The sequence below is a fragment of the Reinekea blandensis MED297 genome (assembly GCF_000153185.1).
Lineage (GTDB): Bacteria > Pseudomonadota > Gammaproteobacteria > Pseudomonadales > Natronospirillaceae > Reinekea > Reinekea blandensis.
In genome coordinates this window covers 609,661-725,003 of the sequence record NZ_CH724149.1, presented here as the reverse complement: position 1 = coordinate 725,003, position 115,343 = coordinate 609,661, and the positions used below count along the sequence as shown (strand labels likewise).

Below are 115,343 nucleotides of genomic sequence, written 5' to 3'. Positions count from 1 at the left end.
TCCACCTCATTAACGCCACCCGCCGCCCCAGCGACTATGCGCAGGCTCTGGCAGAAGCGATTGATTTCGGCGCTTCCCCCCGCGCAACCATCGCTCTGGATCGATGCGCCCGGGCACTGGCCTGGCTGCATCAGGACTCATACGTTACGCCGGAGCACGTTCAGCGCATCGCGCCCAGGGTGCTCGGACACCGTCTCGTCCTTTCTCTCAGTGCACAGGCGCAAGGTTATGACGGCGCTGCAATCGTGCACGAACTGTTGGATCACGTACCGGTGGCCTGAAGCCCATGCCTCCATTCAGCATTCAAGGAACACACGTCGCCGTCGAAGACCTGTTAGCTCTGCAGGCCATGTCCGCCGACCTACGCAAGCTCCGACCGCAGATCAGCCGCGCCCGACAGCTGGGCGAACAGCGCTCACGGCAACGCGGTCAGGGCCTGGAGTTCGCCGAGATGAAGCCTTACCACGCCAGCGATGACGTGCGCCGCATTGACTGGCGATTGACGGCCCGCAAACAGCAACCCTACGTTCGGGTCATGGAAGAAGACCGGCATCAGGAACACGTGATCTGGCTGCCGTTGCACAGCCGGCTCTACTTCGGTACCCGCCGCTGCTTTAAGTCGGTTTTGCTGTGTCACTGGGCTGCATTTCTTATCTGGCGATTTGCGCACCTGCATCATCCGGTTCGCCTGATCATTGATGTTGGGGATGAGCGAAAGCATCGGACGATACTCAACCAACGTCACGCCGCCGAAGCCTGTCAGATCATTGCCGAAGCGCACCAGCAACTGGCTAATGGCTTCCGAAACTGGCCTGAACCGGCGAGCCAACCAGTCCCCACCTGGGCGTCCAACCCAACACTTTGGGTGCTGTCAGATTTTTTAGGCGACGAACATGAACGCTGCCAAACCATTCTGCAACACCGATCCGTTGCTTCGCTGATTTATCTGCAATGCAGTGACCCATTCGATCATCGCTTACCAAAACATCTGCGGTTACCGGTTCGCTCAGGGAATCAAATGAACGCGCTCTCCACCGATCAACTGGACGCGGCACGACTTTCGATTGATAGCCTTCAAAAAACGCTGCGCGAACAGTGTCGCGCGCATCACGGCAGCCTGATTCATCATGAAAGTGCATCATTTAACTGGCAGGAGGTTCAGCAATGGCCACTCTACCACTGATGACTCAAGCCGCGTTGCTCAACTCACTGACCCCGAATGTCTCCCCGCCAACACCCTCTTGGTGGCCTTTGGCACCGGGATACTGGCTGCTGAGCGGACTGCTGATACTTGTCATTGGACTGATCGTTCTGTACTACCATCGACGTCGGGCTTGCCGTCAGGCGCTGCGCCACCTGCGCGAAATTCAGCGATCCGAGAGCGATCAGCAAAGCCGGCGGCTCCATGAACTGCTGCGCTGGCTGGCGATTCATCATCATTCCATGTCACCGGGATTAACGCCGAGTGCGTTTGCACTCGAGATCGCCCGGTATCATCCCTCAAACAAAACACCATCCTGGTTCAACCAACACTACGATCCGCGTAACAACACCGCCATCGATTGGGATGAAGCCGAACGTCTGGTCCGGGCACTGTGCAGGAGACAGCCCGCATGAACATTGCCTGGCCGTGGTTTCTGTTGCTCATACCGGTGGTTGTGCTGGTCAGTCGCCTCCGTCGTCATTCTGTCGATTCCGATCAGGCCATTGATCACCCCATGTTGTTTGAGTTGGCTCAGCAAATGTCCGGTTCTTCATCGCGGCGAATGGACTGGCGACAAGTGCTCACCGGATTGTTGTTGATCGCCGCGTTAATCCGGCCGCAGTGGATTGGCGACCCATTGAATCTGGACCAGCGCGGACGCTCCTTGTACCTCGCCGTAGACTTGTCCGAGTCGATGTTGGAGCAGGACATGATTTGGAATCAGCGACCGGTCAGTCGTTATGAAGCCATGCAGGCCGTCATCAGTGAGTTCGTCGAGGACCGCCGTGGTGATTTTATCGGACTGGTGGTGTTCGGCAGTTTCGCTGATGTCCAGGCACCGCTAACTCCTGACCTGAATGCCATTCAATCTCTGCTGGCAGACCTCCGCCCCGGAATGGCTGATAGCCGCACGGCAATCGGCGACGGGTTAGCTCTGGCCGTACGCCAATTGCGTGAGTCCACAACCGAAGACCGCGTGGTTGTGTTGTTATCGGATGGTGAAAACAACAGTGGGGAGATACGACCGGACGAAGCGACGGCGGTCGCCGCTGCCGAAAACATACGGGTTTACACCATTGGTTTCGGCAGTGCAGGCCGGGACTCACTACTACAGAGTTTTGGTTTACGCAGCAGCTCATTAGACGAGCAAACCCTGCGTGAGATTGCCGAGCAAACCCAAGGACGCTACTACCGCGCCACCAGTTCCGCCGAGCTCGCTGAAGTATTCCGCGACATCGAGCGACTGGAACCCAGTGACCAGAAAACCGATCTGCAGCGACAGACCACCGAACTCTATTGGCTGCCCTTGCTGGGTATCGCTGTGCTTTATCTGGTCACACTGGTGAGTCATCTGCGCACAGGGAGATCGTCCCGATGACCTTACTGAGACCGGAATATCTGTTACTGCTCCTGGCTTGGTTACCGGCAACCCTGTGGTGGCTGAAACGCCGTGGCGATAGCGACTGGCAGCAACTCATGGACGCAGAACTCTTCGATCACCTGCAACGACGGACCTCTGGTCGGCCGGTCCGAGCAAGCCGGTTAGTCTTGCCGCTGTTTCTGCTGTGTCTGATACTGGCGTTGTCAGGCCCGGCGGTCTACCGCACTTCATCGTCAACGCTGAATCAGGGTAACCTCTATGTGTTACTCGACAACAGTCTGTCCATGGCCATTGAAGACATATCGCCGGATCGACTGACCCGGGCAAAACGCATGATTATCGATTGGTCCAGAAGTGGCTTGTTCGGTAAAACCACCGTCGTGACCTACTCTGGTTCGGCCCACGTTCTGACGCCATTGACGGCCGACAGTGACACCCTCGAACTGCAACTGCAAACACTGACGCCCTACATCATGCCGCAGTTCGGCAATCGCCCGGACCTGGCAATCCAGAAACTGATCGACGGACAAGCGTCAGGACCCAGCCATTTATTGTGGTTGACCGACGACCTGCCCGCATCTCGCCTGAACAACATTCAAGCGGCTGTCTCTGGTTTTTCCACCCGCTCTTTAGTCGCGGTTGGTACGCCGCAAGGTGGTCCAATTCCCCTACCCGAAGATCAAGGCTATCTGCAGCAAGATGGTTCATTGGTCGTCGTGGAAACGGACCAGGAGCAAATACAGCGCACTGGACAAGACCTCGGGTTCACCTTGGTATCTTTGGACGATCAACCCCGGGCCCAATGGTTTGAAGCCACACAAAGCATGGCGGATCAAAATGGACGCTTTACGCAGGACATAGGTTACTGGTTGCTGTTGCCGATGATCCTGATCTGGACTCTCAGCCGCCGACAAACCTTACTGCCCGGACTCTTGTTGTGTTCATTAGCTGTAGCACCCAACCCACAATCGCCAATGGCGGCGTCGATGTTTAAAAACTCAGAACAGCAAGCCTATTCCGCCTTCTTGAATGAAGATTACGCCGACGCAGCCAGCCAAACGGATAACCCGATGCTGAAAGGCGAAGCTCTGTTCCGACAGGGACAATACGAACAGGCAGCGCAGGCTTTTGCTCAGAGCAATGACGCCGATGCGCATTTTAATCGCGGTAACGCATTGGCGCATGCGGGCAAATACCAGGAAGCACTGGCTGCCTATCAGGACGCATTAAACCTGGGGCCGCATGAAAGCGCTCGCCAGAACCTCAAAACGCTTCAGGACTATCTCGACAAACAACAGCAAGAAACGCCGCAACCGTCCGACTCCCAACAACAAGGAGAGCGTTCGTCAAATCCGGATGAGGAATCCTCAACAACACCGGATTCAAACGCCGGCTCAAACGAACCTTCTTCAGAAGACGCCAGGGAACAAAACGGCGAGTCCGAATCCAACCAAGACCAAACGGATGCCGAGCGCCATGCCCCGAACGAACAGGATGCAGGACAGCAACAGGAAGCAGAACAGCAAAGCCTGAGTGAAAACGATTCAGAGATGACACCGGAAAGCCAGGCGTCGGCGCAGGAACGCGCAGAAGCGTTGCGAGAACAACAGGAAACGGAAGCCATCCTGAACCGGTTAGATAGCCCATCAGGCAACCTGTTACAGCGAAAGTTCCGATACCAGTATCAACAGAACCCAACCGACCCGGATGAGACACTATGGTAAGACAACTGTCGATATTTTTGCTTCTGCTGGTGATGACGGCGGCAAACGCAGAGGTTATCTCCATTACCGATCGTACTGAGCTCTATGACGATGAGCGTTTCACGCTGACGGTCCGGGTCTCGCCGATCGCTGAACTTAATCCAGACGAGCTGGAAGCATTGGCACGTCTCTTTACCATCGAGCAGCAGTTTCGTCAGGAACGGCGTCAACGAGTGAACGGACAGGAAGTGGGGTTTGTCGACTATCAGTTCCGTTTACGACCGAAGCAACCGGGACAAGTCATCATTCCAGCGTTTGAAGTAAATGGGGACAGCAGCGATCCGATTTCATTGGATGTACAGGATGCCAGCCAACGGCCTGACAGCCTGCCCGACGACGCCGTCATCCTCAGTACGTCGTTGAACCAATCCAATATCTATATCGACCAATCCCTCCGGTTAACCTTATCGCTGGCGTATAACATCGAGTTCAGAAACGGCGAGCTGTCAGCGTTCAATCCTGAGGGTTTCACAACCGAACTGATCGACGAATCCCGATCAACCACTCAGATAAACGGTCAACCCTATAACCAGTTCACCCGGGTTATCGAACTCACTCCGGAAAAAGCAGGCCTATTTACGCTACCCGCTATACGATTTTCTGCAGAATACGCCAATCGGAACCTGGGACGCTTTCAACGTTTTTCCCGTGCAACTGACGCGATTTCTATTCAGGTAAAAGCAGTTCCCGACGCTTATCCATCCGACGCGTTCTGGCTGCCGGCCGAATCGATCACCCTTTCCGATAATCTTGATGCCGAGCTGACCGTTAAACAGAACGAACATTTGGATTGGCAATTGCAAATGGACGTCATCGGCTTGCCTGCAGAGAAGCTGCCACCGATTCTGGAGCAGATCGAGTCCGCGTTACCCGATGAAGTACGGCTGTATCGGAACCCAGCAGACGTAAAGGCTCAAAGTCGTCATGAGAGCCTGGCGTTGTCGTTTACCGAACCGGGCACTTACACCATTCCGGAAATCCGGATTCCCTGGTGGGATCTCTCTGCCGACCAACTGAGCATTGCCCGATTGCCTGCGAAAACCATTGAGGTAACAGGGTCGGTTACTGCGCCCATATCGCAAACTGAAAACCGCGCGCCACAAGCACAGGCAGATACTGCGGACGGAGAACCGCCACTGAATAAATCCGATCTTCAGCCCGCGCCTTCGAAAGTCTGGCCACTGCTGACCGCTATCGCCGGTGCTGGCTGGCTGGGCACCCTTTTACTGTGGTGGTGGTCAATGCGTCGACGACCGCCTGCTCAGACCCCTTCCAAAGCAACTAAAACCGAGGCCGATGAACATGTTCGCTCGCTTGCCGAGGGATATCAATTCTGGTTGAAATTACGGCGGTCCGGAAAGATTCAATCAATCGGCCCGGAAGATCAGGCGCTGTTTGAACAGCTCGAAGCACATCTGTTGTTTCAGCAACGACCAGCGCCGGAACTCAGCGAAGTCACCGGGGCACTGAGACGACTGCGTCAAACCAAGACCAAGGGACCGGCGCGTAGCGCCTCGCCCGTTGGCCAGCTTTATCCGCAACGTTAATTAACTGCGCCGTTGCCGTACAACTTCAAACAGACAAACGCCGGCGGCAACCGAAACATTGAGACTGCTGACATCACCGGCCATGGGAATATGGATCAACTCGTCGCAAACCTCGCGCGTCAATCGGCGTAACCCCTTGCCTTCGGCCCCCATGACGAGAGCGATCGGACCTTGCAAACGGTTCTGATAAATCTCAGAACTGGCCTCACCGGCGGTGCCATAAACCCATATTCCTCGCTGTTTCAACTCTTCCAGAGTTCTGGCCAGGTTGGTAACTGCAAAAAACGGAACGGTATCGGTTGCGCCACTGGCGATTTTGACGGCGGTCGCGGTTAAGGTGGCGGACTTGTCTTTTGGTACAATCAGTCCATGGGCACCGGCGGCGTCACAGGTGCGCAAACAGGCGCCGATGTTATGCGGGTCCGTCACGCCATCGAGCACCAACAGCAATGGCGGCTCTTCCAGGTTATCGAGCAGGGCTTCTAAGTCATTTTCTTTCAACACCGGCGCTGCCGTCGTTAACGCCAAAACACCCTGATGGCGAATGTCTTTTAACTGCTGTTTATGCAAGGTTCGATCAAAATCATCTCGGGACACCAGCCGATAGCGAACTCCGACCTCAGTGACCTGATCGAGCAGTTTTTTCATCCGCGCGTCATCGCGTCCTTTCAACAGGAGCACCTCTTTGACGCGTTCAGGGTGGTTATCTAACGCAGAGAACACCGCGTGTAGACCGTAAATCCATAATGATTCAGACAAAATTTACTCCACAAACCTTCGGCCGAGCCGGCCGGTTTAATGCTTTTTCGATTTCCGGTTGTTCTTAGCCGGATTTTTCTTTTTGCCCTTGTGCGACCCTTGGCTGTTTTTGGCCTTACGTCGGTTTCGGCTTGGCTTGACGATGTCATTGTCGGCCAGTTCAAAGTCGATCTTCCGCTCGTCCAAACTGACTCGAACCACTTTGACTTTCAGCTTATCGCCCAAAGAGTAGGTAATACGGGTTCGATCGCCCACCAGACGATGAGCCGACGCCTGATACTGGTAATAGTCTGACTGAAGGCTGGAAATATGTACCAGACCATCGACGTACACATCATCAAGCTGAACAAACAAACCAAAATTGGTGACCGACGAGATCGTACCGTTAAACTCTTCTCCGATGTGGTCACTCATGTATTCGCATTTCAACCAAGCCATCACATCCCAGGTGGCTTCGTCTGCCCGGCGTTCGGTCATGGAGCAATGTTCACCCAACTCGAACATGGCTTTTTCGTCATAGGGATAAATCTGCGACTTCGGCAATTCGGGGGCGCCCTTCACCCGTTTTACCAACGAGGTACGACGACGGTCGCGGATCACGGAACGGATGGCTCGATGCACCAACAGATCCGGATAGCGTCGAATCGGCGACGTAAAATGTGCGTAGCGGTCGAAGGCCAGACCAAAGTGACCAATGTTATCCGGTTGGTAGACGGCCTGTGCCATGGAACGCAACATAACCGTCTGTAACAACTGAAAGTCTTCACGACCGGAAATCTGACTCAACAGTGTCTGATAATCGGACGCCTTGGGTTTCAAACCACCGCCCAGAGCCAACCCCTGCTCGCCCATGTACTCGCGCAGGTTTTCCAGGCGTTCAAACGAAGGCGCATCATGAACCCGATACAAACACGGGATCTTCAGCGTCTCCAGCAACGTAGCCGCGCTGACGTTTGCGGCCAACATACATTCTTCAATCAGGCGATGCGCATCGTTGCGTTCAGTAGCAACAATCCGCTCAATTTTACGATCTTCATTGAAAATGATGCGCGCTTCCCGTGTTTCATACTCAATCGCCCCACGTTTTGTCCGGGCAATACGAAAACGACGATACAGCTCATGGAGCATATCGATATTGCGCGCGACCTCTTTGCCATAGGCCTCAATAAAGGGTTTCCGGTCGACTTTCTTTTCGGCTTCCAAATACTCACCCACCTGGGTGTAAGTGAGCCGCGCATGTGAGTGAATCAGTCCCTCCATAAAGCGAAACTTGTTCACTTCACCACTCGAGCTGACTTCCATTTCACAGACCAGGGCCAGGCGGTCGGTTTGAGGATTCAACGAACAAAGGCCGTTAGAAAGCACTTCCGGCAGCATTGGAATCACCTGCTCCGGAAAATAAACGGACGTTCCCCTTGAGCGTGCTTCATGATCCAACGGTGAGTCGACCGGCACGTAATGGGAAACATCTGCGATGGCAACATAGAGTCGCACTCCCCCATTGACCATCTTCTGAGCAAACACCGCATCGTCAAAATCGCGGGCGTCCTCTCCATCAATAGTGACAAAAGGTTTGTCTCGCAAATCGACTCGGTTCGCTTTATCAGCCTCTTCGACCTGATCCGAAAAGCCGACAATCTGCTCTTCCACTTCGAAAGGCCAGGTATGAGGGATATCATAAGTCCGCAGAGCGATATCGATTTCCATACCGGGCGCCATATGAGCACCTAAGACCTGCAGAACTTTGCCTATCGGCTGCTTACGGAACTGAGGCTGTTCCAGAATCTCAACGACAACAATGTCGCCATCTTCCGCGCCGGCTGCGTTTTTAGGGGGAATCAGCACATCGTGTGCGATTCGTTTATTTTCCGGGTGAACGACACCAAAGCTGCCGTCCCAATGAAAACGGCCAACCAGCTCAACCGTATTACGTTCCAGAACTTCAGTTATGATCGCTTCGGTACGACCACGGTGATCCCGCCGGCCTTTACGTGCCAGGACGATGTCCCCGTCGAAACAACAGTTCATTTGGCGATGATTCAGCAGGTAATCCTGACCACCCAAATCCGGGATCAGAAAGCCATAACCATCGGGGTGCCCCTGAACCCGGCCGCGTACCAGATCCATTTTGTCGATCAGACCAAAGGCGCCACGTCGCGAACACAGCAACTGACCGTCCCGGACCATCGCGATTAACCGGCGACGCAATGCTTCGATGTCATCGTCGTGGGTCAGTCCCAACTCATCACAGAGTTCTGGATGGGTGGCCGGGCCACTGCGTTTTTCAAGATGCTCAGAGATAAATTCCCGACTGGGGATTGGGTTATCGTATTTGGCGGCTTCCCGACTGAGATGCGGGTCTTTAGATTTATTCGGTTTTTTCACAATATCCATATTTCGTTGTTATTGTACGTTCCCGCAGTATAGCGAGTGTACAGAAGAATTCAGCAGGCCTGCCCGGAAATGAGGCGTAAAGAGGCTTGTATGTTATTAAAGCCGGAATCCTGAATGTTACTGAACGGGGCAGAACGCCCGGAGACAGGTCTGCGCCGTTATACAGCACAGACCTGGATTTGAAAAGGGTTACATTTCAAAAGAATGTTTTAAAACGATGGTTTCGACACGATCCGGTCCGGTCGAGACGATATCAATACGCGCACCAATGGCCTGCTCGATGTAACTGATATAGTCGCGGGCATTCTGCGGTAAATCGGCCAGGGACTTGGCACCAAAGGTCGATTCCTGCCAGCCCGGTAACTCAACATACACCGGCTTAACTTTTTCGAATGCCGCCGAGGACTCCGGCCAATCGACAGGCTCACCCTGCTCATCTTCATAACCGATGCAGACCTTGACCACATCGAGGCCATCCAGTACATCCAGTTTGGTCAGGCAGATTGCATTAATGGAGTTAATGCGAATGCTGTGTTTGACCAAAACAGCGTCGAACCAACCGCAGCGACGCGCCCGTCCTGTTGTCGTTCCGAACTCATGCCCTTTTTCGGCCAGATGACGGCCATTGTCGTCAAACAACTCGGTTGGGAACGGCCCGGAACCCACACGAGTTGTGTAGGCCTTGGTAATACCCATAATCTGATCCAGGTACAGCGGCCCCACACCAGAGCCAGTCGCAACACCGCCTGCCGTGGTATTAGAGGACGTGACGAATGGATAGGTCCCGTGGTCGATATCCAGCAACGAGCCCTGAGCGCCTTCAAACATGATGTTGCCATTGGCTTCACGCACGTCGTGAACCAGAGTAACCGCGTTAACCGTGATATCCCGAATCTGTTTGGCTTCATCGATGACTTCATCGATAACCGCTTCCACATCAACGGTTTCCGCGTGATAGTACTCTTTGAGTATAAAGTTATGATACTCAAGCACCTCAGTCAGTTTTTCCCGGAAACCGTCCTGAAACACATCACCCAAACGCACACCACGTCGGCTGACTTTGTCTTCGTAGGCCGGACCGATACCGCGACCTGTGGTACCGATTTTGTCGTTACCGCGCTTGGTTTCACGAGCCTGATCCAGCGCAACATGAATCGGCAGAATCAACGGACATCCGGCTGACACACGCAGTCGTTCGCGAACCGGGACGCCGCGAGCTTCAAGCATGGCCATTTCTTTCAGCAGAGCGGTAATTGAAAGAACAACCCCGTTTCCAATCACGCATTTAACACCTTCGCGCAAAATCCCGGACGGAATCAAATGCAGGGCTGTTTTTTCGCCATCGATCACCAGCGTGTGGCCAGCGTTGTGTCCACCTTGAAAGCGGACGACGGCATCTGCATTTTCAGTCAGCAGATCCACAATCTTACCTTTGCCTTCGTCACCCCATTGGGTGCCCAGAACGACTACGTTTTTACCCATCTTTACTGTGCCTGTTTATCAGATATCTGTTTAACAACCCACTGGTCACCATCTTGCACCAGTACCCGATCACAACCTAATTCATCAACATGGTCCTGATCCGAAAAAAGCTGAATGACCCGCTCACCACGGGCTCTCAGTTGCTCAACCACGGCTTGCAGCGCGGCATCCGGATTGGCGGGGACCAGAATACCCGGAGATTCCCCCCACTGTGCGACGGTCTGGCTAGCCAGCACTTTAAGATCGCTGGAAAACCCGGTAGCCGGGCGAGAACGGCCAAACACCTCACCAGTATGGTCATAACGACCGCCTCGGGCCACTGGCTGACCAAAACCGGGGACGAACGCTGAAAACACCAAACCTGAGTGATAGTTGAAATCTCGAAGTTCTGCGAGATCCAAATGCACGCGAACTGAGGGGTAACGCTGTTCAATCTGTTCCGCAATGGTTCTCAGTGTTGTCAGGGCATCCGTGACCTGATCGGTTACTGACGACAGCTGTTGCTGCCAGTCGGCTAGTTGCTTCAACGATCCGGCCATCGACGGCAGTTTTCGAAACACATCACGCATCTGCGGTGATAAATCGGATGCATTAAGCCAGGCGGACAACTCCGGAAGCGCTCGCTGACGCAACAAAGAATACAGTTCAGCGCGCTGTTCGGCGTTCAACGTCGTTTCATTCACCAGCGCGTGATAAATCGCTACATGCCCGAGATCCAGAGTAATGTCTTCAAGACCGGCTTTTTCCAGCGACCGTAACATGAGCGCGACGATTTCGACTTCGCTTTCAATGCCGCCGTACCCGTAGAGTTCTGCACCAATCTGAATCGGGCTGCGGGAAGACAATAAATGCGTCGCCCGGGTGTGCAGCACCGGATCACAATAGCAATAACGTGCCACTCCGGCTTTAGGCATTGAGTGCGCGTCCATACGCGCCACTTGCTGAGTGCGGTCAGCGCTCACGCCCATCATCCGACCGGTCTGCTGATCGGTGATTTTAAAGGTCAGAAGGTCCAGATCATGACCCACACCGGTCAGTAAGGACTCAAGGTATTCCGCCATCGGCGGCTGTAGGAGGTCGTAGCCCCAGGCCCGATACTCATCGAGCAGAGAGCGACGCAGTGCTTCAATTCTTGCGGCCTGCGGAGGGAGGATTTCTTCAATCCCATCCGGCAATTGCCAGCGGTCTGCAATGGTCATGCGGTGTCGTATCCCGTTTTGTCATTTCTCAGGGCACAAAAAAACCGGGCGTTCGGCCCGGTTGATGGATTATACACATGGGCTGAGAAAACGCCCAAGGTATTTTTGCTTAATTGCCGTTCTGGTTGTTCAGGAACCGGAAGAAATCGCTGTCCGGCTCAAGAATCAGCATATCGCCATCACCAGTGAAGGAATTACGATAGGCGTTCAAACTGCGGTAGAACGCATAGAAATCGGCATCCTGCTGAAAAGCTTCAGCGTAAATGGCCGCCGATTCGGCGTCACCGGAACCGCGAATGACCTCGGAATCCCGATAAGCATTGGCCAGCGTAATGGTCTTGGTCTGATCCGCATTGGCTCGAATGATCTCAGCCTGGCGTTGACCTTCGGAACGGAAACTCCGCGCCAACTGTTCACGCTCTGATCGCATCCGACGGAACACGTCACTGGACACTTCCGGTGGCAAATCGATTGCTTTTACGCGGATATCGACCACTTCAATACCCAACTCGTCGGTCGCAACCGAATTAACTCGGCGCAAAACCTCTTCCATCAGGTTATCACGCTCACCTTTGTCGGAATCAATGATATTGCCTTCCGGCAATGGCTGATCATCTTTGAGGCCGGTCACGACTTCACGCAACGGCTTGTCACCGAAGGCATCACGCAGCGCGGCGTTCACCCGCGAACCCAGAATCTGGTTCGCGACGAAGAAATCGCCACCACTGTTCGCCGTGTAGAACGTCAGCGTATCGGCTATGCGCCACTGAACATAGGAGTCCACTTCCAAACTCTTTTGCTCATTGGTCAGAAAACGTTCAGCCTGACTATCCAATGTAATCAGCCGCTTATCGAACTTCTTAACCGTGTGTACAAACGGAATACGTGCGTGCAGACCTGGCTCGATATCGCCTTGAACAACTTCACCAAAGCGCAGTTTGATCGCGGTTTGACGCTCATCGACGATATAGAGAGATGTGTAAGCAACCAAAATCAATAAGGCTGCGACTACGGTGAAAAAGCTGCTTTTACCTGTCATCACTTGGCTCCTTATCGATTATTACGACGGTTGATTTCATTGATAATCTGATCAGTCAGGTTGCTGACTTCAGATTGAGTCAGGTTATTGACATCGATCTCACCGTTCGCAAGCTCATTCAGTGTCTGAGAGCCGTTACGTCGCAACTGATCCAGCGGCAGATACATCATGTTGTTTCCACCTTCAACGTCCATCAGGACTTTAGAGCTGTTGCTGTAGATTTCCTGCAGCGTATCCAAATACAGACGCTGACGGGTAATTTCAGGGGCTTTGTCGTACTCCTCTAACAAAGCAAGGAATCGGTTCGATTCACCCGTCGCCTTAGCAACGACCTCCTGCCGGTAAGCTTCCGCTTCCGCGAGCTGTCGTTCAGCCTGACCTTGCGCGACCGGAACAATCTGGTTCGAATAAGCCTGAGCTTCATTGACCAGACGCTGCTGGTCCTCACGGGCCTTAATCACGTCATCGAACGCATCCTGGACCGCGGTTGGCGGCAGTGCATCGGTTACTTTTAACTGATCGAGACGAATACCCACATCATAGGTATCGAGATAGTTCTGAAGACGCTCTTTAACCAATGCCTGAACCTGGTCACGTCCATTCGTCAGAACCTGTTCCAAACGAGCAGACCCTACCACGTGTCGAAGCGCTGACTCAGCAGCGTGAGCAATGGTGGATTGAGGATCACGAACATTAAGAACATACGAACGAGCATCCGCCGCACGATATTCCACCGTCATCGAAACTTCGACGATATTTTCATCCGCCGTCAGCATCGCTGTGCTCAAGCTGTACTCTCGCACCTGTGTGACATTAATCTTGTCAGCAATCTGATCAACAAATGGTATCTTCAAATGCAGACCCGGTGGTGAGATCGAATGGAACTCGCCGAGACGCAATACCACGGCCCGTTCTGATTCATCCACGGTGTAAGCTGAGTTGTAAATGGTGAAGGCCACCAGTGCGACCAACACAAGCGCAATCAACGACGCAAAATTGCCTCCGGAACCGGAAGAGTTATTACCGCCGCCTTTCTTATTGCCGCCGCCCAACCATTTACCCAGCTTGCCATTAAGCTGCTTAAACAGATCATCTAAATCCGGTGGACCGTCATTGTTGCGACCCCGGTTGCGATTGCCCCAGGGATCTTGATCGTTATTCCCACCCGGTGGTTCGTTCCACGCCATGGTTAACTCCATTAGTTATTTTAAGTACTTGTACCGGAACCAATGCCGATATCATTCAAAAAATTCTTTTGTCCGGGCCACGCCAAACCGCTCTTGCGGTAGATTAAAACGCTTGAGCAACTGTTTGAAATCCTTTTTCTGCATCCGGATCTCTAATTCTACGTGTCCGTGCTCATCGTAGTTCTCTGACAACACCGCATTCTGCTCGTAAAGCGCGGCCCGAAGCCCTGATTCTGCTGGCGACAACGAAATGCTCTTAGAGATCACCTCGTCACCAAGCAGCTCAGTCAGGGCTGCCAGAATCAAGGCGGCGCCCTGACCGGTTTTGGCCGACACCCAAACTCTCACCGGGATGCCTTCGTCATTTCGCTCAATGGCCGGTTCGAAGTCGTCCAGCAAGTCGATCTTGTTAAAGACTTCCAGACGGGGGATGTCGCTCGAACCGATTTCATCCAACACGTTTTCAACCTGCTCGATATTACCAAGGCGATCTTCGTCCGCACAGTCAACAACATGTAAGAGCAAGTCCGCTTCAGCCGTTTCCTGCAACGTCGCTTTAAATGCCTCCACCAGTTTATGGGGGAGGTGACGGATAAATCCAACAGTATCGGCCAAAACGATGTCACCCATATCGGGGATCGCCAATCGACGCAGCGTCGGATCCAGCGTAGCAAACAGTTGATCGGCCGCATACACACCGCTGTCCGTCAGATAGTTAAACAGGGTGGATTTACCGGCATTAGTGTAACCGACTAAAGACACGGTTGGCGTGTCTGATCGGTCACGGGCGCGTCGGGATTGGTTACGCTGTTTTTCAACTTTATTCAGCTTTTTATGAATCGTTGAAATCCGAGCCCTCAGTAATCGGCGGTCGGTTTCCAGCTGTGTTTCACCCGGACCTCGCAAGCCGATCCCACCTTTTTGTCGCTCAAGGTGAGTCCACCCCCGAACCAGTCGGGTACTCTGATATTGCAACTGGGCTAACTCCACCTGCAACTTCCCTTCATGCGTTCGGGCCCGTTGGGCGAAAATATCCAGAATCAAACCGGTTCGATCCAATACCCGACATTCAATGCCGGCTTCGATGTTGCGTTCCTGAGATGGACTCAGAGCATGGTTAAACAGAACTACATCAGCTTCGTATGTTTTTACGGCCTGACGAATTTCTTCCATCTTACCGGTGCCGACAAAATATTTCGGATGAGGGGTGGTTCTGGAGGCTTTGATAAAGGTGGCGGGATCAGCCCCCGCCGAGACGACAAGCTCTTCGAATTCAGCCGGATCTTCCCGATGGTCAGATTCCGGAAAGTCTACGTGAATCAGAATTGCCCGATTACCGCCTTCTACGCGTTCAAAAAACAATCACATACTCCGATGCCCGGCTTTGCCGGGCTAAGAGAAAAGGTCTGTCCGAAACTCTGACGAATTACTCGACGCTCAGGGTTTCTTCACCACCTTCCTGAGAAATCTTCACACTGCGAGACGGTACAACGGTAGAAATAGCATGCTTGTAGACCATCTGGCTGACAGTGTTCTTCAGCAAAATCACAAACTGGTCAAAGCTTTCGATCTGGCCTTGCAGTTTAATCCCATTAACCAGGAATATTGAAACCGGGATACGCTCTTTGCGCAGCGCATTTAAGAAAGGGTCTTGTAAAGACTGCCCTTTTGACATGATGTGCTCCTTTTTCTGTAAGGATTGTAATAGTAATCGGCTTTCGCAGTTATAACATCGGCGGGCTTCCCTGCCGATCTTCTGCGATCAAACGTCTTCCCCGAAAAAGCCGGGAGGCTCGAAAAACAAGCCCTGTGAACGAATGCTCCAGCGTGCTCACCATCAGCCGAGCTGATATCGAGTCACAAAAAGTCTGGACGAGCCGCATTCAAAATCTAACAGAACGAATTCTAGTTGATTTTCAACACGTTGTGGATGGGGGCTCTGAATTATTTATCATTTGAGGACACTTTTTACGTACTGACACTCAAAGACGTTCTCGGACCTGAGTTGCGTATCGAACGCTGTTTTCAATCGACGTATCCAGAACCGTTGCATCTGGCCAGCCTCGCAGCCAGGTCAACTGCCGCTTAGCCAGCTGGCGCGTGGCTATGATGCCGCGCTCAACCATGTTGTCATAGTCCAACGTCCCGTCCAGATACTGCCACATCTGCCGGTAACCGACACTGCGCATAGAGGGCAGATCCAGATGCAAGTCGCCACGCCGATACAAGGCTTCCACCTCGTTTTGAAACCCGAGTTCAAGCATCCCACGAAACCGATGCGCAATGCGATCGTGCAATACCGTTCGATCCTGTGGCATCACGATGTACTGCAACAGACGATAAGGGAACTGAGATGCAGCCTCGGCTGATAACCGCCCTCGCCCATCATGAACGCCTTCCGCCCAAAAAGAAGAGATGGGTCGACCGGTAATTTTAAAGACTTCCAGCGCCCGCAGTACCCGTTGTGGATTCTGATGGTCAATACGGCCATACGCCTCAGGGTCGACCCGGGACAACTCATCAAGCAGCCCTGTCAGCCCTTGTTCTTGCAGCTGGCTTTGCAACTCTGCACGCACACGGTCGTCCCCCGGAGGCAGATCGGACATCGGCTCTACCAGCGATTTAAAATACAGCATAGTTCCACCGGTCAATAACGGAATCCGCCCCTGCGCGGTAATCTCAGCCATTTTGGCCAGAGCATCCTGACGAAACTGAACCGCTGAGTAACTCTCGGCCGGGTCAAGCAGATCGATTAAATGATGAGGGGCTCGGCGCAGCGTCTCGGCATCCGGTTTGGCCGTTCCGATGTCCATATCCCGGTAAACCTGGGCAGAATCGACGGAAATGATTTCACAACCGCCCTGCTCGACCAGCTCAATAGCCAGATCGGTTTTTCCCGCGGCCGTCGGTCCCATCAGAAACACGGCCGTCGGTTTGTCAGAACTCATTAACGCCCCCTCAAAAAGAGCTTATCGAGCTCGGACTGGGTCAACTGTGTCCAGGTCGGGCGACCGTGATTGCATTGCCCGCTGCGTTCGGTGCGTTCCATATCACGAAGTAAAGCGTTCATTTCCGGAACGGTGAGACGGCGATTGGCGCGCACTGACCCATGGCAGGCCATGGTCGATAGGATTTCGTTGCGATGCGCCTGAATGGCGTCGGAAGTTTCGTGCTGAATCACATCAGCCAGGACTGATCGGACGAGTGGCTCCACATCGGCTTGCTGAAGATAGACCGGCACTTGACGAACGGTCATTTTTTCCGGACCCGAACGCTGCAGCTCAAGACCAAATTGCTGCAGCAAAGCACTGAACTCTTCGGCGGCATCGGCTTCTTTTTCGCTGACCGATAACGCCAGCGGCACCAGTAAAGGTTGCGCCTGGACACCCTGATGATCGTACTGTTGTTTCATACGTTCATAGGTAATCCGTTCATGTGCAGCGTGCATGTCAACAATGATCAACCCCTGCTCGGATTCCGACAGGATATAAATGCCATGAAGCTGGGCCACGGCAAAACCCAGTGGTGGCATATCCGGCGTTTCAGATTGCGGTAGTTGCGGCTGCGGGGTGAAACCCGCATTGGCAGCACCCGCCTCTGACCCGGGTTGTTGTAACTGCTGATAGAAAGAAACCTGTTCTGATACACCCAATGAGGATGTTCCCGAGGCTGACGCATCGACCATTGGGCCGGACCCGGACGGTCTCATGTCCAGGTGGTTCTGACCACGGAACTCGCCTGCCTCCAGCCCGGAAACACGTGGTTGGGGCGGTGCGGTCATAGGGTTGTCGAATGACGAGCCAACGTCATTTTCCGGCCGCACATCCGCTAGTGCTCGATGCAACTGACTGAACAGAAAATCATGAACCAAACGCTGATCCCGAAACCGAACTTCATGCTTGGTCGGGTGCACATTGACATCAACACCGCTGCTATCGAGCTCAAGAAACAGGACAAAACAAGGGTGACGACCGTGATAGAGCACATCACGGTACGCCTGCTTGACGGCATGACCGATGACCTTGTCTTTAACGACCCGGCCATTGACGAAAAAGTACTGCATGTCCGGCATGGATCGGGAGAAGGTTGGCAAGCCGACCCAACCGGTCATCCTCAATCCTGCACGTTCTGTCTCCACCACTAACGCGTTGGTCATGAACTCCGGTTTCAGCAACTGAGCAATCCGCCGCTGCTGTTCAGCCTGAGTATGCGCCGCTCTGAGTGAATGAATGGTGCGATTGTTATGTCGTAATGAGAATGCGACATCAAACCGTGACAAAGCCTGTCGTTTGACAACCTCTTCCAAATGATTGAACTCGGTTTTTTCAGTACGCAGAAACTTTCGTCGCGCCGGCGTGTTGAAAAATAAGTCACGAACTTCAACCGTAGTGCCGTCAGTATGCGCGGCGGGCGCCAACTCGGTCGCCATGTCCCGGCCATGGCTCTGAACCTGCCAGGCCTCACTCTGATTGGCTGGTTTACTGGTCAGCGTGAGCCGCGATACCGAGGCGACAGACGCTAATGCTTCACCACGAAACCCGAGTGAACCCAAAGCTTCCAGCTCGTCTAATGAGTACACTTTCGAGGTCGCATGGCGGGCCAGGGCCAAGGCGAGATCATCTTGCGGAATGCCCCGGCCGTTATCACGCACGCGGATGAGCTTGACACCACCCTGCTCAATTTCGATTTCGATCCGAGTGGCACCGGCATCGAGGCTGTTTTCAATCAGTTCTTTAACCACCGACGCGGGGCGTTCAACTACTTCCCCGGCCGCGATCTGGTTCGCCAACCTCGGCGATAAAACTGCAATATTACGAGGCTGTTCGTTGATCGATTCCTGACTCATGAGGCTCCCGGAATCAGCAGTACCTGACCCACCCAGATCGTGCTGTTGCTGAGATTATTAATGGATTTAATGGCATTGACCGACACCCCGTTGCGGATGGCAATGGCCGATAAGGTATCGCCTTTAGCAACCGTATAGCGACGTACGGTCGATTGCTGCTGTTGGCGCCAGGCGATGAAGCTGCCTTCCGGAGGTGTTTTTTCAAAATATCCGACGATACCGTTGCGAATGGCCGTTGCCATCTTTTGCCGGTAACGGGCAGAACCCAGATTTTTTTCTTCCGTCGGGTTACTGATAAAACCGGTTTCAACCAGGATCGAAGGAACATCGGGAGCACGCAGCACCACAAAGTTAGCCTGACCCACCGTTTTGCGATTACCGTGCAATCTGGCAAAGCGACTCATTTCATTCAGAACCACACGCCCGACATCCAAAGAGCGCTGCAATGTGGACGTCATCGACAAATCGACCAAAACAGATTTCAGTACATCATCTTTATCTTCCAGACTGACGCCATTAATCCCGCCAATCACGTCAGCAGCGTTTTCCTGATCCGCCAAATATTTTGCAACCGCACTGACGGAACCGCCATTGGACAGTGCATAGACTGACGCCCCATAAGCAGACGAGTTGTGAAACGCATCGGCGTGGATCGAGACGAACAGGTCAGCATTAGACGCCCGCGCAAGATTACGCCGTTTACTCAGGGCGACAATGTAGTCGCCATCGCGCACCATGACCGGCTTGAATCCTTCCGTTGCTTCCAGTTGACGATAGACTTCGCGGGCGATCGACAAGACCACATTTTTTTCCAGAAGCCGGGAAGGGCCAATCGCGCCGGGATCTTCGCCGCCATGACCGGCATCAATCACAACGATGATGTCGCGCTTCTGATTACTTAAATCGGTGATGTCTTTGCGCGTCACCGGTTCAACCTGCTCGCGACCGGTGGCGGCATCCAACAACGGCCGCTCCAGGTCAACCACCAGCCGGTGACCGTACTGTTCATTTGGGGGCAAGGCAAAACTGCGCGGCGACATGGCACTCGCCATATCCAGCACAATTCGCAAATCCGAACCGTTTCGGACCGCGTGTCGAATCCGGTTGATGCCAGAGTCGGTCAAGTCGAGGGATGACAGGTCGGCATTCAGAGAAACGTCTTCAATATCCAGAACGATGCGATCGGGATTTCTGAGCGTTAAAACCGAATGCTCAACGGCGCCATTCAGGTCCAGAACCAAACGGGTGTTGTCCGGTGCTGGCCAGATCCGGACACCATCCACGACGGACGCGGTCGCCATCGACACCGTGCAGAACAAAGCCAGAAGCCAACGGATCATACCCACCCCCAAAGCTGCTCAGAGACGGCCTGTACCTGCTGCTGCCCGCGCATCGTCAGGCCGTCCAGGGACAGGGTTCGGTTATCATCTTCCGTCCCGGGGGCCAAAGTTAAGCGGATATCCGCTGGCGGCAGGTAGCCGTCGCCTTTCTCAGGCCATTCGATCAGCCAGATGCTGCGTTGACTGTCGAGATCGCGGATACCGAGAAACTCGAGTTCCTCCGGATCGGACAACCGGTACAGATCGAAGTGGCAGACCTGCACATCGGGCAAGTCATACTGTTCATAGAGTGTGTAGGTGGGACTCTTAACCCGGTCCGTCCAACCCAAGCCCTGAATGAGTGCGCGACTCAACGTTGTTTTCCCCATACCCAGCGTTCCGTCGAGATATATCACACTGCCTCCTCGGCAACAGTGTCCAAGGACGCCCCCGAATGGCATCATCTGTTCTTCATCGAATACATTTTTCACAAAAAAACTGCTTAATAATCCTGAGGCAAACGCCGCAGAGTGTATCATTAGTCCCTTTCGTTGTGAGAGACCCAACATAAATTTACCCATGGCTGAACGTTCGGACCTCATTTCAACCTACGACCCGTTAACTCTGGCTGAACAGATCAGGGCACTGGGGCGCGACCTTGGTTTTCAGGCGGTCACCTTTGCCAACCCGTCCACTGAACAGCATCGCGCTGGCTTTGAGTCGTGGCTGGAAGCGGGCTACGCTGGCGACATGGGCTGGCTGGAGCGTAATCTCGATAAGCGTTTTGATGCCGCCAGTTTGCACCCTGGGACCAAAACGGTGATCTGCGTTCGCATGGATTACTGGCCGGAAGCGGCCGACGGGTTAACGCTGCTGTCTCAAACCGATCGCGCCTACATCTCCCGTTATGCCCTGGGGCGCGACTATCACAAAGTTCTGCGCAAGCGGCTGAGCGACTTTGCCCGCCAGATCACCGAACTTGCCGGAGATCACGGCGCCCGCCCGTTTGTCGACAGCGCTCCGGTGATGGAGCGACAACTGGCGGCCCACTCAGGCCTCGGCTGGATCGGTAAAAACAGTCTGTTGTTAGCCCCCGGACACGGCAGTACGTTTTTTCTCGGCGAACTCTGTACCAACCTGGCCCTGCCCTTTGATTCACCAAACCCCGCCTCTCACTGCGGTTCGTGCCAACAATGTATGGTCGATTGTCCAACGGACGCGTTCGTCAGCGATGGGGTCTTGGATGCCACCCGTTGCATCAGTTATCTCACCATTGAGTACAGCGGTGCCATCCCCGAGGATTTGCGAGCGGCCATGGGTAATCGGATCTACGGGTGCGATGACTGCCAACTGGTCTGTCCGCACAACCGCAAAGCCCCGGTGTCCGATGAAACCGATTTTCAGCCCCGGAGTGAGCTGGATGGCGGCGCCCTCGTCGATCTGTTTGACTGGTCTGAGGCGGAGTTTCTGAAGAAAACGGAAGGCAGTGCCATCCGTCGAATCGGGTATGAGCAGTGGCAACGTAACCTGGCGGTGGCGCTAGGTAACGGGCCCGTCACGGCCGAAGCCAGAGAGTCGCTCTCCCGTGGCCTCGGGCGTGTGTCGGAGTTGGTCGACGACCATATCCGCTGGGCGCTGAATCGATTGGGTTAGTTTACTGACCGATACGTTTAACCATTTGATAGGTGGTGTAGCCCCCGGTCATGTTTTTCACCTGATAACCCAGGTTTTTCAGCATCCGATAGGCCACATAACCGCGCAGACCAACGGCACAATAGACCACCAGCGTCTTGTCTTTCGGGAGTCGATCAAGATTGTCCCGCAGCGAGTTCACTGGGATATTGACTGAGCCATCGATGGAACCGAGCACGGTAATTTCCGTTGGATTGCGTACATCCACCAGAACAACGTCGTCACTGAACTCCGGCAAATCTTCGGCATGACAGACCGCATGTTCACCACGACAAAGGTTGCTGGCGACAAAGCCGGCCTGATTGATGACATCCTTGGCGGAACCGAACGGCGGGGCATAACACAGCTCGAACTCTTCAAGATCAAAGACCGTCATGCCACCGCGGATCGCCGTCGCGAGCACATCGATGCGCTTGTCGACGCCTTTGGCCCCGACCGCTTGAGCACCCAGAACCCGCCCGTTTTTCGGATCGAACACCAGCTTAAGGTGAACCTGTGTCGCACCCGGGTAATAGCCAGCGTGATCGGCGCCATGCACGTAAATTTTTTCATAGTCGATGCCTTGGGCGACCAACATTTTCTCGCTGGCCCCGGTTGAAGCCGCACTCAACTCAAAAACCTTACAGATACCGGTTCCCTGCGTATCTTTGTACTCCGAATGCAGATCGAAGATGTTGTCTGCGGCAATCCGGCCTTGTCGGTTTGCCGGGCCGGCCAGCGGGATTTGCGCCGGTGCACCAGTGACAAAATCCCTGACTTCGACAGCATCCCCTACCGCCCAGATGTTTGGTTGGCTGGTTTTCATGGTCCGGTCGACCTGAATGCCACCTTTTTCGCCGATGGCCAGACCCGCCATCGTCGCCAGGGTGTTTTCCGGACGGACGCCGATGGCCAGAATCACCATGTCTGTTTGCAGGGAACGACCAGAACGCATCGACAGTTCGAGTCCTTCAGCGGTCTCCTCGACTTTCTCCAATGCATCACTCAACTGCAGGCGAACGCCGTTTCGGCGCATTTCCTGATGCAAAGGCACGGCCATTTCCGGGTCCATAGGCGGCATGATCTGATTGGCCAGTTCCACCATGGTCGTTTCGATGCCGCGATGTATCAGCGCTTCGGCCATTTCTATGCCGATATAACCACCGCCGACGACCACCGCAGAGCGTGGTGCTTCGATGTTAATCTTACGGATGATCCGGTCCATGTCCGGGATATTGCGCAGGGTAAATACCGACTCAGAGTCCACACCCGGAATCGGCGGGACAATCGGGACCGCGCCCGGTGACAGAATCAGATCGTCGTAACGTTCGCTGTACTCCCGACCGCTGGCCAGTTCGCGTACCGTGACTTCTTGCCGCTCCGCATCAACGCCAATCACTTCCGACTGAATGCGAATATCGAGATTAAACCGGGCCTTCATTGACTCCGGTGTCTGAACCAGCAAGGCATCCCGGTCTTCGATTTCGCCCCCGATATGGTAAGGCAGTCCACAGTTGGCGAATGAGATGAAGCTGTCGCGTTCAAACACGATGATGTCAGCGTCTTCACTAAGGCGTCTCGCTCGAGCCGCCGCCGATGCACCGCCGGCGACGCCGCCAACAATTACAATCTTCTTAGTCATGGTCGTTGTCCTGTAAAGGTTAAAATCTAATTAATAAGAATTCTCTTATATTAGAAAGATCTTATTAATGACGCAAATCAACGAAAATGAAATCCGACAAAATCTGTAATCGATGGTGATTTCCAGTCCCTCGGGAATCCCATGATATACTCCGCGATCCGCTGTATATCCGGATTTTAGACTGTGTCGCTGTTACTTCGAGTTTTTCGCCTGACCTTACTGATGTGCCTGCTGCTCATTGGTGCGATGTCTGTTTTACTGCTGAAAATATTTGAACGCCGACCATCTCACCAAAGCCGGGTATTGAAGCTGGCCCGGTTCTGGTACCAGACGATGTTGGTCATCATGAACGTCCGGGTCATTCAACACGGAGAATACGCTCACCAGGCGGCGATGATCTGCGCCAATCACATCAGTTGGCTCGATATACCTGTCATTGGCAGCCAAATCCCAACCTACTTCCTCTCCAAAGCGGAGCTCAGACAGATTCCGATTGTCGGATGGATGGCGCACCAGGCAGGGACCTTGTTTATAAAGCGGGGCGCCGGAGAAATCGGTGAGGTTCGGTCGTTAATCGAAGACTATCTCAGTCGGGATCATTGCCTGACGTTTTTTCCCGAGGCCACCACCGGTAACGGCTACGGTCTGCGACAGTTTCACCCACGCTTGTTTGCCGCCGCCATCGATTCACAGACACCGGTCTTGCCTGTCGCACTGTCATATCATTGCGCATCACAACCCGAGTTAACGATTGCCTTCGGTGATGAAAGTCTCGGGGCCAACCTTTGGCGGGTGCTGGGGCGCTGGCGAACCGACGTGCATCTGACCTTGCTGCCATTGCAGTCAGAACCACAGCAGACGCGACGTCAGTTGGCCGACAAAAGCATGCATCTGATTGCCGATGCGCTCAATCTTCCCGCTCAACGACGAGGTCTGGATCTGCGGGCGCCAATGCCTGAAGGTCCTGCTGCAGCGCCTCCACCTGAGAATCCGTAACCGTCACCGTGGCGCTGACACGATCTGAATACGCTGGTGCATCCAACGTTAACTCATAACGGCTCAAGACCCGGCGAATCTGGCTTTCCAAGGCAAAGGGAAAAGACAGTTTCAATTGATGCGACGCTTCCAGCACAACAAACTCGGCCTGTTCGGCGGCTTGCGAAACCGCGCCACCATAAGCACGGCTCAACCCGCCGGCCCCCAGTTTGATGCCGCCGAAATAACGCACCACCACGGCCAGCACATTATGCAGATCTTTATGAGCGATCACATTGAACATAGGCCGCCCAGCGGTCCCTGAAGGCTCTCCGTCATCACCCATACCGCTGTTATTGTTTACGTAAAAGGCGTAACAGACGTGACGGGCATCCAGATGCTGCTGACGAATAGCCTCCAATCGCTGCTTAACCTGTTCCACAGATTCGATCGGTTCAAACCAACACAGGAACCGGCTTTTCTTGATTTCGAGCTCGGTATAAACCGGCGCACTGAGGGTTTTTGACATGTTGGACCGTCGTAGTGATCAGAAGGCAACAGACGGTAGAGCCTTTGCCATCCATCCGCAAGATCGTCATAACCAGATTCTTTGGAATGGTAACAAATGATTATTAACCTCAACCGCGCGCCTTGCGTACACTGTTCCTGTTGAACCATCCGAGAACAGGAGTCTTATGAATATTGCAAACAACGTCACCGATCTGATTGGCAACACACCGCTGGTTGAGCTGAACCGACTGACAAAAGACAGTAAAGCGCGTGTCGTTGCCAAACTGGAGTACTTTAATCCGGGCAAGTCTGTAAAAGATCGTATCGGCGCGGCCATGATCGACGCGGCCGAACAGGCCGGGGCGCTGAAACCGGGTATGACCATCGTAGAACCGACGTCTGGCAACACCGGTATTGCGCTGGCCATGGTGGCTGCAGCCAAAGGCTATGACTGCATTCTGACCATGCCGGAAACCATGTCGAAAGAACGACGCATGCTGCTGAAAGCGTATGGGGCTGAGTTGGTACTCACCCCCGGACCTGACGGCATGGGCGGCGCCATCGCCAAAGCCAAGTCGATTCGTGATGCAGACCCGGATCGCTACTTTATGCCGCAGCAGTTTGAAAATCCCGCCAACCCGGACATTCATGCGCGTACCACGGCTGAAGAAATCTGGCGCGATACCGATGGTCAAGCCGATATTCTGATCAGTGGTGTTGGCACCGGCGGCACCATTACCGGGGTCGCCCGAGCGCTGAAAGACCGTAAACCCGAGTTTAAAGCGGTGGCCGTTGAGCCATCGGCCTCTCCCGTTCTGTCGGGTGGCGAAAAAGGTCCACACCCCATTCAGGGAATCGGGGCTGGTTTTGTTCCTGAAATTCTGGACACCGCTCTGATTGATGAGATTGTACAGGTGAGCAATGAAGACGCCTTTGCAACGGCCCGGGCAATGGCCGCGGAAGAAGGCCTGCTGGTCGGCATTTCCGCCGGTGCCGCCGTCTGGAGCGCACTGGAACTTGCCAAGCGGGATGAAAACGCGGGCAAGCTCATCGTGGTTATCATTCCATCCTTTGGTGAACGTTACCTGTCCACCAAGTTGTTTGAAGACCTGATTGAAGACTGAGTCTGAAAATGGCGCCGGGAACTACCGGCGCCTCAGGCTGATAACAAAGTCGCCACTGGTTTCGAGGCGATGAAGAGGTGGTTCTCAAATGGACGTCGAAAACATGGATGTTTTCGTCGAGCGTATCAGGATGATACTTGCAGCGATCCATTTGAGAGCTACCTTTTTGTCGGCGGGGTTTATCAACAAACTGAGGCGCTGGGAACTACCGGCGCCTTATGCGCCAGAGACAGCCAACTCCATAAACCGAATGGGCGCCATGCAGCTCTGTTTCTGATCGTCCCATCGCACCGAATCACCCACTGCTCTTACCTGATTAAGCATCTTGTAGAGGTTACCGGCCACGGTAATACCACGAACCATCTGCACGCGTTCACCATCACGATACAAGGCACCACTTGCCCCGCAGCTGAACTCCCCGCTGACCGGGTTGATACCTGAATGCAAACCATCCAGTTTGCTGATGACCAGATAGGTGTCTGCGCTCAGATCCGCTTCTGAGTCCGGTCCCGGCAACACAAAAAGTTGATGCAAGCCGACATTCAATGACGTCTTGGCCGTGCGCGCCGCATGTCCGGTCGATGACACACCAAAATGGCGACCCGTAGCGGTATTGTGAATCAGCGTGGTTAAACAACCCTGCTTCACCAGTTGAGTCTCCTGAGTAGGCACACCCTCGGCATCGAATGCCGCATACGCCAGGCCATCGGTAACCCGGGGACGATCAACAATGGTCAGCCGGTCATCAAAGACGGTTTTACCCAACCGGTCACGAAACGGGTTGATGCCATCCTGAGCCCATTTGCCCGACCACATCTGGCTGAATGCCTGAAACAGCTGGGCCTGTACATTTGCATCGAACAGTACGTCATAATGCCCCGTTGCGACCGGACCGGCCCCGAGTAACTCGGTTGAACGTCGATAAGCCAAATCAATCAGTGCGTCGAGGTCCAGGTCACCAAAGTGCCGACCCGCCTGCATGGCGGCCTGCATGGCGGTATCGTCACCGTCAGCGGCCAAAGGCATGGCGTAAGCATACTGCATGCGTTCGCTCTGCATGACCGCCGCACCCTGCGTCGAATACACTTCGCGCGAACGAATCACATCAGAGACACCGTTGTAGGGCACATTACGGATACGCTCTTTACCCGCCAAACGGGATTCGAGCTCAATGGCAAACTGAATCCGGGTTTCAATCTCAGTTTCATCTTCTGGGTTCAGATCTTCCGGTGGCGCTTTCTCGAGTGCCGACACCGGGGCGATTTGCTCTTCGGGACGGGCTTCGCTGTAGCGCGCATTCATCAATGCCTGATCGAGCATAAAACGCAGAGCGTCTTCGTCGGTCGCTTCTGAATAGGCCGTTCCCACACGATTTTCGTGAACGACCCGCAAACCCAGCGTCAACGCTGAGTTCGCATTGTGCTCTTCCAACGCTCCGTTCAGAGCTTTAAGGGACAGTGAGCGAGATTCATTAACAATCAAATCGGCTTCGGCACCGGCGTCTTTTGCCCAGTTCAACAGGCGTTCTGCTACGGATTGCTGAGTCATCAGGCATTTCCCCCGACCAGAATGGAATCGACTTTCAGGGTTGGCTGACCCACTGTGGTCGGTATGGCCCCACTGACCGATCCGCACATCCCGCACGCCAGAGACAGATTGTCACTGACCATGGAAATTTCCCGAAGCACTTTCGGCCCGGTTGAAATCAAAGTCGCCCCCTTAACCGGATACTGAATCTTGCCGTTCTCAATGTAATAACCCTCGCGAACGGCAAAGTTAAATTCGCCGGTTCCCGGTGTCACCGAGCCTCCGCCCATATGAGAGGCGTAAATGCCGCGATCAATCGAGGCAATCATGTCTTCAAACCGATCGGTACCGGCTTCAATAAAGGTATTGCGCATCCGCGATGCCGGGGCATACCGATAAGATTCACGACGCCCGGAGCCGGTACGCGCATACCCGGTTTTTTCGCTGCCCAATCGGTCGGCCAGAAAACTGGTTAAGCGCCCGTTCTTAATCAGTTGCGTGCGTTGTGTCGGCATACCTTCGTCGTCAATGTTGATGGAACCCCAAGCGTCACTGAGCGTACCATCGTCCACGGCACTGACTTTCTCATTGGCAATCATTTCACCCATCTGATCGTGGAACACCGACGCTTTTTTGGCCACTGACGTGGTTTCCAATAAATGACCGCAGGCCTCATGAAAAATAACGCCGCCAAAACCGTTCCCCATCACTACCGGCATCGTGCCACTGGGACAGGGTTTTGCCGTGAGGTTGACCATGGCTTGTCGCCCCGCTTCCTGGCCCAACTCGGCCGCATCCACCTGCTCGGCTAACTCCCAACCCAATAAACCGCCCATATCTTTCGAGCCCGACGCCTGGTTCTGGCCGTCGGAAGCAATGGCGGTGATGACTGAGCGCACATAGTGGCGTGTGTCTTCAATGTGCAGACCTTCGCTGTTAAAAATCGTGATCTGCTGCTCGCGCTGTAAATTATTACCGCGAGTTTGACTGATGGCTTCATTGGTCGCCTTTGCGGCCTCGCTCGCGCTCAGCAAAAAACGAATTTTGTCATCAATCTGCGGATCGTCGGACAGGATTTTCTGCTGTGAGTGAATAGTCTCAGGATGACGATAATCAAAAGCAACGGCAGACGTTCTTGGATCGCGTCGATCTTTAGCGGCCAACTCCGAGGCCATGCGTTTCAATTCATCGCCAGAAGGACGGTTGGTGTAGCCGTATAAGACCTTGGTTCCGAACACAAGGCGCAGACCGATACCGAACTCAATGCCGGACTGAACCGATTCAACGGTCGACGCCAGCGTCGAAACATTCGACCGCAGTTGTCGTTCAATAAAGAGCTCAGCAAAATCAGCCCCAAGTGATAGGCCATGATCAATCACAGAGCGAGCGACGTCAGGTGTCAGCATAAAAACCTCGTACGATGTTGAACAAACAGGGTAACAGATTCCACAAAGTCAGACAGAATCCCTACCGTTCCTTTGCACTTTCCAACCTACACCCCAGGGGGTCAGTTATTGAACCACCAGCTGCGATCATTCCAGATCAGGTCACAGATTTTCTGATGCCCCTGCGCGTCGGGATGAACACGATCCGTTGATAACAGACGTCGTTTGTACTGAACATCGTCTGCCAGTGCGGTGTAGAGATCAATAAAGGGGACATGGGCTTTCTGACACACCTCTTTCTGCAAACCGCTCAAACGTTTCACCCAAGCATTGCGTTGAGGCTCGTAAACCGGTGGCATGCCAACCATTAACAGTTTGAAATGTTGCCGGGTTTTAACAATTAATTGCTTCAGGGCCTCAGTGGATGCCTGATTACTGAGCAATGGCTTGCCATCGACTTCGGCCGTATCCTGCAAACCAAAGCTTAAAACCAGCCGGTTATCCTGACCCTTAACACGACGAGGCACCAACTCTCGCAATCGATTCGCAACGGTCACACTGTCTTCGCCCGGAATCCCCAGGTTGTAATAGTTGACCGGTCCAATTTGATCGACCGTCTGATGAAGCAGTTGATTGGCCCAACCGTTAAAACCGGAAGTACCCAATCCGTACACAAAACCGTCACCCAAAACATTCAGATGGATACCAATCGAATCGTCATCGTCAAGCAATCGAAACTCTCCTGCTGAAACCCTGTCTCACCTCTCATTAAAGTCAGAGGCACCTAAGGCGAGTTTAGCCGACTCTGCCGGATAGGGCGATTGACCTTCGGGGTGGGCTGAGATAGCGTTCAGAAAAAAGAGAGCCGAACTATGAAAGCCTTGTTTCCCACCTTGTTCATTGCCGGTCTGCTCAGTGCGCCACTGTCACAAGCAGACGAGTCATTAAAACCTGCAGCCTGGGTGCCATTGCCAGCGGTGGGCTCGTCACCTGAGACCGGGTTTCAATATGGCGCCTATGTGATGCGGATATTTCCACAAACCACAGCAGGTACGCCGCAGAATCGACTTGAACTGTTGCTGCAGGGAACCACGAACGGGCAGTTTCAGGCGTATGTCTGGCCCAACCTCTATTTTGACTCTGGTCGGTTACAGGTGAAGGGCAAGCTCGGTGGAAGATACTGGCCTATCGGCTATTTCGGCCAGACCAACGAGGCTGGCGATACGGCGGACAAATACTCCGATACCGCCATTGAGGCGTCGATAACCGTTAATCGCAAAATCACCCCGGATCTGGCTTTAGGTGTTAAAGGCTTTGCCGAGCATCATTCTCTGGATGACATCGATGAAGATCCATCGTCGACCTTACTGACAGATGATGGCCGAACCTTGGTCACCGGCCTGTTTTCCGGTGCCGGCGTCAATGCCATCTATGACACACGCAACAATCTGGATTGGCCAAGCCAGGGGCAGCTTGTTGTTGCCAGCCTTGATCAGTTCAGCGAGTTGGTGGGTAGCGAGTCCACGTTCACGTTGACGCGCCTGCGCGGGGCCCAATACTGGTCAGTCAGCGACGATGTCATCGCACTATCTGCCGAGTTTCAATCGGCTTCGGACGACACCCCTTTTACCTTCCTGCCGCGGCCGAATGGCGGCAGTACGTTGCGGGGCGCGAATGGTAATCGCTGGATTGACCAACTTGGTCTTGGTGCACAGGCCGAGTACCGCATGACATTGAGCCCACGCTGGGCTGTTGTCGGCTTTGCAGACAGCTATCAGGTCGCCAACGACGCGGGAGATCTGGGACTCGATCAGTTTCACAGCAGCCTCGGCGCCGGTGTTCGCTTCGGTATGACGCCGGACCGCTTTAACATCCGCTTCGATCTTGGCTGGGTGGATTTTGAAGCAATCGGCTTCACCATCACGGTCGGCGAGGCCTTTTAATGGCCGACAATCGCACCAATCAGTTCCATGTGCTGCCAAGTGATCAGGAAGCGACTCAACTTAAGCGTTGGCAGCTGACGCTGAACGACATCATTTTCGGGGCCGAATCGCCAGCCGGGAAAGCCTTTGATGTCATTCTGATTGTCGCGATTGTCCTCAGTGTAACGGCCGTCATGCTGGAAAGCGTCGCCCCGATCCAGCAACGCTACGGCCATTGGCTCTATGTTCTGGAGTGGGGTTTTACGCTGGCATTCACGGTGGAATATATCCTCAGACTGGCTTGTGTGCGCATGCCTGCCCGTTATGCGTTCAGCTTCTACGGCATTGTGGACCTGCTCTCAGTCGTTCCCACCTATTTGTCCCTGGTGATTGCCGGTGCCAACACCTTGCTGGTGATCCGTATTTTGAGGATTCTACGGGTTTTCCGGATTCTTAAACTCTTCAGCTATATGCAAGAGGCTGAACACCTCGCCTGGGCCATGCGCTCGTCCCGCCGCAAAATTATGGTCTTTCTGTATGTTGTCTGCACCATCGTCGTGGTGTTCGGCTCCATTATGTATCTGGTTGAGGGACCGGCCAATGGCTTTACCTCGATTCCGAAGAGCATCTATTGGGCCATCGTTACGCTGACGACGGTCGGCTATGGCGATATCACGCCAACCACCGCGGTTGGTCAGCTGATTGCCTCAGCAACGATGATCACCGGTTACGCCATCATCGCCGTACCAACCGGCATTTACACCGCCGAACTCACGCAGGTCATGCGCACGCGCCGTGATGCTCGTGGCTGTTTGGGTTGTGGAAAAACGGGCCATGAGCTGGATGCCCAGTTCTGCCGCTATTGTGGTGACAAGCTGCCCTCGTGACAGCATTGAGCCATTACAGCGGCGGAGATCAACCCCAGATGGTTCCAAAACATTGAAGACTATTAGCCGCTACTTGCTGCTGAAGCTCAGCTAATGACAGTGAACGCAGCTCAGCGACGCTCTCAGCAACCACCAACAAATCCAGGAGCGGATTGACCGCCTGCTTCTGGAGGGCCATAAACGGGGCGTCGGTCTCCAGCAGAATGCGCTCACCGGCCATGGAACGGACGGTGTCCTGCAGTTTGGTTGAGCGCATCAGTTGGGGCCCGATGCCAAGATAAAAACCCTGGTCAAGATATTGCTGAGCCAATGGATAGGAACCCGCGAAAGCATGGACAACGCCATAGACCGAGGGGTATTTTTTCAGTAACCGGATGATTTCCTGATGCGCTTTGACCGCATGGAGTATCACCGGCTTTCCGTACTCGGCCGCCAATGCCAGTTGAGACTCGAACACGGCCATTTGCAGTTCTGGCGTCGGTCGCGCTTTACCGCCACGATAGAAGTCCAGTCCGATTTCACCAATAACCGCGACCTCATCGTTGAGCAGTGCACTTCTGAGCGCCTCAATTTCGCGTTCAGGGTCTTGAACAAACCAGGGATGAGTCCCCAGTGCCACAGGACGCTGCGGTGACCGCATCGCCCGCAACTGAGGCCACTGTTCCGGATGGGTTCCCGGTATCAGGATTCGATCAATCCCTCCGGAAACGGCTTGAGACCAGGCGGTTTCCGGTTCGGGCAGATCATTCAGATGGCAATGGCTGTCGATCCAACCATCGCCTTTATTGCCTTCAATAGTAGGCATACTTCTCTTCAAGTACCCGAAGCTTGGCTTCAGCCTGGGCAATATCAACCACCAGCTGTTTATTGCGCTGCTCAAGCGAGCCCAGCTCTTCCTGCATGCGACCAATTCGATCGTAGATGTTGCGCTTGTCCTCTTCACTGGTTTCGGCTGAAAACAGCGCCTGTTCGGCGGCGGCTATGTCATCCTGCAATCGACTAATCTGAGACTCGTTTCGGTTTTGCTCGGAGCGCAACTCACGGATGCTGGACTGTACCGCATAGATCTCACGACCGGCATCGTAGGCATCCAGGAACTCACCTTCCAGGGATGGTGGGCAAATACCTGTGTATTGATAGCCCCGGGTTCCCTGATCAAAGCCATTTCGCGGTGTACAGAAACGAATAACGCCTTCGGAATGACCGTCCTGATAAGAACGAAAATCCGGTGAGATGCCATGCTTGGCGCAGGCTTCACGATGGGAGGCAATTCGGGTATCAGAATAGCCACGAGCGCCGTCCTCATATCCAATCTGATACCAGTCGGCGGTCAGGCATTCTTCTTTGTTCAGGGTCGCACAACCGGACAGAACCAGCGCACCGATCAGAATTACACCCCAGGTCCTCAGCATGTTCATCTCCTCTGATGAAGGTCAGTAAAGTATTAGTAAGGTAACGCCATGACGCTGAACCGAATCTGAACGAGCAGCGCTTAGATCCCTTCGGGGATATTCTGCGTCCGACGAGACGTCATGACAGGATAGTTGAGAACGTGCGAGAGCGGAACCGAGAATGCGGTGTCCTGAGTCATTTCCCGGCGATTTTGAAAAAACGCGAGTGTTTCCGGATAAGGGTGAGCGATGACGGTAACGGTCTGACCCTGGTCGACCTGCGCCAGCGCCAGACGCCACTGACTGGCAATAAACGCTTCTGTCTGATAGTGATCCAGAAAAACCTGACGCGAACTCCACGGTATAAAGTGGTTTTGCGCAACCTGCCAGGCAATGGAACTGGCAATGGTTTTCGAATCAAAGAAGTACAGGTTCTGTCTCTTAAGTTCCTGCATGATCCATCCCATGGCCTCGCCGTCTTGCGTCAAGCGGCTGCCCATGTGATTGGACAGGCCCACCGCGTACGGCACGCTATCAATGGCGTCGCGCAGGTTTTTGAGCAGCGACTCCGGTCCTTTTTCACGGGTCAGCCCCATTGGCCCAAGCGGAAAATCCGTCAGATTCGCCATCGGGGCATGAATAATGACTTCCTTTCCCAAGGAATGAGCGTACTCCGCCAGCTCCCGTGTGTAGGGCCGACCGGGCATAATCGCCACCGTCGTCACACTCGGCAACGCTATGGCATCCAACCCCAGACGATACTGATTACCCAGGTCGTCCATAACTAACACCAGCCGACCGGACGCCAGCGCATCTGACGTCCCGATCAACAAGATGAAAGCCAACCCAGCCCGCGACAGCCGGCACAATGCAAGGATCATCTGACTTAGTTACGCTGTCCCAGAATCGCAATGCCTTTGAGCACGGTTATGGCCTGGTAAAGCTGATAGTCATTTTCGGCCAGATTCTCGGTTTCGGCCGCGCTGTCCTGATCACCCTCGTCAGCCTCTCCGTTCGGGTTTTCCAACGCCCCCGCCAGATCCGCTTCTTTATAGAAGGCATCGGAGTCATTCTGAGTCAGCGAACCCTGCTTTACCACGATATCCGGTACGATACCCTGAGCCTGAATAGATCGACCACTCGGGGTGTAGTAGCGAGCCGTCGTCAGCTTCAGCGCATGACTCTGATCGAGCGGTAAAATAGTCTGGACTGACCCCTTACCGAAAGACTGGGTACCAATGATCAGACCGCGTTTATGGTCTTGGATCGCGCCAGCCACAATTTCTGAAGCCGAAGCGGAACCGCCGTTAATCAACACCACCAGGTTCACATCCCGGCTTGGGTTACGATTACGCGCCGTAAACCGGCTTTCCGAGTTCGCCAAACGGCCTTCGGTATAGACAATCAGGCCTTCACTGATTAACGCATCCACCACATCGACAGAGGCCTGCAAAACACCGCCAGGGTTGTTGCGCAGATCGAGCACAATGCCTTTCAACTCTGTCTCAGCTTCATCGTGCAGGCTTTCCAAAGCCTCTTCAAAATCACGACCGGTACGCTCCTGGAACTGAGAAATCCGGATATAGCCATAATCCGGCTCCAGCATCCGCGATCGGACACTGGTCACCTTAATGACGTCCCGGGTAATTTCGATTTTCAGAGGACCACTCTCGCCTTCACGCAATACCGTCAACACCAGCGACGTACCGGGCTCGCCACGCATCAGCGTGACCGCATCGTTAATCGTCATCCCTTTGACTGGCGTATCATCAATCTGTGTGATGAGATCGCCCGACTGCATACCGGCGCGCAGGGCTGGGGTGTCATCGATGGGCGCAACGACGCGCACAAAACCGGTCTCATCCATCGTAATTTCAATGCCGAGGCCACCGAACTCACCCGAAGTACTTTCTCTGAGTTCCTGAAAATCTTCCGGCGTGAGGTAATCCGAATGCGGGTCCAGGCTGGTCAGCATACCTTCGATGGCAGCTTCCAGCAGGTCCTCATCGGTTACGTCCTCAACATAGGACTGCTTGATCCGCTCCAGAACCTGCGACATCAACCGGACTTCATCCACCGGCAACTGAATTTCATTGTCGGCACGAACACCAGAGGTCATCCCCACGGCAATACCGATCACCAGGGCCGTCGTTGCCGCTAAAAACGGATTTCGAATCAATCTCATAAGTGTTCCTTTCCAGTTCTTCTGTTCAATTGAGGTCATGTTTTACCTGTTCTGTAGCCAGTTTGCCGGATTCTGAGGCTCTCCGTCGAGCCGGACTTCAAAGTATAGTCCGCTTTCGTTGTAGCCACCGGACCGGCCCACCTGCGCAATGGTATCGCCAGGCTCTACCCAGCTGCCGACATCTCGCAACAAAGCCTGATTCCGGCCATACAGGGTCCAGACGCCATCACCGTGATCAATGATGATCAGCAGACCATTTGATTTGAAAAAGTCCGCAAAGATAATCCGGCCACCATGAACCGCCCGCACCGGTTCCCCTTCATCAGCAGCCAACAACCACCCCTGCCAGGTTAACCCGGACTGATTAATGGCTCGACCATAGCGATTCATCAAGCGTCCATCAACCGGCCAGGGCAGGCTGCCGCGGGCCTCTTCGACCGGCTCAGCGCCGGCAAAATTGAGATCACGTGACGCCAGTTGGGCTTCAAGTTCTGTGATCAGTTCGGTGACCCGCTCACGCTCGGAGACCATCCGGGCAATTTCATCGTCTGTCTGTTCAGCCTGCGCCTGAAGATTAGCGACTACCTGAGCACGACGGTTCTTTTGCTGTTCAAGATCCGCCTGCTGCGCCACCAGCTGTTGTTCCTGGTCTTCCAGTTGTTGCAATGAACGCTCTCGAGCGTCCTTCACTTCGGCTAACCGAGACTGTTCGGCCACCCACTGTTCAATTTGTTTCTGTTGCTCCCGGGTCAGCACCGACAGATAGTACAGATGCCTGGATAACTCTTCGGGACGCTCACCGGAAAGCAGGAGTTTAATGAGCGGCTGATTCTTTTGCTTGTAAGCAAGGCGTAAAAGCGCGGCAATGTCGTCCGCCTTTTCAAGAAGTCGACGTTCCAGATCTGCCGATTCCGCAGCCAACTGCTCCAACGCTTGGTTCAGTTCGGCCATTCGGTTACGAGTTTCGTTCAAAGATTGGGTCAGCCGGCCAATGGAAGTTTCAGTTTCCGCCAGTGCCCGCCGCTGGGCATCGGTTTCGACCTGAAACTGTTTCAGTTCAGCCTGCAGGGACTGCAATGAAGCATTGATTTGCTCGAGCCGCGCTTGAGACTCGGTAAGGTCATCAGCAAAGACCGCTGAGACAGCCAGCGACAAGCCTAAAGCCAAAGCGATGCCTTTAAGCGTTAGGAAACAAGATATGAAAGCATGAGCCAGGATAGGTTTACGATCCACAGGGTATCCGCAACCAGGATGGCGCTGAGCGCTCAACAAACAATCGCCAGACGTGTTCATAGAGCTGTCTTTGCCCGTGAAAAGGTACGCGTTCCAGCGCTTGTGAAAACGCACACCAGGTAAAATCTGTGTGTTCATCGTTCAGGACAACATTGGCATCCCCAGCCACAAACACCACAAAAACCGGCATCACCAGAATCCGGTTCTGTTCGACCTGATAAAACTGCTCGAGATACTCGGCATTGTAGAGTCGCTCTGGTCGTAACCCGGTTTCTTCATAGAGTTCACGAAGCACAGCCTGCACCGCCGTTTCCCCCGCATGAACGCCGCCTCCAACATGACTCCAAAAACCACCATCCGCCTCGCACCGTTTTAACAACAGTATCTGAGTCTGGCCCTTATCCAATGACCGAAGCACAACACAGCTCGCCGCATCGGGACAAAGTGGGATCATAAGAACGTTTCCTGGGTAATAATGCCGATCTCTTATTCTGACACAGGCAGACGATCAGGTGAATGAATAACGAATGGCACGCTACCTGCACCCTTTAGTATGGAGTCATAACAAGAACAGGCATAACCCATGACATTTACCAAAGCCATGATCGACCTTGCCAAAGAAATCCGCCGCCGTGCCCCTTCGGAGCTGAAACCAACCCTGAAGATGGCCAATCCGGATCTGTTTGACGAGCTCGGCAAATTGTTTCATAAGACCGACGACGCCGTTATGAAGGCGTTGATCCGTGAAATCTGTGAACTTGCCGGCGACCCCTGGATCGACGTCTTGACCGATGAAGACAGTCAGGGGCAAGCCTCAGTCAGGCAATATCGAGGCATAACATTGTTTGAAAAAATGACGTCTGAATCCAGCGCTCACCATCAAAAATCGGAAGCGACCCCTAAACGAATTTACCGTGGCCGGGTGGTCAGTTCCTGAACAACTCAATATTTTTCGCCCCACAACAGTGCACATAGGCCAGCAGGGATGCTGTCTGTGCAAACCGCCTGAAAACCCTCACTCTCTGTTTTAGCTCCCATTCGGCTCCGCCGACCGTCACTCCGCTATTCCTTGCAAACACAATATCGATTGGAATCTGACTGGCACAAAAAAGCCGGACACTGTGATCCGGCTTTTTCCGCAGTAACGTGATCGTTTTATGACGATTTCTGAATGAGACTGCTGCCCGTCATTTCGGCCGGCTTGTCAATGTTCAGAATGGACAGCAGCGTCGGCGCGATATCAGCCAGGGCCCCATCTTTCAGCTGAGCCGAAGCATTCTCTTTACTGACATAAACCAGTGGCACCGGGAATGTGGTATGGCTGGTAACGGCACCACCGGTTTCCGGATCCACCATCAGCTCCACATTACCGTGGTCCGCCGTGATCAGAACTTCAGCATCCACTTCAAGTGCCGCGTCCGTCACCTTGCCGATGGCCTCATCCAAGGCCTCGACGGCTTTCACAGCCGCGTCAAAATCACCGGTATGACCCACCATGTCACCATTAGCATAGTTGCAGATGATCAGATCGTACTTTTTATCACGAATCGCCTGAGTCAGCTTCTCAGTGACTTCCGGTGCGCTCATTTCAGGCTGAAGATCATAGGTTGCCACTTTAGGTGACGGCACCAAAATCCGATCTTCGCCATCAAACTCGGCTTCCTGACCACCGCTGAAGAAGAACGTAACGTGGGCATACTTTTCAGTTTCAGCAATACGCAACTGCTTGCCACCACGAGCGGAAATCACTTCACCCAGAGTGTTTTGCAGGTTTTCAGGTGGGTAAGCTACCGCACATGGAATATCGGCCGCGTACTCAGTCAAACTGACAAAGCCCGCCAAGTCAGGAGAGACTGAGCGGTCTAAATCTGACTGCAGATCTTTGTCGACAAAGGCCCGCGTCAGCTCCCGAGCACGGTCCGGGCGGAAGTTCATGAAGACAACGGCATCGCCATCCTGAATGGTCACAGGCTGAGTGCTTTCGGCACGAATAGAAGCCGCCGGGCAGAACTCGTCATCTTTATCTTGATCATAGGCGGCGTGCAGCGCATCTAAAGGCGTGGCCGCAACGATATCCGCCGTACCTTTGGTCAGCAGGTCATAGGCAACCTGCACCCGCTCCCAGCGATTATCACGGTCCATCGCGTAGTAACGGCCGACCAGAGAGACAATACCGCCAACGCCCAGCTTTTCCAGTTTCGCTTCCAGTTTCTCAATCGAATCGGCGGCGCTGCGCGGAGGCGTATCTCGACCATCAAGGAAGCCATGAACATAGACTTTATCGGCGTTGCGTTTGACCGCCAGGTCGACCATGGCGTGCAGGTGATCTTCATGCGAGTGGACACCACCCGGGCTCAGCAGGCCCAGAATATGAACCGCTTTGCCACCGGCAACGGCTTTATCCACCGCACTGACGATCTGTTCGTTTTCAAAGAAGTCACCATCAGATATGGCTTTGGTTACTCGGGTCAGCGACTGATAAACCGTCCGACCCGCGCCAAGGTTCATGTGTCCGACTTCGGAGTTCCCCATCTGCCCATCCGGCAGCCCCACAGCCATACCTGAGGTTTGGATCAATGTGTGGGGGTAATCAGACCACAGCCGATCCCAAACCGGTGAGTTGGCTTTTTCAATCGCATTGGACTTGGATGTTTCACTGTAACCGAACCCATCTAAGATGAGCAGAATTGCGGGTTTACCCTGCGCCATGTGACAACCTCATTCAAAAATGTAGGAAAATTACAAACCTAGTGTACGGATTTATACGCACATTTCGAGTTTTTAGTCTGACACGGCTGCGGAATCCTTGTTTTTTTCCTGCTTTTATTGATTTGAAACCGCCAGGTTTCCTGGCAGGGGTCAATGTCATACAGAATGCATTCACCCCATAATTCAGGTTGTGTATACTGCCGCCTCAATTTTATTTGTCTGCTAGAGATCGATCGATGTTAGAGCAATTGTTAGAGTTTGTGTTGAACCATTGGATACTCAGCCTGATCTGGGTCACCCTGCTGATCCTGTTGATCCGTTCCGAGGGTTCACGAGGTGGTAAAGCCATCTCACCAACTGAGGTCACCCTGCTGATCAATAAAGAAGATGCCAAGGTCATCGATATCCGGTCAAAAGAAGATTTCCGCAATGGTCACCTGCCGAACGCGATTAACATTCCTTCCAGAGATGTCCAGAAACGCCTCTCTGAAATTGAAGCCTATAAAGATCAACCGATCATTCTGATCTGCAAAACCGGTACAACAGCCGGTGCAACAGGATCTGTCCTTGCCAAAGCCGGCTTTACCAAACTGAACAAGCTTCGGGGCGGCATCATGGAATGGCAAGGCGCGAACCTGCCGCTGGTCAAGGGCTGATGGCACTATGAGCGCAGATATCCGCATGTACTCTTCCCAATGGTGCCCATTTTGCATTCAGGCAAAGCGCCTTTTAGAGTCCAAGCAGGTTTCTTTTAAGGAAATCATTGTTGATGGCGATCCGACATTGCGCGCTCAGATGATGCAGGAAAGCGGACGCCATACTGTTCCTCAAATCTGGATAAACGGGGAACACATTGGCGGTTGTGATGAGCTGTACACGCTGGAACGCAATCAAAAGCTGGATTCCTTGCTGACAGAGGCCTGACCGACCAACGCACTGAACCATAACACCTGACGCTGGCGGAGAAAGGAATGCCGGCGCTATAAAAACACAAACGATGGAGTCACCATGACTGAACAACAACAACCCCAATTCGGCATTCAGCGTATTTTCACCAAAGATGTCTCATTTGAAAGCCCGAACGCGCCAGACATTTTCCGCAAGGAGTGGAAGCCTCAGGTGAAACTGGATCTTAATACGGCTACTCGCGTTCTGGACAATGATGCGTTCGAAGTGGTACTGACTCTGACCGTATCGGCCAAAATTGAAGATCAGACGGCTTTTCTGTGCGAAGTTCAGCAAGGCGGCATTTTCAGCGTGTCTGGTTTCCCGCAGGAGACCCGTGATCAGATGCTCGGAGCCTACTGCCCGAACATCCTTTTCCCATACGCGCGTGAAGCCATCGACACGGCGGTTGTCAAAGGCAGCTTCCCTGCCCTGATGCTGGCACCCGTCAATTTCGATGCCCTGTACATGCAGAATAAAAAGGCCGCCGAAGAAGCGCAGACGGCAAACTGATAGTCATTCGGCAGCCCGTTGGGCTGCCATACAACGAGACAACTGATGGTCGCGGATCTGAATCATCCGGCTTTCGCCGCAGCTTTTCTGAACAGTGACGACAAAGCACTGCTTTGCGACACCAGCGGCCGTATCATCGGTATCAGCGACGCATTGCTGGAAACCTGCTCTGGACTGACGGATCGTGTTGTTGGTCAAACGCTTCACATCACCTCAAGCGCTTACAACCGGGAACAACAGTGGCATATCGGTTTGTCATCGATGCATCGGCCAACACAAATCCGCGGCGAGGCATCGTTTGACGACGGCATCAGCCTCAATCCATTGAACCTGATTACCATCTATCCGTTGACGATCCAGCGCCAGCTGACGGGTTACCGAATCGTTTTCGAATCAACCGCCAGCTTCGAACGCTCCTTGCCCCCATCCGCCTGGCATCAGTTATTTGATAACAACCAGATTGGCATCGGTTTGTTTGATGAAACGTTCAGGGTTTTAAGTTCAAACTCAACGTTCGCACAGTTAACCGCTATTCAGAGCGACGAGTCGGTAAAAATCCACGAAATCATCAGCGTTGAGGGCAGTTTCCAGAACTGGCTGCTTCGATCTCGATCACTCAGTGCCGAAGCGCAATTGATACGCAATCCGGATCAACCGGCACACATCGCAGTTACATCGATTGAGCATTTTGGACAGCAGCTTTTCTGGGTCGGTATTAATCCACTCGATAAGGCTCTGCAACAGGGATCGGGCCATCTCAACCAACGCTTTAATGAAAACACCAATGGTGTTGCCCTGGTCTCAGCTGACGGACGATTTGTGGATGCCAACCGTCAGTTTGCTGAATTGCTGAAGCGCAGTCGCGATGACATCATCGGGCAACCCTTCACTCGCTTCAACGCTCCGGGCAGCTACGAGCTGTCAAAAGACGATGCACAGCAATTTGTTCAGTCCGGTTTCAGCCTACCTTTCGAAAAGCAACTCGTCCGGGGCGATGGGCAAATCGTCGATGTTCAGGTGCAGCTGGTATCAGATACCGATGCCGATGGTCAGTACGCCGGCGCCTGGAACTTTATCCAACCCATAAAGCCCGACAGTCGGGACGCCATTAACCGCGAACGTTACTTACAACGCTTTTTGACGGACAATCAGGATCCGATCGTCCTGACCGACCTTAATAACCGGGTTCTGATGGTAAACCCCGCTTTGGGCGAGCTGCTGCAAGCCGAGCCGGAAGCCCTGATTGGCACTGACTTCCATCAGTTTGTTCGCCGCGAGGACGCCCAGCTGGAACAACGCCTGCATCGCCCGATGTTATTGAAGCAGGGTCATACCGATCTGTATGAACAGCGAATAACCCGCACTGATCTCCCGGATGTACCGGTATCGGTTCGTCGCTGCCTGATCAGGAACCACCGCGGCCAACCCGAAGCCATCTGGACGATCATGCGGGATGCGTCCGTGCAACATAAGCTGATCAGCTCCCTGGCCAATGCCGAGCGACGTTTCCGATCCCTGTTCAGCAACAGCATTGACGCCATTGCCTTCTGGACGCAGACGGATGAACTGCGCTACGCCAATCGTGCTTATCTTGATCTGGTCGGTTACAGCCAGGAAGAGCTCCGTCATCTGACGTACCATGACTTCACCCCTCCCGGGTGGGAAGAAGCCGACAGACTTATGGCCGAACAGATCGCCACACGGGGCTACACCGATATCTTTGAAAAAGAAGTGCTGAGAAAAGACGGCAGCCTGGTCCCGATCACTTTGCGAGCCAGCTCTGTCCGCGGCGAGACAGGGAACATCACCGGCAGCTGGGTCATTATCCGGGACATCTCAGAGCTGAAGGAAACGCTGCGACGCCTGCAACACAGTGAAAACATGCTGCAACAAACCAGTCGCATGTCCAGAGTTGGTGGATGGGAGCTGAACGTCAAAGACATGCTGTTCACACTGACAGAAGAAACCTTTCAGCTGCTGTCCATCCCCCGCTCTTTTCATACGTCCGTGCGAAACATCGCCAAACTCTTCGATGTCAACTCTGAAGAGGAAGCCATACGACGGGTACAGAGGGTCTACAAAACCGGCAGCTCTGAAACCATTGAGATGAAGCTGGCAGGTTTTTCACCCGAGCGCTGGGTTCGCGTTTCCGCCCAGCTTGGTTTCGAAGACCAGGGCACACCTTATGTTTACGGTGCCATTCAGGACATCAGTGAGTTTATTAAACAGCAGCGTTCGTTAGAGTCTGCCCGCGACACCTATCAACAGCTGGCGTTCCACGATCCATTGACGAAGCTGCCCAATCGATTGTTGATGAAAGACCGGTTCCAGCAGATTTCCGGTCAGGCCAGACGAGACAACAATCAAGTCGCCCTGATGGTCATCGACCTGGACGATTTCAAGGATATTAATGACCGTCACGGCCATCCGGCGGGCGATGCCTTACTCATTGACATTGCCCAACGATTGCAGGGCACCATTCGGGCCAGTGATACCGTGGCACGACTGGGTGGCGATGAGTTCATCATCATCGCGATGATTGCCGAGCCATCACAAGCCCACAAGTTGGCCGAGAAAATCGGAGACAGCATCAACCGCCCGTTCACATGGAAAAAGCACACCCTGCAATCGGCCTGCAGCGTCGGTATTGCCTTAATGACGAGCGAAGAGGATACCTTTGAAAACCTCTATGCTCGTGCAGATCAGGCCCTGTATACCGTCAAGTCCGGCGAAAAGGGAACGTTCCAGATTAATCTGTCCGATCCGGAATCGAGTCAATCCTGAGGCTGTCGATAAACACCAACATTCCGGAAGCCGGCATCGGCCAGATGCAGCGCATGCATTTTACTCATTACCCCTTTGTCGCAGTACAGCAGATATTGGCGGGACTGATCCAGCTCACCAAACTTCCGGTTCAGACTGTAAAACGGCAACTGAATGACCTCGTGTCCGGGCGCATCAAACGGCGCTGATTCGGTCTCGTGGGGGTGGCGCACATCGATGATCACAGCATGAGCCTGATCGAGAGACTGATTCAGCGCCTGCTCCATATCGATGGTCGGCTCCCATACCATGCGATCAATCGACTCAACTTTAGCCTGCTCCAAGGCTGCAGTCAGCACAGTCATGTCAAACGCGGACTCCGCCGCTTCGAGATCGTGTCGCTTGCAGGCCGCATTCGGTTTTCTGGAAATCACACCGCAGTATTCCGGGATGCGCTCCACAAAGCTGGCTGCACCAATTTGGCGCGCGATAGTGACAATGTCATGCTTATCGGTGACCGCCAGGGGTCGAATCACCAACCGATCCGCCACATCATCAATCAAGCGCTGATTCATCATCGTCTGACTGGACACCTGCGACAGAGCTTCACCAGTAACATAAGAGTCGAGCTTCAACCGATCACTGACCTGGTTGGCGGCGCGCATCATCATCCGTTTCAGAACAACACCCATGTAGCGATCTTCGACCGACTCAAGGATATTTTCTACAACGCCTTCAAAAGGTACTGAGACAAACTGAACTTTGTGCGAACTGCCGTATTTTTTCCAGAGATAGTAGATTACCTCTTTAACACCGTTCTCATGCGCCGCACCGCCCAGATTAAAAAACAGGAAATGGGTTTTAACACCGCGGCGAATCATCTGATAGGCCGCGACCGTGGAATCAAAGCCGCCACTGACCAGCGTCAGCGTACTGTCGGCGGAGCCCAGTGGAAAGCCTCCGAGTCCCGGCCGGCGTCGGTCGATGACAAACAGGCGATTGTGTTTAATCTCCAACCGAATGGTCACATCAGGCTGATGCAGGTCGACGCCCTTGGCGTCGGTGAGCTTATTCAAACCGCCGCCAACATACCGTTCAGCCTCAACCGATGTAAAATCGTGCTGCCCGGTACGCTTTACCCGGACAACGAAAGTTTTTCCCTGCAGCGCCTCGCCCCAGACTTCGCGGGTATTTTCAACGATATCGTCAAAGTCCCCGAGCGGAAACTCCCGAACACGATTCACATGTGCAATGCCCGGTATACATTCCAACGCACCGTACACATCATCATTGACCGAGTCAGAAGCACCGTCTCGCGTCCAGACCTCAATGGCATCCCACTGGTTCCGGATCCGCACATCATCGCTGATTTTTAACAACACGTTTCGGATATTCTGTGTCAGCTGCTTAACCAACAGCTTGCGAACCGGACGCGTTTTTATGGTAATTTCGGGGAAGAGTTTGACGATAAATTTCATACGGCTGAGGGCTGGTTCCAGAAAAGCGCGAGAGTATACCACCATGTTGTGCTCAGGTTTACCGGTCTCAAGGTTGTCTTTTAACCAGCTTTCCCACCGTCCTGTTCCGCCGTGGAATGCTTGCCGGATCAGTACGCACCAAAACAGCGCACTTAGTTGGTGCAGCAATTCCTAAAATGACCCATAATGACGCACGCACAGCTGTACACTTGTTACCCTCTGCGTCTGAAAGCCGCGTTGCTCAAGGGCTTAGTCTTGTGGCATATCACTTGCATTGCGATGCACACTGTTAGTGCTTTCAATGAAAGAGTCTGCTCTTTCGGCAGCCACGAATGAATCGCTCGGCCACCGGGCGCAAAATAACCAATGGAGATGTCAAATGTCATCAAATACGCTTTCGCTGATTAAAGATAACGAAGCCCGCTGGATTGATCTGCGCTTTACCGATACTAAGGGTAAAGAGCAGCACGTAACCATTCCGGCCTCTGAAGTCGATGAAGACTTCTTCCAAGACGGAAAAATGTTCGATGGTTCCTCCATTGAAGGCTGGAAAGGCATTAACGAGTCCGACATGATCCTGATGCCAGACGATTCTGCTTCCGTTCTGGATCCGTTCACTGAAGACGCGACTGTAATTGTTCGCTGTAACATTGTTGAGCCATCTACTGGTGAAGGCTACAACCGTGACCCTCGTTCTGTTGCGATCCGTGCTGAAGAGTATCTGAAGTCTACCGGACTGGGTGATTCTGCGATGTTCGGTCCAGAACCAGAGTTCTTCGTATTTGATGACATCAAGTGGGGCGCGGATATGTCTGGCGCTTTCTACAAGATCGATTCTGAAGAAGCGGCCTGGTCTTCTGAGAAAGTATACGAAGACGGCAACCTCGGTCACCGTCCTGGTGTGAAAGGCGGTTACTTCCCAGTACCTCCAGTCGACAGTCTGCATGAAATCCGTGCACAAATGTGTGACGCAATGGAAGCCATGGGTCTGGAAATTGAAGTACACCACCACGAAGTGGGTACCGCTGGTCAGTGTGAAATCGGTGTTGGTGCCAACACACTGACGAAGAAAGCTGACGAAGTTCAGATCCTGAAGTACTGTGTCCACAACGTTGCACACGCGTATGGCAAAACAGCCACGTTCATGCCTAAGCCAATCGTTGGTGACAACGGTTCTGGTATGCACGTTCACATGTCTTTCTCCAAAGACGGTGTTAACCAGTTTGCTGGTGACGACTACGCAGGCCTGTCTGAAACCGCTCTGTTCTACGTTGGCGGTATCATCAAGCACGCTCGTGCACTGAACGCATTCGCGAACGCGTCGACCAACTCATATAAGCGTCTGGTTCCTGGCTTCGAAGCTCCGGTCATGCTGGCTTATTCAGCCCGTAACCGTTCCGCTTCTATCCGTATCCCATACGTGAACAGCCCGAAAGGCAAGCGCATCGAAGTTCGCTTCGGTGACCCATCAGCCAACCCATACCTGATGTTCTCTGCTTACCTGATGGCTGGCCTGGACGGTGTTCTGAACAAGATCCACCCTGGCGATGCAGCGGACAAAGACCTGTATGACCTGCCAAAAGAAGAAGCCGACAGCTACCCAACCGTTGCGACTTCGCTGAAAGAAGCTCTGGATGCCCTGAGTGCAGACCGTGAGTTCCTGAAAGCCGGTGGCGTGTTCGACGATGACGTCATTGACGCCTACATCGAGCTGAAGATGGAAGAAGTCACTCGACTGAACATGACGACTCACCCTGTTGAGTTCGACATGTACTACTCGATCTAAAAGACTGTAAAAAACAGCAACAGATCAAAAGAGTCAAAATCGAAACCCCGCATTGCGCGGGGTTTTTTTATGACTCAGAACCCTTAAGTTAGCTGACAAAAATGCATATCCATTCAATAAAAACCCAGGGGTCAATATTGATCAATCCAGGTCACTTCGAGTAACACCGGTTGTGACAAGCGATCTTCCAATGCTTGTTTCAGTGCTTGAATTCGAACGGAATCGGCATTGTCGCGACGTACAATATCCAAACGAATCTGTACGGGTTGACCGGAACTCAGAACCCGCACCGATCGAACGTCGAGCGACGGTGAGCTGACCTGTTGGAACAGATCAACAATGGCGGCTTCCCTAGCAAGCTGCTGAAAGCTGAAAGCCAAAGGTATGCTGACCAGCAGCACCGCGATCGCAGAGGTCATCAAACCTTTACGAGCCCGGGCGAAGGGTGCAAAGCCGAGCAACAGAAACGTCAGTGACGCTGCGAAGACAATGCCCGCCAGGTTGGTAATGAACAACAACAGGGCTCCCAAGGCGACATCAGCCGAAAACCAACCCAGACCAATGCCAGAGACTGCCAAAGGCGGCACCAAAGCGACGGCAATCGCCACGCCTGCCAGGCTTTTTGCAGCTTCCGAACGGGCATGGGCGTATGCGCCAGCAATACCAGACAGAATCGCGACGCCTAAATCCAGCAATGTTGGACGCAGCCGAGCGCTGATCTCTGACGTTTCCAGCGTTAACGGCAGCAGGAAACTTAACACCATGGACACACCCAGTGCGACCAGCACACCAATCAGGACGGTCTGGGCACTGCTTTTCATCAACTGAAAATCTTGCCGCGTTAACCCCATCGCCAATGAAACAATCGGGGCCATTAACGGTGCCAAGATCATCGCGCCAATAATTACGGGCGCTGAGTCCGCATAAAGACCGAACCCGGCCAACAATACTGAAAGAATCATAAACACCACGTAACCGCTCGTGATGCGCGCGTTGTCGCGAAGCGTCTGATACAGCTCTCTGAAGTCCTCTGCCGAAGCATGCCGGATCAACGGCAAAGGTTTGGCCGTCAGCGCCGTCACGGTCTCAGCACTGGAGGGGAGCGCCTGTACTCGCCAGGAAGAGCGACCGGCCATCTGACAGTGTTCCCAGCCAGAGGCTTCCGGAACTGCCAGGCGCACGGCTCCCTTTAGGACAGTTAAGTCAAGCACACTGGCCTGATGAACCTGTTCATCCACCGAATAGCGAAACGATCTCAAGGCATGAACACGTAGCCCGGCTACCCGAAGAATGCCAAGAAACCCGGTTTGCTGACTGGCACTGCGCATCGATTCCGCCACTACAGCACGCAACATCTGCATAATGCTCAGCGGAGCCACCAACAGCGCGTAAAACAGTCCGTCATTGGCCGAGTGATCGGGGAGAATGCTACGCGATAAACTGGAACTCTCAGCATGAGCCATCAGGCTGATTCCGAGAACAGCCGTCTTAAGTTTCTGGTCCTGAGATCCCTCAACCGTCAGCGCGAGCGGCTGATATTGCGGTAATCGGCGCAACTGCGCCCAGGCTATTTTCAGTCGTTGCCAGAGTGAATGCGCATGCCCACCCGGCTGGTAAGTAAAGGCACGACCAACGACGACTTTGTTCAGCACCAGCTCATCGTTTGCCTGCAACAGATCAACATCAAGCGTCTCCAGAGATTCTGTGGACCCAGACCATTGTGACGGGCATCGATTCAGCCCTAACCCTCTGAAGCTGTGGGTAGCGTCCGGGTGACGCAACAGGTGAAGTCTGGGTTTACGATCCAGGCTGGCCTTCAGAACTCCTCGCAGGTCCGTATCTGAAAGCCACAACACCCAGTCGTCATAAGAACTGAGCCATTCTTGTTGAGATGGCCATCTGACGATGCTGATATAACAGCCGTCCGCAATCAGCGATTGGATTTTCCGGGTATCCTCGACGGCATCCGAAATGATCAAACAAGTCGTCACATTCCTCTCCCTGGCCTGTGTTGTTGAAATCAGTCTTTCAGCTGCTCGGCCAACGCGACGATCTGCGCCTGATTAAACACCTGTATCCCATTTTGTTTGAGCAACGCAGCGGTCGCACCCGCGCCCGGTATTAACGCTCCACTGAAGGTGCCATCGTAGATTTGCTCATTACCACAGGAGGGCGACCGAGCCGCCAGCAGCGCAAATCGACAGCCGTACTTCTGCGCCGTCGCCAGAGCCTGTTCTGCACCGACAAGAAACTCACGGGTGACGTCGCGCCCATGGATGTCAACAATCGATGCTTGCTGACTCAGCACATCTTCGCCATTGCCACCCTGGATCTCCGACGGTGGCCGAGGTATCGGTAAGCCACCACTGACTTCCGGACACACCGGCACGAGCCTGCCTTCCTCTTTCCAGCGCTGTAACCAGTCATTGCTGACACTGTTGTCCGCGCCATCATAACGAACACGATCGCCCAACAGGCAGGCACTCACGAGAATCTTAGCGGTCATCGTTACTCTGCCGCCATCCAACGTCGCATCTCAGTACGGGCTTCCGTCGCACCGGATACATTGCCCATTGCTGATCGGCATTGAGCAATCACTTCCCAAAGTGAGGCTTTGTATTTCGGGGTTTCGTCGGTTAACGACAGCCCTTTCAGGGCAATCTGCTCGGCTTCAGAAAAACGCTGTTGACCCAGACGAACAGTGGCTAACTGGTGGTAGATATCCACTTTTTCCGCGTCAATTCTTAACGCACGTTCAAGAATCAACTCGGCTTCCGCCCATCGCCCTTCCGCCTGCAACTGCAACGCCTGCTGCTGTAGACGGGTGACGACCCGCTCCGGCGAGGGTGCGGGTTCTTCCGGTTCAGAGGCCGTAACGGTATCAGGTTGGTCGGATGTGTCAGCTGTTGTCTCGGAAGACATCACGTCAGCCTGCGACTCGACTACAGGAATGGCATCGCTTGCCTGCCCTCCATCTTCTGGTGCATCCGGGACCTCAATCTGCTCCGGCTCGTTTGCCTGACGTCTGGCATCCTGAGCAGCCACCGGCTCGTTCAGCGGAATTGTTTGACAGCCCGCGAGTATCAGGACCGCCGATACGGCCATCAGCCGAACAGTTTTTGCCACCATGTCTCTTTCTCAGTATCCGGTTGTTTCACATCTGACTGACAGCTTAAGCTGCGAGCCGGTTCGGTGCCAGCTTTGAAAGGCAAACCGCGAGCACCGTCACACCAGTCCGGGACTGCAGCACCGGCATCATTAACGAGGACCGTCGTCACGTTAACGGGTCGGCCACGACGCTCCTGAAGCGGTTTAAGCTGATCCATGACATTAATCCAGATTGGTAACGCGCCGCTGGAACCGGTTAATGGCGTTGGCTGATTGTCATCACGACCGACCCAGACTACGAGCTGACGATCCCCGGTAAAGCCCGCAAACCAGGCATCCCGGTTATCGTCCGTTGTACCGGTCTTACCCGCAACCCACCAGTCTGACGGTAATGAGCGGGATATTCTTGCCGCCGTACCATTCAAAGTGGTTTCATGGAGCGCGGCCTGCAACAGATAAATATCGGCAGGCTCGAAGCGCTGACTGACATTCAGATCAAACCGCTGAATCACACCCTGCTCTGGATGAGACACCGCCCGAATCATGTTCAGCGGCGTATAAAAACCGTTGCCGGCAATGGTCTGATACATCTGCGCAATCTGCATCGGTGACATGCTGTGCGCACCGAGCATGACCGATGGTACTGGCGGAATATCGCCATCAACACCGAGCCGATCAATGACATCAAATACCTTAGCCAAGCCTATTTCCATACCTAAGCGGGCGGTTGCCTGGTTATAGGATTTGGCCAGTGCATCCACCAGAATAGGCTGGCCGTGGCTTTGTTTGTCGTAATTATTGGGCGACCAGATGGTGCCGTCACCGGCTTGAACCTGTACCGGTTCATCACTGACCGGACTGGCCAGACTTTTTCCCGACTCAATGGCGGCCAGATAGACCGCCGGTTTCATCAAGGAACCGACCTGACGGCGCGCATCCGCCGCTCGGTTAAAGCCAGACTGCTTTGGCTCCCGGTCCCCCACGACGGCCAGAATGTCACCCGTCGATGGCCGCGTCAGGATGGCCGCGCCCTGCAAAGCGCCGGTGTCTATCCGATATCCGGCTTCCGCCGCTTCAACGCCAGACGCCAGTTGCGTCTCAAGCACAGCCTGAGCAACAGGGTCCAGAGTGGTAAACACCGACAGGCCTTCGGCCATCAGATCGTCTTTACGATAGTCCCGGGACAACTGATCCCTTAAGCTGGCCATAAATGCCGGGAATCTTGCCTGACCTGGTGTTTTGGAAACGTCCAGCGGCGCAGACTGGGCTCGCTGGTATTCATCCGCCGTGATCAGCCCCTGTTCGTGCCAGACGGATAACACCAGATTTCGCCGCTTCAGGGCCCGCTCCGGGTTACGACGTGGATTGTAGTAGGAAGGTCCTTTAATCAGCCCGACCAACATGGCCTGCTGGTGAAGGGATAAGCCCTCCAGAGTACTGCCGAAGAAAAACTGCGCGCCCAGACCAAAACCATTGATCGAACGGGCACCCTGCTGACCGACATACACTTCGTTCATATAAGTTTCGAGAATGTCGTTCTTGCTGTAATGGAACTCCAGGATCAACGACATCAGCGCTTCGTTGATTTTTCGGGTCAGGGTTTTTTCCGGTGACAGATACAGGTTTTTAACCAACTGATTCGTCAGCGTGCTGCCACCTTGAGTCGCAGAGCCGTTAGTCAGGTTGACCACTAACGCACGCAGGATGCCACGTATGGACACGCCGTGGTGGCTGAAAAAGCGATCATCTTCCACCAGCAGCAGTCCGAGTACCATCCGCTGTGGGACCTCGTCCAGGCGATATAGAACCCTGTCTTCGGTGACACCCGGGTATATTTGCCCCAGATACAGTGGATCCAGACGTGTTAACAGAACCGGTTGGCCCTGACGATTGGTCAACGTGCGAATCGCCGTATCATCAAAGGTCATACGCAGTCGCTGGGCCGGCTCAACGCCATCCCAGAACCGAAAGCCTCGGGTATAGACCTCAATAGTGCGCGTACCGACGGCATAACGCCCGGCTTGCACCGGATCACTGACCCGGCGGTAACCCAGCTGATCAAGCAGACGAATCATGTCCGTTTGTCGAATGGGCGCGCCCGCATACAGCTCCTGCGCTTCGCTGTAGACTCGTGCCGGAATGCTGAAGCGCCGACCTTCAAAGCCTTCGCGAACCTGCGCATTCAGATAAACCATCCAAAACGCTAAAAGAGTGACGCAAATCATGCTTAGCTGAAGCGTCAGGCGCAGAATTTTGCGGCGTCGATTGGATGTATCGCCCCGTTTGGTGTTCGGTTTACGCGTTCGTTTGGGTGTGCTCGTCGCGGCTTTGCGCGTCGACGATCGTTTTTTGGAAGTTGTCTTATTTGCCATAAGCGGCGCATTATAAAGAGGAACCGCAGAGAAGTCTCAAGGAGAGACTATTAACAGCGGTGAAAATTTCATTACAATGCGCGCTTTTTCACAAAAGGCCTGATCATGGGTAAGTTGGATATCTACGCGTTTGGACACGCGCTGGTGGATGAAGAGTATGCCGTCAGCGAATCCTTCCTGCAGACCCTTGGCATCGCGAAAAGCCATCGAACCCTGATCGACTTTCAACGTTCGCAAACACTGCGCCAATCGGCCACCGAGCGTGGCAAACTGAACCTCCGATCCGGCGGCGGCAGCGGTGCCAACACCATTGCCACTGCGGCGTTGCTCGGCGCTCAGTGTCATTTTTCCTGCTTGCTCGGGGATGACGAAGACGGGCGTTTTTATCAGCAACAGCTCGTCGAGTCGGGCATTGCCACTGATCACAATGCAAAAACCAATGACGGACACACCGGTGTCTGTCTGGTCATGTTAACGCCCGATGCCGCCCGAACGATGAACACCTATGTCGGTATTACCGATTACATCGGCCCGGAACATCTGAATCTCGACGCCCTGCAAGCCGCCGAATGGGTTTACATCGAAGGACATCTGCTCATTGCCGAGCCTGGTTATCAGGCTGCTCTGAAAGCCCGCGACGAAGCACGTCGGCTCGGCAAAAAGATCGCCGTCAATTTCTGTGACCCGGCGGTCGCCCGTCTTTGTCGCGAGCGCATGACCCACTTGCTGGATGAACCCGTCGACCTGGTGTTCTGCAATGAAGAAGAAGCCGAAATCTGGGCTTACAGCGACGATCTGTCACTCCAGAAAGAAACCCTGAACAAATTGGCGCATCAATGGGTCATTACGCTGGGCGAGGACGGAGCCCTCGCTTACGATGGCCACACCGAAACCCCTGTTCCAGCCCATCGGGTAACGGCGATCAGTACATTGGGAGCCGGAGATACTTTCGCCGGTGCCTTCATGTATGGCGTCACCCAAAATTACAGCTTCGCCGATGCGGGGGCGTTGGCCAGTTTGGCGTCCGCTCACCTCGTGCAGCAATCCGGTCCCCGGCTCAGTGCCCTTCAGTTGCAACAGATACTGGAAACGCACCAACAGCAGCGCGAGGCGCTTTAATTCACAAAAACAACACATCAGGGTTAAACTAACGGCTTGTCCCGGCTACTATGCCGGTATCTAGAAGATTTCGCTTTAAGGAAAGCTGTCATGCTGCAACGTTTTTTGTGCCTGTTGATACTGCTGACACCTCTGTCGGTTCTGGCCGCCGGTAAAATTTATACCTGGACCGACGACGATGGCAATGTCTATTACGGAGATCGGCCGCCCACTGAAATCGAGGCCGAAGAAATCACCATTCAGGGCAAGAAACGCGAACCGGTCACCGTCGACGAGTCAGTACTGCCCGGCCAATGGTTCGGCACCGATGAGCGCGGTGGTGAAGTGAAAATGACGCTGAATGAAAATGGCACCGTCACCTTCATCCATACCCGGTCAGACCAGAGTGTCTATAACTATCAGGGCATTTGGACTTATGAAGACAACAGCATTACCGTCATCACAGAGTTCAGTCAGACCGCCCCGGCAAACGGTAATTTCAAACGCAGCGTAGAGCCTGTGCAGCTGACTTACTTTATTGTTCGCTTTAGTAGCGACACCATGGAGCTGGTCATCGAAGACGACCGATTCACGCTGGCGCCGGTGAACCTGTAGGCCCTATTCACACCTGTTGAGCGTAGGGGCGAAATTAAGTCAGAAAAGACTCATCTGGTCGTCCACCACCGCTTGAAAATCATCATCGAAGAAGAACAGCAAGGCGTCCGCAATGGGAGCCAGCTGTTTTTCAATATAATGGGTGTAATCCAGCGGCGCAGACACATAAGGCAATGGCTGCCAACCCTGTACCGTCTTCACATACTCAATGGTCCGTCCAAACCAGTTTGGATTGTGTTGTTTTTTCAGTCGTGCCGCCTGAACATGCGGTGGCGCCTGTTTCTCATACTGATCAATTTGCCGGCGCAAGCGTCGGCGATAGACCAGCTCGGCATCTAGCTCACCGGCATGTAGTTGTTGCACAGTTGAACGGATCACCTGCCGGTAATCCTCTTCCTGAAACACGCATCGATAAAGCCGATGCTGAAACGCCTTCGCCATGGGAGTCCAATCGGAGCGTACCGCCTCCAGACCTTTAAAAACGAGACGAGGCTCTCCATCACCTTCAATCCACCCAGCGTATCGCTTCTTTGAGCCTTTGTCGGTGCCACGAATGGTAGGCATCACAAATCGGCTGTAATGAGTCTCAAACTCCATCTCCAGCTGACTGGCCAGACCATAGGATTCCTGCAGCAACGACCGCCACCACTCGTTTAACTGATCTGCCAGCTCCCGACCCAGTCGCTTGGGTTCCGCATGGTTGCGAGCGTGAATAAACAGGGAGTCGGTATCTCCGTATATAACGGGGTAGCCCTGCGATTCGATAAACTCGCTGCTGCGCTGAAGAATGTCGTGCCCTCTCATGGTAATCGAGCTGGCCAGCCTCGGATCAAAAAACCGGCAAAGCGGGCTGCCCAACACCCCATAAAACGAGTTCATAATAATTTTAATGGCCTGAGACATGGGTGCATTCTGCTCGCGCTTGGCTTGGTCACGGGCAGCCCAGAGCTGATCGATCAACCCGGGCAGAATATGTCGGGTCCGATGAAACCGGGCGCCCAGAAATCCGGGGATAGATTCCGCTTCATCGGCATTCAAGCCTTCTAACAAGCCCATTGGGTCAATTAAAAAGGTCCGGATGATTGACGGATACAGACTTTTAAAGTCCAGCACGATGACATCTCGGTAAATACCGGGAGTACTGTCCATGACATGCCCACCCGGACTGGAAGACTGCAACGTCTGTTCACCAACGCTGCTTGCTACATAGCCATAACGATGCAACCGGGGCATGTAAACGGTATTGAACGCGGCCGATGAACCGCCGACACGATCCATCGGGAGGCCGGTGAGATGAGACCGCTCAATCAAAAAATGCCAGAGCCCGGCGACGTCAAACAAATCGAGTACCAGCTGTGCATCTTCCGCGTTGTAGTGCGCAAACGCCTGCAAATCTTCACGATACAACCGTTCAATTTCACCTACCCGATCATCACTGTGTTCGATTCGCTTACCGCGATTTAGCAGTGAGCGTGAGACCGTCTCCAGTGAATAGTCTTCAAATGCCCAGGCAGCCGAGCGAAAAGCGCCCGGACCATCGACCACCTGCCGTCCTTCCAGCTCTAGAGCATAACGTCCGGGCTGACCGCCCATCTCACGCCAGAGCGGCACGGCTCGTTGACGTCCGACTTCAAACGCCAGCCCAACCTGATCGCAATGCTCCTGAAGAATGCGCAAATCAAAATCGATCACATTCCAACCAACGATACAGTCCGGATCGTAGGCCTGAATCCTGGCGATCGCCTCAGCCAGACAATCGCGAACCGTACTGAACAACCGAACGTCTACGCCATCGTCGGTGATGAAATCAGCCCCGTCGTTGACCACCAGCACCTGCTGTTGATCATCAAAGGCTAAAGCGATGCTGTAAAGTGCCGGCAATTGGCCGGGAATGTACCAATCGGTTTCGATATCCAGAGACAGGACGCGCAGCTCAGGTTCCGATGAAGCCGGCCGGAAACGCCCCTCCTGCTCGGACAAACTACCAAACAGGAACCGTTCCATCAGGAAACGATTGGCAGGCATGACATCGTCTTCCCACACTTTAAGACCCTGATCCTGTCCGGTATGAACCCAGCGTCGCTGTTGTCGAACAGAATGGGTATAGACAGGCAACACCTGGTCGCCCAGCAGCGAGGTGAATGTCCGCTCCCCCACTCGAACACTGATACCGAGCCGTCGCCACAGCCCCTGCCACTGCTTAAGATGCCGTTGAGCGACAAAACAACTGCTCGATTGCTCGGGAATGACCCGGCAACGGCGCTCACCCTCACTGTCAATCAACCAGAAACGCAGCTCAATCCCCGCTTCCGAGTCAGTCCAGTGGCGAGACAGAATAAAGCTTGGCGGTGATGACTTCACAGATTTCCCAAAAACAGTAGAACTTGATGGATAATATCACTAATCTGAGCACCGAAAGGACCATCAGGTGAAATCAGTCCTGATCCGGTTCAGACCAGAAATAACCACAGGATGCCAACATGTTGCTTCTCGGTGAACGACCGACGCACGTCGATCAACTCACAGACCGACTAAAAAAACTGTCGCAAAAGTTGTTTGAGGGATTACCCGGCGGGGAGCGGGTCACTTTGCCGGTAACAGCCGATCTTTACAGTTTGGAATCCACTGAACACCTGTTTATCGTGCAACAGGGCAACATTTCAGCCGTTTGCGAGGGTCGAAGCTGCCTCTACTTTGAATCCGGCGATCTGATTGGACTGACGCAATGCTATCAGCTGCCGTCCTTCCAGATTTCGATTGATGATGACACAGAAGTCATTCAATACGACGCCGATCAGATTCTGAGATTTGTCAACGAGACCAAAGAACGCCAAGCTATCTGGACCAGCTATCTGATTACCCAGCTGAGCCTGTTTCAGGATGCGTTCGGGCGGCAGCAGGTAACAAAAATCCAACCTCAGACCGGTTTTCTCAACTTTGCAACCGGTCAAAATATTATTGAACAAGGCGACACAGCAACCGAAGTCTTTACGATTTTGACCGGGACCGCTGACGTCTTTGTTGACGGCACAAAGGTCGGAGAAATCAGCCAGGATGAAATTTTTGGTGCCATGGCCGTATTTACCGGAGAAACGCGATCTGCAACAGTAACGGCTTCGTCACCCTGTACCGTCCTCGCGGTGCCCAAAGAAGAGTTCATCACACTGATCCAATCTCACCCTCAAACGACCATGACGCTGATTGAAAACATGGCCCGCCGCATCGGCATGATGAACAGTCAATTAACTCAACAGGCTGATAAAGGCTAACACCCATGACTACCACCACGGCCGAGCGGGTTCTCGTCATAGGCGGAGCCAATGTCGATATGAGCGGTACCTGTCTGGGTCGGTTGATTCCCGGCGATTCGAATCCAGGGATTGTCAGCAGCGGCGCTGGTGGTGTGGGGCGAAATATCGCCGATAACCTTGCCAGGCTTGGGCTAAGCAGCACTCTGCTCAGTGTGTTTGGTAACGATATCGGGCGTACCATCATCGAAAAAAGCTGTCAGTCAGCGGGTGTCGATACCTCCCCTTCGCTGATCGTCGACGGGGCCGCAACCGGATCCTACCTGGCTATTCACAATCAACTGGGCGCCTTACTGGCCGCCATCTCTGACATGGCCATTACTGAGTCCCTAACGCCAGAGCGGCTCAAAGAGCGGCTCCCGCTTATTCAATCCTTTTCGACACTGGTCCTCGACGCCAACCTGCCACAAGCCTCACTGGAATGGCTCGTTGAGCACAGTCAGAATCAGACATTGATGGTTGATGCTGTCTCTGCCACCAAGGCCGTTCGGCTAAAACGTATGTTGCCGAAAATCGATTTATTGAAGGTTAATCGGGATGAGGCGTCCGCTATTTTGGGCCAGCCTGCCGATGATAAAACGCTCTCCGAGGCTTTACACAAACAAGGTGTCAAAACCATACTGCTCAGTCAGGGCCCACAAGGGGCGTCACTCTATAGCCAACAGGCCTATCACCACAAAGATGCCATAAAAGGCGATAATGCGAGTGATACCGGTGCTGGGGATGCCTTATTTGCCGGTTTCATTGCGGCCAGGTTCCGGATTAAGGAGCCCAGCCGTCAACTCGAGTTTGCCATCGCCTGCGCCACGGCGGCCCTTTCCAGCCAATCTTCCGTATCGGCTGAGTTAAGCTTTAGTGCCATTCGTCAGCGATTCTTCAATCACTGGCCGGATTCCGCTTTTATCGACTGAGCCTTCTCGGTCGGCCAAAGGCTTGGCACCAGCACGGGGGTTCGAGCTTTATACTCTCGATAGTCCGGTTGCGAACCCCAGCGCTCATCGGCACGTTTTTCCAACATAGGAACCCCGCTGATACGGGTTAACAGCAGGATGACAAAGATGGGCGAAACCAGCGCCATAAACTGCCAGCCTGACAACGCAGGGAGGCTGAGTACGGCGATTCCGAGCCAAAGAACGATTTCACCAAAGTAATTCGGATGGCGAGAACGTGCCCATAATCCCTGCTGAATAAATGTCCCCTTGTTCTCCGCCTGACGCTTGAAACGGCGCTTTTGCTCATCGCCAATCACTTCAATCGCAAACCCAACCACCCAAAGTGTGAGACCCACTGCCGTCCATACAGAAAACGTTACCGTTGAAGACGTTGTGAGCACGACAATGGCCGCCGCGGTGGTCACACTCACCCATAATCCCTGCAGGTTCCAGACGGTAAAAAAACGGATCGGGTTCGGTTTGATTTCGTCGAAGCGGCCGTCTTTACCATCGCGTAGCATTCTCGCAAACAAATAACTGCCCAAACGAACCGCCCAAGCCACAACCAGAATACCGACCAACCATTGAACCACTGAGGGGTTTCCCTGCACGGCCCAGGCACCCACCACCATGGCGATATAGGTCAGACTTCCGGTTAAATCAAAGTAACGCTCAGACTGTTTAAGATAAGCCGGGATAAACATCACCCATTGAATCACAAAAGCCATCACCATCAGCAGCAACACACTGTTGAATGATCCAAGTTTAATCGCCTGGCCGCCCAGGGCCATTGCTAACCCCAGTGCAATCAACCAAACAACGACATTTATCAGCACGGATTTAGCCAGCTTCATACCATTCCTCATTCACCTGTTAGCGTCTGAGGCAAAGACCTCAAGACTCGCGCAGTGTTTTACGAACCATTCTTAAAACGGATTCCTCATCCGTTCGTTTTCTTATTTCAGCTGCAGATAACCAGGCAAGGTCGTTCGATTCTTCGTTGATCTGCAAACTAAGATCGTCCGCCACCCACCAGAAGCGGATATCCAGATGCCAATGCTCCGGCTCAGATTTTCTTGCCGGAATGGCATGCACATCCAGATCAAAGATATCCCGATGCTTTGGATACAAGCCGTCTAAGCCGGTTTCCTCGATGGCTTCTCGCCGACTGGCGTCAATGAGGCTTGGGTCACTGGCATCTATGTGCCCGCCGGGCTGTACCCACATGTCCAGTTTTCGATGATGCAATAGCACGGCCTGCCGACAATCACGGTCGGTAATCCAGGCGGAAGCGGTCAGATGCCCGCTCAGGGTTTCTCGCGACCAGAAGGCTGTCTGTTGTTGGACGAAGTCCTGTATGAACAGCCTGGCTTTTTGTTCTTCAGGGTCCTTGGGTTGATAGTCGTTTAACAGAGACAACACCGATGTCTGCGATTGCACAGTCAGGATTCCTTACTACTCTCCAGAATTGAAGCGAACACTATACCGAAGGGATTACACCGACAGAAGCGATGCCAACGGATTAGCAATCAGAGAACCTCATCACTGATTCCACGAATTGTCTGACAGGACCTCAGCCCGGAAAGGACACCGGCCGGACAATCCGGTACTATCACAATAAACCCACGTTATCGGATGCCGCATTGAGTTTAAAAGCCGAATCCTCAAAACGACCGGTCGGTCGAAAAGCCACCATCAGTCAGGACGACATCATCGCTGCGGCTCTGCGCTTGGCTGGACCTCATCGTTCAATATCTGCGCTCAGCCTTCGCGAAATCACCCGGGAAGCGGGCATCGCACCCAACAGCTTTTATCGCCATTTCCGCGACACTGAAGAGCTCGCCGTCAGTGTTATCGACCTTGCCGGTCGCACGCTCCGAAACGTCATCGGCCAAGCCAGAGGCAAAGCCAGAGAAAGGAACAAGGGCATCGTCCGTATGTCTGTTGAGACCTTTATTGATCAGCTGCACAGCGACGGAAACTATCTGCCAACACTGTTAAGAGAAGGCGTTGTCGGATCGGACCGGTTTAAAGATGCCGTGCGTCAACAACTCGACTTTTTTGAGCAGGAACTGACTGAAGATCTTATCGCCTTTGCTCAGTTGCGGCAGTTGACCCCCGACCACCCCGACCTGATCGCCCGGGCCATAACCCGATTGGTCTTTGCCATGGGGGCGGAAGCGCTCGACAAACCAAGACACGAACACCCGGCGATGATTGATGACATGGTTATCATGATCAAGATGCTGATCACCGGCGCCTATGCTCTGAACAGCCAGAAATAGTCTTGTGAGTCGCTGTTCCGGTCTCTTAATTTGCCGTAAAGCCCACTAAAGCTGTGTCAGGTGCCGAATGGTCATGGCTACACACATGACGATCACCAACGGTCGAATCAGTCGGGCCCCACCCCAAAAAATGGTTCGGGTACCCAGGTAAGCCCCGATCATCTGCCCCAACATCATGACACCGCCCGCCAGCCACACCACCTGACCGCCAAAGGCAAACAAAACCAAAGAGATGATATTGGATGTAAAGTTCAGCGGCTTCGCGACGACGGTTGCCTGCACCAGCGTTTTACCTCTCAGCATGACACCACTGGCGGCAAAAAATGAACCCGTGCCCGGGCCAAAGAAACCGTCGTAAAAACCGATCAGCGGAATGGCCGTACGCGACCAAAGACGCTCAGACATGCGAGGTTTTTTTTCCTGCTCTCCAAGCCCAGGGACTAACAGAAAATATAGGGCGACTGATATCAACAAAACCGGAACGGCCCAACTCAACCAGCGGGTATCCACCATTTGAATCAGTAACGTTCCTAAGGCGGCCCCTATCGCGGTCATCAGCATTAACACCGGCAACCCGGTTTTCGGCAGTTGTCGTCGTTGCAGCAACGTTAAGGTGGCGGTCAACGTACCAACGAAACCCTGGCATTTGTTAGTCGCCAGAGCCTGTACCGGGGACAGCCCTACCAACATTAACGTTGGCAACGCAATCAAGCCACCACCGCCGGCAATAGCATCGATCCAGCCTGCCAGCAACGCGACCGCAAATAACAACATTAACAGTTCACTACTCAGCTCCACCGGCTGCATCTCCATGTTTAAAGCGCAGCATTGTAGGGGGCGAGCACGTTCAGGTCTATTCTTCTGCCAAGGCCGGTAACAGTCCAACCGCGGTCAGGTCGGCCCAAACCCGCGCCCGCGCATCCGCATCCGCGATGTTCACAGCAATGAGCCGATATCGATTGTCTTGTCGCGAATAGTTCAACGAGGTTTCTGCTGACTGATCGTTAATGCGCTGAAAAGCTTGGAACCACAAGACCTCCGGGGATCGCATACTATTAAACAAAGACTGTGCTTCGGATTGTCGAACCATCTCAACGCTGAAAGGGGTTATCGGACGCGCCAACGCAAATCGATACACATCTCCTAGGGGGTTAACAGAATCAGTAACACGGTCAGCAGTTAGCCCTTCGGACTCCAGCCAGGCTCGCCATTCATCCATTTGCTGAACATCTTGAAACCCATTCAGATACAACCAGGCTTCGTCGCGGGACTCATCCCAGATCAGTTCACTGTTCTCAGGCGACCGTACTTTCGGATCGCGCGCGAGCATAGCCTGCAGCGTGTCCGTTGCTAACAGAGTCAGCAGTTCATTCTGCTGCATAGGCCCGAGCTGAAGCCCTTCATCAATGAACACCGCCTCGGCAGGCTCATTGGTCACTTGGTTCAACTCCTGCTTCTGCTCCATTTGAGCGTCTTGCCATGCGCTGATTGCATCTCGTTCGTCTTCCATCGCCGAGGCCGATGAGCGGTTTTGTTCATCATTTTCCGGTAATGAGTTCATTCTTCGGATTTCTTCGGCCGTATAAATGGGCGTTTTATCGACCATAGAATCGTTAACCTCGACAATCGGATTAACCACTCGTTCACCGGTGCTGTTCACAACTTTTCTGAATCGCGCTTGCAGGCCACTCTTTCTCAACTCATGTCGCCAAAACTGCATTTCGTCAACACTGCTCAGCTCACCCAGATACAAACCCACGGGACCTTTTGCTTCAGCCTGGGCTAAAAACACAGGTAATGGCGCTCTCAGATAAGTCCGCGAATTAAAAAATTGTCGTAAACCCCGATACTCCAAGCCACGAATGGCCTGAGCCATGCTGGCAAACTCACCCAACTGCAGGGTGTAAGGGCCCGCCGGAAAGCATTTACAAACTTCACTGTTGGCAACAATGGGCGGCAGTGATTGAGACAGGTGTGACGGCACGTATTGGGGTACCGCAGGATCAATGACGACATCGGGCATCTCGGACAACACGAGGGCATTGTCACTGCTCGAATCGCTCAGCGTGACATCATTCGGCAACGACTCTGGCTGACCGCCAACCAGTATTCGCAAGCCATACCGCCAGCGAAGCTGACCAGGCATTTCGGCATCCAGCCACCCTTGGTAACCAAACTCTGCGAAAGCGCGAAGCCGGGTAAACACAGGAACGCTGACCCCAGCGTCCAGGCGATACCCTGGCGCATAGCGGGCAATAACATCCTCAGTGCCACTTTGGACCCAACGATTAGATAAGATACCACCGCCTAACAGCTGAATCCGAAACGCCTCATCCCCGGCCTGCCATAGGCCCGCTACCTCATACTGGCCAAAGGAATGATTAAGCGTCTGATTCAAAGCCTGATAACTGAGTTGGTTCACGTGCCGATAGCCAACATCCAGACCAAACCCAGACTCACCGATTAACTGAGCGTGGCCACTGAGCCCCCAGTCATCCACCAGCCCGCCGCCATAAAACGCACCATCAACGCCAAGCTCGATGGCTTGTCCGGATGAGCACAGCGAGCAGCCGATAATCGCAGTCTGTAAAAATCGTCTAATGTCCGGCATGAAAGGATTCCTGAATACTCTGACCTTATTATCGTCCGATACACACAGGAATTTAGAGGTTTAGCGACTTGATGGCTAAAAAGCAGTGAAAACAATTTCTTTACGGTCATAAAAAAACCCGACAGTCCTAAGACAGCCGGGTTGATAGGAAGTGATTACTGCTTAGTGGTTCAAGCAGCTTCAGGTCGACGACGACGCGACAGAACCAATCCCGCAACACCCAAAGTCAGTAAACCCAGGGTTGCTGGCTCTGGTACATTGGTAACAACGGTCAGGATTGAGTTACCCAGCCAGAAATCACCTAACAGTGATGTTACTGTGACGTCCAGAAAACCGTCCGAGTTCAACTCTGCAAGAGCTTTCAATTCCAGTTCCGCATCAAAGTCGCTGAGAGCAAAAGTCAACGCACCGCCACCGGTGTCGAAATCAAACTCTTCTACCGTGAAAATAGCGATTTCCGGGTCAAAAATACTGGAACTGTCATCCCAGACTTCAATACTCAGGCTGCCGCCAATAGCCGAACCCAGTTCAAAACCATCATCATTCAGGTTGTGTGAGTAACTGACAGATTCCCAGGTTTCCAACCAGCTGTTTACGTTCACTTCATCAATCAACAGATCCGCTTGCGCGGTAGCAAAAACGGAACTGATCCAAACGGCTACCATGCCGATAATTTTACGATTCATGTGTTTTCCCTAGCTATTACTCAATTTGACGATCTTAGAAAGCAATAACCAGGCCAATTCCAGGGGTGCCGATAATTTGCGGTTTTTCGGACTGTCGATGAAAGAATCTGATAAATTTTCCGACAGGACTTTTAAACGCAGTTCACAGTCTGCGCTTAAAAAAGTGATGGAAGTCGCATAAACAAGGGCTTTGCAAGAGCCCGTCGGGTTTAGATAAGTTTTTACACGGCGAAAGGAGATAGCCCAAAAAATCATCGATATGTCGGCATTATTTACATCGATATCAATACATCAAAAGTTCACTTGCAGAATATAATGTTCGCTCTTAACGGGCTCAGTGATCTCATGCTCCCAGAGCTGGCAATCAAACCGCTCATCCGCCCAGTCGACCAGCTCATTGAACGGGCTGCGTCCCGGGTCAGCCAGAAAAACCGTTTTCACACCCACTTTAGAGGCTCGTTTCAACAAGGTTTTCCATTCATCACGCAATGAATCCCAGAAACAAATATCACCTCCGATGACGATATCCGCTATCGAAAGATCATCGCGTGACAAACCCGATACCGTATTTTGCCAAAAATAAACAGGAACGTTGTTTTCGGCAGCATGCAATTGCAGATAGGGCTCAACAGCCTCGTCAGCATCAACCGATATAACTTTGGCGTTTTGCCGTTTGGCCAGGTAGCAGGTAAGCGGTCCCCAGCCACAACCAATATCAAGTATTCGGGACTTCGCCGGTAACCCGTCAATGTTCAGAAAGTCCATTAAAACAAAGCTTGCATCCCAAACCTTGGTTCCATGAATGCTGGCGCCACCCACCGCTTTAGTGATGGATTTGATGTCGGGATGTGAGGGTAACAGGCAGGTAATGCCATGCGCTTCAATCAGGTGATCAGACATAAGATACTTCAGGAGAAATGACTCTGTTCGATGCTAAAGCATGCGAAATCAATGTCCAGCCTGGAAGCTAAAATCGATTGAAAATCCTATTGGATTTGATGACAGACAGCACCGGAACCCGGTGCTGAAAGCTGGGTAGCAGGATCAGTTGTCGCTGAGAATAGCGACGCCCTGAACGGAGAGCTCTTCACGTACTTCCGGTCGCCATAACTGCTTCAGTGTCATACGGTTTTTCTGGCGACGAGATTCTGGTGTCTTACTGACCACCTTAATAAATGCAGTGAGCGTCGGCCTTTCAGGTTCGTTGCGGTCCATTAATATCCCCTTGATAAATTCATTCTGTAACGTTGTTGAAATCAATGCCCGCCTTCAACGGCGTGGCACGTTTTAAATATAGGACACAACAGGTCAAAAATCGAACAATTATGCGACAAACATTTATAACTTTAACGACACAATAAACTTAACCTTAGAGGGGGCTTAGCTTTCGTGCGTACTCAGTACGGCGTTCAAAATGACTATTTGTTCAGTATTTAAAACAAAAAGGACAATATCAGAATCGTAAAAGGGCGATATTGACGCAGCTCACACTGCGTCATTCTCTTTGCTCGAAAGCCACGATTTGTGACTTTCGTTAACGTTTATGTCGCAGGGACGGCAGTCGATGGACGATCGAACTGGTGAACGATCACACTCGCGGCGATTAAGACCATCGCCCCAATGATCTGCGCGATTGTCAGCGCGAATCCGAGAAACACCCAGTTAATGACACCGGCCATAACAGGAAAAGCCATTTCAGCCAACGCACTGTGGCGCGACGCTATTCGCTGTAAGCCTTGATAGTAGAGCAACATGCCTACCACCCCGGAAATCACGATCATCAGGCCAATTAGGGCCACGGCGGACAGGGTTATCGGTGCGGTCTCCGCAGAAGAAATCAGCATGAATGGCAATAACGCCACTAAACCGGTTAAAAACCGACCCTGCATAATCTGATCTGATCGATAACCTCGCTGGGACAGTCGCTTACCAAACACAGTACTGGCCCCCCAACTGACGACTGCCAACAGGGCCAACCCATAACCCATTAACCTGGCGACAATTTCCGAACGATAGTGCCATTGAGACGCCTGCAACAAAACGACCACATCCTCAGCGATCAACAGAAGACTGCCGAACAGCGCCAGCAAAACGCAAAGTAAGAATCTTGGCGAAATCGGCTCATTTAGCAGATAGCCGGCTAAGGCAATGGCCACCAGCGGTTGCAGTTTCTGGAGCAGAATCACCAAGGTCGGGTTCATGAGTGAAAATGCCTGCGTAAACGCCAACGTTCCAACCGCTGAACCCAGTGCACCGATTACCAACAGAGGCCCCCAGTCACGTCGCGCAAACGCCCACAAGGACAATCCCCGGCTGGTTAACCATAAAGACATCAGACCAACCAACAGCACATGCTCGATCAGTACGATATGAACAGCAGAAAAGCCAGCCGCCATGAGCGGATATCGAATCAACGTATCCAGCGCCCAGAAAAACGTGGCCAATAAGACAAAAAGAGTACCTGTCACGGAACAACCCTCATAATAAGATCAACAGTGACAGGGCATGACGGAAGACCGTCGTCGGCTTCGGCCAATCGGCAGAACGACACGGTGAATCGCCGCCAGAATTAAATCCCGGCAACGGGCTGTACGCCCAAGCGGGCAACAACCTCTGCGTTAACTTCTTCCATCCGGACTATCACCGTCGGCTCAGGCCTTGCACGATCAACCAATCCTTAGATTGCCTGTCTTGCGCACCTGATCTGCTAGACCCCGGGCCACCAGAATGGCGACTCGGGCGCTCGTGGGCTCCTGACAAAAACAACGACACACGGTCATCACTCTCATCAACTACCACCGGTGGGGAATTTCACCCCGCCCTGAAGTTATGCGCTTTCAAACAATCGTTTGAAACGCCCATCGATTGTATCAACCCCGCATAAGAAAGAACAGGTTGGTCTATATAGGTTTGCTGAGCCGCTACACGACATAAAAGTGTTGTTTTTACGCGAGTCCGCCCTAAAATCGCCGCTCCGAATCCGAGGCAACCCGGCGATCCATTGTTGAACGTTTCGACCAGTGCTAACCTCAACCCCTATTGTGTTCTTATTTGCTTAGCGGAGAACTTAAGATGTCCAAAGTCATGATCATTGGCGCGGGCGGCGTCGGCAACGTTGTAGCCCACAAGGTGGCCCAGCTGCCGGAAGTATTCACTGAGATTGTACTGGCCAGTCGTACCAAGTCTAAATGCGATGCCATCGCTGAATCGATCGACCGGCCGATCAAAACCGCCGCAGTCGATGCCGACAATGTCCCTGAGCTGGTTGCGCTGCTGAATCAGGAAAAACCAGAGCTCGTCATCAATGTTGCCCTGCCCTATCAGGATCTGACGATTATGGACGCCTGCCTGGAGGCCGGCGTGCACTACATGGACACGGCCAACTATGAACCGCTCGACACTGCGAAGTTCGAATATAAGTGGCAATGGGCGTATCAGGAAAAGTTTGAAAAAGCCGGCCTAACCGCACTGCTGGGCTCTGGTTTCGACCCGGGCGCGACGAACATGTTCACTGCTTATTTGGCCAAGCACTATTTTGATGAAATATCCGAACTGGACATCATCGATGTTAATGGCGGCGATCACGGCTACCCGTTCGCGACCAACTTTAACCCTGAGATCAACATTCGCGAAGTGACCGCCGAATGCCGGCACTGGGAAAACGGTGAGTTTGTCACCACACCAGCCATGTCGAAAAAAGCGGAGTTCACCTGCCCGGATGAAGTCGGCACGTACAACATCTACCGTATGTATCACGAGGAGCTGGAATCGCTCAGTAAGCACTTCCCTACCTTGAAGCGAGCACAGTTCTGGATGAGCTTCGGCGACAGTTATCTGAAGCACCTCGAGGTGTTGGGCAATGTCGGGATGACCGGCATTGAACCGATTGATTACAACGGTACCCAAATCGTACCGATTCAATTCCTGAAAGCGCTGCTGCCAGACCCGTCGACACTGGGCCCGCGTACCAAGGGCAAAACCTGTATTGGCTGTGTGGTTCGTGGCGTAAAAGACGGTGCGGAAAAAATCATGTACCTGTATCAGGTAAAAGACCATCAGGACTGCTATCAGGAAGTTAAGTCCCAGGCCATTTCCTACACCACCGGCGTACCTGCCATGATCGGTGCGAAAATGATCCTGGAAGGCCACTGGAAGAAGCCCGGTGTCTGGAACATGGAACAACTGGATCCGGATCGGTTCATGGAAGATATGAACAAATACGGCCTACCGTGGAAAGTCATCGAGCTGGATAGCTTCAATCTGGACCAGTAATCCTGGTCAAAACCGGCTCCATCAAGCCTCTTGGTGGAGCACTCAATTTTCCGTCTTTTTTCGAGCAGAACACCATGCAGTTTACTGATTTTTCCCGACTGGATCTGTCACGCGTTCCTTCTCCATGCTTCGTGGTCGATGAAGTCGCCATCGAGCGGAATCTGAAGATTCTCCATGACGTTGCCGAACAAAGTGGCGCTCGGATACTCGGCGCGTTAAAAGCGTTTTCAATGTGGCACTTTGGTCCGTTAACCGGCCAATATCTGTCCGGAACCTGCTCCAGCGGACTGCATGAAGCCCGATTGGCTAAAGACTACTATCCGGGTGAAGTTCATGTCTTCTCAGCCGCATTCAGCCAACCGGACCTGGAAGAAATACTGACCCTTGCGGACCATGTAGTGTTCAACAGCTGCAGCCAATGGCAACGTTTCCAGCCGCAGATTCAGGCCGCACTGGCAAAACGCCCGCACATGGATTTTGGCCTGCGCATCAACCCTGAGCATTCAGAAGGCGATGTGCCTATTTACGATCCCTGCGCACCAGGCTCGCGATTGGGCATCCCGCTTTCAGAACTGGACGAGTCCGCACTCGAAGGCATCAGCGGCCTGCACTTCCACACGCTCTGTGAACAAGGTTTTGAACCACTGGATCGAACGTTAACAGTCTTCGAAGAAAAGTTCGGTCATCTGTTTTCGAAAATGAAATGGATCAACTTCGGCGGCGGGCACCACATTACGGCACCGGATTATGATCGTGAAGCGCTGATTCGTCGTATCCGGGCATTCAAAGAAAAATACAATGTTGAGGTGTATCTTGAACCGGGTGAAGCCATGGCCATAGGAAGCGGCGTTCTGGTCGCTGAAGTGCTGGACCTGACCTTCAATACCCTGCCTCAGGCAATCCTGGACACGTCAGCAACCTGCCATATGCCCGATACGCTCGAAATGCCCTATCGAGCAGACATCAGCAATGCGGGTGAACCCGGCGAAAAAGCACACACCTATCGCCTTGGAGGGCTGACCTGTCTGGCTGGTGATGTCATCGGCGACTACAGTTTTGATCAACCACTGGAGATCGGGCAACGGCTGATTTTCGAAGACATGGCGCACTACACCATGGTAAAAACCAGTACATTCAATGGAACACGTTTACCGTCGATTGCTGTCTGGAACTCAACCACTGATGCGTTTTCCGTGGTGCGCGATTTCGATTACGATGATTTCAGAAGTCGTCTGTCGTAGTGTCACAAAAAAACGATCTGTTACCGATCTATTGGCTTTTTTCGGCGTGAGACAATGAACTTCCATTTTAAATAAAGAAGGTTGCTAATGATTTTGAGTAACTAGGGTACCTAACTCCTAGAATAGCCGCCAAAGGCGGTCGAGTGGAAGGCGCGGTCCCAGAACGAACTGGAACCATTTGTTATGTTTCGTTTCGCAAATTACACAATTTTCCCTATCAAACTAAACACTTCGTCTAGCAAGCCTCGTATTCCACTTTCAACTAAATCATATGATTTCGCAGCTTCGGGGTCACCCTGACAGGCTAGTGACATTTTTTCATAAACGCCAGATAGCTTTGAAATTGCAACAATGTAAATTTCTAGTTCGTGCAAAGGTCCCTGTTTAGAGAGCTCTATGTGACCTTGATACCAATAATAAAAATCCGATATATCTTGGTCTTTTTGAACTTTAGATATTTTGTGTTCTCGCGCAGTCATTAACCATTCTGAGTTTAACTTACCACTTTGTAAAAGAGCATTTCTTTTGTAGTCACCCAGAGATAGTCGCCTCTTGTCAATTTCTGGAACTACTGAAGAAAAAGCTACTCTCCATCGATCTGATGAGCAAGATTGATAGGAGTTTAAAGAGTTAATGTACCTTTTATTTGCCTCAACTATTTTTGAATTAATTTCTTGCTTTGAGGTTTCAAATGAATCTCTAAGAGCTGCATAATCTTTGTAATAAAAATCTCCAAAACTAGGAGATGAAAAGGCCATCAAGATTATAAATATTATTTTCCTCACCATATTTCTTATATCCTTATTTTTGTTCACTCTTTATATGAAAAAGAACCATAACAAAATATTCTATGTCGCATGACCATAAATCACGACGACCCAAAATCAGCCACCCTATCTCAGCTTGATCACCTCACTGCCCTTAATATTCTGCAACTCAAAGGTCATTGTCAATTTGAGGTCAACTTTATTGACGTCTTACGACCAAGCACCCCTGTTTATTAGTTTTTGCGTTCCAAATGCCCTAATTTTACGATTTAGCTCTTAAAATTTAACGCTCCCAACATCAAAAACTGCATATACATACAGTTAAATTTAACACTTTTAGCACATAGAGGTCAGTTATGGGAAATATTGATACTCGTTACACGATCGATATAAAGTCTTTGAGGTTTAATGACCGCTTCCGGCTATTTATTCGCAGTAAAGGTTTGGCTAATGCAACTGAAAAGACGTATTGCCTCTGGATTCGGCGTTTCATAAATCAAAATCGTTATCTCAGTGAACAAAACTTTGATCAACACGATGTTGCGCCCTTTCTAAATTATCTGGCCAATGAACGATACTGTTCCGTCAATACTCAACGAACAGCACTGAATGCGTTGGTTTTCTTGTTTGGTGAGTTCTTACAGCAAGATACGAGCAATCTTGATTTTGATTCCACCCTAAAAAATCGGAAAGTCCCCATGGTGTTAAGCCATGAAGAAGCCAATCGGAATATCCTTCATCTTTCCGATCTGCATCAGATGGTGGTTGAGTTGAAGTATGGTGGAGGCCTCAGAGTTTCTGAGGTAGTACGGTTACGGGTTAAACATGAAGTCAACAATCTGGAGTACCCAGGCGCGAACGGTTGGCGCAAAGCGCCGACAGCCTCATGTTAATCAGAGACTGCCAGCGCAAAGTAGATTAGAAATGCTCTGCAGGGATGTTCATCAACGGCTCACTTCCGGCCATGACTTTCGCAAAATAGGCTTGGCTCTCCGGCAACAGACGCTTGAAGAAGAAATTCGCAGTGGCTTGCTTACCAGCGTAGAAATCTCCCTCCTGCCCCTGTGTAGCTTTCAGCATTTTCAACCACATGTAACCATACGCGGTCAGACCGAACAGGTTCAGATAATCACAGCTTGCCGCACCGATGGCATTGCGATCCTCAGCCGCCTGGCTCACAACATAATCGGTGGCTTCAGAAAGCTGCTCCAATGCTCGCTTCAGCATGGACACTTCTTCGTCGAGGCCTGAGCACTCCGCCAGGAAGCTCTCGACTTCGGCACGGAACAGACGGAAAGATTCGCCACCATTAGCAACTACTTTTCGACCCATCAGATCCAATGCTTGAATGCCGTTGGTACCTTCATATATTTGCGCGATACGAGCATCACGAACGAACTGCTCCATACCCCACTCACGAACATAGCCATGACCACCGAACACCTGCTGGCCCAGAATGGTGGCATCAAGGCCCCGATCGGTGAAATAGGCTTTTGCGACCGGCGTCAGCAAGGCGACCATGGCTTCAGCGGTTTTCTTCTGTTCCGCATCGTCCGAACCCTTGGCTACGTCCAGCCACATACCCACGTAAGCCGCAAACGCCCGACCACCTTCGTTGTAGGCGCGCTGAGTTAACAGCATGCGACGAACATCAGGATGGACAATAATCGGGTCGGCTGCCTGATCAGGGTTCACTGCACCCGTGGGCGCGCGGGATTGAATGCGGTCCAATGCGTAAGCCCTAGCCGACTGATAAGATACCTCACCCAAACCTATGCCCTGCAGACCAATCGACAGACGCTCATAGTTCATCATGGTGAACATTGCCGCGAGTCCGCGGTTTTCTTCGCCTATCAGGTAACCAGTCGCGCCATCAAAGTTCATGACACAAGTCGCTGAGGCTTTGATACCCATCTTATGTTCAATACTGCCACAGCGCACGGCGTTACGATCACCCAATGAGCCATCATCATTGACCATGATCTTAGGAACCAGGAACAGCGAAATGCCTTTCGGACCGGCCGGTGCATCGGGCAGTTTCGCCAGCACCAGATGAATGATGTTCTCGTTGAGGTCGTGCTCACCGCCAGTAATGAAAATCTTGGTGCCGGTGATGTCATAACTGCCGTCACCCTTTGGCACCGCCTTGGTTTTCATGATTCCAAGGTCGGTTCCACAATGAGGCTCGGTCAGACACATAGAACCGGACCAGCGGCCTTCATACATTGGCGGCAGGTAGGTTTGCTTCAGGTCTTCTGAGCCATGCGTCAACAGACTCAGGCAAGCACCGGCCGTCAATGCAGGATACAGCGCAAACGACGTATTCGACGCATACAGCATTTCTTCAAACATGACGGTCAACATCTTCGGCATACCCTGCCCGCCGTAGTTCACGTCACCACTGAGACCGACCCAGCCACTTTCAGCATAGGTGGCGTAGGCTTCTTTAAAACCTGATGGTGTCGTCACCACACCATCGTTGTACTGACACTCTTCTTCGTCACCAGAACGGTTCAGTGGGAACAGCTCACCTTCACACAAGCGAGCCCCTTCCTCGAAGATGGCGTTGGCCAGTTCCATGTTCACTTCTGACGTAGCGGCCATCGAAGACCACAGTTCGTCCGCTTTAAAAACTTCATCCAAAACAAACTGAATATCGCGTAAGGGCGCTTTATATTCGGCCATGACTCAAACCTTTTTCTTGTTGTGAAAAAAACAACGGCCCGACCCTAGGGTCGAGCCGCTTTATTATGCATGCTTACGGGCACTCACCGGATCAGAAGGCGAAGTGCTCTTCATCCAGAGCCATCATTGAGTCCACACCCGACAACATCATCGTCTTATGCGATTCAGTACGCGGCAAAATGCGGTCGAAATAGAACGTCGCCGTTTTCAGCTTCGCCTGATAGAAGGCTGGCTCGTCGGTACCGGCATCCAGCTTGTCCTGAGCCGTTTTCGCCATCAGCAACCAGTAGTAAGCCAATGTGATATAACCGGAGTACATCAGGTAATCGACAGCAGCACCACCCACTTCTTCACGATTCTGCATGGCTTTCATGCCCACCTGCATAGTGATTTCACCCCATTCTTTGTTCAGAGCGGCCAGTTTTTCAACCAGTGGCTTCAGGGTTTCATTCTCAGCATTTGCTTTGCAGAACTTATGAACAATCTTGGTGAAGCCTTTCAGGCTTTCGCCCTGAGACATCAGAACCTTACGGCCCAGCAGGTCAAGTGCCTGGATGCCTGTCGTGCCTTCATAAAGCTGCGCAATACGGTTATCCCGGACGATCTGCTCCATGCCCCATTCGGCGATAAAACCATGACCGCCATAAACCTGTACACCGTGGTTGGCAGCTTCAGTACCGACTTCAGTCAGGAACGCCTTGGCAATCGGGGTCAGGAAGCTCAGCAGTTCGTCCGCTTCTTTGGCTTTGGCTTCGTCTTTCGAGTATTTGACCACATCCACCAGCTGGCTGGCGGCATGCATCATGACCCGACCACCTTCAGCGAATGCTTTCTGTGTCAACAACATGCGGCGTACGTCTGGGTGAACAATAATCGGATCGGCAGCCTTCTCCGGCGCTTTAGGACCGGTCAGAGAACGCATAGCCAAACGGTCCTTGGCATACTCAAGCGCACCCTGGAAAGACAGCTCGGCCGAGGCAACACCCTGCATAGCCGTACCCAGTCGGGCAAAGTTCATGAAGGTGAACATGCACTTCAGGCCCTGATGCTCAGGTCCGATCAAAAAGCCTTTGGCGGCATCGAAGTTCATCACACAGGTAGCATTGCCGTGGATACCCATCTTATGTTCGATCGAGCCACACTTAACGTCGTTGCGGGTGCCGTCTGGCAGGAACTTAGGCACGATGAACAGGGAAATACCTTTGGTGCCTTCCGGTGCGCCCGGCAGTCGCGCCAAAACGATGTGCACGATGTTTTCAGCCATATCGTGCTCACCGGAGGAGATAAAGATCTTGGTACCGGTAATTGCGTAGCTGCCATCACCATTCGGCTCAGCTTTCGACTTGAGGATACCCAGATCCGAACCACAGTGCGGCTCAGTCAGACACATGGTGCCGGTCCACTCGCCGGAGACCAGCTTAGTCAGGTAGGTTTCTTTCTGCTCATCGGTACCATGCAGTTCAATGGTGTTCATGGCGCCATGAGACAAGCCCGGGTACATGCCCCATGACCAGTTCGCTTCAGAAACAAACTCGTTTACGGCAGCGCCGATGGATTCTGGCAGCCCTTGACCGCCGAACTCTTCTTTATGACTGAGTGATGGCCAGCCATTTTCAACCCACTGCGCGTAGGCTTCTTTAAAACCGGTCGGTGTGGTGACTTCACCATCGTTGTAAGTACAGCCTTCTTCATCGCCGACCCGGTTCAGAGGGGCCAGTACGTCTTCGCAGAACTTACCGGCTTCGCTCAGGATAGCGTCGATCATATCCGGCGTGGCTTCTTCCGCGCCGATGGACTGGTAGTGGGATTCAGAATCCAGTACTTCATGCAGGACAAATTGCAGATCACGAAGGGGGGCTTTATATGTTGGCATTCTCTCTACCTCTCAAGTCACTGCTTGATGCAGCCTGTCTTGTTGTTATTGATGCCGGGACTGGCAACTCTCTCCGATACGCTCGCGAAGCCCCCGCATCGTATTCAAACGATCGTTTGAAACATACGTTCGGCTGATTTTAAAGTCAAGGCAGTCGCGTGGATTGGTGTGTTAAACGCAGATTATTTACCGAAGACCGGAACCAAACCGGGATTGTTTTGCCGAAATTTCATCAATCCAGAGGCTCAGTGAGCACTATCGGCACGCACTCATGGAATCGCCTGATGCTACGACCGGTAGCCTTTAGCTAAACTTTGTCGCTTTTGGTTTGAGCCCTGAGCCAGCCCAGTTAATCTGGCTTTATTGTTTACCGCGCAACAGGGTGGTTTCGCAGTGTCATTTACCGCTTATCTGCTTACCTTATTCAGCATTCGTTCTCACATCCATTTGTCAGATCGACCCCGCTCATTCTGGGGGCTGGTGCTGTCACTTTTTTATCGAAAAATTCACGTATCCGGGGTTGTTCCAGAATCCGATATCGCCACCATCGTGGTGGCTAATCACAGTAATGCCTTCATTGACCCCTTTACTCTGCAGGTCGCACTGAACCGTCCCTTGATCCGTACCATTCGTGCCGATTGGTTGCAGCACTGGCTGGTTAAATGGTTCGCCAGACTTGTCGGAGCCGTTCCTCTGACCCCGCGTAAATATCAAACGCCGCACTCAAATCGAGACAGTTTCCGGGTTTTGCAGAACGCGTTGGACAAACAGAAGTGGGTGGTCATTTTCCCGGAAGGCATCAGCCACAACCGCAGTCGCTTACATACCTTTCGTAACGGCGCAGCCACGCTGGCGAAGCACTATATAGAAGCCACCGGGAAACCGATTCGTGTCGTACAGATGTCCGTTTTCTATGGCGATAAATCCAGGCCCGGCTCTGACGTTTGGGTACAACTGGCGGGTATTGATCACTACAGTTCAACAGATGAACTAGCCCATGCTACCGACGTCAGCGAGCACTGGCGCCAAAACATTCAAGCTCAATTACCTCTGCATTTACGTAAACCTCAGCGAGAACAACTGACCTGGCTCAAAAATGCGCTGTTACCTGATGACCCCGTCAGCACAATCAGTCCGCCACAAGATTGGCCATCTTCGGCTCAGGTCACTCAATTACAGGCGTGGCTGAAAGTAGCCGGTCTCGACTTACAAGTGCTTCGTCTTCATTCAAGCGCCAGGTCTCAACTAGGTCGATTGTGGCACGAGCTGATGGTCTTTATTTCGGGGTTACCGGTCGCTCTTTTCGGTTTACTGATGCATGCGCCGATCTGTCTGCTGCACTATGGGCTGGTGTGCTACCATGCCCAAGCCGAAGACAAATGGGCCAGTAACACCTATGTGATTGGCACACCACTGTATCTGCTGTTCTGGATAACCCTAGCAATCACCATATCGCCCTTAATCGCGACCTCAATCGCGCTGGCCGGATTTTATGCAAACTACTACTGGCGCAGCTGGAGTCGGCGAAAAACAGCGCTGTTCACGGTATACCAGTGCCTAAACCACCCCATGTCCAGGCAGATCGCCTTGGAAGGCGCTGATTCAGCCCTGGCGTTGCTACAAGCTGAGTCCTCAACGGCCTGCGGCTCTTCTTAATCAAACAACTGACAGAAACATATCAGGAGTTGCCTTTTTCTGGGATTCGGATCCATACTGTCCTTAGTAGTTAAGGACAGACTGATGATTGGACGAGCCAACCAACCTCGCGATCTGGTCTGGAGCCTTGAGTCATTCAAGGCACCGGATACCGCGATTCGTTTTTTTGAACTGTTTCAAAACCGCTTTATGGTCTATTCCAAAGCCGTAGAGAAGATTTATTGTGAGTACGATACCCATCTCACCGGCCCATCCGGGCGGCGCCGGCTAGTCGTTTTACCAGATTTCAATCAGTACGAAGCCATCTTTAACCGCATCGGTCTCCAGGCCATTGAAGAAACCAGCATTCATATCTATCCGACGGTTCAGAATCAGAAAACGCGCTTAATGTTATCGGGCCAGGCGACCTCAACAGGCGAACTGGCACGTCTGCCACTGCGACAGGGCTTGCGCGCACTCAAAATGGGTTACTTCGATAACCGGACTATTATTCCGACGCTGATGTTGGGAGACCTTCGTGAGTTTCCTGAAAAACGCCTGCCATACCTTAAACTGCACTCCGTTAACACTGACGCACTCGATCAACAATCGGACTTCGAACGGTCCGATATTGCGAAAAGTGCCTGGACTCGCCTGAACCCGCTGTGCTGACCAATCGACACCTGATCGAGCCGCATTTTGATTGTTTCCGATGGGCCGTATAAACTTGCTTGGTTAATAACCTGAATCAGATAACCGACCTTACATGACAGCCCAGTCTCCATGGTTTACCAAGGTGCAGCAGTTAAACCTGCCAGCCGTGCTCCCGATCAGCGCATTGCCTGACTCTCAGGCATCTTTGGGCGAATGGATGACCATCATCCGTGAAGATCCGCTGCTGACCATCCACTTGTTTCGCTACGCCAACAAGATGCTGGCCAGTCACGATGTCTCGGTTAGAACCCTGGAACACGCTGTCAATCTGCTTGGCGCAACACGACTGGTCGCCCTGACCGGCAAGGTACAACGCGTGGATGGCAAAAGTGGTTCGGCCAAGGGTCTGCTCAGAGCCATCGGCGACAGCTTGCTTGCGGCCAGCCTGATGCGCCAATGGTTTGAAATACGTCAGATTCCATGGACTGAAGCCGACTATTGGGTCACGCTATTTTACGATTTGGGGATCTGGATGCTCTGGATTCTCGAACCGGAAAAAATGGAACACATTGAATTTCGGGTCAAACAGGGTGACAGTCGAGAACAGCTGCTCACCGACATGATTCAAATGCCTCTGCGACAATGGAACGCTATGCTGTGTGCGTACTTCCAACTGCCGGTACTCCCCGATGAAGACAATGAGCAGGTAGCGGAACAACCTGAACAACGCATCCAACCCTTTAAACAGTCGGCACTGAAGTTCTTTTTGCCATTCAGTCACGAGCTGGCCTTTTCGGTTCGTCAGAACTGGCATTCCGACTCATTGGATACTTTGTGCCGAACGGGTGAAATCTCGCTGGGATTGACCGAGTTTAAACCAATGCTGAAGCAATGGGTCGCGGTGGCAGCCCGCGAGTTTCGCCTGCCACACGCGGCTCTGGCGGCCAGGCGATTACTGGCGCAACAGCCCGCCGTCAGTCTGCAAAGAACATCCAGCGGCTTCAGTCAGGATGATATGAAGCGGGCAAACCAGCTTTCGCAAAACCGACCTGCCCCCATTGTTGACCCCACACCAGAGCCAGCACCCGACCTGGCGAGCTGGCCGGAAGCCAGATCAGCCACCCCATCAGCAACGCAACCCGGTCAAAGCGCGACAACTGGCCAGGGCAATCCAACGCCATCCCGACGTTCACAGGTGGATCTGAACATTCAACGCGAAATACGCCGACAGTTTCGAAATCAGAAAACCTGGCATTCGCCCATCGAAATTCAGGAAAGCGCCCTATATGGCCTGCGTAAAGGCCTGTCTCTGTCCAGAATCGTAGTCTTAGAGGAAAGTAATGGCTTCTGGGCAGCGTTTGACAGTGAAGGCTGTCAAAATCACCCGCTGTTGAGAAACCTGAAAGTACCAATGAACGCGTCCGATATTCTCACCGAGTTATCCAAACGCGTGACGGCGCTATGGGTCAACGACAACAATCGTCGTAAAGCGGGAAAAATGTTACCGCCGCCACTGCTGATGGCTGCTGAAAACGAGAGCTTTTTTCTGAGATCTTTTGCCATCGGCACCGACGTGACCATGTTGATCTACGCGGATGCCTTCGGTCAGGAAGAGCCGCTCAGCGCGAACGATTACCAGCTATTCCGTGAATATTGCGCCGACTGGAACACGGCACTGAACAAAATGAGACTTTGATGACTTTCCAAGATCGACTGTTTCTTGCAGCCCAGTTTCTGCTGCCGCACCAAACGTTATCACGCCTGATTGGCTGGTTTGCCGAGTCCGAGTGGCCGATCATACGCATGCCACTGATGCGATTTTTCCTGAAACGCTATGGTATTGACCTTTCAGAGGCTCAGCGGACGTCTTTATCAGACTATCGCAACTTCAACGATTTCTTTACCCGGGCTCTGGCAACGAATGCCCGTGACCTGTCTTCTCGCCCGGAGGCTTGGTTAAGCCCGGTAGACGCCGCCGTCAGCCAGTTTGGCAAAATCAACGAAGGACAGGTCATCCAGGCCAAGGGGAAGTCCTATTCGGTCGAAGCCCTGCTAGGTGGTCATGCCGGGATGGCCGAGCGATACAATAACGGCGACTTTATTACGCTTTACCTCTCACCCAAAGATTATCACCGCATCCATATGCCACGTCAGGCAAAACTGATCAGCACAACCTTCATCCCCGGCCGGCTGTTCAGTGTAAACCCATTAACAGCCAGCCATGTCGATAACCTGTTTGCCCGCAACGAGCGGCTGGTCTGTGAGTTTGAATCCGAAGCTGGACGATTTGTCATGGTCTTGGTGGGTGCGATGGTCGTAGCCAGTATCGAGACGACCTGGGCCGGTATCATTGCCCCGTTTCAACGACGAATTGTGCAACAGCACTTCAACAGTCAGGCAATCGAATTTGCTCAGGCTGAGGAAATGGGTCGGTTCCGACTCGGAAGCACCGTCATTATGCTGTTTGAACCCGGCCAAATTCAGTGGTCGAATGAGATTCAACCTGAGGCAACCGTTAAACTGGGACAACCGTTAAATCAAGCCTGAAGCATCGAATCAGCCTTACATATTGTTACACCTAAGGCTGGTTTTTCGCTAATTCTGACACCGTTAGCCCAATTCGGTTACAAAGCTTCGACCGAATGCCCTGTCCGCCTTCCATCCAGTCAACAAAATACGCCAAAAACGGCACAAATGTGCCGAAATACCGTCATTCTCGCACAAAATCATGATTTGAGAGCCACCTCACAAGATAGAAAACAGAGTGCGTATCCGTTCAAAAAACCAACAAAAAACGTTCGCATTGCTCGTTGGATTCACTACTTTAAATCCAACCTATATCGAGTGACCGGAGGTCAACATGGAACAGCTGATGATATTTTCTGAAACCAACATCTATATTTTATCCAAGCTCGTCGCCTTGGTAAGACGCGACACAGGCACCCGTCATCGCTTGAACTCCAATGACGCCATCCTCGGCCTACTCAAAGATGCATCCCTTTCTGCAGATGACCGCATTCAGAACTATTTCCATCGCTTTCTGGAAAATCTGAGCCCGGAACAACTGGTCGGGTTTAAAGGTGAGGGGTTACTGATCCCGGAGCAATATATGCGAAAGCCGGGACTGCTTCCGACACCGGTTAGTCGCCAATATGCCTACATGCCCCGCTGATTTTCATCCTGGTTGCGGTAAATCCAGATACCCGGATTACCGCAACCTGCTTTTCACGCAACAATTGCCGCCGAGCAGCCTTTTCAGCTTTGCAAAACCCGGATTACGGGGTATGCTGCGCCGCTCAATTTTAAGTTAATCGCTTTGCATAAACATGTCTGAACAGAATACCGCCGCAGAAAACAACGAAGTCAGCCAGAAAAAACTCGAGGCCAAACGTAAAAAAGAATACGAGGCGAATCGCAAAGCACTCGACGAGCTCTGCGAGCTGTATCCAGAGGTTTTTAACCCAACCCAACCTAAACCTTTGCAGATTGGCATACATGAGGCTATTGCTGCGGATGGAAAACTGTCTAAAACACGTATTCGCCGAGCATTGAACCTTTATGTCCGTATGCGTAAATACATCGCGTGTCTGACCACCGAAGGCGCTGAGCGGGTTACACTGGGCGGGGTTTCTACGGGCACGGTTACGGCTGAAGAAGCCCAACATGCTCAACAGAAGCTGGCAGAAATTGATAAACGCCGGGCAGCAAAGCGACCTGCAACCAAACCTGGCAAACCGAAGCGCAAGCCTCATCGTGCGGCAAAAGCACCGGCAAAAAGCCAGCGAAAATCAGCACCGCAGGCGGATACACAGAAAGACTCCCGCAGCGCCGAAGAACGCATGCAAGCTAAACTGGCGGCCCTGGTTAATAAAAAATCAAACGACTAAGTCCTATCGGACTTGCCGTAATCAGTTAAAAGCCAACGGGAAGGCCACGACCTCGTCTATGTGCGCCTTTCCCAATAACTTCATAATCAGCCGATCCAATCCCAAAGCCACCCCGGAGCATTCCGGCATACCTTGACTGAGTGCCGCCAGGAACCGTTCATCCAACTTTGGGATAGCCTGCCCATTAGCAAGACGATCCTGGCAATCCTGCTCAAACCGCTTGGCCTGTTCCTGAGCGTCCGTGAGTTCGTAATAGCCGTTCGCCAACTCCATGCCTCCCCAAAAAAGTTCAAATCTTCGGGCAACAAGAACGCCATCTATGCGCGAATGCTGAGCAAGCGCCGCCTGTGAGCTCGGGAAATTCTGCACAAAAACCAACGTTTCTGCTGGTAGTGACGGCTCAACAACCATCGCCATCAACGCGTCGAGACACTCGTCTCGCTTCCAGTTGTCGGGTGCTGCATTCAATCGGCTGCGAACCGCCGCCTGGAGCATGTCGAGGCTGGCACGATGTGGATCTGGCAGCCCTTGCGCTTCAAAAGCCTGAGCATAGGTGATGACTTGCCTTGGTAATTCCCGGATACCGGACACGTGTTCAATCAACGTCGCCACATCATCCATGAGTTCATTTTCTTGAAAACCAACGCGGTACCACTCGAGCATGGTGAACTCTGGTTGATGTCGCTGACCTTGCTCATCTTGTCGAAACACCCGACAAATCTGATAGATATCGCCGCTTCCAGCCGCCAGTAAACGCTTCATCGCAAATTCCGGAGAAGTATGCAGCGTCAGGCCTTCCGCTGTCTGCCAAGCATCCAGATTAACGTCAGTACCACCATAACTTGACAGAATCGGCGTTTCGACTTCCAGCACCTGATGCTGCTGAAAATATCGACGAATCTCCGCCAAAATCTCTGCTCGGCGTCGTAATGTCTGAATGCTGGCCGTCGGTTGCCATTGCGGGTTCGGCATTTGAGTTTCTCTTTTTACGGAGCTGAAAAGCTAAAAAAACCGCTCGGGAAACACAGTTCCGGAGCGGTCATTGATTAATCGGGAAGACGGGATCAGCTCTTCGCCCGACTCAGGTACTCTTTTGATCGGGTATCGACTCGGATCACTTCACCCTCGTTAATGAACAGAGGAACCTTGACCACCGCACCTGAGACCAGTTTGGCCGGCTTTGAACCACCGGTGGCCGTGTCGCCTTTGACGCCCGGGTCGGTTTCGGACACTTCCAGTTCAATGTGGTTTGGCGCGGTCACAGAAATCGGTGCACCATTAAACAGCGTTACCTGAAATACTTCCTGCTCTTTCAACCATTCAACCGTATCGCCCATCGCGGTTGCATCAGCACTGATCTGCTCGAAAGAGCCGTCAGTTTTCATGAAATGCCAGAACTCACCATCGGTGTAGAGGTACTCCATATCGATGTCCAGGACATCGGCACCTTCAATACTTTCGCCTGACTTAAAGGTTCGTTCCCAGGTACGACCGGTTTTAAGATTTTTCAGTTTGACGCGGTTAAATGCCTGACCTTTGCCCGGTTTAACAAACTCGTTTTCAACAATGGCGCAAGGTTCGCCATCCAGTAAAACTTTCAAACCTGAGCGGAATTCATTGGTAGAATAGTTCGCCATCGTTTTATCTTCTGCTAACTGTAAAAAAAGAGCGAGTATGATACCTGTTTCTGCAACAACTTTGGACACCTCCGATCAAATCGCATCAACAAAGGACAGTCAGCATTGGCAAAAATCAATCGCAAAGGGTTTTCGCACTCCGAGTGAGCTGCTCGATTACTTAAACCTCAAGACCAGTGAGCTGCCTTATCAAATCGACCCGAATAGCCCGTTCAGAATGCGGATCACACGCCATTTAGCGAGCCTCATGGAAAAGGGCAATCCTTTCGACCCGCTTCTTTTACAGCTCATTCCGCGCTTAGATGAAACCACTGAGCAACCCGGTTATCAGACCGACCCGCTGATGGAAGAGGATTATCAGGTCATCCCCGGGCTGATCCATAAATATCAAAATCGTGTTCTGATCATTGCTCATCAGGCGTGTGCAATCCACTGCCGATACTGTTTCCGGCGCCACTTTCCTTATTCCGAGGCCCGTTTATCCGAGTCATCTCTGGATGCTATTGAACAGTATATTCAATCACATTCGGACATCGATGAAGTCATCTTCAGTGGCGGTGATCCTCTGAGCCTGGCCGACGAGGCATTATCGAATCTCATTCAGCGTTTTGACCGACTTCCTCAGATTCAAACGGTACGCTTGCACACCAGGACCCCGGTTGCAGCACCCGAGCGTATAACTGAAACACTGCTGAATACACTAAATAATCTTTCCTGTCAGGTCGTCATGGTTGTCCATATCAACCATCCAAACGAACTGCATCCTGACTTACTTGCTAAGTTCCTGCGTCTCAGAGACATCAATGTCACGTTGCTTAATCAAAGTGTGCTCCTGCGCGGCATTAACGACTGCAGCAAAACTCAGATACGCCTGTGCAAACAGCTATTTGCCCATGGTGTTTTACCCTACTACCTGCACAGCCTCGATCCGGTTCAGGGCACTTCGCATTTTGACGTCAACCAACAGACAGCCGGTCAGATATGGCTGGAAATGCAGGCGGGCTTGTCCGGTTACCTGCTTCCTAGACTGGTCCGCGAGATTCCTCAGCGGCACAGCAAAACCTGGATCCACCCATAACCGTCAAACACTCCAACTTTTTGCTTAAAGCGTGAACGATTTGATTGCATGTGCGTTTAAAATTGACCACAATGCGAAAAAGTTTGAGACTGACTTCACATATTTTTACTCAATAAGCAGTGAGGTTACTGCTCTGAACACGCACCGGACGCGTATCAGACTCAAGCAAACAGAGTTCGCATTGACCACAGCAAAAAACAGCTATACTGACAGGGACGTATTAAAGAGAGTGTCATGCAATATCGTGATCAACCCTATTTAAATGTACCGGAACAGACACAGTCGACTTTAACGTTCTGTGATCCGACGGCGCGACAGCTAAAAACCTGGGTCGACAGTCTGCCGATGGCAAACATCGGAGAAACGTCGAGACAGCTTTATCATGCCGTCATTGAATTCAATCAGCTGAAAATTTCTGACGCATCCCGCCTGGAACTGATGGATCTGATCCGCGGCCCGATTCACTTTGTCTGCACTCAGTTAAACAATCGCTACCTGAATCAGGGTGTGGTACTCGACGACCAGCAACGCAAGGTCGCCAATCTCGCGCAAGCGCTTCAAACTCATTTGGCGATCGGCTATAAGATCGTTATTCAACACTTGCTGGCACAGGGCAATCTGAAGCAGAAAGCACCACTTGCCAAAGCCGTGCATCGGACACTGCACGAGCTGATTCCAGCGGTGTTGCGCTCCTATCAGCTGTACATTCAGACACCGGCTGGCATCTGGCAGGAAATCCACCAGCTGTATCAAATCGCCTCAGCGTTCAATCTTCAGTCTGAAATCATCCGCGACCCCGTTGAAAACACCGCGTTGAGCATTCAGCAGGTTTATATCAAAACATTGCTTTTAGGGGCGTGCCAGCCCAACCAGCTTCTGCAGCGGGAGTTGAGTGATGTCTATGAAAACCTCGGGCGATGGGCCACATTTTTGGATATTGACGAAGTCGCCGATGAGAAATCGGTGCTGGTGATTAATCCGGAAATCGACAGCTCACCGCAGTACCGATACCTGGTTAAAAAATCCAATCTGACCGACTATCTGGGCATTAATGCGCTGCCACTCGTTCGGCTGCTGCACAACGACTATAAGTTATTATCATCTGCCGATCGTCCACGAGCACCGGCCATTGTGCCTGAACGCTTTAATCTGGGGCTCCTCGAGCACCTCATTCAGTCCTGGGGAGGTATGAAACAGCGCAGCTTCTCCCGGACAACCGCGACCGGACAGGTCAATATTGCCGTGGGACTGACGGCAACGCACTATCACATTGCCGGCGAAATCGGTTTTTACTCACTGCTTTTCGGAGCCGCGACTCACAGCGATAACCCTTTCATTGGCGCGGTTGGCAGCCGATTCAGTGCGTCCGACACACAGGCAGTCCGGTCTCAACAGGACGTTTGGGAAGATGCGTTTGATGCTAACGGCCATCCGAGAATGGCTCGTGAAGACGCCATCGACTTTGAAGCTGAGAAACAGGAATCTCACCCTCGATTTACCGGCCAGCTGGTCAACGTGAGCCCACGCGGATACTGCATTCAATGGGTCGATGCGGCCGCTCCGAACCTGAAAACCGGTGAAGTCATCGCCATCAAAGAAGACCAGCTGCAACACTGGAATCTGGGTGTTGTGCGCTGGATTCGTCAGGGCAAGGACATCGGTACTCAGATGGGCGTTGAACTGCTCGCGCCTAACAGCAAACCCTGTGGCATCCGTCAGCTGCACAAGACCGGTGCTCATGGTGACTATCTGAGGGCACTCTACATCCCTGAAATTAAAGCGATTGGGCAGGACGCTTCCGTGCTGACCCCTCGATTACCATTCAACGTCGGAAATAAAGTCACTATTAATCTTGAAGGTCGTGAGGAGAAGTATCAGCTGACCAAACGCATCCTGGCCACCGGCATTATCAGCCAGTTCCAGATCCGCCCAGTGACACAAAAGAGCACCCAACCCGAACGAGCCAGCTCACCGGCCGACTCCGACAACTTTGAAAGCCTCTGGCGACAGCTCTAGAACGCGGGTTCTAAGCCCGCAAACCGCCATTGAACAGTGTCAAAACATGATCGAGCCCGTTGTTGACGCTTTTTTAACCGATCTGTATTTCAAACCGCCAACTTTGTACCACTTTTACGAATCGATTGGGCATAACGGTGTGCAGCTGGACCGTTTGTCACTATACTTCAACCAGTCATCCATTTATTTTGAGCCGTTGAGTTTATGAGTCCATCGTCCAGCAGCGCTATCCGCATACTGCTAATTCATGACACGCAAAATGAAGCTGAGCCGATTGCTAATGCCCTGCGTAATGCGGGACAGGCCGTGCGAAGCCATTTTATTGCCTCTCTGGACGAGCTGGCCAAGGTCATCGATGAGCAGACGTGGGACATCATGCTGGTTCGGCTAAACACCTCAACGGTGGATGCCACAGAAGCCGTCGAAACCGTTCAGCGCGAAGGTAAAGACATTCCTATGATCGGGCTGATCGATCAGTATGATGAAGACATTATCTCCAGCGCACTCGACATGGGCATTGCCGACGTCATTGTTGAATCCTCCGAACAACACCTGGTTCAAGCGGTTCGACGCGAAGTGGCCTCATTACGCAGCCGTCGCGAACTCAGAACCCAGCGGATTGCGCTAAAAGAAACCGAAAAACGCTGCCAGTTGCTGCTTGAAAGCTCTGTCGACGCCATCGCCTATGTTCACGAGGGTATGCACATCTACGCCAACCCGATCTACATGGACATGTTTGGCTATGATGACATTGAAGAGCTGCAGTGTACGCCCATTATGGATCTAGTCAGTGGCGAAGAAGTCAGCCATCTGAAAGACGCTCTGAAAGGCTTTAAAGAAGGTAAATCGGGCGAACTGACGACCAAAGGCCAAACGACAGACGGTGAGACCTTTGGCATTCATATGGACTTTTCCAGCGCCAGCTATGAGGGCGAACCCTGCACGCAGATTATCATCCGTAAAAACGATGTGAATGAAGCGGTTCTGCAGGAAAAAATCCGGGAAATCAGCAGTCAGGATCTGGTCACGGGTCTGCACAATAAGCTGTATTTCAACGAGCAATTGGATAAAGCCTATCAGCGGGTCATCAACGACTCGACCCGAATGCTGGTACTGCACCTGGGCCTTACCAACTTTAATGAAGTCAAGTCGGCTGTCGGTGTCGCCGGCTCCGATGTGATCCTTAAGGATCTGGCTGAACAGTTACAGATCCATCAGCCGGACAACAGCATCCTGGCACGTTATGCCGATGATATGTTCGCATTACTCTTGCCATCGTCCGATCTCGAGGCTGCGAAAAAGGTCATCAATCACACCATCCAATCGGTACAGGAACACTTGTTCGATGTGGATGGCACCACCGTGCCGGTCAAACTAGCCTGCGGTATTGCACACATTGACGAAGCTTGCAAAAACGGTAATGAAGCGCTGGTCCAGGCGGATCAAGCTTTCAGCCAGGCCCTTCAATCCGGCGAGCGGCTGGCTTACTTCGACAAATCTGACATTGCCAACCTGGCCGATAATTCACTGCTCGCGAAGGTCGATCACGCCTTGATGCACGATGGTCTGCGGGTCCAGTTCCAACCGATTATGAGCCTTCGGGGCGACAGCCAGGAACATTATGACATTCTGGTTCGCCTGATTGATAAGGACGGCTCAGATATTCTGGCAGACGACTTTATCCCGGCCATCGAAAACAGTGAACTCAGTGGTAAGCTGGATCGCTGGGTGGTGCAACAGTGCATCGAAGCGCTCGCCGAACACCGTCGACGGGGTCACAACACTCAACTGCTGATCCATTTGACCGCCGCATCCATTCAAGACCCGACGTTCCTGCCCTGGGTGAACAGCCTGCTGAAAGCGGAAAAACTGCCCGGCGACTCGATCTGCTTCCAGATCACCGAACAGATCGCGCATTCGCATTTGAAAGCCGCCAAAGCCTTCAGCAAAGGCTTGTCGTTGCTCAAATGTCAGCTTTCGATTAACCAGTTTGGCGTCGGAGATAATGGCCTCGCCCTAACCCGTCACTTAGACATCAACTACGCCCGTATCGACGGCTCCTTTGTTGAACAACTGGTCAAAGATGGGCAAGCCTCAGACGAGCTAACCGCTTTACTGAAAGCCATCCATCAGAACGACATCAATTCCATTGTTCCGAAAATCGAACATGCGGAAGTACTGGCCTCATTGTGGGAACTGGGTGTGAACTATATCCAGGGCTACTATTTGCAGGCTCCGCTGGATGATATGGACTATAACTTCGAAGCAGATGAGGAAGAGGCGGTTTAATACCGCCTGGTAGACCGATTAAGATTATCTAAAGGGTCAGTGTATTTCCTGGTCCCGAAAGCCCAGAAAGTACAGCACAGCATCCAATCCCAGTGTCGAAATCGAATGGCGCGCGCTTTCCTTAACGATAGGCTTGGCACGAAACGCGATACCCAGCCCGGCTTCGCTTAACATCGGCAGGTCATTTGCGCCATCACCAACAGCAATGGTCTGCTCAAGTTGAATGCCTTCCTGCTCCGCCAACTGCTTTAGCAACGCGGCCTTTTTCTGACCATCGACGATATCGCCCTTCACCTCACCACTGACCTTTCCGTCAACAATGTCCAAATGGTTGGCAAATACAAAGTCGATACCCAGCTTCTTCTGAAGGTACTCACCAAAATAAGTAAAGCCACCCGACAAGATAGCGGTCTTATACCCGTAAGCTCTCAGTGTCGTCATGAGACGCTCGGCACCTTCCGTGATCGGCAACCGCTCTGCTATGCCGCGCAGGACCGACTCATCCAAGCCTTTTAATAACGCCATACGCTCCCGGAAGCTCTGTTGAAAATCCAGTTCGCCCTGCATGGCCCGTTCGGTAATTTCAGCGACCTGAGCTCCAACCCCGGCAGCGGCGGCGAGTTCATCAATGACTTCGGCTTCAATCAGCGTCGAATCCATATCAAAACAAACAAGGCGACGGTTTCGCCGATAGACACTGTCGACTTGAAACGCCACATCAACGTTCAAATCGGCACTGATCTGTAAAAATTGTTTACGCAGAGATTCCAGACTGACGGGCTGACCTTGCAGCGTCAGCTCTATGCAGGCTTTGTCAGACTTTGCCTGAGATTCGCGTGATACCCGGCCAGTCAGACGGGAAATATCTTTGATGTTCAGACCCTGCTCAGACACCGCTCTGGAGATGTGCGCCAGATGCTCTGCCGTCACCCGCCGCGCCAGAATGGTTAACACAAACCGGTCTTTCCCCTGCTGCTGAACCCACTCTTCATAGGCACTGTCGGTCACCGGAGAGAATCGTATTTGAATATCGCGCTCGTGTGCCTGATACAACAACTCTTTCATCATCGTCGCATGATCGGCTGACTCTGGTAATTGAACCAGCATACCCAGCGACACCTGATCATGAATAACAGACTGCCCAATATCCAACAAGGTAACCTGGGCATCGGCAAGAATCTGGCTTAAAGCCGCGGTCAAACCAACCTGGTCTTGACCGCTGACTTTTAACATTAGAATGGTGCTCAAGGACGTCTCCGCAAAGGTCAGCTTTTCAGACGGCTTACAGACTTAAGCGCGTCTTCGGCCAGATCCTGAAGCTCCAGAATCAGATCGTCGGTTTCATGAGTCGACAGCGCACGTACACGGTCCCGGGGACTCATTTTAACCAAGCCCTGCTTCAACGCTTCTAACTGTTCTTCTAATTGTTTCACTGCATCGCTCATGCACGCACCTCACGTTAACTGATTAATATTCAACCGCCCTGTACATTCTTTGCATCTGTTTGATCACCCGGCGATGATTTTTGGCTGCAAGGGCTTTAGTATGGGACATCAGACCGCACCGGAAATCGGTCGGACACCATTGTATAGACTGAGTATTTTTATTCCAGCACCATGCATAATCTCAAATGGATCCTTCAGCCCCTGACAGCCATCGCGCTCGGCATGCTGTTCACACTCAACCTACTGCTGTACTTCTTCTGGTACTTGCCTGGTTATGACAATCTGAATGCCGCTACCGATCAGTTGGGAACGAGCCTGGCCCGCAGTCTGGCCTTTGAAGCCACAACCGGCTTGTACGACGCCGACCGGGCCGCTATCAGCAACTTGCTGAATCGCTATGCTGATCAGACCGACGTTCTGATCACACGTGTACTGTCTGAAGAAGCCGGCGGCATGGCACTGACATCCCGAACCAAAAACTCACCGCAAAACCAGGGGCGCCTGTATCAGCACCCGATTCATTTCAGTAATGCCTTACTTGGATATGCGGAGGTTGAACTGAGAGAAAGCAGGCTTGGTCAATGGCGATCACAGGCTCTCGCCTCATGGATTTTATTTGACATGATCGGCCTGGCCGCTCTGGCGGCTTTCATCTATCTGAGAACGCAACACCATCAGAAACGCTGGCAGGGAGTCTCACAACAACTGGAAGAACAACTGCCAAACATCTATGCACAATTAGATGGCACTCCAGAGCAACAGCTGGAACAGCTCCTGTCTTTACTCAGCGGGCCAATCAATCAACACGGTCAACTGATTCGGCATCTGCAGCAGAATGCGTTGTCCGACGATACCGAGCGCCTGCTCGAACAGATCGAAATGGTCTCCGATGGGGACTACCGGGATGTCGCACTGGTCTCCATCCAATGTCAAAACTGGGACAGTTTAATCCGAACCTATCCAGCGAATGAGCTGCAGATGCTGTGGAACGACTATGAGTCCCTGATGATTCGTGTCGGCGAGCTGTATTCAGGGATTCTGCTGCCCGATGGCTTCTCATTGGCGTTTGGACTCAGAGAAGATGACTCCTTTGCCTTTAACGCTTTGTGTGCGGCCCGCGTGATTCATCTGGCCCTGGCTGAAATGGCTGAGCGCAACCAACGACTGTCACCAAGGTTTGGTATCGCCGTCAGCGCCGGTCCGGCGTTTGTCAGCAAAACGCGAAAACATGGCATACCACTGCCCTTGGTGACTGGCGATGCGGCAGATTGGCTCTCACACCTGAAAACTCAGTTACCTGTCGAACAGATCCTGCTGGCTGAACCCATCCTGCAGTTTGAAGATGTGAATCAGCAGATCGAAGCGTCACTGTTGCGCGATATTACTCTGCCAGACGGTGACCGGCTTGAAGTCTGGGAGTTAGACCGAATTAACGACCGGGACGACCTGCTGGCCATACAGGCCAGAACTCTGATTGACGCCGCTTAACCCCGACTATTCGAAGGAGTACCGATGACCGTTCTTTGCAGTATTCATGATTTGGAAGACAGTACCTCCAAAGGCTTCGCCAGCCATGTCGGACCCGTTTTTGCCGTCAAATATGACGGTCAGATCTTTGTCTACAAGAACGAATGTCCGCATTTGGGCGTCAATCTTGAGTTTCAGCCAGATGAGTTTCTCGACTCAGAAGGCCAGTTGATTCAATGTTCGACGCATGGCGCTCTGTTCAACATTGAAGATGGCCATTGCTTGTCCGGTCCCTGCCAGGGCGATTACCTGACGCCGGTCGAGCATGTGATTGAAGACGATCAGATCGTTATTCCAAAATAAAACTCCGGTTTTGCCTTTCAGCAGACACAAAAAAGCCCGCGATTGCGGGCTTTGAATATCGATGGCTTTAATTAAAGCTTTTCAGAGTTACCAGCCAGGTACTCTGCAACGCCATCAGGGGTGTTTACCATACCAGCGTCGCCTTTCTGCCAACCCGCTGGGCATACATGTCCGTTTTCTTCAAAGAACTGCAACGCTTCAACAACACGGACCAGTTCGTCGATGTTACGGCCAATCGGCTCATCATTCATGTGCTGAGCACGAACAACGCCGGATTTATCGATTACAAAAGATGCACGGAACGCAACGCCTGCTGGGTAGTAGCTGTCGCCACCAATAGACTCAACACCAAAGGCTTTACAGATGTCGTGGTTCATATCACCTACCATGGTGTACTTCACTTCACCGATACCGCCTTTGTTGACCGCTGTGTTACGCCATGCATTGTGCGTGAAATGTGAATCGACAGAAACCGCGATGACTTCAACACCCAGCTCTTTCAGGCGATCAACACGGTGATCCAGTGCGATCAACTCAGAACGACACACGAAGGTGAAGTCCAGTGGATAGAAGAACACCAGGGCATATTTGTCCTTAATGGTGTCGGCAAAATTAAATTCGTCAACGATCTGACCATCACCCAATACCGCTGGTGCAGTGAAATCCGGTGCCTTACGTCCCAATAAAACGCTCATGTGTATCTCCGTTTGTTGTCAATGTTGATGAGAGCCTGAACCGAAGACGCCATACCCGTCAACAGTTCCATGAATAACTGCGAGACTCTAGCCCATTTAAGACCAGATTACGCGCAATGCTAACCTATGGTCACCATAGCTTTTTTCAATGTCCGACATTGGCTTTGCCAATCGCCTTCCCAATCGCAACCGTTAAAGTGATCGCAACACCAATAACGGTGGCACCTTGACCACGCGTCGCGTTGATAGCATCCCAACCAGGCCAATTAATCCAGCGCCCAGCACCGGCCCAACGACCAACAGCCACCACTCCGGACGAAATGCCATGTTCAACAACTGAGTTTGCAACATAAACAGAGCGGCCTCTGCGCCAATGGCCGCTAACAAGCCGGCAAGGCCACCCAACGACATAAACTCGATGGCCAGAGCCCCCTGCACCAGCTTCGCACGGGCGCCCAGGGTCCGCAAAATCGCACTTTCCTGTAATCGACTGTCCAACGTGGCCTGCACGCTGGCCACCAGCACAATCAAGCCCGCAATCAGTACCAGCCCTAAAATGAACTCGATCGCGCGTGTCACCTGCGAAACGATGCTCTGAACCTGTTTCAGAATCACATCCACATCAATGACCGTAATGGTCGGATGTCGCTGCAATAGCTCTACCAGATGAAATCTTTCATCCGTTTCAAGATAAAAGCTGGTCAAATAGGCTGCACCCGCCCCGTTTAATACCGGCGCACTGAAAATAATATAGAAGTTTGGCGACAGGCTGTCCCATTGCACCGTACGAATGTTATCAACCGGGGCCGACACCGCTTGTCCACCAAATGAGAATGTCAGCTCATCACCGATATCGATGTCCAGTGACTGGGCAAAATCCTGCTCAATGGAAATCAACTGACGCTGTTGATCGTCTTCGTCAAACCACTCTCCCGCCACGACTTCATTGTCATCGGCCAATGTCTGGCTCCAGGTGTTATTGAGCTCACGTCGAAAATCATCGCCATCCGGTTGCAGGCGGGATAAGCGGTCATCCATTGACTCACCATTCACCGCGACCAGCCGGCCGCGCATCATCGGATAGAATGGCGTGGACTCAATGTCATGCTCGGCGAAGTAAGCCTCTATCGTCGGTCTTTCCTGTTCAAAAATATTAAAAGCGAAATGGTTTGGGGTGCCTTCCGGCAACTGCTGTTGCCACTCATCCAACAGACTGGTTCGCAGCAGCGTCAACAAAAACAACAGCATCAGCGCCATTGCGAAAATCATAATCTGAAAGCCATTCTGCGCAGCATGGCGATGCAGGCTGGCGATACCCAGACGCCAGGTCGTCCCCAGCTTCGTTGACATTAAGCGCAATACACTGATTAACAGTCGTGCGAGGACGGTCACACCGAACACAGCAATCAGGCCAGCCATGAACAGCACACCGGTAATCATCAAACTGCGGGAATAGAAGTAAACCAGACCAAAGACCGCCACGGCGCCCAGTACCGTCGTCTGCCAGCGCTGAAGCGTGCCACCCTCAATCTCCGATCGCAGCACTCTTGCTGGCGGTGTGTGCCGCAACACCCATACCGGCGGTAACGCAAAGGCAAGCAGACAGATCAAGCCGGTTAACCCACCGACGAGAACCGGCCTCGCCGTTGCCGGCACCAGCTCGCGGGGTAACAAACCGGCGGCAACTTCGAGAAACAACCAATGCAGTCCCCATCCAACCAACAAACCAAACAGAACGACAACAATACCCAGAATCAACAGATTACCGCTGTAAACCTGTCCGATCTGAGACGGCGTTAAGCCCAAGGTTTTCAATGTAGCCACATGAGATAGCTGGCGCTGTGCAAAACGTCGTGACGCCAAAGACAGCGCCACGCCCGCCAGAACCACACCCAGCGAACCGGCCAGCAAGAGAAAACTGTCTGCCCGTTCAAGGGTTTCCGTGACCCGCTCATTGGCGTCTGAGACATTACGCCAACGATGATGTTCGCCCTGCATGGGCTTCCAAACGTCGTAAAACGGTTCGGTCTCGCCAGCGAGCAACAAGCGAAACTGCACACGTGAACCCAGCTGAACAGCACCGGTTTGATCAACGTCCTGCAGGTTAATCATCACCTTGGGACTGAAACCCAACCCGCCGGTCGAGCTGTCTGGTTCCGCTACCAGAACCTCGGTAATGGGGAAATCTGCGTCGCCTACGCCAATGGTATCCCCAACAGACAACCCCAGTGCTGCCAGCAAGCGTGCATTGACCCAGGCTTCTCCCGGTTCAGGGCCATGGCTAACCTTAGCACCAGAAACAAAAAGATCCTGAGCGATTTCCACCTGCCCTTTCAATGGATAAGTCGGTGAGACTGCTTTAACACTGGCCAGCTGTGCCATGCCATCGTCGCCGAAGGCCATGGCTTGATAACTGAGGATTTCCGCCGTTTCAAGGCCCATATCCTGTGCCATGAGTACCCAATCGCGAGGGATTTCCCGCGACCCGGAAATGCGCGCATCGGCAGCCAGTAAACTGCCCGCTTCGTCGAGAATCGACCCCTGGATGCGGTCCGAAAACAGTCCGATTCCGGTGACCGTTGTCACCGCCACCAGCAGCGCAACGATCAGAATATTCAGCTCTCCGGCTCGGGTATCGCGCCAAAGCAGTCGCAACGCCAGCGCAAAAACAGATCGTTGACGGTTCATACGCTGGCCTCGTTGAGCCGACCCGCCTCCATCCGCAACTGTCTCCGACAACGTTGCGCCAGCCGGTCATCGTGGGTCACCAGCACCAGGGTCGTGCCTTCAGCCTCATTCAGTTCAAAAAGCAGATCCGCGACCTTACGACCGGTTTCGGTATCCAGGTTTCCAGTCGGCTCATCGGCAAACAGAATAGGCGCCTGACTGGCAAAGGCACGGGCAACAGCAACCCGTTGCTGCTCTCCACCGCTGAGTTGCTGTGGATAATGGCTTGCCCGATCGTTTAAACCGACGCGGCCCAACCAGGACAGTGCTTTGGTGCGCGCATCGGCTTCACCACGCACCTCCAACGAGAGCATGACATTTTCAACCGCGGTCAAGCTGGGTAATAACTGAAAGTTCTGAAACACAAAACCGACTTTTTCACCACGTACCAACGCGCGTCGCTCTTCATTCATGGTGGTGAGATCCAGGCCATCGATCAACACGGCACCACTGCTCGGCGTATCCAATCCCGCCAGCATCCCCAGCAACGTCGTCTTGCCGGAACCCGAGGCACCGACAATAGCCACCGTTTCACCGGCAGAAATCTGAAGGTCAATACCTCCAAGAATGACCAACGGACCTTCACGACCAGGGACTTCCTGTTTAAGCTGTTGTGTCTCAATTAACGTATGACCTGGTGAATACTCTGACATGCGAAATCCTATAATGTGGTTCAAACGACGCTTAGCCCATCATCTGGGCACACTCATTGTTGTCACGGTTCTTTCCGTTTCCTTTACGAGTGCCGAGACTATTCTGGTTCACGGTGACAGCCTGTCAGCGGGTTATGGCATTGAAGTCAGTGACGGCTGGGTGGCATTAATGGACGACGCGCTGGGCACTCAGACGCAGGTTGTGAACAGCAGCATCAGTGGAGAGACATCACGCGGAGGACTGGATCGCTTACCCGGACTGCTGGAAGCGCACCAGCCTGATATTCTGATACTCGAACTGGGCGCGAATGATGGCCTGAGAGGCTACCCGCTCACTCAGCTTCGCGACAACCTGGAACAGATGATCCAAATGGCACAGAACCAGGGGGCTCGGGTTGTGTTGCTTGGTATGCGTCTGCCACCGAATCTCGGCCGCCGCTATATCGAACCCTTCATGAACATCTACAGCGACCTGGCCAGTACTTATAACCTGCCCTTTTTGCCGTTCATGCTCGAAGGTGTGGCGGAAAACCGAGAACTCATGCAGGCCGATGGATTACACCCGACGGCTGCAGCACAACCCATCCTTCTGGATAACATACTGTCCCTTGTTGAGGAGGCTCGCTGACAGTCGATGTTCGAAAGAGACCGAACTCAGAGCGTCCGGTCTCTGCGGAACTCAACTGCGCGGAGTTCCTGGCGATGATTACCTTCCTGTTGCCAGAGCTCAAGAAAACTCAGCGTTCGCCCCGGGACCATTCGATCAGGCCAGATATCAGCCAATGGTAACGCGACAAACGCATTCTTAAACAGCTCAGGCCGGGGCATTTCCACCCCCTCCAGTTCGCCAGCGGCATTGCCGTAGGTGACAACGTCTATATCCAACGTTCTGGGGCTGAACTTAGGCCCTTGTCGATCCCGGCCATTCTGATCTTCGATATTCTTGAGAATCTGAACCACTTCTGACAGCGAGTGCTCAGTTTCGATTGCGGCAATCATGTTCAGAAAGGCGTTGCCATCAAAGCCGACGGCTTCGGACTCATAGACCGGCGAACACAGCAACGCACCGAAAGCCGCCTCCAGGGCATTCAGCCCACGATTGATGTGACGATAGCGCTCAATGTTACTGCCCAAACTCAGTGAAACGGTGGTCAAATCAGCCCCCAAAAGCACGATTAATTTGAATTCCGACGGCACCGCAGTCTGCGACTGCGGCCGGCTTATTAATGCGACATGTCATCCGCTGAATACCAAACTCAGCGTGAATCAACTGACACAGCCGTTCAGCAAAGGTTTCAATCAGCTCAAACGTTTGAGATTCCGCCCAGGCCCGTATTCGACGGGATAACCGATCGTAATCGAGTGCCCGTTCGATGTTGTCCGACTCTCCTGCCGGTCGACAGTCATAGTCGAGCGTCAAGTCCAGGATCAACTCCTGAGGTGCATGTCGTTCAAATTCATAAACCCCGATGAGCGTTGAAAGACTCAACCCGGATAAGTACACCTGATCGGTCATGCTAATGCCTCCAGTTCGTTCAATGGCCATCGGGGACGTACCTGAAGCGCCAAATCGGCGGTCTGCCCATGGCTCAGCCGGAGCCAGCCCGCATAGGCAATCATGGCGCCATTATCGGTACAAAACTCCGACCGTGGATAGTACAGCCGACTCTTTTCCTGTTTGGCCATCTCATCCAGTCGCTGGCGGAGGTGCCGATTGGCACTGACGCCGCCGGCAATCACCAGCCGACGATAACCGGTCGCCCGTAACGCCCGTCGGCATTTGATGGCCAGCGTCTCCACAACGGCCTGCTGAAAGCCACTGGCAATATCGGCCATATCCGTTTCGTCGACTTTCTCATCTTTTGCGTGACGGGCAATTTCAAGTCGCACCGCCGTCTTCAGACCGGAAAAACTGAAATCCATCCCCGGTCGATCGACCATCGGTCGGGGAAACGAAAATCGATCAGGATCACCCTTTTCCGCGATACGGCTGAGCATCGGGCCACCGGGGTACGGCAAGCCCATCATTTTGGCGGTTTTATCGAACGCTTCTCCGGCCGCATCATCCAGTGATTCGCCCAAAATGACATAGCTACCCGGAGCGGCGACATCCACCAGCAGGGTGTGCCCACCGCTGACAAGCAGTGCGACAAACGGATAGGCCGGCGGCTCATCCTCAAGCATGGGCGCCAACAGATGACCTTCCATGTGATGCACGCCCACGGCCGGAACGCCGAGTCCCATCGCCATTGAGCGAGCGGCGGCGGCGCCAACCATCAGCGCACCAATCAAACCCGGACCTGCCGTGTAAGCAACACCGTCAATGTCCTTGCGGGTGAGCCCGGCCTCCTTAAGCGCAGCCTCGGTGAGCGGAAGCAGCTTGCGGATATGATCACGAGAGGCCAGTTCCGGAACCACCCCGCCAAACTCCGCATGCATCTTTACCTGACTGTACAGTTGATGAGCCAACAGGCCGCGATCCCCGTCGTATATTGCAACGCCGGTTTCATCGCACGAGGACTCAATTCCCAAAACTCGCATAGATTTACCAAGACACAGAACCCAGAAAGCGGCGTAGTTTACCGGTTTTACTGCCCCTTAACATCCTCTGAAGACCGAGCATCGCCATCACCGGGCCGACGAACCGGTGCCCGCACACTAATCTAAGTTTCACTTGCACGGGCAGGGCCTGGTCAGTACAATTACGCGCCTCAAAATTCCGCTAACCCGGTGTTTTGGGCACTACCCACAACGAAATAGGAAGAGTTAATGCCACACGTAAAAGTTAAAGACAACGAGCCATTTGACGTAGCACTGCGTCGTTTCAAGCGTTCATGTGAAAAAGCAGGTGTTCTGTCTGAAGTACGCCGTCGTGAACACTATGAAAAGCCAACCTGGGTTCGTAAACGTGCTGCAGCCGCTGCTGTTAAGCGACACGCTAAGAAGCTGTCTCGCGAAAACAAGCGCATGAACCGTCTTTACTGATTCGAATTTCGTGGGTTAACGAACATGTCTGAGCTCAAGCAACGTCTGACCAGTGAAATGAAAGACGCCATGCGCGCCAAGGATAAAGACCGACTCGGTACGATTCGGCTTATTCTGGCGGAGCTCAAACGCATTGAAGTTGACGAACGAATCGACGTAGACGATGCCCGTGTTTTATCCGTACTGGATAAAATGTCCAAACAACGACGCGACTCCATTGCTCAGTTTGAAGCAGCGGGACGCGAGGATCTTGCCGCATCCGAGACTTTTGAACTGGGGGTGATATCCACTTTCCTTCCCGCGGCAATGAGTGACGAAGAAATCGATCAACTGATCGCTGACGCTATCGCACAGACTGGTGCCAGCTCGATGGCTGACATGGGTAAGGTGATGAACCTGATTAAACCCAAAGCCCAGGGACGTGCCGATATGGGAGAGATCAGCAAACGGATCAAGGCCACTCTGAACGCCTGACCCACGCAGCAAACGACTGTCGTCATCTGCTGTTTCTGACAATCTGATCCTGAGAGACCTCATGGCCGGTTTAATTCCGAATGACTTTATCGATTCTTTGCTGGATAGAACCGATATCCTGGAAGTCATTGGCAATCGCATCGACCTGAAAAAAAAAGGTAAGGATTACTGGGCCTGCTGCCCCTTCCATAACGAAAACTCCCCCTCCTTTTCGGTCAATCCCGGTAAGCAGTTTTATTATTGTTTTGGCTGCGGCGCCTCCGGAACCGCCGTCAAGTTCCTGCAGGAATACGACAACCTCAGCTTCGTTGAATCCATCGAAGAGCTGGCCAGAATCGCCGGGGTAGAAGTACCGCGAGAGGAAGTCAGTGAAAAAGCCCGGCAACAGCAGCAACAGCGGAAAACCCTGCACGATCTGATGAACAGCTGTGCTGACTATTTCGCGCACCAGTTATACCAGCACCCTTATGCACAGGGCGTTCAAGACTACATCCTTGGCAGGGGCCTGACCGAAGACACCGTTCACACCTTTCAAATCGGATTTGCCCCACCGGGGTGGGATAACCTGATTCAGCACTTTCGCAGTGAAAACACCAACCGCGCCCTGCTGAAGGTCGGCATGCTGACTCAGAATGACAACGGCCGGATCTACGACCGGTTCCGTAACCGCCTGATGTTTCCGATTCGAGACATCAAAGGACGAGTCATCGCCTTTGGTGGGCGGGTCATGTCCGCCGACGAAAAACCCAAATATCTTAACAGCCCGGAAACCCCTATTTTCCATAAGGGTCACGAACTGTATGGCCTTTATGAAGCCAGAAAAGCCCTGAAGGACTTCGACAACATCATCATCGTTGAAGGCTATATGGACGTTGTGGCTCTGGCTCAGCATGGCGTCCGCAATGCGGTCGCTACCCTGGGAACGGCCACCAGCGAAACTCACGTTCAACGACTGTTCAAGCAGACTTCGGAAATTGTCTTCTGCTTTGATGGCGATGAAGCCGGACGCCGGGCCGCCATCCGTGCGCTGACCAATACCATGAGCAGTCTGAAAGACGGTCTGCAGGCGCGTTTTCTGTTCCTGCCCGATGGTGAAGACCCGGATACACTGGTTCAGAAAGAAGGCCATGACGGCTTTATGCGCCGGGTCAAACAGGCTCAAAGCCTGCCGGATTTCCTATATCAACATCTGCAGACACAGGCTGACATATCCAGGTTGGATGGCAAAGCACGACTGGCAAGCCTGGCTCAGGGCTGGATCAATAAAGTGCCCGAAGGCTTCATGAAGCAATTATTGCTCAACCAGTTATCAAATCTGGTCGGGCTGAGCATCGAGCAGATTGAGCAACAGTTTAAACCGGAACCCCCTAGCGTCCCCGCGGAGCCAATGCCGGAAACGGTCATACCCACCGCGCCACCACCGTTCGATGACGCACAGGGCGAGTTTTACAGCGTCCCAGTCATTGAAAAACGAGAACTGTCCGTTCGAATTGGGTTTGTACACAGGGCACTGGCTTGGTTAATCCGCTTTCCGCATCTGGCCGATTATGTAACGCCGGAAACGCTGGGACGCCTGAAAGCCAGCGGGGATCATCAGCTGCTCCAGCGGGTCATCGAGCTATTGCAACAGGCGCCACGCAAAGACCTCTACTTCGCTTTTGATTATCTTTGTCAGCATGGCCTGCGGGAAACCCTGTCTCCCATTGCCGCCTCGGATTATCTCTGGCTGGAAGCGGCCAATGATGACCACAAAGACGAAAAAGACTTTGCACGACAAGAACTTGAAAAAATCTTGCGCGCCCTCACTCAGAAGGCCCCGGATGATGAATACAATGCCTTAAAACAGCGCGTCATGGCGCTCGATCCATCCTTAACGGATGCAGAAAAGCAGCGATACCGCGAGCTGCTTAAACAAAAAAAGCAGTAGCAACGTGTGGACCTGCTGTCGAACAGGCTTCGAAAGCGACAGTAATCGTCCGAATGTCACAATATGGAAGCCAGGTCGCAGCATGGCTGGACAATTCAGTAAATTTGGCTAACTTGTTGATTTACTGTACACTATCCGGCTATTTGCTTGCGTTATCAACCATTTGAAGAGCTTACAGGTTATCTATGGCTGAAAAATCTCAGCGTCAGTCCCGTTTAAAAGAGCTGATCGCCAAAGGTAAGGAACAGGGTTACCTGACTTTTGCCGAAGTAAATGACCACTTACCGGAAGAAATTAACTCTCCGGATCAGGTTGAAGACATCATCGCCATGATCAATGACATCGGTATCGAGGTGTTTGAACAGGCCCCGGATGCCGACCAGTTGCTGCTGTCTGAAAGCGACCAGAGCACTGATGAAGACGCAACCGAAGAAGCTGCGGCCGCCTTGGCAGCGGTTGAAACCGATACCGGCCGGACGACCGATCCGGTGCGCATGTACATGCGCGAAATGGGCACCGTCGAGCTGTTAACGCGCGAAGGCGAAATTGTCATCGCCAAGCGTATTGAGGAAGGCACCCGCGAAGTTATGCAAGCCATGGCGTTCTACCCGGGCGTCATCGACAGTATGATTGGGGCTTACGAGAACACACTCGAAGAAGAAGGCGGTCGCCTGTCTGACATTCTGACCAGCTTCCAGGACCCGGACGACGACGATCCATTACCCGCCGCTGACTCACCCGACGCCATCCAGTCTGAAGACGATAAGTCCGATGATGTTGACGACGATGATGACGACGACTCCGATGACGAAGTCGACAACGGACCGGACCCGGAACTCGCCCGTGAACGCTTTACCCTGCTCAAAGAGCAATTGGAGAGCGCGAAAGCCTTAATCGAAGAAAAAGGCCGCTACAGCAAAGAAGCCAACGCTGCCCTGTCTTCTATGGGTGAAACCTTCTCCTGCTTTAAGCTGACGCCGAAAGCTTTCGATGATGCCATTGAGCCCATCAAAGCGACGGTCGAAGAAATTCGCTCACAGGAACGTAAAGTCATCGCCATCTGTGTGCGTACCCTGAACATGCCCCGCAAGGCGTTTATTGACGCGTTTGTAGGCCATGAAACTGAAGACGAGTGGCTCAACGAACTGCTGGAAAACCCGAAGTACGCCGACGAAGCCTTCCGTTACGAAGTCGAACTTCGTCGTGCCCAGCGCAAACTGCGTAATATTCAGAAAAACACCGGCATTACCCTGGCGGAAGTCAAAGACATCCACCGTCGTATTTCTATCGGTGAAGCGCGCGCGCGTCGTGCCAAGAAAGAAATGGTCGAGGCCAACCTGCGTCTGGTGATTTCCATCGCGAAGAAATACACCAACCGCGGACTGCAGTTCCTGGATCTGATTCAGGAAGGCAACATCGGCCTGATGAAAGCGGTTGATAAGTTCGAATACCGTCGTGGTTATAAGTTCTCAACCTACGCCACCTGGTGGATTCGTCAGGCGATTACCCGCTCCATTGCCGACCAGGCACGCACCATTCGTATCCCGGTTCATATGATTGAGACCATCAACAAACTGAACCGGATTTCCCGTCAAATGCTTCAGGAAATGGGCCGCGAGCCAACGCCTGAAGAGCTGGCGGAGCGTATGGACATGCCGGAAGACAAGATCCGTAAAGTACTGAAGATTTCCAAAGAACCGATTTCGCTGGAAACACCGATTGGTGACGATGAAGACAGCTCACTGGGCGACTTTATCGAAGACAACACCATGATCCTGCCGGTGAACTCAGCCACTTCGACGGGCCTGCGTGATGCGACCACCGAAGTTCTGGCCGGACTGACCGCCCGCGAGGCCAAGGTTCTGCGTATGCGCTTCGGCATCAACATGAATACTGACCACACTCTGGAAGAGGTTGGTAAGCAGTTTGATGTCACTCGTGAGCGGATCCGTCAGATCGAAGCCAAAGCGCTGCGCAAACTGCGGCATCCGTCCCGATCGGATCATCTGCGAAGCTTCATCGACGAATAATCGTCATAAAAAAACCGGCCGAGGCCGGTTTTTTTTGCTTTATTGGAACCGTTTTTTAAGGTTCTAACGCACGGATGTTGTCCAGTATGTCTTCAGGGATGTCCACTTTCTTCGCCTGATTAAAGTCATACATCACCATTCTCGCCTCTCCGGTCGTAACCAGCGCTTGCTTCTGCTGGCTGAAGACACCATAGCTGTGCACCAGCTGACGCGCCTCATAGCTGCTCGCGGATGCGCCGACCAACACCTGATCAGGGTACTCAACCGGTAATCGATAGCGGACCGACTGAGACGCCAATATCGGACCGACATTGTCAGACACCAGGCGGGACATGAACTCAATCCGGTTCATGTACTCGATCCGGGCACTTTCAAACCACTTCAGATAGATCACGTTGTTCACATGCTGTAAGGCATCCATATCGCCCCATTGAACCGGTAGTTCGATGATGACCGGATACTGCGCCCGAAACTCTTCCATTGTCAGCGCCATCAGCGATCCTCCTTGGAGCCATCAACCATCAGTTCCTCCAACGGCAGTCCGGTCAGCTTTTTCAACTGGGTAAACAGATACCAGATCGCGCCGAGCAGGACGACCATGCTGGGAATGACAATGACCGGATAACTTAAGGCGGTCATTCGCCCTAACTCTTCCGAAAACGCCGTCGTACCCGGCGGACTTTGCAGCACGATTTTCGCGAGCAGATAGTTCAAGGCAGATGACAGGAAAAACGAACAGGCGACGATGTAGGTGACGACGGTCATGCGTTTTTCAAACTCTCCGGTTTTTCCGCGTTCAGCTAACGCGTGATGAACCTTTTCTATGCGAATGATCTGCTCATTGAAAATCAAAATTTTCACCAGGGATCGATGAGACTTCTGGCTGACAATGACCGCCAACCCGATAATCCCGGGAATGGCCGCTTCTTTAATAGCGATGTACTTCGGATCCAACTGCAACAGGCTGATGCCACCGGTCAGAATGACGCTGACGACACCGAGTACGGAAAAACCGTTAACCTTACCGGTTAAACGCATTTCCCAAAGGCCATAACCAATCGGGAAGGCCAGCGCGACCACAATACTCCACAATGGTCCGAGCTGCGTTTCTCCGCTGAATTTTGTTAAAATTACCACCGGTATGATGATATTAAACAGCAGATTACTGAAAAAACCGCCTTTATGAGGTTGCCCTGCACCAGTCGCGGACTGGCTGGAATGACGTTCTGACATGAAACTCAGGTCCAGTTAATAAAGTTTGCGACACTTTACCCGATTTAGGTTACCGAAATACACCGCCGCCATGAATATGCCCAAGAAAACCCGACTCGGTCGGCGCCTGAGAGCGCTGTTCGACACCATTCCTGACGGCACCGACCAGCTGGTCGACCTGTGCTGTGACCACGGGGCACTGGGCCGTGCCGCACTCGAAGCCGGCCGTGCGCAACGTGTGCTGTTCAACGATATCCACCCCGACATCATGGCAGCGCTGGAAGATCGATTGATTCGCTACGGTGCTGACTCTTACGAGCTGTCCGTTGGTCCAGCCCAGACGCTCATATTACCGAAAGCCGAGAAAGGGGTCGCCATACTGGCCGGTGTTGGCGATGAACAAACCATCGCGATCCTGGACGCTCTGTTTCAGCAGCCAAGCGCCCGACATTATCGCTTTGTGGTCTCGCCAGCCACAAAAACCGCTTATGTCCGAAACTATCTACGGCACCAACCCATTGTGACGCTGAGTGATCGAATCGTTGATGACAACGGTCGATGCTACGAACTGATCACCATTGCCTTGGCGGATACCGCTAACCAGTCTCAGAGCCAATTACAGCCATCACTGGTCGGCCAAGGCTGGCAACCTGAACAACCGATCCATGAACGCCACTTACGTAAACTGCTGGCGTTTTATCAAGCACAGCAGCACCGACAACCCTCGAATTTGGTCGAGAATATCTGTACCGAATATGAAACCCTTCTGGCCTCCACTGACAGAAACGGCGGTTAAAAAATCTTAAACTTAAGGCCTTGAAGTCTTCAGCACGGATCCCTATTTACGAAATACAACGCCGCGAAGCGGGTTGTATTAACTAAGAAACGAAGTACCTGGTGTGAACAACATCAGCCAAGGTACTTACCCCTTTTGCTCATAGGAGATTAGGCATGCGTACAGCATTTGATTTCACCCCACTTTACCGCAATACCATTGGTTTTGACCGTATCGCTCAAATGATCGATGCCGCTGCACAAAGCAGCAGCAACGGCAACAACTACCCACCGTATGACATCGAAGTCACCGGTGAAAACCAGTACACCATTACCCTGGCCGTCGCCGGCTTCACCGAAGAAGAGCTGGAAATCCATTCCGAAAGCGGCGTTCTTCAGGTTCGTGGCAAAAAAGAAAAAGACGACCAGAAACGCGAGTATCTGTATCAGGGTATCGCCTATCGCTCTTTCGAACGGAAGTTCCAGTTGGCTGACCACGTCAAGGTGAACGGCGCCAACCTGGCCAATGGTCTGCTGACCATTGAGCTGTTCAAAGAAGTACCCGAAGCGATGAAACCCAAGAAATCGCCATTAACGGCGCTCGTACCCTGGAACAGCAAGACGCCTGATGTCTGACCCGGCGGCCCCGGAACCCGGGGCCGCCACCGCAATGATCAATCCTTCATATCCCCTTTTCTGTTCTACGACCAGAGTAGGCTTCACCTACACGCCCAAACCCCTTTACACTGAGTGATTCATGTTCAGATGGGGTAAACTCCATGTCCTTTGCAGCAAACACCTTCAGTCAGTGTTTCATTAACGGCGACTGGCAAGCCTCCGAGTCTAACCAAACCTTTTCGGTGATTAATCCGGCCGATCTGCAACCGCTGACCAAGGTACCGGATTGCACCGCTGCTGATGCAGAGTCTGCCATTCTCGCGGCGCATCAGGCGCTGAACGATTGGCAGCAACAACCGGCCAAGAGCCGAGCCAATCTGTTACGTCAATGGTACAACCTCATTCTCGAACATCAGGATGCGCTCGCCGAACTGATGACTCTCGAGTGCGGTAAACCCATTGCAGAATCCCGGGGCGAAGTGCAGTACGCTGCATCGTTCATTGAGTGGTTTGCCGAAGAAGCCAAACGGGTTCGCGGAGATACCATTCCGGCACCGTCTAAAGACCGCCGTATTCAGGTGATTAAACAACCCGTCGGCGTGTGCACCGCCATTACCCCATGGAACTTTCCTTTAGCGATGATTACCCGAAAATGCGCCCCCGCACTGGCGGCTGGCTGCACCATCGTTATTAAACCGGCCGAAGGCACCCCGCTGTCCGCGTTGGCACTCGCGCGGCTCGCCCAAGAAGCCGGATTACCCGCAGGCATCTTTAATGTCATCACGGCGTCTCAGGGTAAAGAGGTGGGTGAAGTGCTTTCAACGCATCCGCTGGTGCGAAAACTATCGTTTACCGGCTCAACTGCGGTTGGCAAACAATTACTGGCTCAGGCCGCCGGAACCGTCAAACGAACCTCAATGGAACTCGGTGGCAACGCGCCCTTCCTGGTATTTGATGATGCCGACATTGATAAAGCTGTCGCTGGCGCCATGGCCTCAAAATATCGTAATACCGGTCAGACTTGCGTCTGTGCCAACCGTTTTCTGGTTCAAGCCGGTGTCGCCGAGGCGTTTGCCAAGGCGCTGGCGGAAGCCACCCGCGGTTTAAAAGTCGGGCCGGGACTGGAACCGGATACAGCGCAGGGTCCGTTAATCAATCAGGCCGGGTTCGACAAGGTACAGGCACTGGTCAACGATGCCGTGGATAAGGGGGCGACGGTACTCACCGGAGGCGGCCCACACGCCCTCGGCGGACTCTACTACCAACCCACGGTCCTGACAGACGTTACCGGTGACATGCGTCTGGTTAACGAAGAAATATTCGGTCCGGTTTCACCGATTATGGTCTTCAAAGACGAAGCTGAAGGCATTGCGCTGGCTAATGATACGCCTTTCGGGCTTGCCGCTTACTTTTATACAGAAAGCTTATCGAGATCGATTCGGGTTGCAGAAGGTCTAGAATACGGCATGGTCGGTGTTAACGAAGGCATTCTGTCCACCGAAACCGCGCCGTTTGGCGGGATCAAAGAGTCTGGCTTAGGTCGGGAAGGCAGTCATCTGGGTATTGATGAGTATCTGGAGACTAAATACCTGTGCATTGGCGGTCTCAGCGAATAGAGCGTGCCGGGTTTCCGGCTACTTCGCCACCATCGGCCACATCCCGCGTGACCACACTGCCGGCACCGATGATGGCATCCCGGCCGATGGTGACCCCGGGCAAGATGAACGCTCCACCGCCTATCCAGCTGTTAGCGCCGATCCGGACCGGTCGGCCACGCATCCATCCGGCCCGACGCTGGTCCGGGTCTTTAGGATGCTCAACCGCATAGATGTGCACACCCGGTCCCAATAGGACGTGATCACCGATCTCAATCACGCCCGCATCCAACAACACACAGCCCGCATTGATGTAGACATCCTTGCCCAGATAAATCTGCTGCGCCATATCGAGATGCAACCCACCTTCGATACGGCATCCGGTCCCAACGCGGCCCAACAGTGCAAGCACCTGCTTCAGGTGCCCACGCGACGGTGACCGGTTGAACTGAGCGACCACCTGACGAACATGCTGCTTCTGCGCCAGGATGATCGGGTCCACAGCGTCAAACCAATCTCCGTCCTGCATCAGCTGTAAGTTAGTGCGTGTTGAATCGGTCAATCAGTGAGCTCCAAAATGAGTGCCTGCCAGGGCTTCAGTGCGTCAATCCGATCATGACCTGGATAGTTGTTCTTCACAACCTGCCAGGCGAGTTCCGTGACTGATTCCGGTAACCGGGTTATTGCACGCTCATCACTGAGATTAATCAGCACCAGAAAATCCCCCTGCTGATCTTGCCGACGGAATGCAAACAGCTGTTCCGAATCGATCATGTAAGGTTCGTATCGACCATAAACCAACGTTTTCCGGGCTTTACGTAAAGCAATAAGATCCCGATACCAGTGCCAGATACCATCCGGATTGGCTCGATCTGCGGCTACATTGATGTCCGGATAATTCGGGTTCACCTTTAACCAGGGCGTGCCGCTGGTAAACCCGGCATGGGTCGAGGCATCCCACTGCATCGGAGTACGGGCGTTGTCCCTTCCCATTCGATGCACCGAGGCCAGCAGAGCTTCCGGATTCTGTCCTGCAGCCACTTGCTCGTTGTACCAATTGTGAATTTCAAGATCCCGGTAGTCCTCAATCGGATAGGCCACATTGGTCATACCGATTTCTTCCCCCATGTAGATGTAAGGTGTGCCAGGCAGTGTCAACGTTACGGCGGCGAGGGCTTTGGCCGACTCAACCCGATAGTCTGCATCATTACCAAACCGGCTGACCGCCCGTGGCTGATCATGATTCATCCAGAACTGACTGTTCCAGCCCACACCGTCCAGCCCATCGATCCAACGGTTCAGAATCTCTTTCAACCTGACCCGCGACCAGTCCGGCTGCACGTCCCATTTTCCGTTGCCATGGTCGAGTGACATGTGTTCCATCTGAAAAACCATACTGAGTTCGTTGCGATCTTCTCCGACCAGTTTCCGGCCCTCATTCACATCCAGGTCAAAGCACTCGCCAACAGTCATGCAGTCAAAATCGGCCAGCACTTCACGGTGCATCTCCTGCATGTACTCATGAAACCTGGGCCCATTCATGAAGTGCTCTCCGCCCCAGGCGAGTGTCGATTCATCACCAACGGACGGCAGTGACGGATTTTTCGAAATCATGTTGATCACGTCCATTCGAAACCCATCAACGCCGCGTTCGAACCAGCGCCGCATCATGGCGTATATATCCTGGCGAAGGTCCGGGTTTTCCCAGTTCAAGTCGGGCTGCTTCTTGGAAAATAAATGCAGGAAGTACTGATCGGAGGCTTGGTCATATTCCCAAGCCGGGCCGGAAAACACACTGACCCAGTTGTTCGGCGCACGCCCGCTTTTACCATCTCGCCAGATGTAGTAGTCCCGATACGCACTGTCCGGATTCCGGCTTTCGATAAACCAGGGATGTTCATCGGAGCTGTGATTGACCACCAAATCCATAATCAGCCGAATACCACGCTGATGCAGTCCTTCGAGCAGCTCATCAAAATCGGCCATCGTTCCGAACTCGCTCATAATGGCTTCGTAATCGGAAATGTCATAGCCATTGTCGTCGTTTGGTGATGCGTAAATCGGGTTCAGCCAGACGATGTTCACGCCCAGCTCCGTCAGGTAATCCAATCGACTGATGATACCGCGCAGATCCCCGACGCCATTGCCGGTTGAGTCGACATAGGATCGTGGATAAATCTGATATACAACGCCTTCTTTCCACCAGCTCATGGGGGGTTCCTATTTAAAAAATTTGCATCAGATTAGGGCAAGGCCGGTCGACGCGACAGACGTAATCGCCTGCCTGGTTGATTTATGTCTGTCCTCAAAGGCTCTGATACAGCGCCAGAGCGACCCAAGCCATGATCAGAGCCATCAGACCATCAAAGACCTGCCATCGCCGGACGGACGATAACCAACGGCTCAGCGGTCGTCCCAGCGCCGCTAAAGCACTAAACCAGCTGGTTGAGGCCAGCGCGGCGCCCATCCAGAACACCCACGGATGCTCTGCCGTGACCGCCAGACTTCCAACCAGCACGACGGTGTCGAGATATACATGCGGGTTCAACAAGGTAATGGTCAGTGCGGCAAACACGGCTTGCCAACGGGACAACATCTTAACTTCCGACACGGTTTTTAAGCCGTTGTTGCCACGAACCACCCGCAATAAAGCCGACACACACAACCAGACCAGAATAGCGATCCCTAACCAGGTCATCCACGGAACCAGTCCTGGCACCCACTGCTGAATCTGAGAGACCGACAGGACACCCAAGGCCATCAACAGCGCATCAACTGTGAAACACACAACCGCGATGGCCCAAGGGTGCTGTCGCCGGACACTCATACCCAGGACCCAGGCGTTTTGCGCACCAATGGCAACGATGAGCCCCAATGCGACCGAATAGCCGGTGAGAAAATCACTCATGGTCTAATCTCATACTGAATTTGGCCGCAGCTTATCCGGTCGACAATAATCATTCAAATTAATAAAATTTCTCATTAATTAATTTTTCTTATAATGTAATGGTTCGATTTAAGAAATAGCGACAACACCATGCTAGACTATCGCGCACTCACCGCCCTTGCGGCGGTCATTCAACATCAGGGTTTTGATCGGGCGGCTCAGGCGCTGCATTTGAGCCAGTCGGCCATCTCTCAGCGCATCAAACAGCTGGAAGGCCGCATCGGGCAACCGCTGATTCTCCGCCAGTCACCACCACAAGCGACCGCCCTTGGCCTGCGACTGATCACCCACCTGGAAACGGTGCTGCATCTGGAGTCGGATCTCAACCTGCCTCTGGAGACGGATGCCCGGATCCACGCTCGCATTGCCATTAATCACGACAGTCTGGCCACCTGGTTTTCAGAAGCTCTCGGACGTATAACGGAAGACATCGATGTCGATCTGATCACCGCCGATCAGGATGCCGGTATCGAGTTAATGAAGCGCGGTGAAGTGATGGCATGCTTGTGTGCAGAAGGCAAAGCGGTCAACGGCGGGCGCGTCGACCGTTTGGGTACCATGAGATATCGGGCTTATGCCAGCCGTGACTTTCTGATGCGTCACCACCTGCTGGAATCGTTTGATCGGTTATACCAGGCCCCCTGCCTTGTCTTTAACCGGGACGACCGGCTTCAGCATCGGTTTCTGCAGCAGTTGGGGCAAGCAGAACCGATCAATCTGGTTCACTGCCCATCCTCTGAAGGTTTTGTACAACTGGCCGCCTCCGGATGCGGGTTCGGCATGATTCCCGAGATTCAGGCCGCACTGTCTGTACAGGTCGGCAGCCTGATTGATCTGGCGCCCGAGACCTTTATCGATGTGCCGCTCTACTGGCACAGCTGGCGTTCTTCCGGTCAGGCCATGAAACAACTGAGAGCATCCGTGATTAAGACAGCCCACCGCTGGTTGCGCCAGGATCGTTAACGGAAGGTTCATCGATTCCCCGTGCGATTTTCAGAATGTAGACATATATCAGCAAACCACTGACGGTATGCGCTAAGGCGACACCCGAGAAAACACCAAGCGTGCCAAATAACTGTCCACCGAGCCAGGCAAAGGGGATCAGAAATCCAAACAGACGCAGTACATTCATCCACAACGACGCCATCGGCCGATGCAACACATTCAGAATTTGTGAAGCGACAATACCGACGCCTAACCAGGCATAACTCAACGGCATGATCCGCAGATAAAGCGTCGCCAGCTCGGCAACCTGAGTTTCATCCGTGAACAACCCTGCCAAATAGGGCGCAAGCAAGAAAATCAGGGCATACATAGCCAAATAGAGACCAATCACCAGATGAATCGTGAAGCTAATGGTTCGAGCGGAACGCTGCTTTTGGCCTGCCCCAAGATTCTGCCCCAACACCGTTGGCATGACGGACCCTAAAGCCATAATAAAGACCAAAAAAATGGCTTCAATACGGCTACTGGCACCAAAGGCCGCCACGCCTGCCACACCAAACCCGGCCAAGATGGCAACCTGTATCGCGTTGGCCATAGGATTCAACATCTGCGCGAGCGCGGCCGGCATGCCAATGGACATCAGTTGTCGCCAGTGAATGAACAAAAGAGACTTCTCTGGCTTTTCGAGTGTTAAAAGGTTCAACCGGTTTTTCAGAACATGAAACGCCACGACAAAGGTGATCAGCCAACTCACACCGGTTGCCAGTGCCGCGCCGCGAACGCCCATATCCAGCACGAAGATAAATATCGGGTCGAGCACCCCATTCACCAGCCCGGAAATCAACATGACCACACTGGGGGTTTTGACATCCCCGCTGGCCCGGATGGCGCTGTTACCGACCATCGGAATCACCAACAGCGGAATCACTAAAAACCAAACGCCCATATAAGCCCGAATATGCACAAGGACGGAATCGGGTGCGCCTAACAGGCGAAACAAAGGGTCCATCAACAGCAATCCGACCACACCTAATACCAGCACCAGAATCGTGCTGAGTATCAGGCTATCGGTGGTAAAGCGCTTCGCCTGCTCGTGATCACCACCACCCAACAGCCGACCCACGACAGCGGAAAGCCCGATGCCCATGCCCATGGCCATACTGGAGACAATAAAGGTGACCGGAAAGCTGAACGACATGGCCGCCAGCGGCTCAGTGCCTAACAGTGAAATAAACCAGGTATCAACTAAAGTAAACAGTAGTATGGCCAGGACACCGAACACCATGGGAATCGACTTTCTGACAACCAGGTTCGGAATCGGCTGACTCAATAATTCGTTTTGCAAAAAGAGCTCCTGTTAAGTGATCGCGCCGAGAGACGTTATATTGAAAGGTATTAAAACCGCTCTGGTCGTTGGCTCCGTGCTAACCGTTATCAATCAGTGGTCGGCATTGGTCGGTGAGGAAAGTCTGCGCTGGCCAGCGCTCTTCCTGACGTATCTGGTTCCGTTTTCGGTCTTTATCTACAGTTATCGGGCCAACCGAGTCGCTAACCCGGTCGAGACACATCCAGTTGATACGCCTGAAGACCCGGGGTCGCAATCGCCACCAGCATCTCGCTGAGCGCCGTCCAGACATCGCCTTTTGCCTGCCCTTTGATCAAAGCATCAACGCCTGAACAGGCCAACAGGCATTGCTGATAATGCGAGGCCGGTGCTCGTTGTACCGCACGTTGATAATCACTTTGACGCTTCTCGAAAATGCGTAACTTTTTGAACAACCCGTTCAGGGCTTGCCCTCGGGCATGCGCTTCAGCTAACTCCAACACCAAACGCAGCTCGCGACTGATGAGCCATAGAATTACCGGTGGCTCAGTGCCTTCGGACTCCAACGTGTGTAAAACCTTCAGCGCACGGGACAGATCCCCGCGTAAAAAGGACGAAGACAAATCAAAAACCGTGTAGCGGGAGCTGTCAGACACGCTGGCGAGAATCAGTTCTGTGGTGATACCGCCCTCTTCTGCCAGCAGCGCCAGCTTATCGATTTCCTGCTTGGCCGCCAGCAGATTTCCATCCACTCGTTCAGCCAACAACGACACCGCATCCGGTTCGGCCTGCAGCCCCGCCTGTTTAATGCGTTGCGCAATCCAGCCGGGCAGCTGACTGTATTCAATCGGCCATATCGGCACCCACCAGCCGGACTCCTGAACCTGAGTAAACCATTTGGCTTTGCTCTGCGCGGCTTCAATTCGCTCAGAGACAATCAACAACAGGTTATCCGGGTTGGCACTGTGCACGTATTCCAGTAGCGCTTTGCGGCCCTTGTCCGACAACTTCGCCTGCAAACGCAACTCTATCAGCTCGCGTTCTCCAAACAGGCTCATCGACTGATTTGCCGCAATCAAATCCGCGCCATCCCAGCGGGCATCGACTTCCAGCACCCGGCGTTCACTGATGCCCTGCGCGGTCGCCGAAGCGCGGACGGCATCGCCAGCTTCAATCAATAGCAGAGGCTCATCACCACTGAGCCAGATCACCGGCGGCAACGCTTCCGATGTCAGTTTCTGATTCAGTTGTTGCAGATTCAATTTCATCCGGAGAGTACCCGATGGTTGCCGACCGCCACATACTGATCACATCTCAGCAGTGACGGTCATGCTTATGACAGGAGATCAGTTAGCAACGATATTGACCAGTTTGTTCGGAACCACAATCACCTTACGAATGGTGTTGCCGTCGGTAAACTTAGTCACCCGTTCATCAGCCAGCGCCATCGCCTCGACGTCCGCTTTGTCGGCATTTGCCGGGACATCTAACTTGGCACGCACTTTACCGTTTACCTGCACAACGTACAGCAATGTGTCCTTAACCAACGCCGACTCATCGACCACAGGCCATTCGGCATCCAGAATCAAACCGTCATGCCCCATCTGGGTCCAGATCTCTTGAGTAATGTGCGGAGCGATTGGCGACAGCATCAGGACAGCAGAAGTAAGCGCTTCCTGTATCACCGCGCCCGCCTGTTCAGATTCATCTTCAAAGCGGTTGACGGCATTGAGCAGTTCCATGATTTTCGCGATGGCGGTGTTAAACGTTTTTCTTTCACCAAAATCGATGGATACACCCTGAATCGTCTCATGCGTTTTCAAACGCAGGGCTTTCGCGGCTTCTGATAAGTTGGACGTGTTCAGTTCTGCAACCGGGCCTTTCGCTTGCAAATCCTGTACGGCACGCCACAGTCGCTCAAGGAACTTTCTGGCGCCCTGAACACCGGACTCGGTCCATTCAAGCGTCTGTTCCGGCGGTGCTGCAAACATCGAAAACAGCCGCACGGTATCCGCCCCATACTGGTCAATCGCTTTTTGCGGATCTTTGCCGTTCAATTTCGATTTGGACATTTTTGCCATGCCGGCATAAGTCACCGGCTCACCAGTCGATGTCTGTACACCCGCGATAATCCGGCCCTGATCGTCTTTTTCGACCGTGACGTCCTCGGGAGACACCCACACTTTGGTGTGCCCGTCCAGCTTAAACCACGTTTCGGCCAATACCATGCCTTGGCACAGCAAGTTAGTGAACGGCTCATCAGAAGTCACCAGGCCTTCATCACGCATGGCTTTGTGGAAAAACCGAGCGTACATCAGGTGCATCGTCGCGTGCTCGATACCACCGATGTACTGATCGACCGGCAGCCAGTAGTTGGCCTCTTCGGGTTCCAGCATGCCCTCATCATACTGCGGTGTGCAGTAACGTGCGTAATACCAGCTTGACTCCATGAAGGTGTCAAAGGTATCCGTCTCACGTTTCGCCGGTTGCCCCTGCCAGGTCGTGTTTTCGAACTCCGGGTTCCCTTTCAGGGGGGAGTTCATGCCATCGAAGGTGACATCGTAGGGCAGTTCTACCGGAAACTGATCGGCCGGTTTCGCTTCACCATCAACAAACACAACAGGAACCGGAGTCCCCCAATAGCGTTGACGGCTGACGCCCCAATCACGTAAACGATAGTTAGTGGTCACTTCCCCGCAACCTTTTGATTTCAAAGCATCTGCAATAGCATCGAAGGCAGCTTCGAAGGTCAGACCGGTAAACTCACCGGAGTTAACCAGGCGGCCTTTTTCAGTGTAAGCGGCTTTGCTCAGGTCACACTCGCCTTGTTCATCCGTTGGTTCAATCACCTGACGGATGTCCAAACCGTATTTATGGGCAAATTCCCAATCACGTTGATCATGCCCGGGAACAGACATCACCGCGCCGGTGCCATAGTCCATCAAGACAAAATTCGCCGCCCATACCGGGACTTCCTCACCCGTTAATGGGTGTACCGCATACAGGCCCGTTGCACAGCCTTTCTTCTCCATCGTAGCCATATCGGCTTCGGACGTCGTCGAACGAGCACAGTCTGCAATAAAATCTGACAGTTCCGCACTGTTCTCAGCGGCTTTCGCCGCCAGAGGATGCCCGGCCGCAACCGCCAGGTAGGTCACGCCCATCAGCGTATCCGGTCGGGTCGTATAAACCTCAACCGTTTCATCAGAACCTTTAACCCCAAACTTAAGGGTGACGCCGCGAGATTTTCCAATCCAGTTGCGCTGCATGGCTTTAACTTCATCCGGCCAACCTTCAAGATTGTCCAGCTCGTTCAGCAACTCTTCCGCATAGGCCGTGGTCGAACA

Annotated in this window: 105 protein-coding genes and 1 riboswitch (1 of these 106 running past the window's edge); of the genes, 46 read left to right on the top strand and 59 right to left on the bottom strand. The window is 52.9% G+C overall.

The features are described 5' to 3' along the window. The 6 genes in view from MED297_RS03290 to MED297_RS03265 are tightly spaced (at most 5 nt apart) and all read left to right on the top strand, a layout consistent with a single transcriptional unit that may run on beyond the window. On the top strand, window positions 1-281 hold the final stretch of the coding sequence (locus tag MED297_RS03290; RefSeq protein ID WP_008042365.1) for an AAA family ATPase. It extends 685 nt beyond the left edge of the window; the window shows 281 of its 966 coding nt (coding positions 686-966); its start codon lies beyond the left edge, outside the window; the stop codon is at window positions 279-281. A gap of 5 nt (window positions 282-286) precedes the next feature. Then, window positions 287-1,183: a DUF58 domain-containing protein gene (locus tag MED297_RS03285; RefSeq protein ID WP_008042344.1), complete on the top strand. Its 897-nt coding sequence runs from the start codon at window positions 287-289 to the stop codon at window positions 1,181-1,183. After that, a complete protein-coding gene (locus MED297_RS21030) occupies window positions 1,165-1,617 on the top strand; it encodes a DUF4381 domain-containing protein (RefSeq protein ID WP_050762853.1) in 453 nt (150 codons plus the stop codon). Before MED297_RS03285 ends, MED297_RS21030 begins: the two co-directional genes overlap by 19 nt. Beyond that, on the top strand, window positions 1,614-2,582 hold the full coding sequence (locus tag MED297_RS03275; protein WP_008042340.1) for a VWA domain-containing protein: 969 nt from the start codon (window positions 1,614-1,616) through the stop codon (window positions 2,580-2,582). Before MED297_RS21030 ends, MED297_RS03275 begins: the two co-directional genes overlap by 4 nt. Next, entirely contained in the window at window positions 2,579-4,309 is a 1,731-nt protein-coding gene (locus MED297_RS03270; RefSeq protein WP_008042337.1) for a tetratricopeptide repeat protein, read from the top strand. The genes MED297_RS03275 and MED297_RS03270 overlap by 4 nt, the downstream gene beginning before the upstream one ends. Then, entirely contained in the window at window positions 4,303-5,895 is a 1,593-nt protein-coding gene (locus tag MED297_RS03265; protein ID WP_008042336.1) for a BatD family protein, read from the top strand. The genes MED297_RS03270 and MED297_RS03265 overlap by 7 nt, the downstream gene beginning before the upstream one ends. Here the strand turns inward: MED297_RS03265 and rlmB are convergent, their stop codons facing one another. The 12 genes from rlmB to tsaE form a co-directional block, all read right to left on the bottom strand. After that, window positions 5,896-6,654: a 23S rRNA (guanosine(2251)-2'-O)-methyltransferase RlmB gene (rlmB, locus tag MED297_RS03260; protein WP_008042335.1), complete on the bottom strand. Its 759-nt coding sequence runs from the start codon at window positions 6,652-6,654 to the stop codon at window positions 5,896-5,898. 36 nt (window positions 6,655-6,690) lie between these two features. Then, the gene (gene rnr, locus MED297_RS03255) at window positions 6,691-9,048 is read right to left on the bottom strand and encodes a ribonuclease R (RefSeq protein WP_008042334.1); all 2,358 of its coding nucleotides are present in this window, start codon (window positions 9,046-9,048) and stop codon (window positions 6,691-6,693) included. 189 nt (window positions 9,049-9,237) lie between these two features. Then, the gene (locus MED297_RS03250) at window positions 9,238-10,530 is read right to left on the bottom strand and encodes an adenylosuccinate synthase (protein WP_008042333.1); all 1,293 of its coding nucleotides are present in this window, start codon (window positions 10,528-10,530) and stop codon (window positions 9,238-9,240) included. Window positions 10,531-10,532: 2 nt separating this feature from the next. Then, window positions 10,533-11,729 carry an ATP phosphoribosyltransferase regulatory subunit gene (locus MED297_RS03245; RefSeq protein WP_008042332.1) on the bottom strand — a complete coding sequence of 399 codons (1,197 nt, stop codon included), beginning with the start codon at window positions 11,727-11,729 and terminating at the stop codon, window positions 10,533-10,535. Between the two features lie 109 nt (window positions 11,730-11,838). Then, window positions 11,839-12,768 carry a protease modulator HflC gene (hflC, locus tag MED297_RS03240; protein WP_008042331.1) on the bottom strand — a complete coding sequence of 310 codons (930 nt, stop codon included), beginning with the start codon at window positions 12,766-12,768 and terminating at the stop codon, window positions 11,839-11,841. 11 nt (window positions 12,769-12,779) lie between these two features. Continuing rightward, window positions 12,780-13,955, bottom strand: coding sequence for an FtsH protease activity modulator HflK (hflK, locus tag MED297_RS03235; protein ID WP_040556412.1), 1,176 nt, complete (start codon window positions 13,953-13,955; stop codon window positions 12,780-12,782). A gap of 51 nt (window positions 13,956-14,006) precedes the next feature. Beyond that, entirely contained in the window at window positions 14,007-15,317 is a 1,311-nt protein-coding gene (gene hflX / locus MED297_RS03230; protein ID WP_008042329.1) for a ribosome rescue GTPase HflX, read from the bottom strand. Between the two features lie 64 nt (window positions 15,318-15,381). Then, the gene (gene hfq / locus MED297_RS03225) at window positions 15,382-15,630 is read right to left on the bottom strand and encodes an RNA chaperone Hfq (RefSeq protein WP_008042327.1); all 249 of its coding nucleotides are present in this window, start codon (window positions 15,628-15,630) and stop codon (window positions 15,382-15,384) included. A gap of 307 nt (window positions 15,631-15,937) precedes the next feature. Further along, window positions 15,938-16,903 carry a tRNA (adenosine(37)-N6)-dimethylallyltransferase MiaA gene (gene miaA / locus MED297_RS03220; RefSeq protein ID WP_008042325.1) on the bottom strand — a complete coding sequence of 322 codons (966 nt, stop codon included), beginning with the start codon at window positions 16,901-16,903 and terminating at the stop codon, window positions 15,938-15,940. After that, window positions 16,903-18,801 carry a DNA mismatch repair endonuclease MutL gene (mutL, locus tag MED297_RS03215; protein WP_008042323.1) on the bottom strand — a complete coding sequence of 633 codons (1,899 nt, stop codon included), beginning with the start codon at window positions 18,799-18,801 and terminating at the stop codon, window positions 16,903-16,905. Before mutL ends, miaA begins: the two co-directional genes overlap by 1 nt. Beyond that, entirely contained in the window at window positions 18,798-20,141 is a 1,344-nt protein-coding gene (locus tag MED297_RS03210; protein ID WP_008042320.1) for an N-acetylmuramoyl-L-alanine amidase, read from the bottom strand. The genes mutL and MED297_RS03210 overlap by 4 nt, the downstream gene beginning before the upstream one ends. Continuing rightward, window positions 20,138-20,611, bottom strand: coding sequence for a tRNA (adenosine(37)-N6)-threonylcarbamoyltransferase complex ATPase subunit type 1 TsaE (gene tsaE / locus MED297_RS03205; RefSeq protein WP_040556600.1), 474 nt, complete (start codon window positions 20,609-20,611; stop codon window positions 20,138-20,140). The genes MED297_RS03210 and tsaE overlap by 4 nt, the downstream gene beginning before the upstream one ends. Window positions 20,612-20,699: 88 nt before the next feature. Here tsaE and queG point away from each other — a divergent pair, with 88 nt between their 5' ends. Further along, window positions 20,700-21,773: a tRNA epoxyqueuosine(34) reductase QueG gene (gene queG, locus MED297_RS03200; protein WP_008042318.1), complete on the top strand. Its 1,074-nt coding sequence runs from the start codon at window positions 20,700-20,702 to the stop codon at window positions 21,771-21,773. A gap of 1 nt (window position 21,774) precedes the next feature. On the opposite strand, the gene MED297_RS03195 is transcribed toward queG, so the two are convergent. Then, window positions 21,775-23,433, bottom strand: coding sequence for an FAD-dependent oxidoreductase (locus MED297_RS03195; protein ID WP_008042317.1), 1,659 nt, complete (start codon window positions 23,431-23,433; stop codon window positions 21,775-21,777). 183 nt (window positions 23,434-23,616) lie between these two features. Here MED297_RS03195 and MED297_RS03190 point away from each other — a divergent pair, with 183 nt between their 5' ends. Next, window positions 23,617-24,429 (top strand): lysophospholipid acyltransferase family protein, encoded by an 813-nt coding sequence (locus tag MED297_RS03190; RefSeq protein WP_050762852.1) that lies wholly within the window; start codon window positions 23,617-23,619, stop codon window positions 24,427-24,429. Here MED297_RS03190 and MED297_RS03185 read toward each other — a convergent pair. Further along, complete coding sequence (locus MED297_RS03185; protein ID WP_008042315.1) at window positions 24,341-24,937, bottom strand: IMPACT family protein; 597 nt, start codon at window positions 24,935-24,937, stop codon at window positions 24,341-24,343. The two genes, MED297_RS03190 and MED297_RS03185, sit on opposite strands and share 89 nt — an antisense overlap. Before the next feature lie 166 nt (window positions 24,938-25,103). Here MED297_RS03185 and cysK point away from each other — a divergent pair, with 166 nt between their 5' ends. Next, window positions 25,104-26,042, top strand: a complete 939-nt coding sequence (gene cysK, locus MED297_RS03180; protein WP_008042314.1) for a cysteine synthase A — start codon at window positions 25,104-25,106, stop codon at window positions 26,040-26,042. A 216-nt stretch (window positions 26,043-26,258) separates the two neighbouring features. Here cysK and MED297_RS03175 read toward each other — a convergent pair whose 3' ends face one another. The 3 genes from MED297_RS03175 to MED297_RS03165 all read right to left on the bottom strand — a co-directional run bounded on the left by MED297_RS03175 (window position 26,259) and on the right by MED297_RS03165 (window position 29,685). Beyond that, window positions 26,259-27,590, bottom strand: a complete 1,332-nt coding sequence (locus MED297_RS03175) for a TldD/PmbA family protein (protein WP_008042312.1) — start codon at window positions 27,588-27,590, stop codon at window positions 26,259-26,261. Continuing rightward, window positions 27,590-28,975 (bottom strand): TldD/PmbA family protein, encoded by a 1,386-nt coding sequence (locus MED297_RS03170; RefSeq protein ID WP_008042310.1) that lies wholly within the window; start codon window positions 28,973-28,975, stop codon window positions 27,590-27,592. Before MED297_RS03170 ends, MED297_RS03175 begins: the two co-directional genes overlap by 1 nt. Window positions 28,976-29,076: 101 nt before the next feature. After that, on the bottom strand, window positions 29,077-29,685 hold the full coding sequence (locus tag MED297_RS03165) for a GDSL-type esterase/lipase family protein (protein ID WP_008042309.1): 609 nt from the start codon (window positions 29,683-29,685) through the stop codon (window positions 29,077-29,079). A gap of 141 nt (window positions 29,686-29,826) precedes the next feature. On the opposite strand from MED297_RS03165, the gene MED297_RS03160 reads away from it, so the two are divergent. Together MED297_RS03160 and MED297_RS03155 are read left to right on the top strand one after the other, a co-directional pair. Continuing rightward, on the top strand, window positions 29,827-30,897 hold the full coding sequence (locus MED297_RS03160; RefSeq protein ID WP_008042308.1) for a BamA/TamA family outer membrane protein: 1,071 nt from the start codon (window positions 29,827-29,829) through the stop codon (window positions 30,895-30,897). Beyond that, on the top strand, window positions 30,897-31,763 hold the full coding sequence (locus MED297_RS03155; RefSeq protein WP_008042307.1) for an ion transporter: 867 nt from the start codon (window positions 30,897-30,899) through the stop codon (window positions 31,761-31,763). Before MED297_RS03160 ends, MED297_RS03155 begins: the two co-directional genes overlap by 1 nt. Before the next feature lie 28 nt (window positions 31,764-31,791). On the opposite strand, the gene MED297_RS03150 is transcribed toward MED297_RS03155, so the two are convergent. The 6 genes from MED297_RS03150 to MED297_RS03125 all read right to left on the bottom strand — a co-directional run bounded on the left by MED297_RS03150 (window position 31,792) and on the right by MED297_RS03125 (window position 37,026). After that, a complete protein-coding gene (locus tag MED297_RS03150) occupies window positions 31,792-32,568 on the bottom strand; it encodes a TatD family hydrolase (protein WP_008042306.1) in 777 nt (258 codons plus the stop codon). Then, window positions 32,555-33,175, bottom strand: coding sequence for a DUF2799 domain-containing protein (locus MED297_RS03145; RefSeq protein ID WP_040556411.1), 621 nt, complete (start codon window positions 33,173-33,175; stop codon window positions 32,555-32,557). Before MED297_RS03145 ends, MED297_RS03150 begins: the two co-directional genes overlap by 14 nt. 80 nt (window positions 33,176-33,255) lie before the next feature. Beyond that, window positions 33,256-34,035, bottom strand: a complete 780-nt coding sequence (locus tag MED297_RS03140; RefSeq protein ID WP_008042303.1) for a divergent polysaccharide deacetylase family protein — start codon at window positions 34,033-34,035, stop codon at window positions 33,256-33,258. A gap of 5 nt (window positions 34,036-34,040) precedes the next feature. Then, window positions 34,041-35,339: a S41 family peptidase gene (locus tag MED297_RS03135; protein WP_040556593.1), complete on the bottom strand. Its 1,299-nt coding sequence runs from the start codon at window positions 35,337-35,339 to the stop codon at window positions 34,041-34,043. Between the two features lie 42 nt (window positions 35,340-35,381). Beyond that, complete coding sequence (locus tag MED297_RS03130) at window positions 35,382-36,572, bottom strand: murein hydrolase activator EnvC family protein (RefSeq protein ID WP_161599266.1); 1,191 nt, start codon at window positions 36,570-36,572, stop codon at window positions 35,382-35,384. Further along, a complete protein-coding gene (locus MED297_RS03125) occupies window positions 36,562-37,026 on the bottom strand; it encodes an NUDIX hydrolase (RefSeq protein ID WP_008042300.1) in 465 nt (154 codons plus the stop codon). Before MED297_RS03125 ends, MED297_RS03130 begins: the two co-directional genes overlap by 11 nt. 129 nt (window positions 37,027-37,155) lie before the next feature. Here MED297_RS03125 and MED297_RS03120 point away from each other — a divergent pair, with 129 nt between their 5' ends. Then, complete coding sequence (locus MED297_RS03120; RefSeq protein ID WP_008042299.1) at window positions 37,156-37,509, top strand: hypothetical protein; 354 nt, start codon at window positions 37,156-37,158, stop codon at window positions 37,507-37,509. A gap of 218 nt (window positions 37,510-37,727) precedes the next feature. On the opposite strand, the gene gpmI is transcribed toward MED297_RS03120, so the two are convergent. Beyond that, window positions 37,728-39,281, bottom strand: a complete 1,554-nt coding sequence (gene gpmI / locus MED297_RS03115; RefSeq protein ID WP_008042298.1) for a 2,3-bisphosphoglycerate-independent phosphoglycerate mutase — start codon at window positions 39,279-39,281, stop codon at window positions 37,728-37,730. A 236-nt stretch (window positions 39,282-39,517) separates the two neighbouring features. Between gpmI and MED297_RS03110 the strand changes: the two genes are divergently transcribed. The 4 genes from MED297_RS03110 (at window position 39,518) to MED297_RS03095 (ending at window position 43,523) form a co-directional block, all read left to right on the top strand. Beyond that, window positions 39,518-39,937 (top strand): rhodanese-like domain-containing protein, encoded by a 420-nt coding sequence (locus MED297_RS03110; protein ID WP_008042285.1) that lies wholly within the window; start codon window positions 39,518-39,520, stop codon window positions 39,935-39,937. A gap of 7 nt (window positions 39,938-39,944) precedes the next feature. Further along, window positions 39,945-40,205 (top strand): glutaredoxin 3, encoded by a 261-nt coding sequence (grxC, locus tag MED297_RS03105; protein WP_008042283.1) that lies wholly within the window; start codon window positions 39,945-39,947, stop codon window positions 40,203-40,205. Window positions 40,206-40,289: 84 nt separating this feature from the next. After that, window positions 40,290-40,739: a protein-export chaperone SecB gene (secB, locus tag MED297_RS03100; RefSeq protein WP_008042281.1), complete on the top strand. Its 450-nt coding sequence runs from the start codon at window positions 40,290-40,292 to the stop codon at window positions 40,737-40,739. 45 nt (window positions 40,740-40,784) lie between these two features. Continuing rightward, window positions 40,785-43,523 carry a PAS domain S-box protein gene (locus MED297_RS03095; RefSeq protein WP_008042278.1) on the top strand — a complete coding sequence of 913 codons (2,739 nt, stop codon included), beginning with the start codon at window positions 40,785-40,787 and terminating at the stop codon, window positions 43,521-43,523. Here MED297_RS03095 and thiI read toward each other — a convergent pair. Beyond that, entirely contained in the window at window positions 43,514-45,025 is a 1,512-nt protein-coding gene (gene thiI / locus MED297_RS03090) for a tRNA uracil 4-sulfurtransferase ThiI (protein ID WP_237613405.1), read from the bottom strand. The two genes, MED297_RS03095 and thiI, sit on opposite strands and share 10 nt — an antisense overlap. A 334-nt stretch (window positions 45,026-45,359) precedes the next feature. On the opposite strand from thiI, the gene glnA reads away from it, so the two are divergent. Continuing rightward, window positions 45,360-46,766, top strand: a complete 1,407-nt coding sequence (gene glnA / locus MED297_RS03085; RefSeq protein ID WP_008042275.1) for a glutamate--ammonia ligase — start codon at window positions 45,360-45,362, stop codon at window positions 46,764-46,766. 131 nt (window positions 46,767-46,897) lie between these two features. Here glnA and MED297_RS03080 read toward each other — a convergent pair whose 3' ends face one another. From MED297_RS03080 to mrcB, 4 genes are read right to left on the bottom strand one after another with little or no spacing between them, the layout of a single operon-like run. Continuing rightward, the gene (locus tag MED297_RS03080) at window positions 46,898-48,757 is read right to left on the bottom strand and encodes a TIGR00341 family protein (RefSeq protein ID WP_154650828.1); all 1,860 of its coding nucleotides are present in this window, start codon (window positions 48,755-48,757) and stop codon (window positions 46,898-46,900) included. Window positions 48,758-48,786: 29 nt separating this feature from the next. After that, window positions 48,787-49,272: a 2-thiouracil desulfurase family protein gene (locus MED297_RS03075; protein ID WP_008042269.1), complete on the bottom strand. Its 486-nt coding sequence runs from the start codon at window positions 49,270-49,272 to the stop codon at window positions 48,787-48,789. Window positions 49,273-49,274: 2 nt separating this feature from the next. Further along, on the bottom strand, window positions 49,275-49,895 hold the full coding sequence (locus MED297_RS21025) for a tetratricopeptide repeat protein (RefSeq protein WP_008042268.1): 621 nt from the start codon (window positions 49,893-49,895) through the stop codon (window positions 49,275-49,277). Then, entirely contained in the window at window positions 49,871-52,246 is a 2,376-nt protein-coding gene (mrcB, locus tag MED297_RS03065) for a penicillin-binding protein 1B (protein WP_008042266.1), read from the bottom strand. The genes MED297_RS21025 and mrcB overlap by 25 nt, the downstream gene beginning before the upstream one ends. Before the next feature lie 105 nt (window positions 52,247-52,351). On the opposite strand from mrcB, the gene MED297_RS03060 reads away from it, so the two are divergent. Together MED297_RS03060 and MED297_RS03055 are read left to right on the top strand one after the other, a co-directional pair. Further along, window positions 52,352-53,365: an adenosine kinase gene (locus tag MED297_RS03060; protein ID WP_008042265.1), complete on the top strand. Its 1,014-nt coding sequence runs from the start codon at window positions 52,352-52,354 to the stop codon at window positions 53,363-53,365. 90 nt (window positions 53,366-53,455) lie between these two features. Further along, on the top strand, window positions 53,456-53,959 hold the full coding sequence (locus MED297_RS03055; protein ID WP_008042264.1) for a DUF4124 domain-containing protein: 504 nt from the start codon (window positions 53,456-53,458) through the stop codon (window positions 53,957-53,959). 39 nt (window positions 53,960-53,998) lie between these two features. Here the strand turns inward: MED297_RS03055 and MED297_RS03050 are convergent, their stop codons facing one another. Next, complete coding sequence (locus MED297_RS03050; protein WP_008042263.1) at window positions 53,999-56,320, bottom strand: DNA polymerase II; 2,322 nt, start codon at window positions 56,318-56,320, stop codon at window positions 53,999-54,001. A 119-nt stretch (window positions 56,321-56,439) separates the two neighbouring features. Between MED297_RS03050 and MED297_RS03045 the strand changes: the two genes are divergently transcribed. Both MED297_RS03045 and MED297_RS03040 read left to right on the top strand, forming a co-directional pair. Further along, window positions 56,440-57,228 carry a Crp/Fnr family transcriptional regulator gene (locus MED297_RS03045; RefSeq protein ID WP_008042262.1) on the top strand — a complete coding sequence of 263 codons (789 nt, stop codon included), beginning with the start codon at window positions 56,440-56,442 and terminating at the stop codon, window positions 57,226-57,228. Window positions 57,229-57,233: 5 nt separating this feature from the next. Continuing rightward, window positions 57,234-58,178 carry a carbohydrate kinase family protein gene (locus MED297_RS03040; protein WP_008042261.1) on the top strand — a complete coding sequence of 315 codons (945 nt, stop codon included), beginning with the start codon at window positions 57,234-57,236 and terminating at the stop codon, window positions 58,176-58,178. On the opposite strand, the gene MED297_RS03035 is transcribed toward MED297_RS03040, so the two are convergent. Next, on the bottom strand, window positions 58,148-59,053 hold the full coding sequence (locus MED297_RS03035) for a DUF1295 domain-containing protein (protein WP_008042256.1): 906 nt from the start codon (window positions 59,051-59,053) through the stop codon (window positions 58,148-58,150). The genes MED297_RS03040 and MED297_RS03035 overlap by 31 nt on opposite strands. A gap of 40 nt (window positions 59,054-59,093) precedes the next feature. Next, window positions 59,094-59,639 (bottom strand): NUDIX hydrolase, encoded by a 546-nt coding sequence (locus MED297_RS03030; protein ID WP_008042254.1) that lies wholly within the window; start codon window positions 59,637-59,639, stop codon window positions 59,094-59,096. 203 nt (window positions 59,640-59,842) lie between these two features. On the opposite strand from MED297_RS03030, the gene MED297_RS03025 reads away from it, so the two are divergent. Next, entirely contained in the window at window positions 59,843-60,484 is a 642-nt protein-coding gene (locus MED297_RS03025; RefSeq protein ID WP_008042252.1) for a TetR family transcriptional regulator, read from the top strand. A gap of 45 nt (window positions 60,485-60,529) precedes the next feature. Here the strand turns inward: MED297_RS03025 and MED297_RS03020 are convergent, their stop codons facing one another. The 6 genes from MED297_RS03020 to MED297_RS03000 all read right to left on the bottom strand — a co-directional run bounded on the left by MED297_RS03020 (window position 60,530) and on the right by MED297_RS03000 (window position 66,249). Then, a complete protein-coding gene (locus tag MED297_RS03020) occupies window positions 60,530-61,291 on the bottom strand; it encodes a TSUP family transporter (protein WP_040556586.1) in 762 nt (253 codons plus the stop codon). Window positions 61,292-61,337: 46 nt separating this feature from the next. After that, window positions 61,338-63,095 (bottom strand): hypothetical protein, encoded by a 1,758-nt coding sequence (locus tag MED297_RS03015; protein ID WP_008042250.1) that lies wholly within the window; start codon window positions 63,093-63,095, stop codon window positions 61,338-61,340. Window positions 63,096-63,265: 170 nt separating this feature from the next. Then, a complete protein-coding gene (locus MED297_RS03010; protein ID WP_008042249.1) occupies window positions 63,266-63,781 on the bottom strand; it encodes a PEP-CTERM sorting domain-containing protein in 516 nt (171 codons plus the stop codon). 291 nt (window positions 63,782-64,072) lie between these two features. Then, the gene (locus MED297_RS03005) at window positions 64,073-64,681 is read right to left on the bottom strand and encodes a class I SAM-dependent methyltransferase (RefSeq protein WP_008042248.1); all 609 of its coding nucleotides are present in this window, start codon (window positions 64,679-64,681) and stop codon (window positions 64,073-64,075) included. A gap of 144 nt (window positions 64,682-64,825) precedes the next feature. After that, complete coding sequence (locus tag MED297_RS22015; protein WP_008042247.1) at window positions 64,826-64,996, bottom strand: hypothetical protein; 171 nt, start codon at window positions 64,994-64,996, stop codon at window positions 64,826-64,828. Window positions 64,997-65,322: 326 nt separating this feature from the next. After that, complete coding sequence (locus MED297_RS03000) at window positions 65,323-66,249, bottom strand: DMT family transporter (protein ID WP_040556410.1); 927 nt, start codon at window positions 66,247-66,249, stop codon at window positions 65,323-65,325. Window positions 66,250-66,397: 148 nt separating this feature from the next. After that, window positions 66,398-66,614: riboswitch (FMN riboswitch) on the bottom strand. 239 nt (window positions 66,615-66,853) lie between these two features. Here MED297_RS03000 and MED297_RS02995 point away from each other — a divergent pair. After that, window positions 66,854-68,053 carry a saccharopine dehydrogenase family protein gene (locus MED297_RS02995; protein ID WP_008042245.1) on the top strand — a complete coding sequence of 400 codons (1,200 nt, stop codon included), beginning with the start codon at window positions 66,854-66,856 and terminating at the stop codon, window positions 68,051-68,053. A gap of 74 nt (window positions 68,054-68,127) precedes the next feature. Beyond that, window positions 68,128-69,294, top strand: coding sequence for a carboxynorspermidine decarboxylase (nspC, locus tag MED297_RS02990; protein ID WP_008042244.1), 1,167 nt, complete (start codon window positions 68,128-68,130; stop codon window positions 69,292-69,294). A 200-nt stretch (window positions 69,295-69,494) separates the two neighbouring features. Here the strand turns inward: nspC and MED297_RS02985 are convergent, their stop codons facing one another. Next, complete coding sequence (locus MED297_RS02985) at window positions 69,495-70,082, bottom strand: hypothetical protein (RefSeq protein ID WP_040556409.1); 588 nt, start codon at window positions 70,080-70,082, stop codon at window positions 69,495-69,497. A 335-nt stretch (window positions 70,083-70,417) separates the two neighbouring features. On the opposite strand from MED297_RS02985, the gene MED297_RS02980 reads away from it, so the two are divergent. After that, the gene (locus MED297_RS02980) at window positions 70,418-70,954 is read left to right on the top strand and encodes a site-specific integrase (RefSeq protein ID WP_008042240.1); all 537 of its coding nucleotides are present in this window, start codon (window positions 70,418-70,420) and stop codon (window positions 70,952-70,954) included. Window positions 70,955-70,979: 25 nt separating this feature from the next. Here the strand turns inward: MED297_RS02980 and MED297_RS02975 are convergent, their stop codons facing one another. Both MED297_RS02975 and MED297_RS02970 read right to left on the bottom strand, forming a co-directional pair. Next, on the bottom strand, window positions 70,980-72,746 hold the full coding sequence (locus MED297_RS02975) for an acyl-CoA dehydrogenase C-terminal domain-containing protein (protein ID WP_008042237.1): 1,767 nt from the start codon (window positions 72,744-72,746) through the stop codon (window positions 70,980-70,982). Between the two features lie 91 nt (window positions 72,747-72,837). Next, the gene (locus MED297_RS02970; protein WP_008042235.1) at window positions 72,838-74,619 is read right to left on the bottom strand and encodes an acyl-CoA dehydrogenase C-terminal domain-containing protein; all 1,782 of its coding nucleotides are present in this window, start codon (window positions 74,617-74,619) and stop codon (window positions 72,838-72,840) included. Between the two features lie 393 nt (window positions 74,620-75,012). Here MED297_RS02970 and MED297_RS02965 point away from each other — a divergent pair, with 393 nt between their 5' ends. The 6 genes from MED297_RS02965 to MED297_RS02940 all read left to right on the top strand — a co-directional run bounded on the left by MED297_RS02965 (window position 75,013) and on the right by MED297_RS02940 (window position 80,795). Beyond that, window positions 75,013-76,275, top strand: a complete 1,263-nt coding sequence (locus tag MED297_RS02965; protein WP_008042234.1) for a lysophospholipid acyltransferase family protein — start codon at window positions 75,013-75,015, stop codon at window positions 76,273-76,275. Window positions 76,276-76,359: 84 nt separating this feature from the next. Further along, the gene (locus MED297_RS02960) at window positions 76,360-76,926 is read left to right on the top strand and encodes a hypothetical protein (RefSeq protein ID WP_008042232.1); all 567 of its coding nucleotides are present in this window, start codon (window positions 76,360-76,362) and stop codon (window positions 76,924-76,926) included. Window positions 76,927-77,020: 94 nt separating this feature from the next. Then, window positions 77,021-78,604: an HDOD domain-containing protein gene (locus tag MED297_RS02955; protein ID WP_008042229.1), complete on the top strand. Its 1,584-nt coding sequence runs from the start codon at window positions 77,021-77,023 to the stop codon at window positions 78,602-78,604. Continuing rightward, window positions 78,604-79,455: an archaetidylserine decarboxylase gene (asd, locus tag MED297_RS02950; RefSeq protein WP_008042227.1), complete on the top strand. Its 852-nt coding sequence runs from the start codon at window positions 78,604-78,606 to the stop codon at window positions 79,453-79,455. The genes MED297_RS02955 and asd overlap by 1 nt, the downstream gene beginning before the upstream one ends. Window positions 79,456-79,768: 313 nt before the next feature. Further along, the gene (locus tag MED297_RS02945) at window positions 79,769-80,080 is read left to right on the top strand and encodes a hypothetical protein (RefSeq protein ID WP_008042225.1); all 312 of its coding nucleotides are present in this window, start codon (window positions 79,769-79,771) and stop codon (window positions 80,078-80,080) included. Window positions 80,081-80,234: 154 nt separating this feature from the next. Further along, window positions 80,235-80,795: a ProQ/FINO family protein gene (locus MED297_RS02940; RefSeq protein ID WP_008042223.1), complete on the top strand. Its 561-nt coding sequence runs from the start codon at window positions 80,235-80,237 to the stop codon at window positions 80,793-80,795. 21 nt (window positions 80,796-80,816) lie between these two features. On the opposite strand, the gene epmA is transcribed toward MED297_RS02940, so the two are convergent. Both epmA and efp read right to left on the bottom strand, forming a co-directional pair. Then, window positions 80,817-81,767: an EF-P lysine aminoacylase EpmA gene (gene epmA / locus MED297_RS02935; RefSeq protein WP_008042221.1), complete on the bottom strand. Its 951-nt coding sequence runs from the start codon at window positions 81,765-81,767 to the stop codon at window positions 80,817-80,819. 92 nt (window positions 81,768-81,859) lie between these two features. After that, the gene (gene efp / locus MED297_RS02930; RefSeq protein WP_008042218.1) at window positions 81,860-82,432 is read right to left on the bottom strand and encodes an elongation factor P; all 573 of its coding nucleotides are present in this window, start codon (window positions 82,430-82,432) and stop codon (window positions 81,860-81,862) included. Window positions 82,433-82,469: 37 nt separating this feature from the next. Here efp and epmB point away from each other — a divergent pair, with 37 nt between their 5' ends. The 3 genes from epmB to MED297_RS02915 all read left to right on the top strand — a co-directional run bounded on the left by epmB (window position 82,470) and on the right by MED297_RS02915 (window position 87,815). Beyond that, window positions 82,470-83,510 carry an EF-P beta-lysylation protein EpmB gene (epmB, locus tag MED297_RS02925; protein WP_008042215.1) on the top strand — a complete coding sequence of 347 codons (1,041 nt, stop codon included), beginning with the start codon at window positions 82,470-82,472 and terminating at the stop codon, window positions 83,508-83,510. Between the two features lie 234 nt (window positions 83,511-83,744). Then, complete coding sequence (locus MED297_RS02920; RefSeq protein WP_008042213.1) at window positions 83,745-85,526, top strand: hypothetical protein; 1,782 nt, start codon at window positions 83,745-83,747, stop codon at window positions 85,524-85,526. A 204-nt stretch (window positions 85,527-85,730) separates the two neighbouring features. Continuing rightward, on the top strand, window positions 85,731-87,815 hold the full coding sequence (locus MED297_RS02915; RefSeq protein ID WP_008042209.1) for an EAL domain-containing response regulator: 2,085 nt from the start codon (window positions 85,731-85,733) through the stop codon (window positions 87,813-87,815). A gap of 36 nt (window positions 87,816-87,851) precedes the next feature. On the opposite strand, the gene serB is transcribed toward MED297_RS02915, so the two are convergent. Both serB and MED297_RS02905 read right to left on the bottom strand, forming a co-directional pair. Continuing rightward, window positions 87,852-89,063, bottom strand: coding sequence for a phosphoserine phosphatase SerB (gene serB / locus MED297_RS02910; RefSeq protein ID WP_202594503.1), 1,212 nt, complete (start codon window positions 89,061-89,063; stop codon window positions 87,852-87,854). Window positions 89,064-89,080: 17 nt separating this feature from the next. Continuing rightward, window positions 89,081-89,260: a hypothetical protein gene (locus MED297_RS02905; RefSeq protein WP_008042205.1), complete on the bottom strand. Its 180-nt coding sequence runs from the start codon at window positions 89,258-89,260 to the stop codon at window positions 89,081-89,083. Window positions 89,261-89,482: 222 nt separating this feature from the next. Here MED297_RS02905 and MED297_RS02900 point away from each other — a divergent pair, with 222 nt between their 5' ends. Together MED297_RS02900 and MED297_RS02895 are read left to right on the top strand one after the other, a co-directional pair. Beyond that, window positions 89,483-90,748, top strand: a complete 1,266-nt coding sequence (locus MED297_RS02900) for a hypothetical protein (RefSeq protein ID WP_154650827.1) — start codon at window positions 89,483-89,485, stop codon at window positions 90,746-90,748. A 24-nt stretch (window positions 90,749-90,772) separates the two neighbouring features. Beyond that, window positions 90,773-91,090, top strand: a complete 318-nt coding sequence (locus MED297_RS02895) for a Rieske (2Fe-2S) protein (protein ID WP_008042201.1) — start codon at window positions 90,773-90,775, stop codon at window positions 91,088-91,090. Window positions 91,091-91,161: 71 nt separating this feature from the next. Here MED297_RS02895 and MED297_RS02890 read toward each other — a convergent pair whose 3' ends face one another. The 3 genes from MED297_RS02890 to MED297_RS02880 form a co-directional block, all read right to left on the bottom strand. After that, window positions 91,162-91,785, bottom strand: coding sequence for a peroxiredoxin (locus tag MED297_RS02890; protein WP_008042200.1), 624 nt, complete (start codon window positions 91,783-91,785; stop codon window positions 91,162-91,164). Between the two features lie 192 nt (window positions 91,786-91,977). Continuing rightward, complete coding sequence (locus MED297_RS02885; RefSeq protein ID WP_008042197.1) at window positions 91,978-94,473, bottom strand: ABC transporter permease; 2,496 nt, start codon at window positions 94,471-94,473, stop codon at window positions 91,978-91,980. Then, window positions 94,470-95,165, bottom strand: coding sequence for an ABC transporter ATP-binding protein (locus MED297_RS02880; RefSeq protein ID WP_008042195.1), 696 nt, complete (start codon window positions 95,163-95,165; stop codon window positions 94,470-94,472). Before MED297_RS02880 ends, MED297_RS02885 begins: the two co-directional genes overlap by 4 nt. Here MED297_RS02880 and MED297_RS02875 point away from each other — a divergent pair. Then, window positions 95,164-95,793: an arylesterase gene (locus tag MED297_RS02875; protein WP_237613403.1), complete on the top strand. Its 630-nt coding sequence runs from the start codon at window positions 95,164-95,166 to the stop codon at window positions 95,791-95,793. The genes MED297_RS02880 and MED297_RS02875 overlap by 2 nt on opposite strands. A gap of 26 nt (window positions 95,794-95,819) precedes the next feature. Here the strand turns inward: MED297_RS02875 and folK are convergent, their stop codons facing one another. From folK to tsaD, 3 genes are read right to left on the bottom strand one after another with little or no spacing between them, the layout of a single operon-like run. Beyond that, window positions 95,820-96,320 carry a 2-amino-4-hydroxy-6-hydroxymethyldihydropteridine diphosphokinase gene (folK, locus tag MED297_RS02870; protein WP_040556407.1) on the bottom strand — a complete coding sequence of 167 codons (501 nt, stop codon included), beginning with the start codon at window positions 96,318-96,320 and terminating at the stop codon, window positions 95,820-95,822. Between the two features lies 1 nt (window position 96,321). Then, window positions 96,322-96,681: a dihydroneopterin aldolase gene (folB, locus tag MED297_RS02865; protein WP_008042171.1), complete on the bottom strand. Its 360-nt coding sequence runs from the start codon at window positions 96,679-96,681 to the stop codon at window positions 96,322-96,324. Continuing rightward, complete coding sequence (gene tsaD / locus MED297_RS02860; protein ID WP_008042165.1) at window positions 96,678-97,706, bottom strand: tRNA (adenosine(37)-N6)-threonylcarbamoyltransferase complex transferase subunit TsaD; 1,029 nt, start codon at window positions 97,704-97,706, stop codon at window positions 96,678-96,680. Before tsaD ends, folB begins: the two co-directional genes overlap by 4 nt. 228 nt (window positions 97,707-97,934) lie before the next feature. Here tsaD and rpsU point away from each other — a divergent pair, with 228 nt between their 5' ends. The 4 genes from rpsU (at window position 97,935) to rpoD (ending at window position 102,581) form a co-directional block, all read left to right on the top strand. Further along, window positions 97,935-98,150 (top strand): 30S ribosomal protein S21, encoded by a 216-nt coding sequence (gene rpsU / locus MED297_RS02855; RefSeq protein ID WP_008042164.1) that lies wholly within the window; start codon window positions 97,935-97,937, stop codon window positions 98,148-98,150. Between the two features lie 24 nt (window positions 98,151-98,174). Then, window positions 98,175-98,624, top strand: a complete 450-nt coding sequence (locus MED297_RS02850; RefSeq protein ID WP_008042163.1) for a GatB/YqeY domain-containing protein — start codon at window positions 98,175-98,177, stop codon at window positions 98,622-98,624. A gap of 61 nt (window positions 98,625-98,685) precedes the next feature. After that, complete coding sequence (gene dnaG, locus MED297_RS02845; protein WP_008042162.1) at window positions 98,686-100,551, top strand: DNA primase; 1,866 nt, start codon at window positions 98,686-98,688, stop codon at window positions 100,549-100,551. A gap of 185 nt (window positions 100,552-100,736) precedes the next feature. Then, window positions 100,737-102,581: an RNA polymerase sigma factor RpoD gene (rpoD, locus tag MED297_RS02840; protein WP_008042160.1), complete on the top strand. Its 1,845-nt coding sequence runs from the start codon at window positions 100,737-100,739 to the stop codon at window positions 102,579-102,581. Window positions 102,582-102,636: 55 nt separating this feature from the next. On the opposite strand, the gene MED297_RS02835 is transcribed toward rpoD, so the two are convergent. Then, window positions 102,637-103,074: an acyl-CoA thioesterase gene (locus MED297_RS02835; RefSeq protein ID WP_008042159.1), complete on the bottom strand. Its 438-nt coding sequence runs from the start codon at window positions 103,072-103,074 to the stop codon at window positions 102,637-102,639. Then, window positions 103,074-103,814 carry a VC0807 family protein gene (locus MED297_RS02830; protein ID WP_008042158.1) on the bottom strand — a complete coding sequence of 247 codons (741 nt, stop codon included), beginning with the start codon at window positions 103,812-103,814 and terminating at the stop codon, window positions 103,074-103,076. Before MED297_RS02830 ends, MED297_RS02835 begins: the two co-directional genes overlap by 1 nt. 70 nt (window positions 103,815-103,884) lie before the next feature. Here MED297_RS02830 and MED297_RS02825 point away from each other — a divergent pair, with 70 nt between their 5' ends. The 3 genes from MED297_RS02825 (at window position 103,885) to MED297_RS02815 (ending at window position 106,801) form a co-directional block, all read left to right on the top strand. Beyond that, on the top strand, window positions 103,885-104,589 hold the full coding sequence (locus MED297_RS02825) for a tRNA (adenine(22)-N(1))-methyltransferase TrmK (protein WP_008042157.1): 705 nt from the start codon (window positions 103,885-103,887) through the stop codon (window positions 104,587-104,589). Window positions 104,590-104,744: 155 nt separating this feature from the next. Then, on the top strand, window positions 104,745-105,203 hold the full coding sequence (locus tag MED297_RS02820; protein WP_008042156.1) for an Hsp20 family protein: 459 nt from the start codon (window positions 104,745-104,747) through the stop codon (window positions 105,201-105,203). Between the two features lie 143 nt (window positions 105,204-105,346). Then, window positions 105,347-106,801 carry an NAD-dependent succinate-semialdehyde dehydrogenase gene (locus tag MED297_RS02815; protein ID WP_008042155.1) on the top strand — a complete coding sequence of 485 codons (1,455 nt, stop codon included), beginning with the start codon at window positions 105,347-105,349 and terminating at the stop codon, window positions 106,799-106,801. Here the strand turns inward: MED297_RS02815 and MED297_RS02810 are convergent. The 3 genes from MED297_RS02810 to MED297_RS02800 form a co-directional block, all read right to left on the bottom strand. Further along, window positions 106,791-107,342 carry a sugar O-acetyltransferase gene (locus MED297_RS02810; protein ID WP_202594502.1) on the bottom strand — a complete coding sequence of 184 codons (552 nt, stop codon included), beginning with the start codon at window positions 107,340-107,342 and terminating at the stop codon, window positions 106,791-106,793. The genes MED297_RS02815 and MED297_RS02810 overlap by 11 nt on opposite strands. Further along, window positions 107,339-108,991 (bottom strand): alpha-glucosidase, encoded by a 1,653-nt coding sequence (locus MED297_RS02805; protein WP_008042153.1) that lies wholly within the window; start codon window positions 108,989-108,991, stop codon window positions 107,339-107,341. The genes MED297_RS02810 and MED297_RS02805 overlap by 4 nt, the downstream gene beginning before the upstream one ends. A 94-nt stretch (window positions 108,992-109,085) precedes the next feature. After that, entirely contained in the window at window positions 109,086-109,688 is a 603-nt protein-coding gene (locus MED297_RS02800) for a LysE/ArgO family amino acid transporter (RefSeq protein ID WP_008042152.1), read from the bottom strand. Between the two features lie 129 nt (window positions 109,689-109,817). Here MED297_RS02800 and MED297_RS02795 point away from each other — a divergent pair, with 129 nt between their 5' ends. Then, entirely contained in the window at window positions 109,818-110,690 is an 873-nt protein-coding gene (locus MED297_RS02795; RefSeq protein ID WP_008042151.1) for a LysR family transcriptional regulator ArgP, read from the top strand. On the opposite strand, the gene MED297_RS02790 is transcribed toward MED297_RS02795, so the two are convergent. Beyond that, window positions 110,653-112,017 (bottom strand): MATE family efflux transporter, encoded by a 1,365-nt coding sequence (locus tag MED297_RS02790; protein ID WP_008042150.1) that lies wholly within the window; start codon window positions 112,015-112,017, stop codon window positions 110,653-110,655. The genes MED297_RS02795 and MED297_RS02790 overlap by 38 nt on opposite strands. A 16-nt stretch (window positions 112,018-112,033) precedes the next feature. Here MED297_RS02790 and nrtS point away from each other — a divergent pair, with 16 nt between their 5' ends. Continuing rightward, a complete protein-coding gene (gene nrtS / locus MED297_RS22405; protein WP_008042149.1) occupies window positions 112,034-112,294 on the top strand; it encodes a nitrate/nitrite transporter NrtS in 261 nt (86 codons plus the stop codon). Here nrtS and holA read toward each other — a convergent pair. Then, window positions 112,221-113,264: a DNA polymerase III subunit delta gene (gene holA / locus MED297_RS02785; protein ID WP_008042148.1), complete on the bottom strand. Its 1,044-nt coding sequence runs from the start codon at window positions 113,262-113,264 to the stop codon at window positions 112,221-112,223. The two genes, nrtS and holA, sit on opposite strands and share 74 nt — an antisense overlap. Before the next feature lie 78 nt (window positions 113,265-113,342). Next, window positions 113,343-115,343 (bottom strand): leucine--tRNA ligase (gene leuS, locus MED297_RS02780; RefSeq protein WP_008042147.1); only part of this gene is annotated, 2,001 nt, incomplete at its 5' end.

Excerpts from the sequence above, each read along its gene's own strand:
- MED297_RS03285 (WP_008042344.1), top strand. The coding sequence starts at position 287 with ATGCCTCCATTCAGCATTCAAGGAACACACGTCGCCGTCGAAGACCTG.
- MED297_RS21030 (WP_050762853.1), top strand. The coding sequence starts at position 1,165 with ATGGCCACTCTACCACTGATGACTCAAGCCGCGTTGCTCAACTCACTG.
- MED297_RS03275 (WP_008042340.1), top strand. The coding sequence starts at position 1,614 with ATGAACATTGCCTGGCCGTGGTTTCTGTTGCTCATACCGGTGGTTGTG.
- MED297_RS03270 (WP_008042337.1), top strand. The coding sequence starts at position 2,579 with ATGACCTTACTGAGACCGGAATATCTGTTACTGCTCCTGGCTTGGTTA.
- MED297_RS03265 (WP_008042336.1), top strand. The coding sequence starts at position 4,303 with ATGGTAAGACAACTGTCGATATTTTTGCTTCTGCTGGTGATGACGGCG.
- rnr (WP_008042334.1), bottom strand. The coding sequence starts at position 9,048 with ATGGATATTGTGAAAAAACCGAATAAATCTAAAGACCCGCATCTCAGT.
- MED297_RS03250 (WP_008042333.1), bottom strand. The coding sequence starts at position 10,530 with ATGGGTAAAAACGTAGTCGTTCTGGGCACCCAATGGGGTGACGAAGGC.
- MED297_RS03245 (WP_008042332.1), bottom strand. The coding sequence starts at position 11,729 with ATGACCATTGCAGACCGCTGGCAATTGCCGGATGGGATTGAAGAAATC.
- hflC (WP_008042331.1), bottom strand. The coding sequence starts at position 12,768 with ATGACAGGTAAAAGCAGCTTTTTCACCGTAGTCGCAGCCTTATTGATT.
- hflK (WP_040556412.1), bottom strand. The coding sequence starts at position 13,955 with ATGGCGTGGAACGAACCACCGGGTGGGAATAACGATCAAGATCCCTGG.
- hfq (WP_008042327.1), bottom strand. The coding sequence starts at position 15,630 with ATGTCAAAAGGGCAGTCTTTACAAGACCCTTTCTTAAATGCGCTGCGC.
- miaA (WP_008042325.1), bottom strand. The coding sequence starts at position 16,903 with ATGAGTTCTGACAAACCGACGGCCGTGTTTCTGATGGGACCGACGGCC.
- mutL (WP_008042323.1), bottom strand. The coding sequence starts at position 18,801 with ATGAGTCAGGAATCGATCAACGAACAGCCTCGTAATATTGCAGTTTTA.
- MED297_RS03210 (WP_008042320.1), bottom strand. The coding sequence starts at position 20,141 with ATGATCCGTTGGCTTCTGGCTTTGTTCTGCACGGTGTCGATGGCGACC.
- queG (WP_008042318.1), top strand. The coding sequence starts at position 20,700 with ATGGCTGAACGTTCGGACCTCATTTCAACCTACGACCCGTTAACTCTG.
- MED297_RS03195 (WP_008042317.1), bottom strand. The coding sequence starts at position 23,433 with ATGACTAAGAAGATTGTAATTGTTGGCGGCGTCGCCGGCGGTGCATCG.
- MED297_RS03185 (WP_008042315.1), bottom strand. The coding sequence starts at position 24,937 with ATGTCAAAAACCCTCAGTGCGCCGGTTTATACCGAGCTCGAAATCAAG.
- cysK (WP_008042314.1), top strand. The coding sequence starts at position 25,104 with ATGAATATTGCAAACAACGTCACCGATCTGATTGGCAACACACCGCTG.
- MED297_RS03175 (WP_008042312.1), bottom strand. The coding sequence starts at position 27,590 with ATGACTCAGCAATCCGTAGCAGAACGCCTGTTGAACTGGGCAAAAGAC.
- MED297_RS03170 (WP_008042310.1), bottom strand. The coding sequence starts at position 28,975 with ATGCTGACACCTGACGTCGCTCGCTCTGTGATTGATCATGGCCTATCA.
- MED297_RS03160 (WP_008042308.1), top strand. The coding sequence starts at position 29,827 with ATGAAAGCCTTGTTTCCCACCTTGTTCATTGCCGGTCTGCTCAGTGCG.
- MED297_RS03155 (WP_008042307.1), top strand. The coding sequence starts at position 30,897 with ATGGCCGACAATCGCACCAATCAGTTCCATGTGCTGCCAAGTGATCAG.
- MED297_RS03150 (WP_008042306.1), bottom strand. The coding sequence starts at position 32,568 with ATGCCTACTATTGAAGGCAATAAAGGCGATGGTTGGATCGACAGCCAT.
- MED297_RS03145 (WP_040556411.1), bottom strand. The coding sequence starts at position 33,175 with ATGCTGAGGACCTGGGGTGTAATTCTGATCGGTGCGCTGGTTCTGTCC.
- MED297_RS03140 (WP_008042303.1), bottom strand. The coding sequence starts at position 34,035 with ATGATCCTTGCATTGTGCCGGCTGTCGCGGGCTGGGTTGGCTTTCATC.
- MED297_RS03135 (WP_040556593.1), bottom strand. The coding sequence starts at position 35,339 with ATGAGATTGATTCGAAATCCGTTTTTAGCGGCAACGACGGCCCTGGTG.
- MED297_RS03125 (WP_008042300.1), bottom strand. The coding sequence starts at position 37,026 with ATGATCCCACTTTGTCCCGATGCGGCGAGCTGTGTTGTGCTTCGGTCA.
- MED297_RS03120 (WP_008042299.1), top strand. The coding sequence starts at position 37,156 with ATGACATTTACCAAAGCCATGATCGACCTTGCCAAAGAAATCCGCCGC.
- gpmI (WP_008042298.1), bottom strand. The coding sequence starts at position 39,281 with ATGGCGCAGGGTAAACCCGCAATTCTGCTCATCTTAGATGGGTTCGGT.
- MED297_RS03110 (WP_008042285.1), top strand. The coding sequence starts at position 39,518 with ATGTTAGAGCAATTGTTAGAGTTTGTGTTGAACCATTGGATACTCAGC.
- grxC (WP_008042283.1), top strand. The coding sequence starts at position 39,945 with ATGAGCGCAGATATCCGCATGTACTCTTCCCAATGGTGCCCATTTTGC.
- secB (WP_008042281.1), top strand. The coding sequence starts at position 40,290 with ATGACTGAACAACAACAACCCCAATTCGGCATTCAGCGTATTTTCACC.
- MED297_RS03095 (WP_008042278.1), top strand. The coding sequence starts at position 40,785 with ATGGTCGCGGATCTGAATCATCCGGCTTTCGCCGCAGCTTTTCTGAAC.
- thiI (WP_237613405.1), bottom strand. The coding sequence starts at position 45,025 with ATGGTGGTATACTCTCGCGCTTTTCTGGAACCAGCCCTCAGCCGTATG.
- glnA (WP_008042275.1), top strand. The coding sequence starts at position 45,360 with ATGTCATCAAATACGCTTTCGCTGATTAAAGATAACGAAGCCCGCTGG.
- MED297_RS03075 (WP_008042269.1), bottom strand. The coding sequence starts at position 49,272 with ATGACCGCTAAGATTCTCGTGAGTGCCTGCCTGTTGGGCGATCGTGTT.
- MED297_RS21025 (WP_008042268.1), bottom strand. The coding sequence starts at position 49,895 with ATGGTGGCAAAAACTGTTCGGCTGATGGCCGTATCGGCGGTCCTGATA.
- mrcB (WP_008042266.1), bottom strand. The coding sequence starts at position 52,246 with ATGGCAAATAAGACAACTTCCAAAAAACGATCGTCGACGCGCAAAGCC.
- MED297_RS03060 (WP_008042265.1), top strand. The coding sequence starts at position 52,352 with ATGGGTAAGTTGGATATCTACGCGTTTGGACACGCGCTGGTGGATGAA.
- MED297_RS03055 (WP_008042264.1), top strand. The coding sequence starts at position 53,456 with ATGCTGCAACGTTTTTTGTGCCTGTTGATACTGCTGACACCTCTGTCG.
- MED297_RS03045 (WP_008042262.1), top strand. The coding sequence starts at position 56,440 with ATGTTGCTTCTCGGTGAACGACCGACGCACGTCGATCAACTCACAGAC.
- MED297_RS03040 (WP_008042261.1), top strand. The coding sequence starts at position 57,234 with ATGACTACCACCACGGCCGAGCGGGTTCTCGTCATAGGCGGAGCCAAT.
- MED297_RS03035 (WP_008042256.1), bottom strand. The coding sequence starts at position 59,053 with ATGAAGCTGGCTAAATCCGTGCTGATAAATGTCGTTGTTTGGTTGATT.
- MED297_RS03020 (WP_040556586.1), bottom strand. The coding sequence starts at position 61,291 with ATGCAGCCGGTGGAGCTGAGTAGTGAACTGTTAATGTTGTTATTTGCG.
- MED297_RS03015 (WP_008042250.1), bottom strand. The coding sequence starts at position 63,095 with ATGCCGGACATTAGACGATTTTTACAGACTGCGATTATCGGCTGCTCG.
- MED297_RS03010 (WP_008042249.1), bottom strand. The coding sequence starts at position 63,781 with ATGAATCGTAAAATTATCGGCATGGTAGCCGTTTGGATCAGTTCCGTT.
- MED297_RS03005 (WP_008042248.1), bottom strand. The coding sequence starts at position 64,681 with ATGTCTGATCACCTGATTGAAGCGCATGGCATTACCTGCCTGTTACCC.
- MED297_RS22015 (WP_008042247.1), bottom strand. The coding sequence starts at position 64,996 with ATGGACCGCAACGAACCTGAAAGGCCGACGCTCACTGCATTTATTAAG.
- MED297_RS02995 (WP_008042245.1), top strand. The coding sequence starts at position 66,854 with ATGTCCAAAGTCATGATCATTGGCGCGGGCGGCGTCGGCAACGTTGTA.
- nspC (WP_008042244.1), top strand. The coding sequence starts at position 68,128 with ATGCAGTTTACTGATTTTTCCCGACTGGATCTGTCACGCGTTCCTTCT.
- MED297_RS02985 (WP_040556409.1), bottom strand. The coding sequence starts at position 70,082 with ATGGTGAGGAAAATAATATTTATAATCTTGATGGCCTTTTCATCTCCT.
- MED297_RS02980 (WP_008042240.1), top strand. The coding sequence starts at position 70,418 with ATGGGAAATATTGATACTCGTTACACGATCGATATAAAGTCTTTGAGG.
- MED297_RS02975 (WP_008042237.1), bottom strand. The coding sequence starts at position 72,746 with ATGGCCGAATATAAAGCGCCCTTACGCGATATTCAGTTTGTTTTGGAT.
- MED297_RS02970 (WP_008042235.1), bottom strand. The coding sequence starts at position 74,619 with ATGCCAACATATAAAGCCCCCCTTCGTGATCTGCAATTTGTCCTGCAT.
- MED297_RS02960 (WP_008042232.1), top strand. The coding sequence starts at position 76,360 with ATGATTGGACGAGCCAACCAACCTCGCGATCTGGTCTGGAGCCTTGAG.
- MED297_RS02955 (WP_008042229.1), top strand. The coding sequence starts at position 77,021 with ATGACAGCCCAGTCTCCATGGTTTACCAAGGTGCAGCAGTTAAACCTG.
- asd (WP_008042227.1), top strand. The coding sequence starts at position 78,604 with ATGACTTTCCAAGATCGACTGTTTCTTGCAGCCCAGTTTCTGCTGCCG.
- MED297_RS02945 (WP_008042225.1), top strand. The coding sequence starts at position 79,769 with ATGGAACAGCTGATGATATTTTCTGAAACCAACATCTATATTTTATCC.
- MED297_RS02940 (WP_008042223.1), top strand. The coding sequence starts at position 80,235 with ATGTCTGAACAGAATACCGCCGCAGAAAACAACGAAGTCAGCCAGAAA.
- epmA (WP_008042221.1), bottom strand. The coding sequence starts at position 81,767 with ATGCCGAACCCGCAATGGCAACCGACGGCCAGCATTCAGACATTACGA.
- efp (WP_008042218.1), bottom strand. The coding sequence starts at position 82,432 with ATGGCGAACTATTCTACCAATGAATTCCGCTCAGGTTTGAAAGTTTTA.
- epmB (WP_008042215.1), top strand. The coding sequence starts at position 82,470 with ATGATACCTGTTTCTGCAACAACTTTGGACACCTCCGATCAAATCGCA.
- MED297_RS02920 (WP_008042213.1), top strand. The coding sequence starts at position 83,745 with ATGCAATATCGTGATCAACCCTATTTAAATGTACCGGAACAGACACAG.
- MED297_RS02915 (WP_008042209.1), top strand. The coding sequence starts at position 85,731 with ATGAGTCCATCGTCCAGCAGCGCTATCCGCATACTGCTAATTCATGAC.
- MED297_RS02905 (WP_008042205.1), bottom strand. The coding sequence starts at position 89,260 with ATGAGCGATGCAGTGAAACAATTAGAAGAACAGTTAGAAGCGTTGAAG.
- MED297_RS02900 (WP_154650827.1), top strand. The coding sequence starts at position 89,483 with ATGCTGTTCACACTCAACCTACTGCTGTACTTCTTCTGGTACTTGCCT.
- MED297_RS02895 (WP_008042201.1), top strand. The coding sequence starts at position 90,773 with ATGACCGTTCTTTGCAGTATTCATGATTTGGAAGACAGTACCTCCAAA.
- MED297_RS02890 (WP_008042200.1), bottom strand. The coding sequence starts at position 91,785 with ATGAGCGTTTTATTGGGACGTAAGGCACCGGATTTCACTGCACCAGCG.
- MED297_RS02885 (WP_008042197.1), bottom strand. The coding sequence starts at position 94,473 with ATGAACCGTCAACGATCTGTTTTTGCGCTGGCGTTGCGACTGCTTTGG.
- MED297_RS02875 (WP_237613403.1), top strand. The coding sequence starts at position 95,164 with ATGCGAAATCCTATAATGTGGTTCAAACGACGCTTAGCCCATCATCTG.
- MED297_RS02880 (WP_008042195.1), bottom strand. The coding sequence starts at position 95,165 with ATGTCAGAGTATTCACCAGGTCATACGTTAATTGAGACACAACAGCTT.
- folB (WP_008042171.1), bottom strand. The coding sequence starts at position 96,681 with ATGACCGATCAGGTGTACTTATCCGGGTTGAGTCTTTCAACGCTCATC.
- tsaD (WP_008042165.1), bottom strand. The coding sequence starts at position 97,706 with ATGCGAGTTTTGGGAATTGAGTCCTCGTGCGATGAAACCGGCGTTGCA.
- rpsU (WP_008042164.1), top strand. The coding sequence starts at position 97,935 with ATGCCACACGTAAAAGTTAAAGACAACGAGCCATTTGACGTAGCACTG.
- MED297_RS02850 (WP_008042163.1), top strand. The coding sequence starts at position 98,175 with ATGTCTGAGCTCAAGCAACGTCTGACCAGTGAAATGAAAGACGCCATG.
- dnaG (WP_008042162.1), top strand. The coding sequence starts at position 98,686 with ATGGCCGGTTTAATTCCGAATGACTTTATCGATTCTTTGCTGGATAGA.
- rpoD (WP_008042160.1), top strand. The coding sequence starts at position 100,737 with ATGGCTGAAAAATCTCAGCGTCAGTCCCGTTTAAAAGAGCTGATCGCC.
- MED297_RS02835 (WP_008042159.1), bottom strand. The coding sequence starts at position 103,074 with ATGGCGCTGACAATGGAAGAGTTTCGGGCGCAGTATCCGGTCATCATC.
- MED297_RS02830 (WP_008042158.1), bottom strand. The coding sequence starts at position 103,814 with ATGTCAGAACGTCATTCCAGCCAGTCCGCGACTGGTGCAGGGCAACCT.
- MED297_RS02825 (WP_008042157.1), top strand. The coding sequence starts at position 103,885 with ATGAATATGCCCAAGAAAACCCGACTCGGTCGGCGCCTGAGAGCGCTG.
- MED297_RS02820 (WP_008042156.1), top strand. The coding sequence starts at position 104,745 with ATGCGTACAGCATTTGATTTCACCCCACTTTACCGCAATACCATTGGT.
- MED297_RS02815 (WP_008042155.1), top strand. The coding sequence starts at position 105,347 with ATGTCCTTTGCAGCAAACACCTTCAGTCAGTGTTTCATTAACGGCGAC.
- MED297_RS02805 (WP_008042153.1), bottom strand. The coding sequence starts at position 108,991 with ATGAGCTGGTGGAAAGAAGGCGTTGTATATCAGATTTATCCACGATCC.
- MED297_RS02800 (WP_008042152.1), bottom strand. The coding sequence starts at position 109,688 with ATGAGTGATTTTCTCACCGGCTATTCGGTCGCATTGGGGCTCATCGTT.
- MED297_RS02795 (WP_008042151.1), top strand. The coding sequence starts at position 109,818 with ATGCTAGACTATCGCGCACTCACCGCCCTTGCGGCGGTCATTCAACAT.
- holA (WP_008042148.1), bottom strand. The coding sequence starts at position 113,264 with ATGAAATTGAATCTGCAACAACTGAATCAGAAACTGACATCGGAAGCG.